Origin of the sequence: Cerasibacillus quisquiliarum, from assembly GCF_014202495.1 — a bacterium.
GTDB classification, from domain to species: Bacteria; Bacillota; Bacilli; order Bacillales; family Amphibacillaceae; genus Cerasibacillus; species Cerasibacillus quisquiliarum.
In genome coordinates this window covers 347,348-462,690 of the sequence record NZ_JACHHA010000001.1, presented here as the reverse complement: position 1 = coordinate 462,690, position 115,343 = coordinate 347,348, and the positions used below count along the sequence as shown (strand labels likewise).

The following is a 115,343-nucleotide window of genomic DNA, read 5'->3' as shown; positions in this document are numbered from 1 at the left end:
ACTGCTTTGGATGAGCAATTTGTCGATGTTTTATCTAAAAAGGAAGATAAGCATGTGTTAGTTAATCATGCTGCTTTCGGTTATTGGGAAGACAGATATGGGATTAAGCAAATAGCGATAAGTGGCCTTTCTTCTAGTGATGAACCATCGCAAAAAGATTTGGCAAAGATTACGAAATTAGCTGAAGAAAAACAACTGAAATATGTACTATATGATCAAACAGGATCTAATCGTGTTGCAAAAATTGTCCAAGAGCATCTCGGAGCAGAAGAACGTGTATTGCATAACTTAGAAGTTCTCACAGATGAAGATATTAATCATAAAGACGATTATTTTAGCTTAATGAAACATAACTTAAACATACTTGATGAAGTGACAAATTAGCTTTTTATATGAAGGGAGCTTAATTAGATGCAAGACTCTGTTATCCGTTTAGAAAACATTGGCTTTGCCTATGGAGAGCGGCAAGTACTAAAGAATGTCCATTTAGACATTAAGCGCGGAATGTTTATGGGATTGGTTGGTCCGAATGGTGGAGGAAAAACAACGTTAATTAAAATTATTCTCGGCCTTTTAAAACCAGATAACGGTTCAATCTTTCTTTTAAATGAGCCGATGAATGAATTTAAAGATTGGAATCGGATTGGATTTGTTTCTCAAAAAGCAAATACATTTAATAAAGGTTTTCCTGCTACCGTTTATGAAGTCGTCTCTATGGGATTAACGGCAAAGATCGGGTATTTTAAATTTTTCAAGAAACATCATAAAGAAAAAGTACTAGAAGCAATTCGCTTAGTCGATATGGAGAAATATACGTATCGTAATATTGGTAACTTATCTGGTGGGCAACAACAGCGGGTATTTATTGCTCGTGCATTAGTAAGTGAACCCGAACTCCTTATCCTTGATGAGCCTACAGTTGGCATTGATTACAAAAATGTTGATCGTTTCTATGAGCTATTACATGAACTAAATGTAAAAAACAATCTTACTTTATTACTTGTCACCCATGATACAGGTGTTATGACCAAATATGCTACTCATGTTGCTTGTTTAAATCAGACATTACATTTTCACGGTGATTCAGCTGCTTATACAGCACTTACGACTGAACAATTATCAAAAATATACGGACATCCTGTGCAAGCCATCGTACATAATCATGATTAAAAGATAATCATGATGTAGACAAACTTGATGAAATAAATAGAAGTAACGGCTAAAAGCAAGCCGAGGAGGTGTCTTATGCTAGCAGATTTATTACAATTCACGTTTTTACGTCATACATTTTTAACAGGTTTACTTGTCGGTATTATCGCACCACTACTTGGTACATTTCTTGTCGTTAGACGCTTATCCCTATTAGCGGATGCACTATCACATGTCACTTTAGCAGGTATTTCTTTCGGTCTATTACTCGAAAAAACGATGCTCGTATCTTTTTTAAATCCGTTATATAGCGGAATGACTTTCTCTGTCATTGGTGCTATTTTAATCGAGAAGTTAAGACATGTTTATAAAGGTTATCAGGAAATTGGCATACCTATTATTTTAAGTGGTGGTGTTGGTTTAAGTGTTATTTTTATCGCTTTAGCTAACGGATTTAATAATGATTTATTCAATTATTTATTCGGTTCGGTCTCAGCAGTTAGTCAGCAAGATTTCTGGACGATTATCATAATGGCATCATTTATAATAGCTGTGATACGTATCTTTTATAAAGAATTACTCACGCTATCTTTCGATGAGGAGCACGCCACAGTTTCAGGCATCCATTCAAAACGAATTCACTTTTTATTTATCGTCTTAACTGCTCTTGTTATCGCAGTATCAATCCGTATTGTTGGTGTGCTTCTCGTCTCAGCGTTAATGACCTTACCTGTCGCTAGTGCCATGCGGATTAGTCATAGCTTTAAACAGACGATTGTTTTATCTATTGTATTTGCTGAAATAGCTGTTATAGTAGGATTAATTAGTGGTTATTATTTAAGTATCCCACCAGGTGGAACAATTGTTGTCGTTGCAATCTTAATTTTACTTTTATCTATTAGTGTGAAACGATTTTCTTACATCTTATCGAAAGAGGGGTGAATCAAATGAGTCTTCAAGAATCGCTTGAGCTTTTAAAAGAAAATGGTTATAAGATGACAGAGCGACGTAAGGAAATTCTAAATTATTTTCATCATGAAGATGGTTATCGTTCTGCTAAAGAACTATATGAACATATGGAATCAATATACGAAGGGATTAGTTATGATACTGTTTATCGCAATCTTAATCTCTATCATGAACTCGGTATCTTAGAATCCACAGAACTAAATTCGGAAAAGCATTTCCGGATGAATTGTAGTGATCATCATCACCATCATTTTATTTGTAAAGCATGTGGGCATACGAAGAAAATAAATGTTTGTCCAATGGATGATATCGGACAAACATTAAGCAATTATCAAATTGATGATCATAAGTTCGAGGTTTATGGTCGTTGTCCGGATTGTCAATAATATGAACTTAAAGACAAGTATTGCGATTGGTATCGGTGGTGCCATTGGGACACTGTTTCGCTATACAATTTCTCTTATTTTTATGACGAACAGTGGGTTTCCTATAGCTACATTTCTTATTAATTTAAGTGGTTGTTTTATCCTTAGTTTCATTCTGACGTTTTCTCATATAAAATGGAAAAAACAACCACTTTCTATAATAGCGTTCAATGTGGGTGTCATCGGTTCTTTTACAACTTTTTCTACATTTGTTGTGGAAGTCGCTCAGCTGTTCCCTTCTCATTTAGGATTCGCTTTATTATATGCTTTTGGCAGTATTATTGGTGGTATCATATGTGCCTTTTCCGGCTATTATATTGCCCATATGTTAGAAATCAGGTGAAGACACGTGGACTTTTTATCTCTAGCCATAGGTGGATGTTTAGGAAGTGTCAGTCGTTACTTTATATCAACTAAAGTAGAGCCATTCGGTATCGGAACATTTATTGTTAATGTTACTGGATCAGTCCTTTTATCTTTAATTGTTAAGTTTTACATACTTGACGTCATTTCGGAATTGGTTTTGTATGCTGTTGGAATTGGTTTCTGTGGTGCTTTTACGACCTTTTCTACGTTTGGATATGAGACGTTACAACTAATGTTAAATAAAAAGTACTTACTAGCATTTCTATATTCACTAGGCACGGCGATAATTTCTTTCATTACTGTTTACTTTATTTTAGTGCTTTAAAACAAAAAATGCCGATGACATATTCAGCATATGATTCTCCTGTTATCTATGGACTGTAATGAATGGAAGTATGTTAAGCATTTATTTAAAAAATCACTATTTGACAACCAACGCGCTTTCTTAGGCGTGGTTTTTGCTTTTATTCATAGAAATAAATCTTAAGTCACCTTTTATCGCATCACATGACTTTGCTATGATGATTAAACGTGAATGAATATAGCATTTTATGAGAAAATTAGATAACGTTAAAAGAGACGCTATGAATGACAATACATTCTTTACATGTATTGAGAACGTTGACAGATTCATCTCTGAAGAAGCAATCATAGAAGTACGCCTTTCTAGTATTGATAACAAGAAAATAGTAGTCGCTTTTTTACTTTACTTAAATTTAAAAAACGCATGTCTATATAGATATTAAATAATAGGTATAAGATAAAGCGAAAAGTATTCTTGTATATATTAAAGGCAAGTCATTCGGCACAAATCAACATTGCCATAAGCAATGCTTTTCTTATATTTTTCACCGTGACTTGAAATGAAAAACTGGATAAAGTTATGAAAATGATAACTTTATCCAGTAAGTTCATTTTATGATTTAGTTTACACGACGCACATGACCATTGAATTTTGATTTCCAGTATCCACTTGTCATATCAGCAACAGCTACACCTGTACTATTCTGTGCTCCAATAAACTTACCACCACCGATATAAATACCGACATGTCCATCTGTTTTATATGTATTAAAGAAGACAAGATCGCCTGGTTTAATATTTCCATATGATACTTTAGTACCGACACCTCTCATACCCGCTGTACTAGATGGCAATGATTTACCAGCCTTTCCATACGCCCATGATACAAATCCAGAACAGTCAAAGCCTCCTGGCCCTTTACCTGCCCAAACATAAGGTGTTCCAATGACTGAATAACCTGCTTGAATAGCAGAGCCGTAGTTAGCTGTTTGCGCTGGGTTAGCTGTTGATTCTGATGATTTTTTAGTTTTGTTTGTTGTTTCCTGTGTCGATTCAGAATCATTTTGCGTTACTACAACAGGGGTACGTGCTGCTTCGATATCGCTTGAAACTTGTGCCTCAAGTGAAGCAAGGTCACTATCTTTCATTTTAAGTTTTTTAACTTTTTTCTTTAATTGTTTTTCTTTTTTCTTTAAATTTTCTTTCCGTGCCTCATTTTCTTCTTTTTGCTCAACGATTAATTCTTGTATTCCTTTAAGTTCTACTTCCATTTCTTCTAATTCTGCTAGTTTATTTTCAACTTCTTCTTTATCTTCATCAATTTTTTCAATAAGCTGTTGATCAGATTCCGTAATTTTCGTAACAGCTGTTACACGGCTAATTAAATCATTGAAATCGCTTGATCCAAAGATAACGTCAAGTAAGCCAATATTCCCACCGCTTTTTTGATATGAAACGGCACGTTCTTTTAAAATTTCAAAGCGTTCATCAATCGCATCTTCTAATGAAGCAACTTCATCTTCAGTCTTATCGATTGCTTTTTTTGTTTTCGTCATTTCTTTTTTATTTGCTTTTAGTGCCTTATTTGTTTGATCAATTTCTTTATTTAATTGTTTTAAATCTAGTAAAAGGTTTGCAATTTCTTTTTCTGCTTTTGTTAAATTTTTCTTGACTTGTGATCGTTCATCTTGAATGCTTATTTGTTTATTCTGTAATTGTTGTAAAGTCTCAGCATAGCTTGTCTGTGTAAAAAACATACTACTTAAACCTACAACTGACACTGTTGCAACTGTAACAAATGACTTCTTCAAAATTCTTCCCCGCTTTCCCATAATCACTGCAAATGATTTTAAAAGCTAAAACGACTTATGTATATTGCAGTACATTTTTTTATTTTAAAGTTTTATGTATATCTCTCATACTTTTCTACTAAAGGAAGTATAACACCGAATGATTTCACACGTATTATGGTAATGTTACAATATTATTTCAAAATACTAGATTTAAAGATAGAGTTTACTATGACACTATTTATCCTTTTTTATCATTTTTCATAATATTGTATATGATATACTAAGATGAGTTTTATTATTAAAAATGGAGGAAAAATGATGCGGCTTTTTGAATTTACTGGTGAAAGAGTAATCAAGACAGGAATCGCTGTTTTTTTAACAGCATGGATTTGTGAATTAATTGGCTGGCCGCCTGTATTTGCGGTTATTACAGCCATCGTTACTATCGAACCGACCGTGTCAGACTCCATTAGAAAAGGGCTCATTCGTTTTCCAGCTTCAGCTATAGGCTCTGCTTATACGGTATTTTTCATCTCTATGTTCGGTCAATCACCAATTACATATACTTTGTCTGCCGTTCTAACTATTTTAACTTGTTATAAATTGAATTTACATGCTGGTTTACTTGTCGCAACATTGACAGCCGTTGCTATGGTGGAAGTTGTTCACAGCCATTTTTTAATTGCCTTTTTTATCCGTCTCGGCACAACGACGATAGGGCTACTCGTTTCCACTGCTGTGAACATGTTAATTCTACCACCTGACTATTCAAAAGATATTACTAATGATATACAACAAATAAGTAAAAAAACTGGAAAACTTTTATACAAAGTGTTTCACGATATTCTAGAAGATAGACATGACGATGATATATATGATAGAAAAGCACTGAAACGTATGCGAAATAAAATCATTCGTGCAGAATCACTCATTCGTTATCAAGAAGATGAAGCGAGGTTTCATCCGCTAGTTGGAATTGAAAAAAGCAATGCTAAAAAGGCAAAACAGCAGCTTAACAGTTTACGTATGATTATTTATCATATTGAAAACTTAGTCTACACACCTTTAGAAAAAATTTCGTGGACGAAAGCAGACCGTCAAAACATTCTTCATTCGATTCGTATTCTTGAAGAAGCAATGCAACAACCGAAAAAATACCATAAAAATTATCTCCATAAGCAAATAAAACAGCTAACGACTTTGTTTTGGGAGGACAATAAGGAAATGGTTTCGAGCGAGGAGCACCCGACTCATTTCCCACCTGAACTGATCGTACTCTATGAGTTAATCGCTATATATCAGCACATAGAAAATTTCTATAATGAAGATTAAAGTGTGAGACTATGAGATTTTCTTTGAAATAATACAAGCGGAGAATGTAAGTTTTCTCCGCTTGTTCTAATCTATAAGCATTCAATGTGCGGCTCTCTTTGCAGCCGCGGATAAAGCTGCATGTACCCTTGAAGATGTTCTTTTCAACGAGACTGCAATTTAAAAGACTCAATATGCACTCTTAACTTCGTGTTACAATACGAGACTGCAATTTGAATAGCCTGACTTCTATATAGCAACAGTTGGACTATTCATCAAGCGTATTCGCTATTAATTCATAGGAGCGTTTTCGTGCTTCATATGAATGTGTAATCGTTAAAATCATGATTTCATCCGCATTGTAGATTTCTTTTAGACTTAACAATTCCTTGACTACTTTTTCAGGGTTTCCGATGATTTGTTTTTCTCTTGATCTTTTCACCATTTCTTTCTGTTGAACAGTAAATTGATGTTGTCTCGCTTTTTCAGTTGAAGGTACTGGACTATCTTGTGATACTTGCCAAAGTGCCTGACTTAAAGCAAGTTCTTCCGCTTCTTGTTCGGTTTCAGCACAGATTGCTGATACAGCTAGAACCACATATGGCTTTTCGTTCGGATATGCTTCTCTCCATGCTTTCTTATATGACTGAACAATCTGGGGACCATTAGAATCTGACATAAAATGGGCAAATGAATAAGGTAATCGTTTTTCCACTGCTAATTTAGCACTTTTTTCACTCGTACCTAATAGCCACATCTGTGGTTGTATAGCCGGAACTGGTCTTGGTCTTATTCTTGAAAACGTATGATCTTGTGGAAAACCATTCGTCAAAAATCGCTGTAAATCATCAATGAGTTCAGGATATTGTCTTACTTTTTCAAGATAACGTTCTGATAAAGCTAACGTCGCTTCTGCTGAACCACCCGGTGCACGACCAATACCGAGATCAATCCGATTAGGATACAGACTAGCTAACAGATTGTAACGCTCAGCTATATTAAAGGGACGGTAATGTGGTAATAAAACGGCACCTGCACCTATCCTTATTGTATTCGTTTCCGCTCCTAAGCGGCTCAATAAGACATCAGGTGCTGGACATGTTAAGCCAGGTAAATCATGATGTTCAGCGATCCAATACCTTTTATAACCTAATCGTTCAGCATCCTTTGCCAGTTGGATCGTTTGGTTTAGAGCTTCTTTATAGCTTGCTCCTTCTGAGAGTGGGACTTGATCTAAAATACTTAACTTCATCGAATCTTCCTTTCGTCACGCTTACTATTTTTGTTCATTAAATGTTGCATTTATTTCATCAACAAGTTTTTCAGCAATCCTTCGATAAGCTTGACTTATTTCTGAAAATAATAAAATGATATGAAGTTGTTCTATATATGTCGTCTCTGGTCCTTCGATTTCAACGACATCGCTCACACGATCTGACAAATGTATCATATTTTCTTTCACTTGTTTAATAAGTTGCTTAACTAAATCTGTATGTTCTTCATAAAATGTTTCTAATGGGAACTTATCTTCGACGACTTGATTATTTAATGGTTCTAATAGTGACTTAATATCTTTAAGCATTAATGTTCCTTTTAAATGATAGATTAAACTGATGAGAATAATATGATTCTTCGTGTATTGTTTATTTTTTATTGGATAAAATAAACGTCCCTTCGCATAGTTGTTTATCATTGTTTTAGTTAATATTTTTTCATCTTCATGACGTTTTGTTTCATTAAATGCCTTCTCAAATAATTGAATCACTTGATCCATATATAAAGCGATATCAGGAATATCCGCTAATTCTAATTGTGCTTCTAACCCACTATTTTCAATTATTTCATGTAATGGTTTCATATTTTTCGCTCCATTTTTATTGTACTTCTTATTAGTATAAGCATAAAAAAGGTAAATGTAAACATTGACTAGATGTTGTAAAGTATGTATCATTATATATAGTTTCAATAACTACATGAAGGAGTGTTGAAAGATGAATACTTATATACGAGAACCGATAAATGGCTTAACCCATTTATTTGGAGCAATGATCTCTGTCGTTGGACTTTTTTTACTCATCATGAAAACATCTGCAATGTCGTCTTCTTCTGTTGAACGATTTGCTGTCATTGTCTTCGGTGTGAGTATGATTTTATTATATAGTGCATCTGCTATTTATCACATGATAATGGCAAATGAGCGTATTATTAAAACTTTTAGACGTATTGATCATGCGATGATTTTCGTACTAATTGCTGGCACATATACACCTATTAGTTTAATTGGTCTATCAGGGACAAAAGGATGGATATTGTTTACAATCATTCATAGTCTGGCATTACTTGGTGTACTTTATAAACTGATTTGGTTTGACGCACCACGATGGCTTTCAACAGCTATTTATATTATTATGGGCTGGCTCATTATTTTTTATAGTGGGTCATTAGCTCCTATGATTGGTACAAAAGGCATGTTGCTTCTCGTATTAGGTGGAGTCATTTATACGATTGGGGGATTGATTTATTGGTTTAAACCAAAGTGGTTAGAGTTTCAATATATGGGATATCATGAAATTTTCCATTTATTTATAATGGGAGGTAGTTTTCTACATTTTCTCTGTATTTACAATTATGTTGTTTAATTATTATAATCACCTTCTACACTTATTAAAAACAATGAATGAGCATATAAAAGTCAAATCCGACCTTTATATGCTCATTTTATTATTTTAGATAACCATTTCTGATTGGATATAATAATATAGTAACTGTTCTGTATGGATTAAAGCTTTTTCATGTGTACGTTCAAAAGCATGTGATGAATCGATACCAGGTCCAATTAACCCATGGACTATATCATGTCCCGAGCGGATGGCAGCTGATGCGTCAGAACCATAGTATGGATAAATATCCAATTTGTAACTTATGTTATTTTGTTCCGCTATAGAAACAAAGTGTTTTCTAAGTCCGTAATGGTAAGGGCCACTTGCATCTTTCACACAAATTGAAACCGTATATTCATCTGTTGATTGCCCATCACCAATAGCTCCCATATCAACTGCAACATACTCAACCGTTTCTGGTGGAATATTGGAGTTACCACCGTAGCCAATTTCTTCATTATTCGAAATGAGAAAATGTGTTGTATATGGTAATGATATGCCTTCTTCTTTAATCCTTTTAATAAGTTGCAATAAAATCGCAACACTTGCTTTATCATCAAGATGACGTGATTTAATAAAACCATTTGCTGTTATTTGAACGCGTGGATCAAATGTTACAAAGTCACCGACTTCTATCCCTAATTGACGCACTTCTTCAGCATTATTTACTTCAGCATCTATCCGCACTTCCATATTATCTTGATTTCGTTTAGCTGTTCCGGCATCTTTATATACATGAACAGACGTTTGGTGCATTAAAATTGTTCCTGTATAAACTTTCCCGCTTGCCGTATGTATTTCACAATATTCACCTTCGATAGAGTTATAGTTAAATCCGCCAATTAAATCAAGGCGAAGACGACCGTTATCTTTTACTTCCTTAACCATTGCACCTAATGTATCAACATGAGCGGTTAGCATACGGTGTTCTTCTTCGTTTGTACCTGGGATTGTTGCAATAAGACCGCCTTTGTTATTACGCTTCGTTTCAACATTTAATTGTTTTAAATAATCGTCTACAAATTGAATCACTTTATCCGTAAAACCTGATGGACTTGGAATTGAAACAAGTTGGTGGATAAGTTTTTTTGTTTCATCAATGTTTAAATTTGTACCCATTAATAAACCCCTTTCTAGCTTTCTATCATTATCATACGCGTTTATGTTAAGTTGAACAAGCTCATTTTATCATCTATCTAGCATTTCATCCTTCATTAAATATTTTAATTACAAGTAAACTTGAGTTTATTTTTGTTACACATATCTGTTGTTCAATTTTTGTTCATAATTTTGTTACGATTTTTTGACAATAGATATCTGAATTAAACATTTTTTACTTCGTGTTATATTATGTTATAGAATCACAAGAAATCGTGTTTTTTAACATGGTAGAACAAATCAAAAAGAGGAGGATGTATCAATGGATTTTCCAGTTGTTGAGTTTCCATGGCTAGGTAACGGTACCGTCATTGCTATCATTGCTATCATTCATGTCATTATAAGTCACGGTGTCGCTATCGGCGCAACAACATTAATGGTATCTATGGAGTATACTGGTATTAAAAACCAGAACGAAGGGTTAATTTCATTAGCGCGTAAATTTAGCAAATGGGTACTTATTATAACGACAACAGTTGGCGCCATAACTGGAGTTGGCATATGGTTTAGTACGACAGTCATTCAACCTGATTCCATCGGATCATTGTTAAGGATTTTCTTTTGGGCTTGGTTTGCTGAGTGGATTGTCTTTATTACAGAAGTTGTTCTATTACTCGTCTACTTTTACACATGGGATAAATGGACAGGAGCTAAGCGCTATATACATAACCGAATTGGCTGGGCACTCGTATTTTTCGGCTGGTTAACAGCTGCCATTATTACAGGTGTTTTAGCAGCAAAATTAACTCCTGGAAAGTGGACAGAAACATTATCATTTTGGAATGCATTCTTTAATCCGACTTATTTACCATCACTCGCTTTTAGAACATTCATCGCAATTGTTCTAGCGATTGCACTCGTATCTGTGTTTATCAAGTTTTTTGTAAAAGACAGAGATTTACAAAGTGACGTCTTTAAATTATTTGGTAAGATAAACCTTGTCGCTTTGCCACTTTTATTATTATCCGGTGTTTGGTATCTTTATAAAATTCCAGCAGAAGCATACGATTTAATCGTCTGGTCTACTGGTATGTCTAAAAAAATGTTTGATTGGATCAATATTGCTGGCTTATTAGTTTTTATCATTTTTGGGCTTTGGATGATTTTAAAATCAAATAAAGTACCATTTATTTTAGCGATTGCTGTATTCTTTTCTTCGATAGGTTTCATTGCAGAGTTTGAAATGGTACGTGAATCTGTCCGTAAACCATTCATTATATACGATTATATGTATGCGAACGGGATTTTAGAAAAAGACGCAGAATTGTATAATAAAGAAGGTTATCTGACTCACTCTACATTCGCAAAAGTTAAGGAAGTAACAGATGACAATAAGTATGAAGCTGGAGAAGAACTTTATAAAGGACAATGTCTCGCTTGTCATACGATAGACGGCTGGCGTGATACAAGAGCTTTCGCTAATCGCTTGGACGGCTGGACTGAAGAAACGATTGATATGTATATTGGACAACTGAATGAGGCTAGACCATTTATGCCACCTTTCGTCGGAACAGAGGAAGAACGACAAGCACTAGCACACTTTTTATTTAAGGTGACAGAAGAAGTTAATAATGATTCTAACCAAGCGAAAGGAGCAGATGAATAATGTATCTTCTAAGCTTAATCATACCTGAAGATTTGGAACTCATTATTCCAGGACATGTTGGTTTCTTTGAATTTCTTATTATTATTAGTTTTATTTTGCATATCATTTTTGTAAACATTACGGTTGGCTCGTCAGCGATGGCGGTTTTTAAAGAAATAAAAGGTATGATTCATAAAAACAAAGAAGAAGATTTACTTGCTAAACAGCTAGCTAATCATACTTCTATTTTAAAAAGTATTGCTGTCGTCTTAGGTGTTGCACCACTACTTTTAATTAGTGTGATTTATACACAGTATTTCTATCCATCAACTATCTTAATAGGAAAAGCGTGGTTGTCGTTACTCATTATCTTAATCGTTGCTTTCTTATTTCTCTATGCTTATAAATTTTTATGGGATAAAATGCAACACAAAAAGTTATTCCATGTCATGCTAGGAGCAGTTGGGAGTTTATTATTATTATTTGTTCCACTTATCTTTATCGTTAATGTCGTCTCTATGCTTTAACCAGATATGTGGGCTCAATCAAAAGGTTTCTTCCACGGTCTAGTTTATTACCCACAGATTTGGCAGCGTTATATTCATTTTATATTAGCTAGTTTTGCTGCTGCAGGATTTTATTTATATTTTTGGAATAACCGTTTACAAAAGAAACAAAATAAGGAATTGGACGATTCTATCGAGCAAAATATTATAAAAGAAGGAAAAAAATACGGATTAAAGGTTATGATCATGACGACTGCTCTACAATTTGTTGCAGGATTCCTACTTCTATTTAGTTTTGAAAAGGATATCCGTAACTTATATATGGGTGATGATGTCATGTTAACGACATTATTATTGGGTTCGCTTCTTTTAACTGGTGGATTGTTGTATTTCTTATATTTATTAATGAAACATGATCAAAGAAAATATTTTACGTTATCGATTGTCTCATTCTTCTTAGTCTTATCACTGATGGGCTGGATGCGTCATGAATTAAGAGAATCTTATATTAAACCGTATAAAGAGGACGCCCCACAAACGACAGTTCAGACAGACGAACGTTAACAGATGATTGACTTTTATTAACACCACATACGCAATTGATGTGGTGTTTTTTTGTTCGTTCGTTAAGTTTATTATCGTCAATTATTTGAGTAGGGTACTATTCAATGTTGTATTATTCTGTACTCATCAATTGGTATAATACTCAACAATGGAGTAAATAGTATACATCTCATTGAATGGATTGCTCAAAGATAGTCAACTTTTTTAAAAAGGTCTAGCACCAATAAGGCACTAGACATCTTATAATTAATGATTTGTAAGAGGTTGCTTTTTCATCAATTCCAAATTTCCATCTAACATTTGATATACTTTATCGCAATACGTTAATAATCGTTCATCATGTGTAACCATAATCGCTGCTTTGTTTCGTGACTTTACCCCTTTTGAAATAAGTTCTACAATTTCAAAAGCACGTTGTGAATCAAGGCTTGCTGTCGGTTCATCGGCAAGTATAATATTAGGATCATTTATAAACGCACGTGCAATAGCTGTTCGTTGACGTTCTCCCCCCGAAAGCTGATCAGGATACTTTTTTACCTTGTTACCTAGACCGACTTCTTCTAATAATTCTTTTGCATAACGCTTATCTTCAGCTGTAATTGATCCTTTCATTTTTTTAACGACTAATAATTGATCGAGTACATGTAAGTAAGGAACCAAATTAGACGTTTGTAAAATAAAACCGATTTCTTCTAATCGTAATTTTGCTAGTTCTATTGACTTTAGATCCTTTAAGTTCGTGCCGTTAATCATAACATTTCCTTTAGACGGTTGAAGAAGAGCCCCGGCAATTGATAGGAATGTACTTTTTCCTGAACCTGAAGGACCAACCACTGCTACAAATTCACCGGGATTTACTGATATTGATACATTATTTAATGCAGTAAATTCACTATCTCCCTCTTCATAAAACTTTGAAACATTTTTAAATTGAATGCCTTGCATTATTCAATCCTCCCTATCGCTTGTAACGGATCGATTTTTGTTATTTTTCGGACGGAAAAAAGAGAACTTAAAACTGAAACAATGAGTAAAACGATTGCATAACTAAATACAAGCTTTAAATCAAGTGCAAAAGGCATCTCATCTGGAAGAATGGCTGCTGTTCCGTATGTTAACAAAATACCAAATCCGATACTTACAACAGCTAATAAAAATACTTGAGATACGACAGCCCGTCCAAGAAATGCATTGCTAGCGCCAATTGCTTTCATAATTCCGAATTGATTCGACTTCTGTAATGTTAGCACATAGAAGAAGACAGTAATAACAACAGCAGAAATGGCCATTAAAAAGGCTAACATCATCATTATCGTTCCATTTTCAGCAGTATAGCCTGGAATACCGTTTATGGCTTCTTTTTTTGTCGTCGTTTCTATCCCTTCTATTGCTTGATTAACTTCATCAGGGTTAATCTGTTTACCTTGAAGCATGATAGCATTAACTGGATTATTTATTCCCATATCGGATCCCGGTGCCGCAAAATGAATGGTTCGCCAGTGATCCATCGTCATTAATATAGCTGGTAAATGGTTGAAAGATTCATTTTTTACAAATCCTACCACTGTTATCACTTCTGTTGAACCTTCAATTTCTAATGTATCTCCGATATGAATCCCTTGATTTTTTAGAGAATCATTGACAATAACTTCAGTGTTTTTCCCTTTTTCTAATGAATGCCCTTCAATAACTTCAGGTTCTAAAAAGCTACCCGGATGAATACCAAGAAGAGAGACATCAATTTTTTCATCATCAGATGTTACATTCTCTTTAAGGACGACTGCTGAACGATAACCCATTGGTGCTGCATCTTCGACATTTGGTAATGCTTTAAGATCTTTCGTCATATCATCAGAAATGACTGACCTTAACATCGAATGGCGTGAACCCTCTTCAAATACGACAAATTCAGCATCCATCTTTTTAAAAGATGAAGCACTAAGCGAAGAAAGTCCATTACCTAATCCAGATAAAATAAAGACAAGCCAAGAAATTAAGACGAGAATCATACCAATCATGAAAAAACGTAATTTGGCATGTTTTAACTCTTTCAATGCAAGAAACATCTCTTTCACCTCTTCATTTGATTTATAAAGTAACACAAGTGTAACTTTAGGTAATAAATTAAATATAGGTGAAAGTAACAGAAGTGTCAATTTATAAATCTGCTTGCATACCTTGAGAGAGAAAATTCATAATGAGAGTCTTCCATTGTTTTTCAGGCAAATTCGTTTGGTTAGGAATATTTACAGTTTGAAAAATAAAACCTAAAATTAAGTGATCAGGAAATTCAGTATGGATACGCTTTTCTTCTCTACCTAATTCAATAAAGGCATTTAAATAAGCATACATGTCATGATGTCTAATTTCTAACTGTTTTACTTTTTCATTTACATGTTTTGTTGTTGGTATTTGATAAACGATAGAGAGATTTTGATGAATTCGGCTATATTTAAAAATAATATCAAGCAAATATTCTAATTGTTGATTAAAATGCTTATACTGACGTATGACTTTTAAATCTTGTAAAAACTTATCCATCTCATAAATCATTAAATCAATAATCAATTCATCTTTATTCTTAAAGTATTTATAAAGTGCTCCACGTGTAATTTCTAATCGCTCAGCTATTAATCCGAAGTGAAGACCAGCATATCCGTGTTGTATCAATAAATCATTTGTTACTTCATAAAGAGCTTCTTTCGTAAATTTACGTGTCATCATCTCACTCCTAAATAATAATTAATTATGGTTCATTTAGAACTTCATATCATTAGTTTGAGTTTAGTTTGCTATCATCATAACATATGAACCTATACACATTATGCAGTGGATGATTCAAACTAAATATTTACTGCTTTTTTTCTATAAGCAATTTCTCACATTTTTTCTTTAGAAAATGTATATAATAAAAAAGCACTTTTTCCGTTATTTATTCCGGTAAAAAGTGCTGTTTTATATTTATTAAAGTGTTTGTTAAAAATGATGTATGGAGACGGTGGGAGTTGAACCCACGTCCAAGGATATCGCCACTTAAGCTTCTACATGTTTAGTTGGTATATTATGTTTCACCAATTCAACGGCCTACCAACAGGCGTTATGAATGGCTAGTCTGATTCAATTCAACGTTAACCCTCAGACGGCGAGTTAACGTATAGCCCGCTTCATTTAAGACCCTTCATCTACTACACGGGCGATAGCAGGAAGGATCCTTTAGCTAGACTAAGCTGCTAAAGCGAAATTATTGTTTTCTTTGCCAGTTAAATTTAGGCGTTAACGTTTTACGAGTCGTAACCTCGACATGCAACTCAAGCTCGACCTATCCCTGTCGAATCCAAAACGTCCCCTTGTAAAGTGAACGTAAAGACATATAGGTGAACTTTCACTATAATAGTATATCACATTGAATATATTAATCAAGTGATTCAGTCGACGATAACTTACTTTTCTTTATTCGTATTAATACCTAATGGTTTATACAAAGGGCAATAGCCAACTGCTGCTGTAAATAACATAACAATTCCTAACAGTCCTACCCATCTTATACCACCATCTACGAAAAACAACAATGCTAATAAAGCAATCCCTAAAATAAAACGAATGACACGATCTACCTGACCTATATTTTTTTCCATCGTACCGTCACCTCGGTATTATATTTACTTATATTATACCATTTCATACCATGGGGGGCATTCGTTTTGCTTGTCGTTACTAAACGCCTCTCACATGGTCTTTTACGGCACGTTCTATATCTCGTTTCATTTGTTTTCGTTTTAAATCTTCACGTTTATCGTATTGCTTCTTACCTTTACCAAGACCTAATAACACTTTAGCGTAACCATTTTTAATATAAATTTTTAACGGAACGAGTGTATATCCTTTTTGTTGAGTTAATCCGATTAATCGATCAATTTCTTTTCTGTGTAATAGTAATTTACGTGTCCTTGTCGGATCATGGTTAAATCGATTCCCTTGTTCATATGGTGCAATATGCATATTAATTAATTGAACTTCACCATTTTGATCAATTCGAGCGTGTGAGTCTTTCATTTGCACCCGTCCAGCACGAATTGATTTTATTTCTGTTCCTTTAAGTACAATCCCAGCTTCAATCGTATCTTCAATGAAATAATCATGCCGTGCTTTTTTATTTTGGGCAATTGTCTTTCCTTTTCGCTTCGACATATCCGTATTCCTCCAACTATTTCGGTGTGATTTATTCTAACAAAAAATAAGTCAAATTACCAATTTAACCAGAATACTAATAGAAACAAAGGTGAGTGTGCATTTAGACAGTCGTTTGCTTTTTTATGCGTTTAATAAAATACAACACTTTCTATGTGAGCTCGTTGAACAGACAATGGTTAACGAACAAATTTAAAAGTATCAAAAGCGGAGTATATCAAATCTGATATGCTCCGCTTCTATCAACATAACGGTCATGATAAGCATAAACCATGTCTTTAGTTACTTTTTAATCCATCATAAATAATGTCAATATTATGTTGCAACAATTTAATATATGTGTCAACCGGATCGCCTTTTTGACCTATTTCATCGGAATATATTTCTTTCTCATAAATATCAATTCCTGATTCACTTGACACTGTTTCTAAAGGTCTAGGGTCAACATTTGATTCTAAAAATAAGACAGGTGGTTGCTTTTCTTTTAATGTGTCAACCAATGATTTGATTTGCTCGGGTGTTCCGAGCTCTTCCGTATCAATTTCCCACACATACGCTTCTTCCAATCCATAACGCTCGGTCATATATTGAAACGCACGCTCGCTCGTTACAAGGATGCGATCTTCTTCAGGTATTTCACCGATTTTTTCTTTATATTGGGCATCCATATCACGTAATTCATGTAAATATTTGTCTGCATTTTCCTCATAAACAGCTTTGTTATCTGGATCAATTTTTACTAAGGCGTCTCTTAAGTTTTCCGCCATTTTAATGCCGACCTGTGGATCCAAGAAAGAATGTGGGTTTACTTCCTCTTCAACGCCTGATTCTTTACCAATATATTTCGGTTTAACACCTTTATTTAATTCAAATACATGATCCAAATTTTGATTGACTGAATCGATCATTTTATAGAACCAGCCGTCTTTACCACCTTCTAAATTCATACCGTTTAAAAACAAGACGTCCGCATCGGTCGCTTTTTTAATATCTTCTGGAAGTGGTTCATATTCATGTGGATCCGTTCCTGTTGGTACAAGGTTGTGTACTTCAACATGATCGCCACCAATTTGATGAACCATATCTGTTATGATCGTAAAAGATGAAACAACTTTTAACTTCTCTCCAGATTGAGCGTCATTATTCTCCTTAGAATCCCCATCATTGTTACAAGCAGCTAAGAAAAAAATAGCCATGATAATCGTAAACGTCATATAAAAAAAGCGCTTCATAACTTTCTCTCTCCTTTATTATCATTAATTTTATTAAAAAGATGTACGTTGTTTATTCGTTCTTAAAGCTCTCCATACAATTCCTTGTTGTGGAGAAAATAAAAAAGCAAGTAAAAATATCACAGTCGCTACTAAAACTATAACTGCTCCTGATGTTAGGTTATACTTAAAGCTAAAATATAAACCAAGGACACTTGATATCGATCCGAATAGAGCAGCTAATACGATCATTATAGATAAGCGATTTGTTAATAAGTATGCTGTTGCTGCAGGTGTAATAAGCATGGCAACAACAAGAATAACTCCTACTGTCTGCAATGAAGCAACAGTAACTAATGTTAACAGAACCATCAAACCATAATGAACAAATTTCGTCGGTATGCCATATGACGTAGAGATAACTGGATCAAATGTCGTAATAAGTAATTCTTTATAAAAGAGAAACACGATCAATAACACGAAGATACCTATCCCTAGTGTCAACCACATATCTGACGAACGAACGGATAAGACATTTCCAAATAAAATGGATGATAAATCAACGACTGTCTGTGCCTTCATTAATAATAAAATCCCTAATGCAAAAAAAGCAGAAAAAACGATACCAATAGATGAATCACTTTTGATACGACTATTTTGTGTAACAAAGCCAATGCCTAAAGATGTAATAACACCCATTAATACTGCACCATAAAAGTAATTAATGCCTAACATAAAAGAAATGGCTACACCTGGTAAAATAGCATGAGAAATCGCATCTCCCATTAAAGCCATCCCACGTAAAATAATAAAACTTCCAATAACTCCACATAAAATGCCGACCATAACAGATGTGAATAATGCCTTTTGTAAAAACTCATATTGCATGATGTCATTTATAAATTGAACCATCAGACACTAAACCCCGCTTTCATGAAAGGAAAATTTGTCTGATATGCTTTAGACATTGTTTCAGCTTGGAACACATCAGATACTGGACCAGATTGAATGAGTTTTTTATTAATTAAAATGAGATCATCAAAATAATCTTCTACTTTTGATAAATCATGATGAACAACAAAAACTGTTTTTCCTTTGTCGCGTAGTCGTTTTAATATGCTAATAATCGTTTGTTCGCTCGCAACATCAATCCCAACAAATGGTTCATCTAAAAAAAATATTTCTGCTTGTTGGGCCAATGCACGTGCTAAAAAAACCCGTTGCTGCTGGCCACCTGATAATTCGCCAATCTGTTGCTTTGCATACTTCTCCATACCGACCTGTTGTAAGCAAGTGTATGCCCAATCTTTTTCTTTACGGCCTGGTCTTTTAAAGAGTCCTAGCTTTGGATACGTACCTAATAAAACCGTATGAAAAACATTAATTGGGAAATCCCAATCAATATTACTTCTTTGTGGGACATAGGCAATTTTTTTTCGCATTTTTTTAACAGGGTTTCCGTGAATTTTAACACTTCCATGGTCACGTGGTATTAATTCTAAAATCGCCTTCATTAAGGTGGATTTTCCCGCACCATTTGGGCCGATAATTCCGATTAATTTACCTGTATCAAAAGAAAAAGAAATATCATTAATCACTTCTTTGCCATAATATGATACATGCAAATGTTCAACTTCGATTGCCTTATCCATCTGATTTCACCTTCCTTAACATGTTGCCAATTATATTCTCTAAATAAAAAGTATGGTTAACCTCTATATTGTTTCTATCGTTCAATAAATAGTATATACAACAAAATATTAGTTGTCAACAATCATTTTTACCTTATGCAACTTTTTATTTTTTTTCTCCTTTGTGACACTTTTTATTTATAGTTTATTGAACAAGATAAAAAACGCCACAAGAGTTTAACTCTTATGGCGTAAAATAGGCTCCTATTCGTCGCCTTCTCCTTGGGCGATTTCAAAATCAACGACACGCTCTTCTAAATTTACGTTTATGACGCGAACATTTACTTCTTGACCTATGCGATATATTTTTCGCGTCATTTCTCCAATTAATGAATAGCTTTTTTCATCAAAATGATAATAGTCATCTGTTAAGTAACTTACATGAACGAGTCCTTCGACTGTATTTTCAAGTTCTACAAATAAGCCGAAGCTTGTGACTGAACTAATGACTCCTTTGAATACGTCACCAATTTTATCTAACATATATTCGGCTTTCTTCAAATCATCCGTTTCTCGTTCTGCATCAACAGCTCTTCTTTCCATTAACGAAGCGTGCTTTGTTATATCAGGAAGTAGTTGTTCCCATTTATGAATCACTTTCTTACTCATTTGTTTATGGATTAAATATGTTCGAATGAGTCTGTGGACAATAAGATCGGGATAACGGCGTATAGGTGATGTGAAATGTGTATAATATGTCGCAGCTAAGCCAAAATGACCAATACTATTAGGATCATATTTCGCCTGTTTCATAGAACGTAACATAAGTTTAGATACAATCATTTCCTCTGGTCGTTCGGCAACATTTTCAAGGATTTTCTGTAATTGTTGTGGATGGATATCGTGCGCAACACCTTTTACGCGTATACCCATTCCTGATAAAAACTCAAAGAAACTTTGCAATTTATCTTCATCAGGATTTTCATGAATGCGATAAACGAATGGAACATTTAACCAATAAAAATGTTCGGCAACTGTTTCATTAGCAGCGAGCATAAACTCCTCAATAATTCGTTCGGCAACTGAACGCTCTCGAATCACAACATCAACCGCTTTTCCTTCTTCATTAACAAGGACTTTCGCTTCTTTAAAGTCAAAGTCAATGGCGCCACGACCCATCCGCTTTCCACGTAATATTTTGGCTAATTTCTCCATCTGTTCAAACATCGGAACGAGCTCTTTATATTTTTCACGTAATGCCAGATCTTTGTCAACGAGAATTTTATTCACATCTTCATAAGTCATTCGTTCTGTCGTTCGAATAACACTTTGAAAAATTTCATGCTGAACGACTTTTCCAGTCGAGTCAATCTCCATCTCACAGCTTAGCGTCAGCCTATCAACACGAGGATTAAGTGAACAGATACCATTGGATAAGCGATGTGGAATCATCGGAATAACACGGTCAACTAGATAGACACTTGTTCCCCTTTCTAATGCTTCTTGATCCATCGGAGAATTTTCTTCAATATAATAACTGACATCAGCTATATGGACACCCAATTTATAATGACCATTCTCTAGTTTCGATACTGTGACAGCATCATCTAAATCTTTAGCATCTGCACCATCAATCGTCACAATCATTTCGCTTCTAAGATCACGACGTTCCTTAATTTCCTCATCACTTACCGAATCTTGAATAGATGCCGCATGTTGTATGACATCTTCTGGAAACTCAATATGAATGCCATGTTTATAAATAATGGATAATATATCAATACCCGGATCATTCTCATGACCAAGTATTTTAATGATTTCGCCTTCTGCACTTCGCTTTTCTTCTGGGAACTTTGTAATTTTAGCAACGACTTTATGACCTTGAATGGCTCCGTTTGTCTTACTTTTCGGTATAAAAATATCATTCGGAACACGTTTATCATCAGCAACGACAAAACCGAATGAATGATTATCTTCAAATGTTCCGACAATTTCTGTCGTTCCTCGCTCTAAAATCCGTATGACAGAACCTTCAGGACGGTTTCCTGATTCTCCTGTTTTTTCCACACGAACTAACACGAGATCATTATTCATAGCAGAATTTAAATCAGAATGATGAATATAAATATCTTGTTGTTCTTCATCATCCGGAAGCAGAAATGCAAAGCCTTTGGCATGCATTTGGATATGTCCACGAACTAAATTCATTCTTTCTGGTAAGCCAAAACGATTCTTTCGCGTCCGAACGAGCTTCCCAGTTTCTTCAAGTCTGTTTAAAGCAATGACAAGCGCCTTAAAAGCATCCGCTTCATAAGCTTCTAATGCTTCTTCTAATTCATGAACAGAGAGTGGTTTTTGTTCATTTTCACGAAAATATGTTAAGATTCTTTCTTCCATTTGTTCATTCAAGGGCGACACCTTCCCGAAATATATTTTCACTTATCTTTATTATGCCCAATCTAATGATTCTAAAAACGCAAATATATCTTCATGTAACAAGTCTTTCTCTTTATCTAACGTAATCACATGCCCTGATTGTTCATACCATTGGATTTTTTTAACATCTGACTCTATCTTATCATAAATATAGTTAGCACTCTCTGGATTTATCATTTTATCATGACGAGCCTGGACAACCATTGTCGGTGTATAAATCGTATCAATTTCTTTTTGAACTTTCTTTATAAATTGGCCAATTTCATTAAACATTGGTCTTGATGCTGATAATAGATGAGTTAATTCTTGAGCTATTGTGTCATCATCTTTACGCTCTAATTGTTTATATTGTTTAGAGAAGTGGATAAAGCCCGCAGTGAGTTGCTTTTCATTATCAAAGAACATTGGCGAACACATCGGAATAACTGCTTTAATCGGTAATGAATAAGCCATTTTTAACCCGAGTACACCGCCTAAAGAAAGTCCTGCTACTGCAATCTCTTTATAACCTAAATTTTTTAAATGTTCGTACCCAGCTAACGCATCTTCCCACCAGTCTTGTGGTCGTGTTTCAATTAGTTCCTCTGGTGCCACGCCGTGACCACGATAAATAGGAGCATGGGATGTGTAACCGTGCTTTTCGAGGAATCTTCCAAGTATACGAACATCAGCAGAATGTCCAGTAAATCCATGTAATAATAAAACGGCTCGTGGACCGCTTTCGAATGTAAACGGTTCTGGTCGTTTAATCTTCACGTCAATCTACCTTTCCTTAACAAAAAATAAAAAAACCCTACCATCAACATGATAAGGTTACATTTATTATACAAAATATGCACTAACAAAAGCTAATACAAAAAATATGACCGCAGTGACGATCGTTCCACGATGTAAAAATAAATCTATGCCGCGCGCTTTTTGTTTACCGAATAGTTGCTCTGCACCACCTGAAATAGCTCCAGATAGGCCAGCACTCTTTCCACTTTGTAGAAGAATTAAGATAATCATAATGATTCCATCAATGACAAGTAACACATTTATCGCTGTTTCCATTATTGCGAGCACCTCCTATATGTAAAAGCTTACCATATTAGTCTCACTATTATAATTAATACTTTAGCACAGAGTGTTCATCATAACAAGCTATTTTCATGATTTCTCTTACCGAAAAAATGGAAGTTCTATTATTTTTCTTCTATACTCTAAATAACTACTTTTATAGGAGGATATAAAGTGAGAGAATCACTTTGGTTAAACACAAGCGATCATACGGCTATTCATGTTATGAAATGGACAAACAAAACAACACCAAAGGCCATTGTGCAACTATCTCATGGGATGGTTGAACATATTGAGCGTTACGATGATGTTGCTCGCTTCTTAGTTGAACAAAATATATTTGTTTATGGAAATGACCATCGTGGTCATGGGTTAACAGGTAAGCGACAAGGAGCACTTGGCTTCTTTTCTGAAAGCGATGGATTTCAGAAAGTAACAAATGATTTATTGCTCGTAACTGAACAGATTAAACACGATTATCCAGAAACACCGATTATTCTTATCGGGCATAGTATGGGATCTTTTCTAGCACGAAAATATATACAATCTTATAGTAAGGAAATTGTTGCTGTCATTTTATCAGGTACAACATATACGTCTTCTGCTGAACTTTTTTTAGCAAAACAAGCTGCGAAGATGACGGATCCATTACAGAAAGCGCCATATTTAAATCAACTCATCTTTGGCTTAAACAACCGAAAAGTGAATCATCCTCGTACTGAATTTGATTGGTTAACACGTGATCACGAAAGTGTGCAAAAATATATCGCTGATCCATTATGTGGCTTTGTACCGACTGGCCAATTTTTTAGAGATTTATTTACTGGTTTAGCAGATATTCATAATCAAGCGAAAAATCATCATATTCCAGCTGATTTACCAATGTTATTCATTAGTGGTGATCATGATCCTGTTAGTCAATATGGAAAAAATGTCTGGAAAGCCGCTCATCTATATAAAGAACTTGGACTGACAAATATTATGGTTGCCTTATTCCATAAAGGAAGACATGAACTATTTCATGAAATAAATAAGCATGAAGTCTTCGAATTTATATATAAATGGATCAATAATATTTTAACGAACTTAGGATTAGAAAGATGATTATCTATCATGTAAAATAGATGGAAATAAATCTAAAGGATGATTGAAATGAAAAAAATAACTGGTATCCCTGCCTCAAACGGTATAGCAATGGCAAAAGTATACCATTTGATCGAACCAGATTTAACATACGATCAAACAAATACCAATAATCCTTATGATGAAGTACATCGCTTAAACGATGCATTACATGTTACAAAAGAAGACTTACAAGCCATACGCACTCATACTGAAAATACACTTGGAATAGAACATGCTGAGATCTTTTCTGCTCATCTCCTCGTTCTCGAAGACCCTGAGTTTATTAAGCAAATAAAAGATAAAATAACTGAAGATCATTTATCAGCCGAAGCTGCCTTAGATGAGGTTAGCAAGTTTTTTATGAATCTCTTTGAAAATATGGATAATGAATACATGCGTGAAAGAGCTGCTGATATTAAAGACGTTTCAAAACGAGTGATGGCTCACTTATTGGGAGTTACTCTTCCGAATCCAGCATTAATTAACGAAGAAGTCATCGTTGTAGCACACGATTTAACACCCTCTCATACCGCCCAGCTCAATCGAAAATATGTCAAAGGTTTTGCCACGAATATAGGAGGTAAAACGTCCCACTCCGCTATTATGGCACGCTCTTTGGAAATACCTGCTGTCGTTGGAACAAAAGAGATTACCGCTTTAACAAAGCAAGGAGATTGTTTAATCATTGATGGCAATAACGGACAAGTGATCATTAATCCTTCAAATGAACTTAAAGAAATATATAAGGAAAAACAAATTGCATTTAAAAAACAGAAACAGATTTGGTCAACTTTGAAAAATGAACAATCCATTTCAAAAGATGGCATACAAGTTGAATTAGCTGCTAATATCGGCTCACCAGACGATGTACGAGCTGTGCTTGAAAACGGTGGTGAAGGTATCGGTCTTTATCGTACTGAATTTTTATTCATGGGCAAATCGACGTTGCCCTCTGAAGATGAACAATATAAAGCATATAAAACCGTTTTAGAAGCGATGAATGGAAAACCAGTTATTGTAAGAACATTAGATATTGGTGGCGATAAAGAAATCGATTATTTACAATTACCTGAAGAGATGAATCCTTTTTTAGGCTTTCGAGCGATCCGCTTTTGCTTAGAAAATGAACATATATTCCGGCCACAACTGCGAGCTTTACTCCGGGCAAGTGTACATGGGAACTTAAAGATCATGTTCCCGATGGTCGCTGCTTTAGAAGAGTTTAGACAAGCGAAAGGAATTTTACTAGAAGAAAAGAATGCGTTGCAAGATGAAGGTGTTATCGTTTCTCCTTCAATAGAGGTTGGTATTATGGTTGAGATTCCTTCAACTGCTGTTTTAGCTAAGCAGTTTGCCAAGGAAGTCGACTTTTTCAGTATAGGAACAAATGATTTGATTCAATATACAATGGCGGCAGATCGTATGAATGAACGAGTTGCATATTTATATCAACCGTATCATCCTGCAATTTTAAACCTTGTTCATCAAGTGATTGAAGCAGCTCATAATGAAGGTAAATGGGTCGGCATGTGTGGTGAAATGGCAGAAGATCCGCTTGCTATCCCGCTTTTACTTGGACTCGGATTAGACGAATTTAGTATGAGTGCGTCTTCGATTTTACCCGCAAGGTCTCAAATCCGTGACTTGTCAAAAGCTGATATGGAAATAGTTGCCCATGACGCATTAGCAATGGGTACAGCAGAAGAAGTCGTCTCATTAATCAAGTCGAAGTTAAAATAATTTTGTTATGTTGAGAATGTCCTAAGGGCATTCCTTTTTTATATCATCAAAGCGTCGTATTGTCATCTCAACTGCTTCTCACTAAAATTTTTAAAAAACACGATATTCAGAACGTCAATGTAAACGCTCACTACAAAATTAAGCAGCGAGACTATACGTTAAAGCGACAATTTGTACTCTCGAGACGAGTTTGAACTGCGAGACTATACATTGAAGCGATAATTTGTACTCTCAAGACATGTTTGAGCTGCGAGACTATACATTGAAGCGATAATTTGTACTCTCGAGACGAGTTTGAACTGCGAGACTATACATTGAAGCGATAATTTGTACTCTCGAGACGAGTTTGAACTGCGAGACTATACGTTGAAGCGAGAATTTGTACTCTCAAGACATGTTTGAACTGCGAGACTTTACGTTGAAGCGCCAATACGAAATCTCGAGACGTAGTCGAACAACGAGACTATACGTTGAGACTTCCACACCACTAAGAAAATAAATAGCACAGCTCCTAGCTATGGGACTGTGCTATTTATAGGCATTTATCTTAAGTCTTATTTTTCTAAATGATAGAAGGCATCTTTTCCAGCATAGACACCAAGACCTTGTAATTCATCTTCAATACGTAATAGTTGATTGTATTTCGCTACACGGTCTGTACGGGATGGGGCACCGGTTTTGATTTGTCCAGCATTTGTCGCTACAGCGATATCTGCAATTGTAGCGTCTTCTGTTTCTCCTGAACGATGTGATATAACGGATGTATAACCAGCACGCTTAGCCATCTCGATTGCTTCGAAAGTTTCTGTTAAAGTACCGATTTGGTTTACTTTGATTAAGATTGAGTTACCGACACCTTGTTCAATACCTTGAGCTAGCTTTTTCGTATTCGTTACGAATAAATCATCGCCAACAAGTTGAACGCGTTTTCCAATACGTTCAGTTAATAATTTGTGACCATCCCAATCATCTTCATCTAATCCATCTTCTATTGAAATGATTGGATATTTATTAACCATTTCTTCGTACCAATCGACCATTTCTTCCGACGTACGAATGACTCCTTCCCCTTTTAGATGATATTTACCATCAGCATACATTTCTGAAGCAGCGACGTCCATCGCTAATTTGACCTCTTCACCTGGCTTATATCCTGCAGCTTCTATTGCTTCAACGATGGTTTGCAACGCTTCTTCATTTGATTTTAAGTCAGGAGCAAAACCACCTTCATCACCGACTGCCGTATTATAACCCTTTTCTTGAAGAACTTTTTTCAGTGCATGGAAAATTTCTGTTCCAGCTCGTAATGCTTCTTTAAATGTTGGTGCAGAAACTGGCACAATCATAAATTCTTGAATATCAACATTATTATCCGCATGCTCTCCACCATTTAAAATGTTCATCATTGGCGTTGGTAATGTTTTCGCATTGAAACCACCTAAATAATTATAAAGTGGTATATCTAAATAGCTAGAAGCAGCATGGGCTGCAGCGATGGAAACACCGAGAATCGCATTGGCTCCAAGTTTGCCTTTATTATCTGTACCATCTAGTTCAATCATAATTTGATCGATAATATTTTGACGTGTCACGTCAATGCCGTGTAATTCAGGCGCAATCACTTCATTTACATTCTTCACTGCTTGAAGAACACCTTTACCAAGATAGCGGTCTTTATCACCGTCACGTAATTCCACTGCTTCATATTCCCCAGTGGAAGCACCACTTGGAACAAGCGCAGAACCAAATGCACCTGATTCTGTAAAGATCTCAACTTCAACTGTAGGGTTACCGCGTGAATCTAGTACTTCACGAGCATAAACATCTGTAATATATGGCATCTTAAGTCTCTCCTTTTATTTTTTAATTAATGATGTTCCTGTCATTTCATTTGGTTTATCTATATTTAATAAATCTAATAACGTCGGAGCTAAATCAGCTAAAATACCACCATCTCGTAATTCAATCCCTTGTTTAGTCACAATAACTGGGACGGGATTTGTCGTATGTGTTGTCATAGGTTTTCCATCAACTGTTACGACTTCATCTGAATTACCATGGTCAGCTGTAATAATGGCGTGTCCACCTAATTCAATGATGCGATCGACAATTCTTCCTAAACATTCATCAACCGCTTCAATCGCTTTAATCGTCGGCTCTAACTTTCCAGAATGGCCGACCATATCAGGATTGGCAAAGTTAAGTATAATCGCATCAGTCGTTCCTTCATCAAGCACTTTTAATAATGCATCTGTTACTTCATAAGCACTCATTTCTGGTTTTAAGTCATAAGTAGCAACTTTCGGTGAATCTATTAAAATACGTTTCTCACCAGGAAATTCTTCATGTCGCCCACCGTTCATAAAATAGGTGACATGTGGATATTTTTCAGTCTCAGCTATCCGTAATTGAGTGAGATTGTGCTTTGAAATAACTTCTCCGACAGTCTGTTCTAATCCTACAGGACCATAAGCAACAGCACCGTTTATCGAGTCAGCATATTTTGTTAACATAACAAAATGGATATCTGTTGGTCGATTTTCTCCACGCTCAAATTCATCAAAGCTATGTTCAGTGAAAGTACGAGAAATTTGAATAGCTCGATCTGGTCGGAAATTATAAAAAATAATGGAATCACCGTCTTGAATTGTCGCAATCGGTTGACCAGACGTATCTGTCAATACAGAAGGTATTACAAATTCATCATGAATTCCATGCTCATATGAATCGTCAATCACATCATATGGATGATGGTATTGTGGACCTTGGCCATATACCATTGCATCATAAGATTTCTTCACACGTTCCCAACGGCGATCTCGGTCCATTGAATAATAACGTCCAGAGATTGTTGCTATTTTTCCGACGCCATATTCTTTTATCTTCGCTTCTGTCATCTCGATATATTTCTTTGCCGATGTCGGTGGCACATCACGCCCATCGAGAAATGCGTGAATAAACACATCTTTAATGCCTTCTTGTTTTGCTAACTTTAATAAAGCAAATAAATGATGGATATCACTATGTACACCGCCATCGGAAAGAAGACCTAGCAAATGCACACTTTTTCCATTCTTCTTAGCTTCATGCATCGCTTCAAGAAAGACATCTTTTTTAAAAAATTCTCCGCTCTCAATAGACAAATTAATTCGTGTTAAGCTTTGGTAAACAATTCTCCCAGCTCCGATATTTAAGTGACCAACTTCTGAATTTCCCATTTGACCGTTAGGTAAACCGACAGCCTCACCACTCGCTTTAAGTTGGTTATGTGGGTACATTTTCCAATAACGATCAAAATTTGGTTTATTTGCTTGTTTAACCGCATTACCAATCACTTCATCTCGAAGGGCAAACCCATCTAAAATGATCAATGCGGTTGGTGCTTTACGTTCATTCATTCGTTCCTGCCTCCACAAGCTGTAAGAAAGACCCAGCTTCTAAACTTGCTCCTCCTACTAATGCTCCATCAATATCTGATTGTGCCAATAATTCATCTATATTGGTCGGCTTCACACTACCACCATATTGAATGATGACTTTGTTAGCTATATTTGCCGATGTTTCTTTTTCTATTGTCTCACGAATATGTTGACATACTTCATTAGCATCTGCACTTGATGCTGTTTTTCCAGTTCCGATCGCCCAAATTGGTTCATAAGCGATAATGACTTCTCTAACCTGTTCATCTGTTAAACGAGCAATAGCCTTTTTTACTTGTGATGCGACTTGTTCTTTCGTTTCATTTGCTTCTCGTTGCTCCAATGTTTCACCTACACATACAATTGGTGTTAATCCGTGTTTAAATGCTGCATGAACTTTTTTATTAACAGTTTCATCGGTTTCGGCAAAATATTCTCGGCGCTCAGAATGACCGATAATGACATGGGTGACGCCGATATCTTTTAACATGGTCGGACTTACTTCTCCTGTGAACGCACCGCTTTCTTGCTCATGCATATTTTGTGCAGCTATTTTTAAGTTTGTGCCTTTCGCTTTTTCTACTAATAAAGGTAAATGGATAAATGGTGCACAAACAATCGCTTCAACTTGATCTGATTTAGGTAATCGTTCTTTAACTTGTTCAATAAAAGCATGAGCTTCGGCAATTGTTTTATTCATCTTCCAATTACCTGCAATAACCTTCCTTCTCATTCAAACCACCTCTTGATTGTTTTTTTAAAAGGGCTTGCTCATTATTCTTTATCATCAAGAGCCTTAATTCCCGGAAGTTCTTTTCCTTCCATAAATTCTAAAGACGCACCGCCACCTGTTGAGACGTGATCCATTTGATCACTAAGTCCAAACTTTTCTACAGCTGCTGCAGAATCCCCACCACCAATTATAGTAAAACCATCTGCTTCGGCAAGTGATTTTGCGACAGCACGGGTTCCACCTGCAAAAGGATTCATCTCAAATACACCCATCGGTCCATTCCAAATAACGAGTTTTGATTTAGCAATAATGTCAGCAAATGTTTCACGTGTTTTAATTCCAATATCTAAGCCTTGCCAGTCGTTTGGCATATCTTCAATAGAAACAATTTTTGTATCTGCTTCTTCACTAAACCGATCCGCAATTACTGTGTCTTCCGGAATGATGAATTGAACACCTTTTTCTTCAGCTTTTTGTAAAAACTCCTTAGCTAAGTCGATTTTATCTTCTTCAAGTAATGATTTGCCGATATCATATCCTTTCGCTTTAATAAAAGTGTAAGCTAGACCACCACCAACAAGTAAATAGTCGACTTTATCTAAAAAGTTATCGATAACATCGATTTTATCTTTGACCTTAGCACCACCAATAATAGCTGTAAACGGACGCTCTGGTTCTTCTAATGCTTTCGTTAAAACAGCTATTTCTTTTTCCATTAAAAAACCCGCGACAGCTGGCAACTTTTCTGCAACACCAGCTGTTGATGCATGCGCTCTATGGGCTGTACCGAATGCATCATTCACGTAAATATCAGCCATTTCAGCAAACGCTTCAACTAATTTTGGATCATTCGTTGTTTCACCTGGATGGAAACGTACATTTTCTATCAGTAATATATCGCCATCTTCTAATTGAGAAATAGCTGTATTCACCTCATCACCATAAACGCTATCAGTCTTTAGAACGACCTTTCCTGTTAAATCACTTAAGCGCTTCGCCACAGGATCTAGACGTAATTCTTCTACAACTTGTCCATTCGGGCGCCCTAAATGACTAGCTAATATCACTTTTGCGCCTGCTTCTGATAAATAATTAATGGTAGGCAAAGCTGCTCTAATTCTTGTATCGTCTGTTACGTCGCCATCTTGCATCGGTACATTAAAGTCAACGCGGCAAAATACTTTTTTTCCTTTAACTTGAATATCTTTTAGAGTTTTTTTATTCACTGGATAGCCTCCCATTTAAAAATCATATGTACACATCCATTATATAAGTTTTTCCCGTAAAATGCTTTCATTATCCATTTCTAGTTCACGTTTTCTTTTTAGAATAAAAAAAGAGGGAATGCTCTCCCTCTTTTTCATATTATAGTCCTTTATCTGCCATTAATGCTGCTAAGTCCACACAGCGGGCAGAATAGCCCATTTCATTATCATACCAAGAAATAAGTTTTACTAAATTATCATCCATAACCATTGTTGATAAAGCGTCAAAAATAGATGAATGTGGATTACCAACAATATCCGTTGACACAAGTGGCTCTTCACTATATTCTAAAATGCCTTTTAATTCGCCTTCAGCTGCTTCTTTAAATGCTGCATTTAATTCTTCAACAGTAGCTTCTTTTTCAAGTTCTGCTACTAGATCAACGACAGAGCCGTCTGGAACAGGGACACGTACAGCCATGCCATTCAATTTACCAGCTAATTCTGGCAACACTTCAGAAACGGCTTTTGCCGCACCTGTAGTTGTTGGAATAATATTTTCAGCCGCTGCACGTGCACGACGGTAATCTTTATGAGGTAAATCTAAAATCTGTTGGTCATTTGTATAAGCGTGAATCGTTGTCATAAGACCACGTTTGATTCCGAAATGTTCATGCAATACTTTAGCAAATGGTGCTAAACAGTTTGTCGTACAAGAAGCATTTGATACGATATGATGTTTGTCCGCTTCATATTGTTGATCATTAACACCCATAACAACAGTTAAATCAACATCTTTACCCGGTGCAGAAATAATAACTTTCTTTGCTCCTGCATCAATATGCTTTTGTGCCGATTCACGATCTCTAAAACGCCCTGTTGCTTCAATAACAATATCTACACCTAAGTCACCCCATGGTAAATTGGCTGGATCCTTTTCGGCGAACACTTTAACTTCCTTACCACCAACTGAAATATTTGAACCATTAACAGTAATCTTTTCAGCCATTTTTCCATGTACTGAATCATATTTTAATAAATGTGCCAACATCTCAGCATCAGTTAAATCATTCACTGCCACAACTTCTACTTTGTCACTTTTTAATGACTCACGAAAAACCAATCGTCCAATTCTACCAAAGCCGTTAATCCCTACTTTTACTGTCATTTGTCTTCCTCCTTAATGAATCTTTCGTTTTATATATTAAAGGGAAGCATCCCTTAATATACCAATCGCTGCGCCTTCATCTGTAATTAATGTCTTGCTATAGCTAGTTTTAAAATAGGCTGAAATGGCTTCAGCTTTAGAAAGTCCTCCCGCAACTGCAATGACATGTTCTTTTGTAACTAAATCCTCCAAATCAATGCCTGTTGAAACAACTTGATGAATGATATGACCGTTTTTATTAAAATAATAACCGAATGCTTCAGCAACAGCTTCTTCATCAATTAATTTCTCTATGATAGCTTGTGGCGTATCTCGTCTTCGGGCCATCGTGATAGCGTCACCTAATCCATGAAGGACAATTTGCGCTTCCTTAATACGTTCTAATACAGCGTGAATTGCTGGTTCATGACGCATTGTATTAAATGACGCTTCACTTAATACGTCAGGCATAAAAAGCATGCGATACGAACTGTTTGTTTTTTGAGCCATTTTAGCAACGATTGTATTTGCTTGATACTCAACATTTTCACCAAATCCACCGCGTGCAGGAACAAAGAGATATTGGTTATCACCGTCTGTTTCTTCCATTTGTTCTGCTACAGCTGCAATCGTTGAGCCACCAGTAACAGCAATCGTTGCCTCTGGTGTCATAATAGAATCCAAATAATTCGCACAGGCTCTTCCCATTTCTAGCTTAGCCCATTTCTCTTCATCACTATTACCAGGTACAATAATGATTTTTTCTAAACCTAATTGTTTTTTTACTTTTTGTTCTAACTCGTTTAAACCTGATAACTCCTTAATAAAGGGTACAAGTTGTTCTAAAACATATTTACCCTCCTGAGTTAAAAACATTCCTTTATTTGTCACATGCAAAATCCGCTGTTCTTGTAATAATTCTATCTCGCTACGAATCGTACGTTCAGTTAATCCCATAACATCTGCCAATGAACGCCTGCCGATTGGTTGGAGCAAGTTGACATGTCTCATTAGATCGTAACGTTGTTTCATATCTTGTAACATATTCGGGTATATTCTTTTTAGTATGTCAAGTAAACTATTCATGTCATAAGCTCCTCTTAGATGGTCGTTTTTTACCCCGCCCGGGTCAAATGTGTCCCGCTTGTTTTAAAAAAATAGGAAAAATATTTTTCCTATTTTTAGTATACCATATTTCAACTTTTATATCCTAACGATTTAATCTTTTTTTCTAATTGATGTAAATTTAAGTCTTTTCCATATAAAACATCCTCCCCGATTTCAACGACGGGGATTTCCATTTGATATTGACTTAACCAGCGATCATCTTCTTCAATATTTCTCTTCTCAATTGTAAAGTGATAGTCTAATTGAAGCATTTCTAATAATTGCTCTGCCTCTTCACAGAGTGGACAATTTTCACGCATGTAAAAATATAAGGTCATCTCATTGTCTTCCTTTTTTATAATAATTCTTTCATCAATTGGGCTGTTGTTTTATTTGTCATCAAAGCAAAAGGAACATCAAATGGTGTTTTCGCACCTATTTCACCTTTTTTCTGGAGTCGATGAGCTGCACGTGCATATGCGACTAAAACACTTGCAGTAAATTCTGGATTACTTTCTAGTGTAAGGGAGAACTCTACTGTTTGTTGATGATTTGGACTTGTTTTTCCAGAGCGAATGACAAAGCCACCGTGTTTCATTTTTTGATGTTCATTGAAAAATGTCGCTTCATCAATAAAGTGAACAGTCGTATCATATGGTGCGAAATAATCAGGCATCGTTTTAATTTCCTTCTCTATCCGTTTATGTTCTTTCTCATCAGCAACGACATAACAAACACGTTTATGCCGTTCTGCTGCTGATAAGTTTTCGCCTTTGCCACGTCTTGCATCAGCTAATACTGATTCAATAGGAACTGTATATTGAACCGCATGTTTAACACCCTTTATACGACGAACAGCTTCGGAATGACCTTGACTAAGGCCTTCTCCCCAAAACGTATGTGTCCCACCTTTCGGAATGACGATTTCTCCTAATAAGCGATTAAGAGAAAACAAACCAGGATCCCAACCGGTTGAGATGATAGCCGTGTTTCCTCCCTTTAGAGCAGCTTCATTCACTCTCTCATAGTGCTCAGGAATCTTTGCATGATTATCATAGCTATCAACAATCGGAAAGTGTTCAACTACTTCGGGACTCATTTTTGGTAGATCACTCGCTGAGCCACCACATAATACCATGACATCAATTTTTCCCTTAAAACTTTCTATATCATGATATGGGTAAACTTTGACATGATGAGTCGCTGTTTTAATTGTCGCTGGATCTCTTCTTGTGAATATCCCGACTAATTCCATATCAAGGTTATTCTGAACCGCCAATTCTGCTCCCCGACCTAAATTACCGTATCCAATAATTCCGATCTTTATTTTTTCATTTTGTTTCATTGTATGCCACTCCTTTATCGGTTACAATTATAGTCGTTTTAGACATATTCAGCAAAATTTTTACTATATATGAAGCAACATAACGATTGATTTGTTATCGTAAACATATCATTTCAAGAGGAGTTGATTTAAATGACAACCACCATACATCGTGTATTAATGATTGGTGGAGATGCGCGTTACAGAGAAGTTGTTCAGTCATTTGCTAAAGCTGATTTTCAAGTGATTGCTGTCGGTTGGGAGAAATTTGCTTTTTCCTTACACAATGTGACTCATGACAGATTAGCGAACATTGATTTTTCTACCATTGATTCGATCATCTTACCTGTTTCTGGGGTAAATGATCAAGGGGTGGTCGAACTTAGTCCATATGCTGATACAGAACTCGTTTTAACAGAAGAAATGTTAAGTAAAACGAAAGAAACATGTATCATTTATACAGGTGTGGCAAATGCGTATTTAAAACAAATGGTGATGAATTCGAGTAGATCATTAGTGACATTATTTGACCGTGATGATGTGGCTATTTTAAATTCAATTCCAACAGCTGAAGGAACTTTACATATCGCCATGGAGCACACCGATGAAACAATTCATGATTCCCATGTTCTTGTACTAGGCTTCGGTCGTGTTGGTATGTCTGTCGCTAGATTGTTTGCTGCTGTTGGTGCACATGTTACTGTTTGTGTGAGGCAGTCGAAAGACAGGGCACGGTTAAAAGAAATGGGAATGAGAGGCATTTATTTTGATGAGATTTATGAAGTCATTGACCAGTTTCAAATCGTTATCAATACCGTTCCTTATCTCGTACTTGATGACAAGCTGATTGAAAAGATGGGTTCGGATTCATTAATTATTGACCTTGCTTCGAGTCCAGGAGGTACTGATTTTACAACAGCACATAATAAAGGAATTAAAGCTATTCATGCGCTCGGTATCCCAGGTAAAGTCGCACCAAAAACTGCTGGGAAAATCATTGCGGATGTACTGATTGATTTGATGGGTAATTATATCAAGTGAAAAGATTGCTGCATATTCTAGAAAGTCTAATAATGAAAACAGATTTTGATCGAAGAACGCCCCCAATTTTTACCATAAATAACACAGAAAAAATAGGGTTTTTATAAACAACACCTTGAATAATTTCTCATCTTCAAGGTGTTGTATTAATTATTTTTCTATTTCTTTTTTAACTTCTTCAAACCACTCATTGAAAATGTCGTTAGGATGCAATAATTCATCATTTGAATAAACTAAATCATAACGATACCTACCATTTAGTTTATTACTCTGAACATTGTAATGCAATTTCATTTCGGTCGGCATATCACGATTGAATTCTTTACATTTATTATGCAATTCCTCTAAATTTTTAATCCCAATATCTAATAATGCTTCTTGCTTAGCAATTGATGTATCGAACTCATTTGAAATATTATTTAATTGATGTTTACGATAAACATTATTTTTTATCTTAAAAAAACATTAAACACATATACACTTGACTCATAGGAGCAATAAATATAAATATCGTTTGCTTTATGATTTACATATTCTTAAACAAACCCCTACCATATTCACTTGTAATTCTAAGAAATAATCTTCAAATTCTTTAGGCACTTTCATCTACCTTTCACATTATTTATTTTATCTTTGTAAAATTCACCATCTATCATATATCTAACTTCGAAACTTACAGGCCCCAGTCTCGTCCCACTGTAACATGCTTTCAGGCTTTTATTGCGATTTTCAACATAAAATGATTTTTAATATTTGATTAAAGTTGTATTTTGAAAGCGATGTGACCAATTCGTGACCGAAAAACAAAAAAAGGCAAAAGATAGAATGCTCTCTATCCTTTGCCAAACAATAGTTTAAAACAAACGCGCCCGAGAGGACTCGAACCCCCGACACATGGAACCGGAATCCATTGCTCTATCCAGCTGAGCTACGGGCGCATATTAATGACACAAGTTTTATTATATCGCTTTTTATATTTTATGACAAGTCCCTTTGAAATAAATTGTTTATTTCAAAGGATAATCGGTTAATATGGATGATATAAACAAATTATAATCTTTATGTTTGACCTTCATTGACCTTTAGTTTATGATAAAATAAGACTTCATATTATTGTCATTTAAGGAGGAAATTGAAAATGCATTTAATTCCTACAGTTGTTGAACAAACAAATCGTGGAGAGCGTGCGTATGATATTTATTCACGTTTATTAAAAGACAGAATCATTATGTTAGGGAGCGCAATTGATGATAATGTAGCGAACTCTATCGTTGCTCAGCTCTTATTTCTAGAAGCAGAAGACCCAGGTAAAGATATTTCACTATATATTAACTCACCAGGTGGTTCTATCACAGCTGGAATGGCTATTTACGATACCATGCAATTTATTAAATCAGATGTATCAACTATTTGTATCGGTATGGCTGCATCTATGGGGGCTTTTTTACTTGCTGCTGGTGAAAAAGGTAAACGCTATGCATTACCGAATAGTGAAATAATGATTCACCAACCATTAGGTGGAACACAAGGTCAAGCAGCAGACATTGAAATTCACGCAAAGCGTATTTTACAAATGCGTGATAAAATGAACCAAATTCTTTCTGAAAGAACTGGGCAACCGATTGAAGTCATTGAACGCGATACGGACCGTGACAATTTCATGACAGCTCCTGCTGCTGTTGAATATGGATTAATAGACAGTATTCTTGAACGAAAAGATAAATAATAGAAAGAAAATGCTTTCCAATTTTGTCTATTGGAAAGCATTTTTTATTATGTTATGTATCTATTCGGCTGAATCAAAGTTTTGTCACCCTGTTCTACTCATCATGATAATAAATATTTGCCAATTTATATAACGGCGAAAGGATAAAACTTTATTCTGCATGTTATTATACGATCATAGGAATATTTTACAGTGTGGAAGGTCTACTCCTTATCAAGTGCTCATTTTTAAGAAATCCGTACGGAGTTGAGTGTAACGCTCTACTACGCATTAATCCGTACGGGAGTAGAGGGACCTTAGATCTACTCTCTGCATTTAAAGGGAGATTTCGATACTTAAATCACAACTATCATGCAGCTACTTCATTCAAATGAAAAAACCGGCCTAGAAATACATTCTCTACCGGTTTAGTTCTGAATCCTTTATTCCAGATAAGCACGGTTTACAATTGTTATAAACTTCACAAGCACAGATTTAGGATTTAGAGACAAAACTAATTAAATGGTTTAATGCCGCTTCTTCGTCTGGACCGTCTGCTATTAATGTTACTGTTTCACCTTTAGTAATCGCTAAACTCATTAATCCCATAATACTTTTAGCGTTAATTTTTTTCCCGTCTTTTTCTAAAAAAATATGGGATGAATAACGATTTGCTTCTTGAACGAATTGTGCTGCTGGACGTGCCTGTAGGCCTGTTTCTAATTCTATTGTAACTGTTTTTTCAACCAATGATATCATCCTCTCCAATCTTAGGAAACGCTCTCAATAGGCGTTAAAAAATCCGGCTATAAATATTTTTATTATACCATGTTTCTTTGAAAACGTTAATTATCTTCTATTATGCTACTTTACATTTTTCCTTTACGAATTTTATCGGCAATTTCATCAATTCTTTTCATCCGATGATTAACCCCTGATTTGGATATTTTTCCACTCGGGATCAATTCACCTAATTCCTTTAATGAAACTTCTTCATGATTCATTCTTGTAATCGCGACTTCCTTTAGTTTTTCTGGCAAGGCATCTAGCCCAATCGTTCGTTCAATCAATTTAATGTTTTCCATTTGTCTAAAAGCAGCACCTATTGTTTTATTTATATTTGCTGTTTCACAGTTGACGAGTCGGTTGACTGAATTTCTCATATCGCGGACAATCCGAACATCTTCAAATTTAAATAATGCATTATGTGCACCAATGATACTTAGAAATTCAGTAATTTTTTCCGCTTCTTTTAAGTAAACGATAAATCCATTTCTTCTTTTTAATTGTTTTGCCCTTAAGTCAAACTCATTCATCAAATCACATAGTGCTTGATTATGCTCTTTATAGACATTGAATATTTCTAAATGATATGATGATGTTTCTGGATTGTTAATCGAACCGCCTGCTAAAAATGCACCACGTAGATAAGCACGTTTACAACACTTTTTCGCTACAATTTCATCTGATATGTTATGAACAAATGTGTATGGTTCCTCATCAAAGATTTTTAAATCTTGAAGTAGCTCACGGACCTTCGTCGTAATTCTAACGATATACACATTGTTCTTCTTTAGTTTCATTTTCTTGCGAACGAGCAAATCAATAGGTAATTGATACATTGCTTTGATTAAGGAATAAATTCTTCTCGCTATTGCGGCATTTTCCGTTGGTATGTCTAAAGCATAGCCATGCTCAGAAAATGAAATGACGCCATTCATACGAATTAATGCAGATAATTCAGCTATCATACATGATGAATCTGATTCAATTCGTGTTAACTCATTTTTTATTTCAGAAGCAAAGGACAAACTGCTCCCTCCTTCTTTTTATTTCTTAACAACTAATGAATGTAATAATGTAGAAATTTTTTCCGTATCATGACGGACTGTTTCATATTGATGCGTTATAATATCACCTTCTATCACTTCAATTCCCATATCGATTAATCGATTTCGATCTAATAAAACTGGTGCTGCTTGCTCTAATGCATATCGATCGCGTACTTCTTTACTAATAGCTTCATTATGGACAATAATAGCATCTATACAGTTATCACCTATATGATCGTTTATAGCTTGTGCATGATCAGCTGCGGTATAATTCGTCGTTTCACCTAATTGTGTCATCACATTACAAACGTATACGACCTTAGCGCTTGTCTTTTGAAGTGCTTTATCGATTCCTGGAATGATTAAATTCGGTAATATACTCGTATAAAGACTTCCAGGTGAAATAACGACAAGGTCTGCTTCTTTAATTGCTTCAACAGCATACGGAAATGGTTGAACATGTTCTGGTGTTAAAAAGATACGCTTTATTTTTTTACGTGCTAATGGAATGTTTGACTCACCTGAAACAATCGTTCCATCAGTCATTTGCGCATGGAGTTGTAAATTCTCATTAGAAATAGGATAAATCTTTCCTTTTACTCCAAATACGCGAGATAACTCTTTAACACCCGTATAAAAATCGCCTGTAACAGAAGCCATCGCCGCCAATAGTAAATTACCCAACGAATGACCAGATAAACCGTTATCAATTGAAAAACGGTACTGAAATAAATCAATTAATATTGGTTCAACATCTGACATCGCTGCAATGACATTTCTAATATCACCTGGTGCAGGCATATCGATTTCTTGACGTAACCTTCCTGTGCTCCCACCATCATCAGCTACTGTCACTAACGCTGTTAAATCAATCGGCTTATTCTTTAAGCCACGTAATAAAACGGGCATGCCTGTCCCGCCACCAATCACAACAATCCGGGGGGGATTTTGAATTGTACTCATTGGCCTACTGTCCCTTCCGTTTATCTATATCACGATGTGTAATATGTGTTATATAATCTTGCGAAAGGACTTTAGCGAAATACTCGGATAATGCAACTGAGCGATGTTGTCCTCCCGTACATCCAATTGCGATAACAAGCTGAGATTTTCCTTCCTTTTTATATAACGGGAGCATAAACTCAAGTAAATCTAATACTTTCTCTTGGAATTTCTGTGTATCAGACCATTTAAAAACATAGGATGATACATCAGCATTTAATCCTGTTAATGGTTGCAAATTTGGGACGTAATGCGGATTTGGCAAAAACCGTACGTCGAAAACTAAATCAGCATCAATTGGTAATCCATATTTAAATCCGAATGATAGCATATGAACTGAAAATACTTCTTGTTCTTCTTCGCTATATGTTTTTAAAATTTTCTCACGGAGCTCTTTCGGTTTTAAATTCGTTGTATCGATTATATGCTGGGCACGCCCTTTTAACTCATCTAATAAAAGCCGTTCTTGTTGGATTCCTTTTAATGGTAAATCACCGACAGCTAATGGATGAGACCGCCTTGTTTCTTTATAACGGCTGACGAGTTGCTCATCTTCCGCATCTAAAAACAATATATGTTCATCAAAAGATTCCTCATCACTTAAGGCGTCTAAAGAGTCGAATAAGCTATCAAAAAATTCACGCGCTCGTAAGTCGATAACAAGAGCAACTTTTTGAATCGTATTTGTAGAGTCTTTCATTAGCTCAAGAAATTTAGGTAATAATGTTGGTGGTAAATTATCAACACAATAATAACCTAAGTCTTCAAAACTTTGTATGGCCACTGTTTTTCCAGCACCGGACATGCCAGTGATAATGACTAATTTTGTCTCACTTCGTTGTTTTGTCATGCATACTCTCCTTTCTATCGCTACTTTAATAGCCGTTATCTTATGAATATGCATTAAGTACTATAAAAAAACATATGTATAATATAGTATACAATGAATATCAGGGACATACCAATTTTCTGAAGTAGCTTTAGGTCGACCTATTTTCAAACAAAAAAAAGCACAGATGAGAGAGAAATCTGTGCTAAAAAAATATATCTTATAATTAAAAAGGGGGGTCATTATTAATCTCATTATATGAGATATTTGTTTCGCCTGTGTTACAAAGGCGTTAAATTGAAATTACTTTAAGAAAAGGGCAGACAATGAATAACAGTCCTAGACTAATCAAGAGCGTATAACGCATTATCATTCTCTGTATACTTTATGGAAGATTAAAAATGATTTTGTCCAAGTCTCATTTTCTATTTATTTTGTTGTTGCTGCTTTTTCCTTTTCCTTCATTTCCTCAACATAAGCAATTGCTGCTTCAGCTGCAATACTTCCGTCTCCGGTCGCAGTAACAATTTGACGAAGTTTTTTCTCACGAACATCACCAGCTGCATAAATGCCTGGAATTTTTGTTTCCATTTCTTCGTTTGTTGGGATATATCCTTCATCATTTGTAATATCAAGTGATTTAAACGGTTCACTTAAAGGAATCGTCCCGATGTAAATGAACACACCATCGACATCAAACGTTGATTTTTCTCCTGTTTCGCGATTAACTAATGATAAGTTACTTACCTTACCATCTGGTCCATTAATCTTCTCAACTTCTGTATTCCAAATAAAATCAATTTTATCATTATTAAAGGCACGTTCTTGAATAATCTTTTGTGCTCTTAGTTCATCACGGCGGTGAATAATTGTTACCTTCTTAGCAAATTTTGTTAAATAAATGCCCTCTTCAACTGCGGAATCTCCACCACCGATGACAGCGAGTTCTTTATCTTTGAAAAAGGCACCATCACAAACGGCACAATACGAAACACCGCGTCCCACAAATTCTTCTTCACCAGGGATACCGAGTTTCTTTTGCTCTGCACCAGTTGCAATGATTACTGCTCTTGTTTTATATTCTTGATCGGCCGTCTTTACGACTTTATAATCCCCATGATCAACAACTTCTGAAATATCTCCGTATGCATATTCCGCTCCGAATTTCTTAGCATGTTCAAACATTTTATTCGATAAATCTGGTCCAAGTATATGATCGAATCCAGGGTAGTTTTCGACATCTTCTGTATTAGCAACTTGCCCACCCGGAATACCTCTTTCAATCATTAATGTGTCTAAATTTGCACGAGAGGCATATACAGCCGCTGTCATACCTGCTGGACCTACTCCTGCAATGACAACATCGTACATTCTTTCTTCAGCCATTACGATCAGCTCACTTTCTATTTTATTACTGTTAATCTAAGCGTATAAGAATTAACACATTTCGTCTATCTATTTGCTCATCTATCCCATGGATGTACTTCTTTTAACATCATTGGATGTTTCTTACATCCTTCTTTCCAAATTGTTAAAGCCTTATCTTTCTTTCCAAGATGATAAAGAGTGTAACTGTACCATCTATAATATGATAGATGTCCTTTTACTGCTTCTTTATTAATCATTCGAAAACGGTTATAAGCTGTTTCATAGTAGCCAGTTCGTCCAAGTACGGTGGCTAATCTTAACTTTTGATGGTCATGCATCGGGTATATATTTAGTAATGCACGAATGAGTGATTCATATTCCGATTGTCGTTTATCTATATAATAAAATAAAGCTAAATTTGTCACACTATTTAAAGAAGATGGGTTTTTTTCTAATTCTGCCCATTCGACTTGATATGCAGCCTCTTTTTCTCCTAAAAAAAATAAAGCTTGTGCATAATCATGTTTTGCTTGTTGATGGTCGGGAAAAAGAAGCAACATTTCTTCTAAAATAGGTAGAGCCTTTTTCCAATTCATTGTCTCCATATAAAAAAAGGCTGTTTCTTGATAAATAATTAATTCATCTTCATCATCTAATAGCCAATCATCTTGTTCTTCTAAGTCAATGATTTCTAACAATTCTTCAGCCTCATCAGCGAAGTCACCATCTGGTTCTTGCTCCAAATATGTTTCTGCATATTTTCTAGCATCAGATAATAAACCGAGGTGGGCATAATTATTCGCCAATAAATAAAAACAGTCACTATATTGTTCATTCGCTGTCTTTAATACATTCGTTAGAACTTCATTCGCTTTATGAAACAAGCCAATTTCAGTATATATAATAGACATTTGGCATTGATATAATGGATCATCTGGTGACTTCTCTACAGCTCTTTGAATCCATTTTAATGCATTGTCGAACTTTCTCTTTTTAAATGCTTTCACACCATGCGAAAAATAAAAATCTCCTTCAGGAACAAAAGGGATAACATTGTTTAACTTTTGTTTCTTAATTGATTCTTGCATAATAACCCCAATCTCTTTTCATAATTTGCACCGTACAAATTATAACATATCTAGCTTTATTTCGACGAATAGTTAGATTCATCTAGAGCACTCTAATAACATTTTATAAAAAATATCATCTTTCATGTCATATATGCAAAACAGGAGACGTTAATCATATAAAACAACCTATGAATTTAGTCACATGATGAATCATTTATTCTTTCTCGTTAGTTAGCGATATTTTGTAATACATACAGTTACTTCATACATATCCCCTAAACATTATTAAATAACTTAAGCAGAGAAAATGAGAAACCATTTCTCTGCTTACTTGACAGCTCTCTTTTATTCTTTTTACAAAAATTGCACGGCATCTTGTATTGCATCTTCTAATTCACTAACAGCTTTTCGATGTTCTTCTGTTGTCCATCGAAAGACTTTCGCCATATGTTCACATACGGATTGTTTATGCTCTCGTACCCAATCAATATCGAAAAATAGCGCGCTGGTTCTTCTAATAAAGAAATCGATTGGACGACAAACCCATTCATTGTAAATACTATAAGTTAGTTCTGCTAAAACGAGTGGATCTATCGCTTCACTTGATTGTGAACCCTTTTCTTTTTTATATAGGTCGACGATTCGATAAACATTTGTACCATATCGCTTAACAAGTCTCGCGGCATCCTTGTCACTTATTCCTACTTGAACAGCTTCTTTGATAGCTTGTATTTTAAAAGCTTGAAAACCTTTTGACCCGCCCACTTCTCCACCTGCAAGCGGTAAATCTTTTGTTATAGAGCTTGAATATAATATGCCTTCTTCTTCTTTCAATTGCTTTACTACAATATCGACGATTTGTTCAGCCATTTTTCGATAACCGGTTAGTTTTCCACCAGCGATTGATAGTAGACCAGAATCAGAATAAAAAATTTCATCTTTACGGGAAATTTCATCAGGATTCTTTCCATCTTCAGCAATCAATGGTCGTACACCAGCCCAACTTGATTCTACATCTGCCGCAGTTAAATGAAGCGTTGGGAACATTTCATGTATGGCATGGAGAATGTAATCACGATCCTCAGCCGTTGCCGTCGGCTGAGCAAGATTTCCTTCAAATGGCGTATCAGTCGTACCTACATAAGTTTTACTATCACGTGGGATGGCAAAAATCATTCGGCCATCAGGTGCATCAAAATAGATCGCTTGTTGTAATGGAAATACACGATTTGAGAAAACGAGATGAACCCCTTTCGTAATATATAAGTGTTTCCCTTTTTTCGATTTGTCAAGTTCTCGTAAATCATCTACCCATGGACCACAAGCATTAATTATTTTTTTAGCATAAATTTCATCCGTCTCATTTGTTAATAAGTCAATAACATGGACACCGACGACTTTTCCATTTTCATAAATAAAATCAGTCACTTTTAAATAATTGACGGCAATTGCACCATGTTCGACAGCTTTCTTTATTACCTCAATCGTTAAACGTGCATCATCCGTTTTATACTCAACATAGTAGCCTGCCCCCTTTAATCCTGACTCTTTTAAAAGCGGTTCCTTAGCTAATGTTTCTTCCCGGCTGAGCATTTTTCGCCGCTCACTTTTTTTAACACCTGCTAATGTATCATATAAACGTAAACCGATATTTGTTGTTAACGGTCCGAATGTTCCACCTTTATGAAAAGGGAGCATCATCCATTCTGATGTTGTGACATGTGGCCCATTTTCATAGACGACTTCGCGTTCTTTTCCTACTTCAGCTACAAGTTTAAATTCAAGTCCTTTCAAGTAACGTAATCCGCCATGTACTAACTTTGTTGAACGACTTGATGTTCCAGCAGCAAAATCCTGCATATCAACAACAGCAGTTTTTAACCCTCTTGTTGTTGCATCTAATACAATACCTGCACCTGTAATTCCCCCACCTATTACTAATAAATCAAGTTGCTCTTCGCTTTTTAATTGACTTAACATGTCATCTCTTATCATTGTGCTCATCTTACTATCTCCTATCGATTTAAATTTTACATATTTTAGGAAAAATAAAAACCGCAAAATATACTAACTTTACTCAATTAGTATATTTGCGGTTTCTCCATTTCTCCGACCATTTATATTTACTTGATAAATATAGTATAACATAAGTTTCTATTCAAACAAAAGAATTCATACAGCTACTGCCATAAATGGCGTTCTGACGTTGATACAGCAATAGCTCCGGCTTTAAGAGCAGTTGTAATATCCTCTTGCTGGCGAATTAATCCGCCAGCAATGATTGGTAATCCTGTTTCTTTCTGGACCATTTGAATCATAGTTGGCACAAGCCCAGGTAGGACTTCAATACAGTCAGGCTGTGACCGTTTAACGAGTTTTATATTATTTTTTAAGGCGAGACTATCAAGTAAAAACATGCGCTGAATAGCTAATAGGTGATGCTTCTTTGCGAGTTGTATCACATTGCCACGCGTTGATAAAACACCATCAGGTTTAATCACGTGAATAAGAAATTCCATACCATGTTCATCAGCTTTTAAACCTTGAATAAGATCAAAATGGATTAATACCTTTTTACGACAACGTCTAGCATGTCGAACAAGTTGAGTTAATTGTGATAATTTCGTTTCTAAAAAAATAACATATTTTGACGTTGTCTGTAAGGCTTCTTCAAAGTCTTTCATTCTTCGGATGGCTGGTAAAATCCCCGTTGGTATTTGCAATTGAATCGCACCCTTTCTTTTCACTCAAAGAAATGCTTATTTATTCCTTTGGCGTGCTTCCATTTCCTCTTTTGTATAAATAAGTTGCATCGGATTGCCACCTACAAAGGCTCCAGCCGGAACATCTTTATGGACAAGTGTTGCTGCTGATACAACAGCTCCATCTCCTATTGTTACACCTGGTAAAATCGTCGTATTTGCTCCAATCATCACATTGCTACCAATTTTCACATCACCGAGTCTATATTCATCAATTAAATATTCATGTGCGAGAATCGTTGAATTATAGCCAATAATCGTATTTGAACCGACAGAAATTTTTTCTGGAAACATAATATCAGGAACGACCATTAAAGCGAAAGCTGTCTTTTTACCAACGTGCATCCGTAAAAAGGTACGATATAACCAATTTTTCACACTTAAAAAAGGCATATATCTAGCAATGAAGATGACGATAACATTTTTGAAAACTTTCCAAAACGAAACGGTACGATAAATTTGCCATAATGAATTTGACCCTTTCACAGAATATCGCTTCGTCTTACGCATAAATTAACCTCCAATGATCTCTAACAATTCCTTCATATCGTCGATGATGTATGTCGGGCGATAACTTTCTAAAAATGCTCTCCCTTTATGAGACCAACTTACTCCTGCCGTCATGACACCAGCACGATGTCCCGCTTCAATATCATGATAATTATCACCGACCATTAAAGTCGTTTTTGGATTAGCATTTAGAAGCTGCATCGCTTTAATTAATGGTTCAGGATGTGGTTTGCCATGTTTTACGTCTCCTAAAGTAATTACCGTATCAAAATATTGATCTAACCCAGTTAAATCTAGTCCCATTTTCACACCTTTTCCCATTTTGTTTGTTACGATAGCCAAGTTTATATCGGCATTTTTCAATGCTGCAATTGTCTCAATCACATTTGGAAAAGCCGTTACATAATCATCATGGTGGCTAAGATTATGCTCTCTATAAACAGCCATCATTTCTTCAGCTTTTTCAGGATCAATTTTATTAAATGTTTCAAAAAGCGGTGGACCGTTAAATGATTTGATTTCTTCTAACGTGAAATTTAATCCGTATTTATCAAACGTATACTTAAAAGACTCGATAATAAGCTCGTTTGTATTAATTAATGTTCCGTCTAAATCAAATAAAATGGATTCGATTTTCATGAATCATGCCCTTTCTTCATACATATGTTATGTTAAATCTTAGACTAAGATCGCGATTAATAAAATGACGACACTAATATTCAAATAAACTAAAGTTACAGCTGAACGACAAGCTATGATCTCGCTACTTTTTTACCATCATAATGACACTTGACATGACCTGATTTTTTACGATAAATCATTAATATCATTGAACCGATAATCAAGAGTAGAGAAATAACTTGTGCTGTTCGAAAATGACCAAATAATGTGTAAAGACTATCTGTCCGCATCTGTTCGATGAAAAAGCGCCCGATTGAATAAGCGATTAAATAACTTAAGAACATAGTTCCACGTAATGGATTTTTTCGTCTGAACCATAATAAAAAGCCAAAAACGAGTAAATTCCATACAGATTCATAAAGAAATGTCGGATGATACATTACGCCGTTAATACACATTTGATTCATAATGAAATCCGGTAAATACTGATGGAAACTTTCATAGGTCGCTTCTGAAATCGGACCTCCATGTGCTTCCTGATTCATAAAATTACCCCATCGCCCTATTGCTTGTCCAAGTATGAGACTCGGAGCAGCAATATCAGCAAGCTGCCAAAAGGATACGTTTTTAACTTTAGCGAATATTATTGCAGTCAAAACAGCACCGATTAATGCGCCGTGAATGGCGAGACCACCTTCCCAAATGGCAAATATTTTCCACCACGAGGCAGATGCGTATTGTTCCCATTGAAAAATAACGTAATACATACGAGCAAACAAAATAGAGACAGGAATGGCAAATACGACGAGATCGACCATTAAATCTTTTTTTAACCCTAAACGATCTGCTTCCCTAGTTGCTAAAATTAATCCTAACAGTAATCCAAAGGCGATAATAACGCCATACCAGTATATTTCTTTTGAACCAATTTGGATAAACACACGGTTTAATGTTGGTGCATCACACGTCATGACAACACTCCTATTCAAAATTTTCTTTACCTTTTTCTTCTATAACGTGGCTAAGTTTATCGGTAAAGTCTTTTGCTGCGTTAACTCCCATCCTTTTAAGACGAAAGTTCATCGCTGCAACTTCGATAATGACTGCCAAGTTTCTTCCTGGACGAACAGGTATCGTCACCATAGGCAATTCAACATCCATAATTTTCATTTTTTGGTGTTCTAGCCCTAGACGATCATATTGTTTCGTTTCATCCCACTGTTCTAAATGAGCTATAAATGATATTTTCTTAAACTTACGGACTGAACCTGCCCCGAATAATGTCATCACATTAATAATGCCTAAGCCACGTATTTCTAATAAATATTCAATTAATGGTGGTGGGTTACCAATTAATGTATCATAATCAGCTTGACGAATTTCTACACTATCATCAGCAACTAATTGATGGCCTCTTTTTACGAGTTCTAAAGCTGTTTCACTCTTTCCTATACCACTCTTACCTGTAATCAGAACACCAACACCATGAATATCAACGAGCACACCGTGAATCGCAGTTTGTGGTGCTAGTTTAGTTTCTAAATAATTTGTTAATCGGCTAATCACGCGCGTCGTCTTACGAATAGACCGGATGACTGGAACACCAGAACGATTCGCCGCCTCAATAATTGGTATCGGTACTTCCATTCCTCTCGATATGACGATGCCTGGCGTTACATCTGTACATAAACGATTCGCACGATTTCTTTGTTCATAAAGCGGCAAGTCTAAAAAATATGCCATTTCTGTTTTACCAATTAATTGTAATCTTTCCTTTGGGTAATATTTAAAATAACCAGTCAATTCAATACCAGGTCGGGAAATATCACTTTCTTTGATTTCTCTATGTAATCCATCTTTACCAGCAACGACTGTTAAATTAAAATGTTCGATCAAATCTTTTGTCCGTACAATTGCCAATTTTATTTCCCCCTATGTGGTAGGCTTAGCTAAAATATATTCATAGCATAAATACGTTAATTCATATGTCATTGACTTTATACCCCTTTTAATACCGTAATGTATCTTTTACAAATTTACTTAAAATGAGATTAATAATAGAAAGAATGATTGCTGCAATAATCGCTGTACCAAAGCCTTCAATAACAAATGAAGGTCCCATCACACTTTGAGTAATCATGAGTGTAAGAGCATTAATCACAAATAGAAATAATCCAAGACTAATGACCGTAATCGGTAACGTCAAAATAATGAGAATCGGTTTTACAACTGTGTTTAAGGCAGCTAAAATGAAACTTGCCAATAAAGCTGTGCCAAAGCCTTCCAAATGAAATGAATCAAATATATTCGATACGAGTATTAAGGCAATAGCATTGAGGAAAATGGATAATAAGCCACGCTGTAACATAAATATCCCTCCGTATGGTATCGTTATGATTTAAAATCCCAAATATAAAACGCTTCTTTACCTAGTCGCTCTAACGCTATTTCACGTAATGACTCATTTGATTTATCTTTACGTTTAAAACCGCTTAAAATACCACTAGCTTGTGTTTTATGTGCTTGAATCGCTGCCATTTTTTGATCGAAATACGGTTCCACATCATAAACGATATCGGGTTTGCCTAAATCTTCATATGCTGTATTTGTAATGGCTTGTGCCCACACTGTCGGACGTAAGTTCTCATCCATTAATCGAACTGCCTCGATAGCCGCTCTTCCTAACGCATTATGATCTGGGTGAACAGCATGATCTGGATAATGGGTAATAACTAAACTTGGTTGTAACTTTTCTAGAAGAGACTTAATATGTAGTGCCACTTCAGTAACATCTTCAAATTCTAATGTTTTGTCACGATAACCTAATAAATGAAGATCTATATCTAACAATTTGCATGCATTGATAAGTTCCTTTTTCCGTATTTCAGGTACTGTCTCCCGGTTAGCAATAATTGGATTTCCCATATTACGTCCCATTTCACCGAGTGTGCCGCATAAATATGTTACTGGAACACCTTGTTTACGAAATTGGGTAATCGTACCTGCCGCACCAAATGATTCATCATCAGGATGAGGATAAATCACAACAACATGCTTCTCTTTATTCATATAGTGACATTCCTTTCTTTTATTATTTAAATGGTGTTTCACTTAATTGGAGTGCAACGAGTAAGCGTCCTTCTGTATCATGCCCTGCCATAAGGAGCTGTTTGTCTTCGTAAATTTCCCAATGTGTTAACCCTTCAGCATAAATCCAGCCATTTTTCGTCTTTAATCCAACACGATAATGTGCTTTATCCTTAACAATCTTTCCTTGTGTACAAAAAACATTTGCATTACGAATAAATACACCGACATTAATAGACTCATTAAAATGGCTCGCATACGCCCCATTCGTCGTCTCTAAATGAATATAAATATCTTTATGTAAAAACGTATTTAATGTTTGTTGAACTTCTTCTAACTCTATTCGTTTCATCATAACGTTCCCCCTATCTTCTTTCTATTAAGATTAGCGAAATATCACCATATCGTCAAAACTTATTCCTCATCATGTTATAAACCACCCATAACCTGGGGAATGATGGTTCATAACGTAAATGCTCGTTATGCCACACTATACATTGAAATAAACTTATTTCCAAACATGCATACATACTGATTGACATCTAATTAACAAATATATTTTATCAAATAATTTGAGTCGTGTGGAGTAACGGAGATTATATTTTGGCTTTAGGAAAAAGACTTGACTCAACAATAGTATCTTTAACAAAGCTAATAACATTGCTCTAGACCCACCTCTATAACATCTGATACGATTAAATTAGCTTAAATAGGCGGTGAAATAATGTGAAAAAAAACACAAAAAAAATTGTCTTCGCTACATGGATAGGAATTACCGTAAATGTCATGTTAACGATTTTAAAAGGAATCGGTGGTTTCCTTTCAGGTAGTAAAGCGTTGATTGCAGATGCCATTCATTCTGCTTCAGATATTATTAGTTCCGTTATTGTCCTATTCGGTGTGCGTATTGCGAACAAGCCGCCTGATGAGGAACATCCATATGGTCATGGAAAAGCGGAAAATATAGCTTCTAATATTATCGCTCTTATTTTAATTGTTGTCGGTATTGAAATGAGTATTTCTTCTTTTAAAGTTTTTTTAGGTGACATGCCAAAAGCACCAACAAGAATAGCACTCATCATTTTAATTATTTCAGTTATAATGAAAGAGTTATTATTTCAGTATAAATATTACGTCGGTAAAAAATATAATAGTGCAGCACTCATAAGTGATGCCTGGCACCACCGTTCTGATTCATTATCTTCAATCGCTGCATTGCTTGGTGTCAGTGCAGCCATGCTAAGTGATACGTTACAATTACCGCTACTTGTCTATGGGGATGCTGTTGCGGGTATCTTAGTCTCAATCATCGTTATTAAAGTTGGTTATGATTTAGTAAAAGAATCGTCTACTATTATGTTAGAAAAAGTTCTTACAAAAGATGAGACAAAAAAATATATCGAGACCATTCATTCTATTGAAGGCGTTTTAGTTATCGATCAACTTTATGCTCGAACACATGGCAGTTATATCATCATTGATATTAAAGTAGCCGTTGATCCGTCTATTTCTGTTAAAGCAGGGCATGATATCGCAAAGAAATTAAAACAAACATTAATGGCTGAACATAAAGAAGTAGCTGATGTTCTCGTCCACTTAAATCCTTATTTTGATTAAATGTACTGTAAGCCTCCTTTCTATTCCAAAAACTTGGAAGAGCTTTATCTTAAACCGTTACGTTAAGAAACTGTACGTTCATACAATCAATCGTTCAGCCTATAATGTCAAAGGAAATATTAACGTCTGTATCTATTAAGTATTTAAAATAGCGGAGAAAATCATGACTGATTACCTCCGCTTATTTTACTAATCTAGTGATACATTTTGTTCCTGTTTTTCTAAATCTTTTGCCATCCGTTTCTGATCTCTTTCAATAATTTTACGTAAATATTTACCTGTATGCGAACGCTCTTCTTCCATAACTTCTTCTGGCGTCCCAGTCACAATCACTTCTCCGCCACCTTCTCCACCTTCTGGACCTAAATCAATAATATAATCCGCTGTTTTAATGACATCTAAGTTATGTTCAATGACTAACACTGTATCGCCATTATCAACTAAGCGATTTAACACGTTTAAGAGACGTTTAATATCATCTGTATGCAGTCCAGTCGTCGGTTCATCTAAAATATAAAAAGATTTACCATTAGAACGACGATGCAATTCACTTGCTAATTTCACACGTTGTGCTTCACCACCGGATAACGTTGTTGCTGGTTGACCTAATTTAATATAACCGAGACCTACATCGGCAATTGTTTGTAATTTACGCTTAATCCGTGGAATATTTTCAAAAAATATTAGCGCCTCGTCAATCGTCATATTCAATATATCGGAAATGTTTTTTCCTTTGTATTTGACTTCAAGTGTTTCCCGGTTATAGCGCTTCCCTTGACAAACTTCACACGGAACATAAACATCCGGTAAGAAATGCATTTCTATTTTTATAATTCCGTCACCACGACATGCTTCACAACGCCCACCTTTAACGTTAAAGCTAAATCGTCCTTTCTTATATCCACGCACTTTCGCCTCATTTGTTTGTGCAAATACATCACGGATATCATCGAATACTCCCGTATATGTTGCTGGATTTGAACGTGGTGTCCGTCCGATAGGTGATTGGTCAATATCTATCACCTTTTCAATATGTTCAATACCTTTTACGTCTCGATGTTTACCAGGACGATGTTTTCCTTTATATAGTGCTTTCGCTAATGCTTTGTATAAAATATCATTTACTAACGTACTTTTCCCAGATCCAGATACACCTGTGACAACTGTAAACAAACCGATAGGAAATTTAACATGAATATTTTTTAAATTGTTTTCTTTCGCGCCAATGACTTCAATAAAACGTTTATCAGGTTGACGACGTTTTATCGGTAGAGGTATATACTTTTTGCCAGATAAATATTGACCAGTTAATGACTGATCATCAGCCATCACTTCCATAGGTGGACCACTTGCTACAATCTTACCACCATGTTCTCCAGCACCTGGACCGATATCAACTAACCAGTCAGCAGCTAACATTGTATCTTCATCATGTTCGACAACAATTAATGTATTATCTAAATCCCTCATATTCTTTAAAGTTCGTATTAATCGATCGTTATCACGTTGATGTAAGCCGATGGATGGTTCATCAAGCACATATAAAACACCCGTTAATGCTGAACCAATCTGGGTTGCTAAGCGTATTCGTTGTGCTTCACCACCAGATAAAGTACCTGCCGTACGTGATAAAGTTAAATATTCCAAACCGACATTATTTAAAAAATCAAGTCGATTGCATATTTCCCGTAATATTAATCGTGCGATTTGTTGCTCTTTTTCCGTTAACTGAAGTGATGTGAAAAATTTCTTCGCATCACGAATCGCATAATCTGTCACTTCACTAATATGCTTACCGGCTACTTTTACCGCTAAGGCTTCTTTTTTCAACCGATACCCTTTACATGTTGGGCACGCCTTTTGTGCCATGTATTTTTCTAAGTTTTCCCGCGTAAATTCTGATGAGGTCTCTTGATAACGGCGAGAAACATTATTAATGACACCTTCGAAATAAATCATTTTATCATGGACTTTACCAAAGTCATTTACATAGTAGAAATGGATTTTCTCGTCGCCACTTCCATATAAGATGATATTCATTTGTTCTTCTGGTAAATCTTTAACAGGTGTATCCATATCGATTTCATAATGATCACAGACACTTTTTAATAACTGTGGATAATATTTTGAACTAATCGGTTCCCAGGCTGCTATTGCATGTTCATTTAATGTTTTATTCCAATCAGGAATGACAAGGTCAACATCCACCTCTAATTTTGTTCCGAGACCATCACATGATGGGCAAGCACCGAATGGACTATTAAAGGAAAAGAGTCGCGGTTCTAATTCATCGATTGAAAAGCCACATTTAGGACAAGCGTGAAGCTCACTAAATACGATTTCTTCTTCGTCAATGATATCTACAATAACTCTCCCGTTACCTAGCTTCAAAGCTGTTTCTAAAGAGTCACTAAGACGAGCTTCGACACCTGGTTTCACTATAATACGATCGACAACGACTTCAATCGAATGCTTTTTATTTTTATCTAGTTTAATTTCTTCCGTAACTTCTCGCATCATATTATCTACACGTAAACGAACATACCCTTCTTGTTTTAACCTTTCAAGGAGACGAATATGCTCGCCTTTACGTCCCGAAACAACCGGACCGAGAATTTGTAATCTCGTTCGCTCTGGGTACTCCATTATTCGGTCGACCATTTGTTGAACCGTCTGTGAAGTAATTTCAATGCCATGTTTTGGACAAACCGGACGACCAATACGAGCAAAGAGCAGGCGTAAATAATCGTATATTTCTGTCACTGTTCCTACAGTTGAGCGGGGATTGCGGCTCGTTGTCTTCTGATCAATCGAAATAGCAGGTGATAAGCCCTCAATTAAATCGACATCTGGCTTATCCATCTGACCAAGAAATTGTCTTGCATAGGCTGATAACGATTCAACATAACGTCTTTGCCCTTCAGCATAAATCGTATCAAACGCAAGTGATGACTTTCCAGATCCAGATAAACCAGTCATCACGACTAATTTATTTTTTGGAATGTCTAAATCGATATTTTTTAAATTATTTGCGCGTGCTCCCTTTATTTTAATTGATTTACTTGGCATCAGCACAATCATCCTTCCACATTATAAATCTCATCATAGTTCTGATTTTAATTCGAAAAGTAAATCGCGTAGTTCAGCTGCTTTTTCAAAATCGAGTGCTTTGGCGGCTTCACGCATTTCTTTTTCCATATTTTGCAACACTTTTTCTTTATCACGTTTTGACATTTTGTGGAATTGTTTAGCTTTTGGTTCATATGTCTGTTCTTCATCTTCAACAACCATTGTCGCTCGAATAACATCACGGATTTCTTTCTCAATAGTCTTTGGTACAATTCCATGCTTCTTATTATATGCAGACTGTATTTCACGACGTCGCTTCGTTTCATCTATAGCAACTTGCATGGAATCTGTTATTTTATCAGCATACATAATGACTTGTCCATTCGCATTTCTCGCTGCGCGCCCCATCGTCTGGATGAGTGAACGCTCTGAACGAAGAAATCCTTCTTTGTCCGCATCTAATATAGCAACGAGCGATACTTCTGGAATATCTAAGCCTTCTCTTAATAAGTTAATGCCGATTAAGACATCGTATTTTCCAATACGTAAATCCCGAATAATTTCAATTCGTTCTAATGTTTTTATATCAGAATGTAAATAGGCAACTTTCATATCGATATCTTTTAAATAATCCGTTAAGTCTTCTGCCATCTTCTTCGTTAATGTTGTCACGAGGACGCGTTCATTTCTATCTATTCGTTTATTTATTTCACCAATTAAATCATCAATCTGTCCTTTAATTGGACGGACATCAACGATCGGATCTAATAAGCCAGTCGGCCGAATAATCTGTTCTGTTACATCTGGTGCATGCTCTAATTCATATGGTCCTGGTGTTGCCGATACGAAGATCATTTGATTCGCTTTTTTCTCAAATTCATCGAACTTCAATGGACGGTTATCTAAAGCTGATGGCAAGCGAAAACCGTGATCGACTAGCACTTGTTTACGTGCCTGGTCACCGTTATACATGCCGCGAATTTGTGGTAATGTCACATGAGACTCATCAATAACAATTAAATAATCATCAGGAAAATAATCTAATAATGTATACGGTGTTGAACCTGCTTCACGAAATGTGAGATGTCGGGAATAATTTTCAATCCCTGAACAAAATCCCATTTCTTCCATCATTTCAATATCATAGTTCGTACGTTGTTCTAAGCGCTGTGCTTCAAGAAGCTTTCCTTCAGAGCGTAATTCCTTTAACCGCTCTTCTAACTCTTTTTTAATATTTATAATCGCTTTCTTCATTTTCTCTTCACGCGTCACGAAATGGGAAGCTGGGAAAATAGCGACATGTTCACGGTCACCAATAATCTCCCCTGTTAGTGCATCTACTTCCCGAATACGATCGATTTCATCACCAAAAAATTCAACTCGGATACAATGTTCTTCTAATGAAGCAGGAATAATCTCAACAGAATCACCCCGTACACGAAATGTCCCACGCTGAAAATCAATGTCATTTCGCGTATATAAAATATCAACAAGTTCACGTAACAATTCGTCACGGTCTTTCTCCATGCCAACTCTTAAAGAAAGCACCTGGCTTTTATATTCTTCAGGGGAACCTAATCCATAAATACATGATACACTAGCAACGATAAGGACATCACGTCTTTCAAAAAGAGCAGATGTTGCCGAGTGTCTTAATTTATCTATTTCATCATTTATACTCGCGTCTTTCTCAATATACGTATCAGATGATGGAACATAAGCTTCTGGTTGATAATAATCATAATAACTAACGAAATACTCGACCGCATTATTTGGAAAAAACTCTTTAAATTCACTATATAATTGCCCTGCTAACGTTTTGTTATGAGCTATAACAAGCGTCGGGCGATTTATTTCCTTAACAACATTAGAAATCGTAAACGTCTTACCAGTTCCAGTAGCACCTAATAATGTCTGGTGTTTTTGACCGGCTAATACTTTTTCTACTAATTGTTTAATTGCCTCTGGTTGGTCACCTTGTGGTTTAAACGATGATACAAGTTCAAACTTTTTATTCACTTGTACCGCCTCCATTTTAAAGAATCATCATACATAAATCATTATAGCACACATACGAACGAGCATTCGACTAATTAACTAAGACAAGAAAAAATCTGCCCGTTAGGAACAGATTTTTTCATAGTCATCGTTTAATTGGATACGATTTCTTCAGGTACTTTTGCTCGAAAACTGTATGGATCATTTGGGAAGATAAAACCTAATTCATGATCGTCCCCCTCGTACATAGCTGCTTGAATAAAACGAACTTCTCCTTGATCATCTACAATATCTAATCGAAAGTGAGCCCCTTTCTCCTGTAAAGCATAATAAAATGCATCCACATGATTAATCGGTTTGCCATTTACTTTTGTTATCGTCTCACCTACTAACACATCTAAACGATCTGCAGGGGAGCCTGGGATAATACTTAAAATACGTAACCCCTGTGCTACATCATAAAAGTAAGGTGCTTTTGATTGATCTGTCACACGATGTCGATAATTGATAAATTCTTTACCAATTAAAGCAACAGCTACGACAAATAATATAAGTTGTGGTGTCCAAATAGTAGCAACCGCTATCGCTAAAACGATAATAGATAATAATAACATCTGATTTCCAAGTCTTCGCCCCACTAAATGTGGAAGATCACTGATTACTTTGTAATTAAAACCTATTATAAATGGGACAACGATAAGACTATATGATTGTTCAGAACCGATGGATAAGTAAGGCCAATATGAAGCAAAAGGCGTAATCGTTCCATTAGGCACGACCGCGATAAATGGGATAAGTGACATTTTCTTCACATGATGTGCCCCAACCCATGAACCACGCTGACTCTTCGTTAAAACTGGAAAAGTTTTATTACGCTTTGTTCTTCGTAACATCATGCCTTCTAACATTAAAAACAAAGCTAAAAGAAGCGCTAATCCAGAAAAATTAATCTCACCGAAAAAATTCACATCAATATATGATTGTTTTTTTAATAAAGGCGGTAAAAACACGAGAAGCAAAATCGTTAGTCCTATTGTATAACTGGCTGACAATAAATTTAAACGTGATGTCATGCTTAATAAGATCACGATAATACTCATTAATAACAATGTTTCTAAAGAAAAGACAATCCCGATTCCTATAGAAACTATGGAAAGAAAGATGCCAAACCCAATGGATAGAGCCCAAGTCTGTTTCCATTCCGAAAACAGATTAAATATTTTTGTACCAAAATCCATTCGTTCACCTTTTATCCGAAAATAACCAGTGAAAATAACAAGGATAAAAGCCCAATAAAACAATGGATTTAAAAACATTTTCCCTATTGCTTTTAATATTTCTACGAGCCATTGTTCAACCACTGTGAGTCACACCTTTCTATCAAGCAGCGATATTTTATTTGTAAAGCGTTTGTAGTGCTTTTTCCATTTGTCGATCGTCTTCACCACTGCGAATTTTTTCAATTAATGCTGTTTCTATTAAGCCGGCTGTTTCTTGATCAACTTTACCAGTTTGTTTGATGTTTTGTTCTTTCTGAAAGGCTTTTACAGCTTTTTCTGTCGTTTTATCAAAATAACCATCCATTCGTTCTAATTGATATCCAAGACCTTTTAACATTTTCTGGATATTCTCAATATCTTCTCCAGCATCGTTATATGTTAGTGTTTTTTCTACTTGGATAGGGTGAGTGAAATAGTAATCTGGTTGCTTCACTTCAATCGTAGGCTTTACACCTTTTTCATGAATCCAATTGCCTTTCGGTGACAACCATTTAAAAAATGTTAATTTCACCGTACTTCCATCACCTAACGGAACAGCTTGTTGGACTGTTCCTTTTCCAAAGCTACTTGTACCAACAACATCGTAACCCATTTCTTTTAAAGCAACAGCAAGAATCTCAGATGCTGAAGCACTTCCTTCATCAATTAACACTTGAATAGGATATGGTTTTTTCTCTGTTAAATCTGTGTGATACGTCTCTCGATTACCTTCTCTGTCTTCAATTTGAACATAAGGCATATCTTTTGGCACAAAGAATTGTAAAATATCTTCAACTGATTCTAATAAACCACCAGGGTTACCACGAACATCTATAATCAATCCATCCATACCTTGCTCTTCGAATTTGGTTAAATACTCATAAAATTCTTCCGCTGTCCGTTCTGAAAATGTCGTAATTTCAATGACTCCTGTTTTCTTTCCGTCAACTTCTTTTAAATCAGCATATACTGTTTCAATTGGAATCGTATCACGAATCATTTTAACTTCAATAATATCTTTGACCCCTGGTCGCATAATTTCTAAAACGACTTCTGAGCCTTTTTTGCCACGTATTTTTGCAACAGCTTCAGTTAAATCGTATCCTTCTAAGCTTTCACCATTCACACTGAGCACTTGATCATTTGGACGTAAGCCTGCTTTTTCAGCTGGGGAATTTTTTATCGGTGCGACAATCGTTATTTTCCCGTTTACTAAACTTACTTCAGCACCGATTCCTTCAAATGATGATTCTATTTGTTCATTGAATTGCTCCATCGCTTCAATGTCCATATAAGAACTGTAAGGGTCCTCAAGTGAGGATAGCATACCTTGGATGGCCCCTTCGATAAGTTCCTGATCGTCTACTTCTTCGACGAAATGTTTCTTAATTAATGCGTAAGCTTGATTAATTTTCTTCATTTTGTCATCAGACACTTGATATTTAGTCTGTAAATCATTATTTTCTTCTTGTACAGCCTGATTGTGCCCCTGTGATGACGTTAAATAAATACCACCTGCAAAACCGATCATAAGAGCAGCAACAATCCAAAAAACAGCAACTACTTTTCTCATCTTCATTCTCGACACTCACCTCTATATGTATTCATTGAACATAAACGTACAATAATTTAAAAAATGATTTATTAACCATTTTACCATTAAACGTATATAGATTCTAATATCAAATCAAAAAGACACCACATAAATTGTGGTGTCTTTTATACGCCTTATTCATTAAGGTAAATAATTCATCGGGTCAGTTGCATTTTCTTTGCTCCAAAAACCTTTGTGTATTTCAAAATGTAAATGTGGTCCCGTTGAATTTCCTGTATTTCCTGATTTACCGATAACTTGTCCTTGTGATACCTTTTGATTTGCCTTAACATCAATACTGCTTAAATGTGCATATAATGTGGTGTAAGTTTTTCCTTTAATATGATGTGTAATAAGTAGCACATTACCATACCCATTCATTTGACCATCATATTCTTTACTAATCATTGTTACGACACCTGGTGCCGAAGCCTTTACCGGTGTTCCTTCTGCCACACCATAATCTATACCACGGTGGTATGTACTACATCCATTACAACTTCTAGGACCGAAACCTGACGTAATTGGACCATTAACTGGATGGATAAAGCCTCCTGTTGCGATTGGTGGAGCTTGTCTAATTGGCTCTGATTTTGTTCCAGGTGAACTTGGTGTAGATGCTTTTTGTTTCAGTTGTTGCTTTCTTTTCTGTGCTTCCTCTTGTTCACGTTGAATCCGAGCTAATTCTTGTTCAGCAAATGCCTTTGCTTTTTGAGCTGCCGCTTTTTGCTTTCGGACGATTGCTTGCTCTTCTTCCAAACTCACTTTATACTCTTCTAGTTCTCCATGTTCTTTTTCAAGTTGGCGTTGCAATTTTTCTTTTTTAGCAAGTTGTTGATCAAGTTTATTTTTCAAACGATTTAACTGTTGTTTTTGCTTGTCCAATTTGACCTTACGCAATTCAACTTCTCTTTTATTTGCTTCGACTTGGTCTTTCTTCTCTTCAACTTCTATCTTTTTAGCTTCCATAGTGCGTTTATCAGCATCGAGTTCTTCCATGATTTCTTTATCTGAATCCATTATTGTATTAACAGCTGATGTTCGGCTAATAAAATCTCCGAAACTTTTTGCTCCTAGTAGTACTTCAAGATAACTCATTTTACCGCCACTCTCTTGAATAGAGCGTAGCCGGCTTTTCAATAATGCTTCACGTTCCCTAATGCTTTTCTGTAATTGTAATATTTCTTTATTCAATGTACGCATTTGCTTCTTTAAACCTTTACTTTCTTCGGTTAACGTGTTAATTTTTTCTGTTGTTTGCTTGATTTCATTTTCTTTTTTTTCAATCGATGTTTTCGTTTGTGCTAATTTATCATCAATGACTTCCATTTCGCTTTTATTAGTAGATTGTTTATTTAAATTTTCACCAATTTTCTTCTCAGTATTCGTCTTATCAGAGTTAAGTGAGTTGTTCTTCTTTTCTAACTCAGCTTCTTTACGATCTAAATCATTCAGTTTTCCCTTTACATCATTTATTGATTCAGCATGTAAGACATTTGTACTTAGGCTAGTAGACATGAACAAAAAAACAACGAGCATTAGTGATAATTTCTTCCGCAATTGTATTCCCCTCTCTCTTTTTCCATCTATATTTATATCTATGAATCTATTTATTAGACTTTTAGAAAGCGACGAACACTCATGATGCTTCCCCAAACACCAATCAAAGCTCCAATAAGGAGAATAACGAGTGATATTTGCCATGCGAACGGATAAAATGACAATAATTCAAAGAATGGTATTTGTACACTAATGACAAGTTTTTCAACAATATAGTAATATCCTGCCAATAAGACACCGATTGGTATAATGGAACCAATCATACCTAACAACATACCTTCGATAAAGAACGGCCAACGAATAAATCCGTTTGTCGCTCCTACGAGCTTCATAATGCCTATTTCTGTACTTCGAGCCATAATAGTCAGCTTGATTGTATTTGAAATGAGGAATATCGCTGTAAAAACAAGACCAACAATTAAAATAATCCCAACGATACGTGCATTTTTATTAAATTCAAACAGCTGACTAACGACTTCTTTTCCGTAGTTTACTTTATGTACGTGATCAAAGCCACGAATTTTTTCTGCAATGACCGCTGTATCTTGTGGTTCCTTTGCTTTAATAATATAGGCATGGTTTAAAGGGTTGTCTTGTTCAAATAATTCCCATGATTTCCCTTCTTTCCCCATTCCTTTTATCAAATTATCAAGTTCTTCATCTTTAGATGAAAAAACAACAGATTCAATTTGATTAATCTTTTTTATGTTATGACCAAGTGTTTTTATATCTTCATCACTCGCTGCAACATCAATTAACACTTTGACAATAACGTCTTCTTCAACTTTTTCTGCCATATGGTTTAAGTTGAGAATAATAACTAAAAATGCAGCAACGAGTAATAATGTAACTGTGACAGACCCAATCGATGCGACAGTCATCCAACCGTTACGAAAAATATTTTTAACACCTTCCCGGAGATGACGTTTAAATGTTCTAATTTTCATAGCCGTATTCACCTCGGGATTCATCTCTTACGATCATGCCACTTTCAATTGCAATGACACGTTTTTTCATTTTATTTACTATTTCTTTACTATGTGTTGCCATAATAATCGTCGTCCCTCGTTCATTGATGTCTTCAAACACGCTCATAATATCCCAAGATGTGTCTGGATCTAAATTCCCTGTGGGCTCGTCTGCAATAACAATATCTGGACGATTTACGATGGCACGTGCAATGGAAACACGCTGTTGCTCCCCGCCCGATAATTCATTTGGTAAAAAACGGGCTTTACTTTTTAAGTCAACTAATTCCAACACTTCCATGACTCGCTTACGAATATTTCTCGGTGATTCTTCAATAACTTCTAAAGCAAAGGCAATATTTTCATAGACTGTAAGTTTTGGTAATAATTTAAAATCCTGAAACACAACACCGATACGTCGGCGAAAGAAAGGCACTTCCCTTTCTTTTAATTCACTCGTGTTCACGCCATTGATTTCAACTAATCCGGTTGTCGGTTTCACTTCGCGATAAATTAATTTAATAAATGTCGATTTACCGGCACCGCTTGGGCCGACGATGTAAACAAATTCACCTTTTTCTATATGTATAGATACACCATTAAGTGCTGTTACACCATTTTGATATCTTTTAAACACGTTTTCCATTTTTATCATTATTGTTCACCTTTTATTTTTGTCATAGTCAATCTTTGTTGTCTTCAGTAACATATTTCTATCATTTCTATCAAAAATAAACATTTCCCCTATAGTATAACATCTTTTAACAAGATTTTTAGTCATTTTTTATTACATTTATATTTCATTCCCGCCACTTTTGTCATAATACATTAATACATGTCATATTGCTGTTAAATTATACATTTACTGTTAAATAATCCCTGTAATTTATTTCCAATAAAAACGAAGCTAAGACAAAACCGATCTTAAATGAGAAAAATTGCGGAATCAACATTGACATATTATTTCCGCAATTTTTTTGTTTCGGATAGTTATTATCCTCTGACTGGAAATTTAGAGAATGACAAATTAGTCTTTAGAAATCAAAAACTGACTATTATAAATGTCTCGTGTTGCTTCTTCCGAATGCTTGGTTCTAATATATTCTTTTCGCTGTTCCCATTTTTTATTATCTAGAAACGAGTAAAGTACTCTACTCCACATGATGACGCAGATACCTTTAAATCCATGTAGGGTGGAGCGCTCTAATCCGTACGGTTTCGCATAAATCTTCAAAACCATGCTGGGTGGAGCTCTCTAATCCGTATGGTTTCGCATAAATCTCCAAAACCATGCAGAGTGGAGAACTCTAATCCGTACGGTTTCGCATAAATCTCCAAAACCATGCTGGGTGGAGCGCTCTAATCCGTACGGTTTCGCATAAATCTTCAAAACCATGCTGGGTGGAGCGCTCTAATCCGTACGGTTTCGCATAAATCTTTAAATCTATGCAGAGTCGTTCGCTCTATTCTGCATGTTTTTCTTCCAAAAGGTCTAACGATAGCGAATATTACCCGATAATCGTTTATAGTATCTCTTAAACTACAGCTCGCTCTATTGATGATTCATGTACTATCATGATCATTAGGAGAAGGAGACTGGGACAGAAGGAAAAGGTGAACAAAAATAGTTTTTTATAAAAATAGAAAACGCATGAAATCAATGTTTTGATTTCATGCGTTTTTTCATCTTTCAGAGGTTTTGACCCAACCTCGTTTTATTTTTTACTATGTTTTATTATTTCTTTTCAGCTAACCAGTCAGCAAGTGTTTTTGCATCATCTTCAGAAACTTGCTTTTGTGGTTGCATGCTCCCTACACCATTTTGAATGATGTCAACAATTTCATCTGCACTGAATTTAGAACCAGCTTGATCTAATGCTGGACCAGCACCACCGGATAAATCTTGTCCATGACATGCTGCACAGTTTGCTTTATAAATATCTTCACCAGCTGATGCAGTTGTATCGCCACCTGCATCATTGTTTGCTGCACCATCGTCATTAGCATTATCGTCGCCACCGCCACAAGCACCTAATACAAGGACGGATCCTAATAATACTGCCATTAACCATTTTTTCATGATTAATCCCCCTAACTCATAATTGTTGATTTGTGTCACCCTATATTATAACCTAATTATAAAGTTTTTAAACCTTTTTTAATGTATTTTTCTTCTTTATCTACCAACATCTGCTAGCTAAACCCTTTATTTACTAAGTAGTTGGCCACTTTTTGTCAAAATCATGAACTTGTCATTTTATTAAAGTTAATCGACTTGCGAACGAAGGTAAGCATCGATAAATGGATCGATATTACCATCAATGACGCTTTGTCCATTTCCAATTTCAATATTTGTTCTGTGGTCTTTTACCATCGTATATGGATGGAAGATATATGAACGAATCTGGCTTCCCCAGCCAATTTCTTTCTGTTCTCCTCTTAAAGCAGCTAGTTCTTCTTGTTGTTTTTCAATTTCGAGCTGATATAGTTTTGATTTCAACATCTTCATTGCAGATTCTCGATTTTTTATTTGCGAACGTTCATTTTGACAAGTAACAATTGTGTTTGTTGGTATATGTGTGATTCTTACAGCAGAGTCTGTCGTGTTAACATGTTGTCCTCCTGCACCACTTGCGCGATACGTGTCAATTTTAATATCTTCTGCTTTCACTTCAATATCGACATCATCTGTTAGTTCTGGTGTCACATCACAAGAGACAAATGATGTGTGACGACGTCCAGATGAATCAAACGGTGAGATTCTTACTAACCGATGGACACCTTTTTCAGCTTTTAAATAACCGTAGGCATTGTGCCCCTTAATGAGCAAAGTTACACTTTTCACCCCAGCTTCTTCACCCGGTAAATAGTTTAAAACGTCTACTTTATATCCTTTGTCTTCAGCCCAACGCTGATACATTCTTAATAAAATACTTGCCCAATCTTGAGATTCTGTTCCACCAGCTCCAGGGTGAAGTTCTAAAATGGCGTTGTTTGCATCATATGGCTCGCTCAGTAAGAGGTGAAGTTCAAACCTATTCGCCTCTTTTATTAATTTTTTCATATTTGACTGTAGGTCAGCCATGAGTTCTAAATCACTTTCTTCTTTCACCAATTCATAAGTGACTTCCAGATCTTCTAACATTTCATTAATTTGAGCAAAATCCTCTAGTAAATGTTTTAATCCATTTGCCTCGTTAATGACAGTTTGGGCTTTCTTTTGATCATCCCAAAATTGCGGGGCAGCCATTTGTTGTTCTAATTCTTTAATACGTGCTTGTTTCTTTTCTAAGTCAAAGAGACCCCCTAAATTGTATAATGCGCTTCTTCATGTGTTCAATTTCATTTTTTATTTCTGTAAATTCCATCTGTTCTCACCTCTAAATTAATGTTAACACTTTTATTGTAAAATGATGAAATTGCCACGTCAACGGTCAAAAGACGTTAACGGGCAATTTCTCTTATTTTTTCATTATTATTTACCGTGACAGTTCTTATATTTCTTACCGCTACCACAAGGACAAGGGTCATTTCTGCCTACACGGTTTTTTCGCACAATAGGACGACGCTTTTTCTCCTCTTTTTGTCCACCAGAGACAGCTTTTGTATTTTTAACGACTGCTTGACGCTGTAAATTATCACGTACTTGTGCTTTCATCATATACTTAGCAACTTCATCTTCAATGCTAGCAATCATTTCTTCAAACATATTAAAACCTTCTATTTGATATTCGTGAAGCGGATCGTCTTGACCGTACGCACGTAAATGAATACCTTGCCGTAGCTGATCCATTTGGTCAATATGTGCCATCCATTTTGTATCAACCGTACGTAATAATATAACTTTTTCAAATTCACGCATCTGTTCTGGTGTCATTTCTTCTTCTTTAGCATCATATTTTTCTTTCACTTTGGCAAAAATAGTTTCTGTTATTTCTTCTGGCTCTTTACCTAATATATCTTTTTCATCAATATCTTCAGGAGATAGAAGGTTTGCATGAGCGTGTTCAATAATAGCTTTTAAATTCCAGTTTTCTTCATCATCATCTTGTGTATGCAAGTGAACAACACGTTCTAGTGACGATTGAATCATATTTTCAATAATATGACGGATTTCATCTTTTTCTGCATCAATGACTTCAAAGCGCTGTTTATAAATAATCTCCCTTTGCTCGCGTAAAACATCGTCATACGCAAGGATTGTTTTACGTGCATCAAAGTTATTTCCTTCTACGCGTTTCTGTGCAGATTCAACAGCACGTGACACCATTTTACTTTCAATTGGTTGAGAATCATCCATACCGAGACGATCCATCATATTTTTCAAGTTATCAGATCCAAAGCGACGCATTAATTCGTCTTCCATTGACAGATAGAACTGCGACATGCCTGGATCTCCCTGTCGGCCTGAACGTCCACGCAGCTGGTTGTCTATGCGGCGTGATTCATGCCGTTCTGTACCAATAACAGCCAGTCCGCCAAGCTCACGTACGCCTTCACCAAGTTTAATATCTGTTCCCCTTCCTGCCATGTTCGTGGCAATGGTGACAGCCCCTTTTTGACCTGCTTGTTCGATAATTTCTGCTTCACGGAAATGGTTTTTCGCGTTCAATACATTATGCTTAATGCGCTCTTTCTTTAATAAATCAGAAATGTGTTCAGATGTTTCAACGGCAACTGTCCCAACAAGAACAGGTTGACCTTTCTCGTGGCGCTCTTTTATTTCCTCTATTACTGCACGAAATTTGCCGTCCATTGTTTTATAAATCATATCTGGTTTATCTTCACGAATGACTGGTTTATTCGTTGGAATGACGATCACTTCCATATTATAAATATTACGAAATTCTTCTTCCTCAGTTTTGGCTGTTCCCGTCATTCCTGCCAGTTTGTTATACATTCTAAAGTAGTTCTGGAAGGTGATAGATGCAAGTGTCATACTTTCATTTTGTATTGGAAGGCCTTCTTTTGCTTCAATCGCTTGATGGAGACCATCACTATAACGACGCCCTTCCATATAACGTCCTGTAAATTGGTCAATAATGACGACTTGACCATCTTTAACAATATAGTCTGTATCACGATGCATCGCCATATGTGCTTTTAACGCTTGATTAATGTGGTGTGTTAATGAGACATGCTCTAAGTCAAATAAGTTATCCACAGAGAAGTAGCGTTCTGCCTTATTGATTCCTTCCTCTGTTAAGAGAACGCCTTTTGTTTTTTCATCATATGTGTAATCTTTATCACGTGTAAGTGTATTAACAAAAGCATTTGCTTGAATGTATAATGTTGTTGACTTCTCAGCTGTACCAGAGATAATGAGTGGGGTTCTAGCTTCATCAATTAAGATGGAGTCCACCTCATCAATAATCGCAAAATTCAATGGGCGTTGCACCATCTGTTCCTTATACAACACCATATTGTCACGTAAGTAATCGAAGCCAAATTCATTGTTCGTCCCATATGTGATATCAGCTTGATACGCTTCACGTTTTTCTTCTTTTGATAAGCCTGCTGTATTAAGTCCTACAGTTAAGCCAAGAAACTCAAATAATTGTCCCATCTCTGTAGCGTCACGGTCCGCTAAATAATCATTTACCGTAATTACGTGTACACCTTTTCCTGATAAGGCATTTAAATACGCTGGTAATGTTGCTGCAAGGGTTTTTCCTTCCCCTGTTTTCATTTCAGCTATATTTCCCTCATGCATGGCGATAGCACCCATTAACTGTACTTTAAAAGGGCGCATGTTAAGGACTCGTTTTGAACCTTCGCGAACGACAGCATATGCTTCTACTAAAAGATCGTCTAATGTTTCTCCATTGGCATAACGCTCTTTAAACTGTTCTGTTTTTTCTTTTAGTTGCTCGTCTGATAATCGTTCATACTCTGGTTCAAGTGCTTCTATTTCTTGGGCGATTTTATCTAATTTTTTTAGTTTTCTTTGATTTTCGCCAAATATCTTCTTTAAAAATCCAACCATTTTAAACGCTCCTCTATTTTAAAAATAAACGACTTCATCATCATGATTAGTTTATATTCACAGTAATTTATATTAATCCATATTTAATCATAACACTTTCAAAGGGGCAATGACAACTTCATATATTTTCGGCGCAAATATCATCATAAATTTATAGAAATATAAAAAGAGTAGCCTTGAGGGGTGCTACTCTTTTTCGGAGAAAGTTGGGGAATTTAAGAGGAAATTTGTGGATAACAAATCGTGGACTGAACAGAACGCTTGGATTTAATATTTTGTTGATTGATGATGAATAAGTGAGAGATTAATAAGTTGTTGATTTGTAGAGGCAATCATTGTTACTAATTGACTGATGATTTTTTCATGTTGGTTTATTTGGATGGTCATTTCGGTCATTTTTTCCTTTATTTGATCTTCCATATCGATTCCCTCCTCCTTTTTTCTTACATTTATTTATAGCATGGAAGTCGTGTGATGACTAATCAGTATATTTAAATTTTATATTGTTATTCGACAAAAAATGCATTGTCTTCTTCTCGTTTGGCGCGTATTTTTATTTTAAAAGACATTTTTCCTTAAATCTTTACTTCCAAACTTAATTTCTTCACTTTTCCTCGACATTATGTGACAAGTCTTTAGACAGTATATATCCATTACATTACAGGGCCGCTTTAAAGTTTATATTAAAAAAGCCTCCTACGTTATGTAGGAAGCCCTTTTTCTCATGCATCTCATTTCATTTAACGATGTGGTTCAATTAAGCCATAACGTCCGTCTTTTCTACGATATACAACGTTTGTATCGCCTGATTCTGCATTTGTAAAGACGAAGAAATTATGACCGAGCATGTCCATTTGCAGAATAGCTTCTTCAGAGTCCATCGGTTTTAAGTTAAAACGTTTTGTTCGAACAATTTCAATTTCATCTGATTCTTCTTCTTGCTCACGCTTTTCTCTTTCAAGTTCCGCAAAAATATATTTTGGAGACCCTTCTTGACGGAACTTACGATTAACTTTTGTTTTGTGTTTGCGAATTTGTCTTTCTAATTTATCAACAACCAAGTCGATTGCAGCATATAAATCAGCGTGTTCTTCTTCAGCACGTAAAAGTAAGTTAGTCATAGGAATCGTAACTTCAATTGTTTGTGCATCATTGTAGACACTTAGATTTACGTGAACATCAGAGGTTGGAGGTGTGTCGAAATATCTTTCTAATTTATTAATTTTTTTCTCAACATAATCACGAATTGCTGCTGTTACCTCAATGTTTTCACCACGAATAGTGTAATTCATGAAAGTGTCCCCCTTTACTTTAATGTACATTCTATTATACATTGTTTATCCATAAAAATCTTGCGTAAACCTTTTTTATTCATAAAACTGTTACATTTCATAGTTTGCTATTTTTTTTGATCCATAAACATACCATCATTCGTTTGAACAGAGCGATATGGATTAACATATGAATGTGTTGATTTACGCTGTCGCTTCGTTTGCTTCATATCTTGTTTTAATTCTGTAAAGAGGGCATACATTTCTTGCTCAATTAATTTATTAAGCGAAATAATCTTCTGACCTATCTTTAACTCGTCTTGACTATATGGTGGCGAAAGCTTTCGTAGTACTTGTTCACGTTCTTCAATAAAATGCGTCAGTTGCTCAATCACATCGTGTCTTTCGATGTGCTGGCGTTTCTGCAGTAGATGAAGCATGTCCAGCGTCAGCTCGTAAACAACTTGAACAGCTTGCATTACTTTATTCCCTCAAGTGGAGAAGTCTGTCTTGTTTTTTGTAACACTTGTTTCCATGTTTCTCGAAATTCAATAACATATTCTAATACTTCCTCTAAATATGCTTTGTTGTTTTCGATATTTGCTTTTGTTAACCGATGATGCATATAATCATACAAAGGCATTATCTGTTTCGATAGGTCAACTTGTGGATCTAGAGTAATCATTAATTCTTGAATAATACGTTGTGCCTTCTGGATGTTTTTATTTTTATTTTCATAGTCTTTTACTTCAATGTCCTTTATGGCTCGTTTAATAAATTTAACACAGCCATTGTACAGCATTAATGTCAATTCACCACCAGAAGCTGTCTTAATTGCATTATTTTGATATGTTTGATATGCATTATTTGGCATCATAATATCGTTCTCCTCATATTATTGTCCACTAAATTGCGATAATAAATACATGGATTGCTGATTCGCTCTTTGAATGGCTTTCTCCATAGCGGTAAATTGTGCCCAATAGCGGTTCTCTATTGATATAAGTTTCTTCTCAAAGGCATCAATTCGACTGTTTAAGTCTTTCATATTTTTCCCAATCGTATAACCTTCTAATGTAGAGTAACTTTTTCCAGCTCGTTCTTCAATTCGCTTCATCGTATCCTTTATCGAATCTTCTAAACGGTTAATGACACCACGACTTGACCCTTCTACATTATTTGAGAACAACTTTTGCACACTTTCTGGGTCCTCTTTCAAAGCTTCTTTTAATTTTTCTTCATTAATTTCTAATTTACCACCATCGAGATAGCTTTGTGTTGTTGTAATACCGATCTCGGTCAATGATGTAAATTTGCCATCTGTTTCTACCTTACCGTACCAGCTTCGTCTCATAGAATATAAACTGTTTGTAATAATCGTTTCACCACGAAGAAGTCCACTTTTGGCTTTTTCTTCCCAAAGTTCAATTTGCTTTTCTGTCATTTCTTCTTTTTGAGCGTCTGTTAAAGGTGGGTAGTTACGATAACGTTTTTCTCGTTGTGTTTCATTCAATTGGTCGACAAGTTGATTGTATTGATCAACAAATTCTTTTATTTGCTCAAAAGCTTGATCAACATCATGAGATACCGTTAAAATAACTGGTTCGTCTAATCGTGTCGTTTGTTTAAAATCAAAAGTAACACCGTTTAAAGTATAATGGTTTGTTTTCGACTCTAATTGTAGGTGATCATTATAAGTAAATTTCGCATTTGTTCCGCCTTTTTCTTCTTCCATATCTAGATGGAGAACATTTGTGAAAAAGGCGTTCGTATTCTCATCAAATACGATTTCCTTTCCTGTTTCATTATATTTTCCTGTGCGGGTTGTTTCCATTACGACTCGTTGTGACTGTTCATCGTAAAACATACGGACATGATTATCATCATCTGATATACGTTTTAATACATCTTTTAATGTATCGCCTTGATTTATCGTAAAAGAATGTTGTACAAGCTTTCCTTCTTCGGGATCAAATGTTTTAAAGAAAAATTCTTTTCCTACATATTGCTCATCAACAATCTCATCCTCCAGCGCTATATCCATTTTTTGTGTGCTTATATTCATTGCTGATGTTGCAAGCTGTGTAACTGCGATTTTATACGTTCCATTTGAGGCATTTGTCGTTGCACTAGCAGATACAGCGTTTGCATTTGATGAAGAAACGGTTTTACTTTGGTATGTTTTACTCAGCTTCATATCAAAAATCATATCATCTAATTCTTTTAGTGCTAAGTTAATATCGCGAAAGGCATCGCGCTTCCACGTAAGTTTTGTCCGTTCTTGGTGCATTTTATCGAGTGGGATTCGTTCAGCCGACATTAACTTATCAATAATCTCATCGACATTCATTCCTGAAGCAAGTCCACCAATACGCATGTTGATCACTCCTTATATTTTCTTATCAATGAGAAGTCCCATAAAATCAGCCATAGCTGCATACATATCGAGCAATTTCTTAGGTGGTATTTCTCTAATGACTTCATCTGTCAATAGGTTAACAACTTCTACATAATACTCATTTAAGTCTTCATGGTACTGAAATTTTAAATTCGTCTGCAACGGTTCAATAAATGTATTTAAGTTTTGAACAGCTTGTTTAACATCATCATTGTGGATTTGTTCTGTCTGTTGTTGATTTGTATTCATAAAATTTTTTCCTGTGAAAACACGATTTTCAGAAGGTTGCGATTGTGCTGCATGACGACTCGTAAAATATTCTGACACACTTTCTATCCGCATACTTACGCATCTCCCATACATCTTTTATTTTTATATCGGATAGATAGAGATAATTGTTTAGTGTTTGTCTTTATCTGACTACTTTTTATCGTTCTGTTGTAACAATTCAAGTACATCAATGGAAATCATTGCAGCTTGATTGTTTTCCTTTTGAATATCTTCGTAAAGTTCTTTTCGATAAATATCAACTTCAGATGGGGCATTAACGCCTAATTTAATTTGGTCACCATCTATCGATAATATTTTTATTTCTATTTCTTCACCAATTAAAATGGATTCGTTCTTTTTTCTAGTTAAAACAAGCATTTTTATTCCCCCTTGACTTTTTGTAATGTTGTGATAGGGGCTTTAATTGGATAATCTGTTTCATTTAAAATGTATTGCTTCCCATATTGTTTTTTTATATTTAAAATCAGCGGTGCTTTTAAGTTAATTGTACTTTTAGAAAAGGGAGTAGCTAGAGTAACAATTGTTAATACATTAACATCTGATTCTGTTTCAATTTGAAGTTTCTCAATAATAGATGGGCTTAAGTCAAAAGCATACGTTTTATAAAAATGGTATGGACTCGTTACTATAAAAGCAACATCTTTCGTATGAATAGATTGTAAAATATTAAAAAACGGGTTTTCTGGTAGCTCTAACAAAACAAATTTTGTTTCATTTGGAAAGCCTGGAAGACCATCTAAGAAATGAATCACTTGCTCTTCTTTAATAGACAATTCCCCTAAGTATTTTGTCTGAATGTACATTTTCTTTCACCTTTCATTCTTTATATAACTTCTGAAAATAAGTGACTAACTGAAAATTCGATTGATGCATAGCGCTTCATCGCTACTTCTATTTGACCAGGTATATAATCGTGTTCTGGCTGTTTTGTTTCCACATGTATTTGTGGCTTATTCTCTTTACTTGAAATATGTAAGTGAGCTGGCTCATAATTTATTTTTACAGAGAACACAGAAGGTATAAAAGTGATTTGTGGTTGCTTGTATGTACCACCACTGTTCATTATCGCTTGTTCAGCAATTGGAGAGCCTTTATGTTCGATTTTCATTAATTGCTGTCCTTGTTCAGCACGTCTTGCAATCGCTTCTAATATGCTGCTTTTTCCCTCTTCAGCAGCCATTTCTGTCATTCGTAATGGAGACAATAAATTCATATCTTCCCATGCTTCTGTTTGATCAATGGTTAATTTTCCAGGTGTTGTTTCTATTTTTAAATCTGCCTTCGGTTGTTCGATTGTCATATCTGCTTTTGGTTGGCTAATCGATTGATTCGCATGTATTTGATTGATTTCTATTTGAGCTGTTTCTGTTTTAATTTGAATTTGTGGTAATTTCACACTCATCACCTATTTCAATGTTAAAAGCCCTGCCCTTTCTTAGAAGGACAGAGCTATATATTTATTATCTTAAGAAGTCTAGCAATGTCGGCTGGATCGTTCGAGAACCCGCTGCTAAGGAAGCGCGTAAAATACTTTCCTGCGTAATCAGTTGAGTGATCACTTCTTCATATTCGACATCTTCGTTATCTGACATCATCTTCTTAGCAACGATTTCCTGATGATTTAACCGATCATGAATAAGTTCTAAACGATTCATACGTGCACCTAAATCTGCGCGTGCATTTACGACTTGATCTGTAAATGCTTGAATATCACCGATGCTTGCATTAATTTGATCTAAATCACTATTTTCTAAACCAGCTATAAAACGGTCAATGGCTGAAAATAAATCATCTGTTTCTGTTTTAAATAAATGATCTGGTTTCGTATTAACAGCTAGCTTTGTCCCGTGGGCAACCTCGATGATGACTGAATCATTATTTTCGCTATTAAATGTACCGTCTTTGTTAACTGGTGGCTGATCTGTTTGTCTACCATTAAAAATATGCTTTCCACCTACTGACGTATTTGCTATATCGATGACATGTTCTTTTAACTGTTTTACTTCACTCATCATATTTAATCGGTCCTCTTCGTTATAAGAACCTGTACTACCTTGAACAGCTAAATCATAGATGCGGTGTAAAGCCTTCGTCATTTTATCTAATGCTTCATCTGTATTTTCAAGCCAATTTTCTGCTTCACTCGCATTACTTTTATATTGCTCAATCTTACTAACTTCTGCTCGGTAACTCATTCCCTTCATAGCCACAACGGGATTATCTGAAGGACGACTTACCTTTTTTCCTGTATGGAGTTGCTCTAAATATTGATCGAATTTACTATAATTACTTGATAGATTACGTAACATTTGATTTGAAAGCATACTTTGTGTTACACGCATTGATTTCACTACCTTCCTACTATTCCCATACCATTGATGATGCGATCAATCAATTCATCAATAACAGTCATATTTCTAGCTGCTGCGTTATAGGCATGTTGGAATTTAATTAGATTTGCAATTTCTTCATCAAGAGAAACAGAGCTAACAGATAAACGTTGGTTTTCAATTTGTGTTAAAGAAATATGAGTGTTAGCTGACATTGCGTTTGCCTTTTCCGCTTTTACACCCATCTGGCCAATGATTGCTCTATAAAAGCCATTGATTGATCTGTTCTGACCAAGTTCTGAATCAATTGGCTGATCAAGGATTTCCGCTAATTTTAAGGCGTTGCTTCCATCTCCTACTAAATTTGCTTCTGATGCAGCTGCAATGAAATCAGGATGATTTAAAATATCGTCACTAACAGCAATATTTCCTGCATCTGTGCCTACAAAGAAAGCTTGTCCCGGTTGACCAGAGAGATCAAATCCATTTGAATGTACAGCATTAAACTGTTCTATGAACACGTGAGCTAAAGTGTTCATATCATCTAACATTTCCGGATATAAGCCTTTTAACTCTCCGTTTTCCATATAACCATAGGCGTGTATGAGTGCATTCAATGAGCCGTTATTGTTTGAATATGGAAACAGAACATCTCCTGCCATCACAGTTGATGGCTCACCTTTAGAATATGTCAAATGTTCTACTTTCATCGCACCTTCTGTCCCATCAACTAACTTCACAGGCGGATCAAATGGTTTTCCATGATCATCAACTATTTCTATCGTTACGATTCCGTCAGCAATATCCTTACTGCTTGAGGCGCTTTTACGATAACTAACGTCTATATTAACGATTTCTGACAATTCATCTATTAATCGATCACGTTCATCATATAAGTCATTCGCTAAATAACCATGCGGTTCAATTTCTTGAATCTGTAAGTTTATATTATGAATCCGATCAATTAAAGAATTTGCCTTTTGAACAGTGACATCCATTTGATAATCTAAGTCACTTCGAATCGATTGTAACGTATTTGATATATAATTAAACGTGTCTGCAACAGCTTCTCCGCGTCTAGCAACGACAGAGCGAGCACCTTCGTTTTCAGGATTATTCGCAAGTACTTGTAAGGCATCCCAAAACTGGTTCATTGTATGAGCTAAACCATTTTCAGAAGGTTCATTCATTAACAATTCCATTCGACCTAGAGCATCTGATGTTGTTTGCCAATAACTTGATTTACTATTTTCAGAGCGGTATTGATCATCTAAATATTGAACACGAATTCTCTCTACCGATCCAGCTTGTACGCCTGTTCCGATTTGTCCAGGAATTTGTGGTTGATTCCTACCTGGAACTGGATATGGTGTTGTTGTTTCAAAGTTTACCCGTTGTCTAGAATAACCTTTCGTATTAGCATTAGAAATATTATGCCCCGTCGTATAAATAGCAGATTGCTGGGTAAATAAAGCTCGTTTTGCCATTTCTAACCCATGAAAAGTACTCATAAATTACACACTCCTTATGCTTTTGAATCAAATACCGACCGTTTTAGTAGTGGTGATGTGTCGTTTTGCCCATAATTGATTTGCTCCATTGATGGATTCATCATATTAAGCGAAAGGTGAACAAATTGTAGTGACTGCACTAATAATTGTTGATTTAATTCTTCCTGTTTTTTTAATTCTGTTAGCAAATCACGTAATTGAGTTGATAATCGCTCTAATTCTGACTTAATAGAATCATCGGCGGCTAACTTTTCTAACATCACTGTGATTGTCCGTTTAGTTCCAGAGGATTCATTAGAATCAAACCATGCTTCGACTGCTTGGTAACGTTTACTTTCTGCCTTGTCAATTTGTTGGATAAGTTTTCTTTCTGTAACTAGTAATTCTTCTAAAGGTTCTAACTGATAGTCCTTAATTACCTCTGTTTTCTGCTTTGAAACTTGTAGGAGGTGCGTATACAACTTAATCAATGTTCGTAATGTAACGATAATGGTATGACTTACCATTATAAATCATCCCTTTCAGAGAAGCCGACTTATTTTCCCGTCCAAAAATCAATCATTTTCTTAGCAGTTTGGCGATAATCGATTTCATATTCCCCTGATTCAATCGCTCGTTTAATTTTCTCGATCTTAGCTTCACGGTGATAAAGCGCTTTATTTTTACTCTGTAGCTTTTGAGCCTCTTGTGAGATTTCTAACTGATCTTCTCGGTTCATTGGCTTTTTTTGTTGATGTTGTTTATTTAATAAATCTTTATATGGATTGAATTTTGTTTGATTCGTTCCATGAATTTTCATACTTACACCTCACTAAATCTTAATTTTCTTTATGTTTATCAAGCGTAAAATATGTTCGCTCTTTTTCTTCTATTCGTTTTTTCAATCTTTCATGCATGGCTTCTTCATGTTCATGTACTTGTAAGTCATGTTTTAATTCTTCACTACATGCTGCACATAAACTGCCAGTCGTAATATGTTTACCACAGCGTTCACATGGATAAGCTAATTTAGGAAACTGTGATTGTCTTAACCGTTTTTCTTTTATAAATTTAATAATTAACTCTTCCTTAACACCAGTAGCCTCAACAATTTCAATTAAAGTTGCTTCTCGATTTTTACGTTGTTTTAAAAAATGATATACGATTTGAAATGCTTCTTCCTCTTCCTTAAAACACGCACGGCATATATCACGAATATCTTTAACAAATAACGCCCCACAACGCGAACAATTTGCTAATTCTGGCATATGTCATTCCCCTTAACATCATTATTGTAGCACAGGTATTAACCTCTGACTAACGTATATCCGTATACTTCAGGACAACCGTTATTTTTTAATAATCTAGCGGCATGACGTAATGTCGTACCTGTTGTATATATATCATCGACAAGAATAACCGGTTTGTTAATAGGCTCTACCAATTTAAATGGATTTTTTGTCTGCATGCGTTCATATCGTGTTTTTTTAGCTTGTTTTTCACTATGAAGCCGTTTAAGGATAGACGGTTGATAATATGGCAACAATCTTGCTAAAGCATCTGCTTGATTAAAGCCTCTCTCATGTAACCGCATTTCACTTAATGGAATAGGAACAATTATAAAATTCTTTAATTGTGTTAAAAAATGATTTTTAAAAACTTTGACAAACATCGGGCGAAAAGCATATACGAGTTCATAATCCCCCCGATATTTCCATTTTGCAATCATTTCACGCATCCGTTCATTATAAGAATAAACTGAGATATTAGCTGTTAATGGATCTTTACCAAGCTTTTCACTCCAATATTGACAATCTAGGCATCGTTCCATATCTGATTTGCGACTGCATTTTACACATCGTTTACCATTTAGTAACTCAAGTTCTGACTGGCAATCATCACATAGTGTTGTTCGTTCTACAAACGTAAATAAATGACGCCAAGAAGGTTGATAGATTATCGCTTGATTACACCATAAACAATCATTCATTTAAAACCACCTCGTTTATTCATCGCTTTAATTGCTTGAATTGCTTGTACCATCGCATTCGTTTTCCCATCATGGAAGAAAATAACATCACCATCTGGATCGTCTGGGCTTCTTCCTGCACGACCAGCAATTTGAACGAGTGCTGCTTCATCAAATACGTGATGTCCAGCGTTTAGAACAGCAACGTCAATCGCTGGAAAAGTAACCCCACGTTCTAGAATTGTCGTAGTAAATAACACATCTATTTTCTTTTTTCGAAATAAATCCACTTTTTCTTCTCGGTTTGGATCTTTAGAATGAACGAATGTGCTTCTTATTTCAGAATGTAAAGTGGTAAATGTCTGCTTTAATGCTTCAGCTATTTGGATAGTTGGAACGAAGACTAGAACTTGACGTTCACTATGCTCACGTGTAAAGTACCAACGTAAAAATGATTTAGGAAATTGTTTATGAGCGAGGTTCTTTTGCAATGATATAGTCAACTTCATTTGAGGAACGGGTAGTGGATGGTTATGATATCTTTTAGCAATAAAAATATGTGGTAAATGTTGATATTTCATTCTTTGTTTTTGGTCGTCTCTTGGGGTTGCTGTTAAATAGATCCTCGTACCTGAAGGCTTTAATGCACGCTTAGTCACAATCGGTAATGATATATCTTTATGATAAGGAAAAGCATCAATCTCATCGACTATGACAACATCAAAAGCGTGAATATAACGTAATAATTGATGTGTTGTCGCAATGATAAGTTGTGCTGAACCGGATTTGTCTCGACTTTCTCCGTATAATGCTTGGATCGATACAGTTTGAAAAGCCCGTTTCAATCGTGGAAATAGTTCTCTAACTACATCTGATCTAGGCGTTGCAATACAGAGGCGCATCCCTAACTGTAAAGCATATGTTATACCTTGAAATAACATCTCTGTCTTTCCAGAACCACACACAGCATGGATTAATATTTCTTTTTCCTTTAATTGAATAGCTGTTACAATGCGTTTTGCCGCTCGTTCTTGTTCAATTGTCAGCTTCCCCTTCCATGTACATGGTTGTTGATGGGTAGGCCAATTCGGTTCAGGACCATGCCATTCGTATAATTTTTCACAATCACTTACACGCCCCATTGTAATACATTTGCGGCAATAGCGATGTGTTTGATTGCATCGTGAACAAGGATACATTCCAAATAGAGACCGTTTTGTGTTGTGACAGCGTTGACATTCGTAATGAAAACCTTTTTTAATAATCGGTTGGATAGGGTGGAGTAGTTTCAGCTTGGTGAGAGATTGATATGTTTGGTGATTAACCGGGAGTTCTCTTTTCAAAAGACGTTTGCCAGCAAGTTGCTTGATTATTCGAGTAGGCAGCGAAAAATGGTTTTTCATATCGTTATGCGTCACCTCCGTGTAAAAATAGCCGCTAGGATGAACCTAGCAGCATTAATCATTCATATCATATAATAAATATAATCACTATGATTGCTTACTTCTGATACCAACTTATACCGATAGCACCCTCGCCGAGATGTGTACCAATAACTGGTCCGAAATAACTAATCGATGTTTTAACATCTGGATATTCTTGTTTAAAGCGTGCTTCAAGCTCACGAGCTGCTTTCTCATTATTACCATGAATAAACACAACTTCTGCCAATTGATATGCAGCAGCATCTTCCATCAGCATCGACATTATTCGATTAGTTGCCTTTTTACGTGTTCGGACTTTTTCAAACGGAACAATGACCTTATCTACAAAATGCAAAATGGGCTTTACTTGTAATAAATGACCAATTAACTTTTGCGCACCAGTTAAACGACCACCCCGATGTAAATTCGTTAAATCGTCTACCATGAAGTACGCTCGTATCGTTTTCTTTATATTGTCAAGCCGTTGAATAATTTCTTCAGGTGACTTATTTTCCTTAGCTAATCGAGCCGCTTCCAAGACATAAAAACCTTGTGCCATACAACTGAGTTCTGAATCATAAGGATATACTTTGAGCTTTTCAAACATTTCTCCTGCACCAGCTACAGCAGAATATGTACCACTAATGCCACTTGATAGATGAATGGAAATAACAGCATCATATTCTTTAGCTAACTTCTGAAATGTTTCAGTAATAGATCCAATAGAAGGTTGTGATGTTTTGGGTAATTCTTTTGCTTCTCTCATTTTGTCATAAAATTGTTCTGTAGTCATATCAATTTCTTCTCGATAAGCTTTGTCCCCAAAAACGACACTAAGAGGTACCATATGTATATCTAACTGTTTGCGGATTGATTCGGGAATATAAGCCGTACTATCTGTCATTACAGCTACTTTCATGACGTTCCCTCCTTTCCTGCTTCCTTTTTTTCATACCAATCTATTTTACACAAAATCTAATGTATATGCATGTAATCATATCCGACTTATGATTCCATTTTTAACCGACATCAACCCAGCCTCTCCGTATCGCAAGTACAACCGCATGTGTACGGTCTTTTACATTCATCTTTTGTAAAATACTACTTACGTGGTTTTTAACCGTTTTTTCACTAATATATAATGCGTCTGCTACTGCTTTATTATTTTTTCCCATGGCTACGAGTTGAAGAACTTGACACTCTCGCTTCGTTAATAGCAGTAATGGATCTTGAAAATCAGTTGTTGGGTCATTTGAGTTAGATGGCATTTCTTGCGCTAAGCGACGGTACTCTTTAACGAGATTATGTGTCACTTTTGGGTGTAAATAGGATCCGCCGTTTGCGACAACTTTAATGGCCTCAATAAGAGAATCAGAATCTATTTCTTTTAATAAATAACCTTGTGCACCAGTTTTTAATACATGCGTCACATAGTTTTCATCGTCATGTATGGATAAAATAATAATTTTAACATCTGGGAATTCCTCAACTAATTGCGATGTCGCCTGTACCCCATTGACATTCGGCATGTTAATATCCATCAAGACAACATCTGGTTGATGTTCTTTTACAAGTTCGTTTGCATTCGAACCATCACTACCCTCTGCAACAACTCTGAACTGCGGCTCGAACTCCAAAATCCGTTTAACACCTTCTCGAAAAAGTTTATGATCGTCTATGAGTACGATTTTTACAATTTCATTTGTATCCATTTCTCTACTCCCCTTCACATCTTTTGGAACTATCTCTACTATTATTTTGGACAAGGTATCCTAACGATGACCTTAGTGCCTTTGCCTGGTTTTGAATTTATTACAAGCTTGCCTGAGAGCATATCTACTCTTTCTTTCATACCAATAATTCCAAATGTATCTTCTCGTTTTTTGTCCATTTCAAATCCTTTCCCATTGTCTGTAATAACAGCAGTTAAGTATTCTTCTGTATTTTCAAATTTTACGTGGATCCATGTGGCATTTGCATGTTTTATTGAATTTTGAACGGCCTCTTGAATAAGCCGAAATAAAGTGACTTCATATTGGGTATCCAAGCGTTTATTTGAACCTAAATCAGTAAGGTCAATTAAAATATTATGAAATTCCGCCACAGTTGATAAATACTTATTTAATGTTGGAACTAACCCAAGGTCATCAAGCGCCATCGGTCTTAAATCATAGATAATCCGTCTAACATCATGTAGTGATTGTCTAATAAGTGAACGGACAATTTTTATTTCTTTTAATGCATCATCTAACGTTCGTTCACGCATTGTTTTTTCAACAAGTTCTGAGCGGAGTAAAATATTGGCCAGCATCTGCGCAGGACCGTCATGTATTTCTCGTGAAATTTTCCGTCTTTCTTCCTCTTGAGCTTGGATAATTTTAAGTCCGAACTTATGTTTTTCTTTTGCTTCTTTAATAATTTCATTGACTTGCTGAAAATCGTTATTTAAGTAATTTAAAACGACAGATACTTTACCTACCAATCCTTCTGCTCGATTAATCGTTCGTTCTAATGATACAATTCTTCTTTCTATTTCGTCTCTTTTTTGGCGTAGGGCTTTCTCTTCTTGGCGCAACATCAGAAGTTTTGTTTGTAAGTGGTGGGTTTTTTCATATACTTGACGGATTTCGTCTTCACTATATTGATCGAAGTATTTACTTACTATTGATAGTCTTTTTTTTGAAGCTTGCACTTCTTTAGTCAGTATTTCTTCAGCTTCAATATAATGCAATACTTTTTCCTTAGTCGTGTTTAATTCTAGGACTAGTTTCTCATATTCTGTACGGGCATCTTCACTAATTTGAAATATTTCATCTTTACTTTCTTCAACTACACCGACCATTTTATCAATAATATTATCTAAACTTTCTTCAATTGCTTTCATTACCATCTTCTAACACCAACCTATGTTATAATCATACCGAGAAACTATTATTTTTTATAGGGTCTAAAGTTCTATTTCTAAAGGACTACTGTGACCTTTTGTCACATTTTTTTAAAATGTTCGCTTGTATATTGCTGTATCTATTATTTTTATGCGTATGATGAGAGCTTTTAGCTATTTTCAAAAAAATTCTTAGCAATTTTTTCTATTACATATTATACCATTAAAGGAGAAGTTATGATGTTACCTAGCTATTTTACTGTGAAAAAAGAAGGATTCGATGAAATAATTATCCAGAAGTCCCGGTTTATTGGTTATGTTAAACGAGTTGAAACAGAAGAAGAAGCACAAGCATTCATTCAAGAAATTAAGAAAAAACATCATGATGCTACCCACAATTGCTCAGCTTATGTCATCGGTAAAAATGACCAAATCCAAAAAGCAAATGATGATGGTGAACCGAGTGGGACAGCTGGCGTTCCTATTTTAGAAGTCATAAAAAAGCAAAATTTGAAAAACACCGCAGTCGTTGTCACACGGTATTTTGGTGGAATTAAACTCGGAGCGGGTGGCCTTATTCGGGCATATAGTCGTACTGCTGCACAGGCAATAAAAACAACTGGAATTGTAAAAAGGCAACGTATGCAAGGCTTCTCAGTTACGGTTGAATACACACTTCTAGGAAAACTAGAAAACGCATTAAGAAATTCCGAGCATATCTTAGAGCATATTAACTATCAGGATAAAGTTGAGTTAATTGTTTACGTTAAAGAAGGTCATGAGGAATCATTTTTAAAGTGGATAACAGAACACTCTAATGCACAAGCAAATATAAAAGAAACTAACAAAAAATTTATTGAAATTGATGTTGAATCAACGAAAGAATAATATGTAGTAAAAGTGCAAGGAAGTGAATACCTTGCACTGTTTTTTTGGAATTCGTCTATCTATGTAGCATCTCTATTCATGTCATCAGATTCAGGGCAAAACCTGAAAACTTACGTCAAAGTTTCACGCTCACATATTTAAAACGGTGAGACTATCAGTTGAAGCTTCAATGTGGACTCTCGGGCAAAGAGAGACCGACGAGAATGAACGTTGAAGCTTCAATGTGGACTCTCGGGCAAAGAGAGACGGGCGAGAATGAACGTTGAAGCTTCAATGTAGACTCTCGGGCAAAGAGAGACGGGCGAGAATGAACGTTGAAGCTTCAATATGGACTCTCGGGCAAAGAGAGACCGACGAGAATGAACGTTGAAGACTCAATATGGACTCTCGGGCAAAGAGAGACCGACGAGAATGAACGTTGAAGCTTCAATGTGGACTCTGTAGCGCAAATAAAAACGTTCCTTATATTTTTACTTTAGATAATGCGGCTTCATCAGCAATAATTGTTACATTAGGGTGTTTCTGCAGGACAGATGCTGGAACTTTTTCAGTGATTTCTCCGTGAATAACCTGAGCAAGAATTTCTGCTTTCTTTTCTCCAGAAGCAAGTAATAAAATCTTTTTGCTATCCATAATAGTGGCAATTCCCATTGTAATCGCTTCGGTTGGAACATCATCAATTGAATGGAAAAAGCGCGCATTTGCCTGTCGTGTTGATTCATCTAATTTAACAACATGTGTGCGACTCGTAAAAGGCGTGTTTGGTTCATTAAAACCGATATGACCATTTAATCCAATTCCCAAAACTTGAATATCTATTTGCCCTGCGTTTTTTATTTTCTTTTCGTATCGTTCGCATTCAGCAGCGATATTTTCAGCTTTTCCATTCGGAAGAGCGGCATGAGTTGGTGGGATATCAATATGCTTAAATAGCTTATCGTTCATATAATAATAGTAACTATTTTTATCCGACTTATCTAAACCTACATATTCATCAAGATTGAATGTTTTAATTTGTTTAAATGAAACTTCATGATTTTTATATTTTTCTATCAAGCGTTTATATAGTCCTTCTGGGGTAGAACCGGTAGCTAAACCTAAAACCGCTCTTTCATTAGATTTCATTTCTTTAACTAGGATATCACATGCTTTCTCACTCATCGCTTCATAATCCTTAACTTTAATGACGTGCATTATTTACCATCCCTTTCGTACGCGATGACACCTCGGCAAATCGTATATGAAATGTCTAACATATCATTAACGAGTAGAATATCAGCATCTTTTCCAGTTGTTAAACTACCTTTACGATCAAAAACAGATAGTTGTTTAGCAGGATTAACCGATGCCATCTCTATAATATGTCGTAGTGTAACTCGGTCTAATTTTAACATATTTTGGGCTGCATTGTACATTTTCAAAATACTGCCAGCAAGTGTATCATCGTGAAGAACAGCTCGGTCGTTTGTTACTTTAACAGGCTGCCCTCCTAACTCATAATCACCAGGGGGGAGACATTTGGCACGCATGGCATCTGTAATGAGCATCAACCGCTCACTCCCCATTTGATCGTAAATAAGTTGCATCATTTCATCAGATACATGAATTCGATCAGCAATCAACTCAGCACGTAAATCATTTAGTAAAAGTGCTGCACCTACAACACCAATGTCGCGATGATGAATGCCACTCATCGCATTACAAATATGTGTTACTTGACGTACACCGTACTTTACAGCTTTTTTCATATCATGAAAGGTCGCTTTGGTATGACCTGCTGAAACGTTAACTCCTTGATTTGCTACATGGGAAATAAATGAGCCGTCTTGATCAAGCTCTGGTGCCATTGTAATTGTTTTAATTTTCCCCCCTGATTGTTGTTGCCATTGGTCAAATTGTTCAATACTCGGATTCATTATATGTTCTAATGGTTGTGCACCTTTTTTACTTTTCTCAATGAATGGTCCTTCTAAATGCACGCCGAGTACTTCGGCATAGCCTTGTTTATTCGGATAGTGAGCTATATTTTCTAAAGCACGTGAAATGTTTTCTTTAGATTGAGTAATCGTTGTTGCTAAAAAACTTGTTGTTCCCTCTGCTGGTAACGTTTTGGCAATTGTATCAATCGCTTCTTCTGTTGCATCCATCACATCACGACCATTAGCACCGTGTATATGACCATCAATAAACCCAGGAATCGCATATAAACCTTGGCCATTAATGACTTTAAAAAATGATGGATATGTCGCCATAGATTGTTCGCTTTGTAAGATTTGTGATATTTTCCCATTTTCAATGCGTAATGTGCCATCTTTAATCACATCATTTTCTGTATATATATGAACATGTTTAATAATTAACGCTTGATTGTGTTCCAATTTAAAAATCCTTTCCATTTATTTATATTCATTTTGACATCAATAAGACGAAAAAGACTAATGATTATAATTAAGCACATAATCAGTAGTCTTTTTGTATATTTATTATGAATCCATAACATCTGGCATATGCTTTTGGTGACGGCTCATCTGCTGGTCATGATCAGATAATTCGTATATCATCGTTTCTATCATTTGTTCTGCACTTTTAATTTTGTCATTTTCTGTATCTATTATTAATTTCTTTAACATCTGTTTTAAGTTCTCGCGTTCTATCATACTTTCACCTTCTTCATATGATACGCTCGGCATGACGAGCCAAAACACTTTAACGAAAGATTAAAAGAATTATATCATAATATGATTAGAAAATGTACATTTTCACTGAAACTTCCTATATCTTTCACATCTTTGTCTTGTTATTTTGTCCTTTTCTATAATATATGAACCAAATGAGTAAAGAGGCAATTAAAACACCGATACTATCAATGATGACATCACCAAAATAGGCTGTGCGATTCGGGGTGAAGCTTTGGTGATATTCATCTACAACAGCATATGCGACAGATAATAAAAAAGCCACACATAATCTTGGAACAAAGGCTAACTGGGTTGTTCTCAACAATGCATAATAAAATAATAGCATTAAAATAAAAAACACTGTTACATGAGCGCCTTTACGAATGATAAATTCAATAAATTGCTCAATGCCTAACGCTTGCACACTAATTTCTTTATGATGATATGTAAAGTGAATCCATGATAGATAAGGTTCTAGAAAAGATACATCAATCCATTCAGCCATCATCGGTTTAATATCTTGCTTTTCATAAGGTTGTGATGATGCGTAAAAAATAACTCCCATCCAACTAATAGGAAGAAGCCAATATGCCATTTTCACATATATCACCTTTATTCCAATTAAACGATTATAAATATTTTGTTACACCATGTCTATCTTAACATGTTTGTGACTTTATACACTTTATTTTTTTGATTTTTTTTTATATACTATATCCAAAGCCTTCGAGGGAGGAGTTCGGTTGAGAAAGCTATCCATTTTATTAATTATAGGCGGAATTATTTTTCTAGGTGTCGGTGGTTATCAACTCTATCAAACGAAAATGAATGAAAAGCAAAATTTAAAAGAAGCTAAATCATTATTGAACAAAAACGATCAAAAGAAGAACACTAATTCACTGGATTCGAACTTCCCATTAGACTTTAATCCTTCAACTGGTGAAACAGTTGGTATTTTAGAAATACCTAAATTAGAGTCTGAATTACCAATTGTTGAAGGAACAGATGAGGATGAATTAGCACAAGGTGTTGGACATTATGCAGGTACAGCCTTTCCCCTACAAAAAGATCAAATCGTTCTATCAGGCCATCGCGATACTGTTTTTCGTCGCATGGGCGAATTAGAACTAGGAGATATCTTAACGTTACAATTGCCTTATGGGGAATTTTCTTATGAAATCTTTGAAACGAAAATCGTCGATGCTAATGACCGTTCAATTATCGTTCCAACAAAACCGAATGAAGTTCTTACAGTTACTACTTGTTATCCTTTTTCTTATATAGGAAGCGCACCAGACAGATACATCATCAACGCACGCCCTGTAGATCAAAAGAAAACAAAACAGAAAGCAAAAAAGAAAAATGGCGACTCGAAATAAGAGGGGGGCATTCGAATGCAGTCAAGAGTTAAACAAATAAAATGAAAGAAAAAAAGTTGAAAAAAGGTGAACTTTTAATATTAATCTCATCCTTCTACTATTAAGTGGAGGATGTGTTTATTATGTATGGGATAAAATTAGCGATACAGTAGAAACAATACATTCGAATTTTCACAAGTGGAAAACATTTTATAAAGGCAACATTCACCTTAATGGAGATGACGCTTTAAATGATATAAGAATGCACAAACATGGTCCACGTGGTGATATGGAACGGAATGAACGACAAGTTGTTGCGTTAGTGATGAAAAAGGGGACAAATGTAACAAATATGACGAAGTTCGCTGAAATGATTGATATTTTGGAACATCATGTTGAAACAAATTTAGACCAAGCGCAAATGAAAAAGATTTTCACACGCTATCGCCACACAAAAAGATCGTTAGTATACTAGAGATAAAGGGGAACGTCCAAATCATAAATAGTACTTGGTATTATGTTGTTCCTGACAACAATTAACAAAGATCAATTAAAAATAATATGAAAGAAAAATAAATGAATAGGCTTGCATTCAAAACGAGGGGGAAATAGATTATGAAGCGTGCCTTACTGATATTTGTATTATTGGCCATAGCAATGATGAGCGCTTGTTCCGATAATAACATATCATCTCCTAATGATCGCTTTGATGAATATGTATCAGCTTGGGAAAAACAACAATTCGATAAAATGTATGCCATGTTAACTTCAGAATCAAAATCGACATACCCTACTGAACAATTCATTGATCGCTATCAAAAAATTTATCAAGATTTACAGATTACAGATCCTAAAATCACTTTTAAAAAGTTAGGGAAAAAAGATTTAAAAAAAGCAAAAAAAGATGGAAAAATAACGATTCCTTTTCAAGTTGAACTAAATAGTGTCGCAGGTCCTATTACTTTTAATTATAATGCTTCATTTATTCAAGAGGTTGTTGATAAAGAAAAAAGTAAAAAGGATTGGTTTCTAAAATGGGATCCTGGATTTATTTTCCCAGACATTAAGGACGGTTCTGAAATTGGTTTAGAGATTGTCGAACCAGCTCGTGGTGAAATATTAGATCGGAATAAAATGCCTTTAGCTCTGAATGGAATCATGGTGGAAATTGGAATTATCCCTAAAAATTTAGGGCCTCATGCAGAAGAAAACAAACAACGATTAGCTAACTTATTAAATATGTCGGTTGAAATGATTGATAAACTTCTAGACCAAAACTGGGTACAGCCAGAGTATTTTGTACCAATTAAAAAGGTGTCTGTAGAAAATGAAGCCCTTATCAATCAAGCTTTAATGATTGAAGGCGTTACAAAGCGAGATGTAACTGGAAGAATTTATCCAGGTGGAAAAGCGACAGCCCACTTGGTCGGTTATATTAGTCAGGCTACAAGAGAAGAGCTTGAAAAGTTAGATAAAAGTCGTTATCGACCAGGTGATATGATAGGTAAAAGTGGACTCGAAAAATTATTTGAGGATCGACTAAAAGGTGAGCGTGGTGCTAAAATATTTGTCAAAAAAGGGGAAACAGAAAAAAAGGTCATAGCTGAAAAGCCTGTTAAAGATGGTGAAAATATATCCATTACGATTGATATTAACCTTCAAGAACGCATTTATAATTCATATAACGGTGCAGCTGGAACAGCAGCTGCCATTCATCCAAAAACAGGGGAAACACTCGCTCTTGTCAGTAGTCCTGCATATGACCCGAATGAAATGGTATATGGGATTAGTCAGGAAAAATGGGATGCTTTACAAAATGATCCGAATAAACCGTTATTAAACCGTTTTGCAGCAACATATGCTCCAGGTTCAGTTATTAAACCTATTACAGCTGCAATTGGTATCAAAAATGGAACACTTAAGCCTGAAGAAGGGCTCACAATTAATGGACAAACATGGAGTAACGGAAAAGGTTGGGGAGATTATAAAGTAAGACGCGTGTCAACAACAAATGCTCCAGTTGATTTAGATGATGCTCTTGTTCGGTCTGATAATATTTATTTTGCTATGCAAGCCGTTAGAATGGGGTCAAAAGCCTATGTTAAAGGTCTTAAAGAATTCGGAGTCGGCGAGAAGTTTCCATATACTTATCCGATTCAAGATTCAACGATTTCCACAAGCGGTGATATTGATCATGAAGTATTACTAGCAAATACGAGTTACGGACAAGGTGAAATTGAATTTAGCTCACTCCATCTCGCGACAGCTTATTCTGCTTTTCTTAATGAAGGCGACATCATCCAACCGACCTTACTACTATCTGAAGAAACGGGTCAAGTTTGGAAAGAGAACGTATTAGCGAAAGAAGATGTTAAATTCATCCAAGATGGACTGCGACACGTTGTTACAAAAGGAACCGCTCGAGCTATTAACAATGCCAAAGTAGATATATCTGGAAAAACTGGTACAGCAGAATTGAAAGTATCAGCCGATCAAAAAGGTGATGAAAATAGCTGGTTTATTGGTTATCCGACTAAGAGTCAGGACTTTATCATTGCGATGATGATGGAGAAAACACAAACTAAAGAGAGAGGTATTGTCACAAAAAATGTTGCAGAAATCATTGAATATGTAAATAAAAAAATAAAGAGTCATGAATAAAAATGATTGATAACAGCTCAAACAACAAAAATATAAGTGTATCGGAAATAAGAATATTGTAATAGCGTTTAAAAAAATATTTAGAAGTTAAGTAGTCGATTTTAAAATGGGCTACTTAACTTCTTTTTTTACAATCATTGGTGATTTGTCCAGTCCCTTTAATGATTTAAAGATGTTTTACCAATTCTAAAAATAAGGCTTTATCTCTCTCATCTAATGCTTGATCAATTCGACGCTTTAGATTCATACGTTCTAATTCATAAATCATTTGGTCAATTTCATCGTTCTGTTCAAGACCAACTTTAGATAAATTAAAATAAGGTTTTACAATGAGGTGTAAATGGAAGATAAAATCTGGATAGGTGATTAATTCATACATCGTTTTATAAATAACATCCTCACCATTTTGGAAAGCAAATTTAGCTCGTATATTTTCAATCGCTTTCGTATGACGATTGACTAATATTTCATTTGCTTCCAATGGTACAAATTGATAGACCTGGTTATCAATTAAAAGTGAAAAATATTGATATGCTAATACAACGTGGACCATTTTCTTATCTACCTTTAAATAATAAGGCCTAAGCATTTTAACGGTAATCATCTTTCATTTCCTCCCCTATCAATTTTTAGGGTGCCACGTTTTAATCGTATTTTAATCAACTACATGTCATTCCAAGTTGCAATAAAGCCACTGACATAGCGTGGCTTCTTTAAATAATTTGAATGAGATGACATCTCTTTTATTAAACATTACGTAGATAATTTCTCTATTTCACGTAGTAAATCATCCGCTATTCTTATCACATCTGTTTTATTAAACTTAAAACGTTCTTCCCGATTTTCCAGCATTTCTCCTGCATCTTTGATGAACTGCATACCACGTTTCATATGTGCTTGATAAATTTCAGTTACTTCTTTTATCTGCATCACATATTGTTCATCAGTGCCCTTCTTTACTGTCTCTTCGTACATGTCGATCATTTCTTGGCCTTCTCGTCTTGGAAAATATTCATGGGGGTCTGTGCTATCAAAAATACAGAAATCAAGTTCTGGTACGAGTACCATATCAATGCTATCTGGATCAAAACTACAATGATATAATTCAACGTCATACCCATGCGCTTCACACGCCGCTAAAACTTTTTTCATCAATGTTGACTTTCCTGTTCCTGCTCTTCCCTTAATAAAATAACTATGACCCACTCGATTTAATAATTCTGGTACGACATTAACAACACCATTTTGTGTATTTGTTCCAAACAGTCGGTGATAAACATGTGCTTTTCTTTCCAATTTAGGAACATCATGTAAAATTTTTTCTATAAGTTGGGTAGCGACTTGATCTGCCTTTGTAAAGTCCATCTGTCTAATAAAAATTTCTTCCAATTGATCATGGACAGATAATCCTATTCTAAATTGTTCATATGCTTCTTCCATTTTCTTATCATAGTTTTTGCAAAAACGCACACCCTCTTCTTCACTTAAGTATGAAAACATGCCATATTGCGATAAATCGTACTCCGTATATTCACGCTTAAGCGGGACTGACACATCTTCTGTCAATATCGCAATAGACTTTTCACGAATAATAAGCCCATCTTCATAGTCAGTGCCTGAAGAACTACATATGATTTCAAGTGGAGATTTCATGTTTAATTTTTTACTCATTTGATTTAACACAGCGGTTTTTAAACGAAGTGAAGGATGCTTTAAGACAATGATATGTTCTAATTCAGTTACATTAGACGGTAATAGATTAATAAAACCTTTTCCAGTATGACCTGTGACATAGTATAAATGTTTCTTCAATATAACACATCCTTTTTCTACATTATCCTTATCATATTCTATGTTACACAAAGAAAGCATGTGACTGGAAATCGTATGCTTATAAATCCGTTTTGTTATAAAGTAACATATTTCCCTTTCGTCGCTCAATACAAAACATTCAAAAGGGAGAAGTATAAGTTCAATATGTACGTGGAAACCACATTAAAATGAAAAAGTAGAGAAACATAAGAATGATATATAGTCAATTTCAAATCGGTTTCTTAAATATTTTAATCTTCTTGTATAAATGGCTGTAAATCATTCGATATGGCATCCATTTCTGAAATAGCTCGTTCAATAATTTCCATTAATTGCTCATTCACTTCTGCTTCGATCGCTGCATCTTCAATCTTTATTGTCTTTAATATATCATTAGCATGTTGCTCCAACTGTATAATGCGTCGTTTTTTTTCATTTTCAGTAAATATATCGATCCGTTCTTCCGCTTCAGCAATCGTCTTTTGTAACTCATTTTTTATTCGGTTCATTTGCTTTTCTTGCTCTTTTAAAATGGTCGTTTCAATCGCTTCAATAGACTCGTCTTCCTTTCGCTCAAACCAGTCAAATAATAATGAACGAATCTCTTCATCAGCAAAAACGACATGAATGCCGCCACCTATTAATAACAACATGAAAACGGTCATAACGAATAATTGGATTTGCTTTTTTAATTTTTGTGGCCACATCAGATCCTCCCTCCTTAGAAATAAAGGGGCAACTAAGTGCCCCTATCATTTTAGTTAGTCAAGTCAGAAACGAGCTGATCCATCGCTTGCTTTGCTTCATTTTCCATCTCAGCCGCTTTCTCTACGATTGCATGCTCAATTTCAGCAGTGTAACCATTAATGATTGAGCGAACTTCACGACGTAGCTCATCAACCTTATGATTGATACGCGTTTTTAAATTTGACACCAATACATCTGAACGCGTATTTACTTCAGATTCAATCTCAGATTTCGCCTCTTCAATAGCTGTTTCTAAATCAGAAAGTGCTTCATTTTTAATAGCGGTTAACTCTACTTCGATATCAGTCAACGTTGATTCACGTTTACTTCCAAAATGATCACGAAGATCGGATTGCACATATTGTGACGCTTCAGAACCTAAGCGTTCAATTTCTTGAACACCTTCTACAAATACTTGAAAGAATTGTAAATCCATCCCATCTAAAATTTCCACTCTTGCGTCATCTAATGAATCTAAGTGAGCATCTTTAGCCGCACGAATTGCTTTCGTACTTCTTCCTATTTCATATGCTTTTTTTCGATCAATCATACCTTCAGCATGAGATTTTTCATCAGCGTATTCATCTAGTAAACCAGGCATTAGACTTTCGCCATATTGATTCGCTTCATCCATTGCAGAATCGACTTTCTGATTAAATAAACGATTATACCAATCTCTTAACGCTTCTCCTGCATCAGTATTTGCTAAAACGAACGTTAAACCTGAAATAATTGAAAAAGCTAATACACCAGCGATAACTTTCTTCCTTGTTAATTTAAATAATTTCATTCATCATCCCTCTTCCTTAATCGTTTAATAACTCACGTAAAAAATCAGTCACTCCCTCATTGATGTTACGCTCAATCTCAATTTCTTTCTTTTTCTCAAATGCTTCGAATCGAGTATATTCAAATAACTTTTTCTTATCATTATTTAGCTGTTCGATATAAGAGTCCTTATTGTATAAGAGCTTTTGCTTTACCTTTTCTAGGACAGATTCTATCGCAAATATGTCTTGATTTCGTAACGCCTTTTCATACTCTTTTTGTAAATCAATCATACGGCTTGTCCAATACTCATTGACAACATCTTTTGAAAACTCATTTGTTTGCGGCTTACTTAGACTTTTCGTTGTGTTTGAAATTCCATAAACGGTCGTTCCACCTAAAATAACTATTATGATGATGAAGCCAATTATGCCCCCTCGTTTCAACATCACCTTACCTTCCTTTCTTAAAATTGACGATTCAGATTCACTTATATTCTGTAATACACGCTTGATGTCATTTCAAAAGACGTAGACCGTATAACAAATCATGATGTCAGAAAAATCCAATTTCAATATCATCGTTTAAATTATATTGAATCTATTTAATTTTGTAAATAATTCTTAAGTAACATTTATTACTTTTAAAACATAAAACTGGTTTTTTTTTACCATTTTACTTGTAGTTCTTTAGACCCTTGTACATATGACTTTGGATAAATTAAATTGCTGCATGTCACTAAGCTATGAAAAGTAGAAGCATAGACTCTATATTCAAGAGGGTTAAACTGTTACGTTTTTTGACATTTTCATCATGATAAATACAAAATAAAAAAGGATTAGGATAACAAATTTTGTTACCCCAATCCTCTTTGTTCATAATTTGCAGCTTTTGCGGCTAATGATGTGCAAGCCTTCTAAATATAATAAACACATATTTTTATAATAAGAATCATTATTCAAGTTCAGTAACTTTTCGAATCTCTTGTTCCATGGATGAGTGACAAAGTGGACATTTCGGTTTATCCGCAAAGCTTAAAGAGTCACGCATCCAGCCATTGCACTCATCGTTTGTACATACCCACACTTTTGTATCTACTTTTCGCAATGGTTCTTTTCGTCCACGAGAGAAAGCCATAATTAACATATCCCCTTTCAAGGTTCTATATCTATTATACGCTTTTAAGCAGAACTTTAAAAGAGACGCTCTAATTCAGCTATTCTTTAGGACTATTTTTTACATTTCGATCAAAAAGCGCAGTTGTTATAAATGGTATGAATAAAATAAATAATAAAACAAAAAATAATAAGTGAATATTAAAGTAGTCAACGATAAAACCACCAAGAATCGGTCCAGTCATTCGACCTGCTGCGGCTACACTATTAATAAAACCTTGATAAAAGCCAGAACGCCCTGGCGGCGCCAAATCATTCGCAATAGTCGGTATAGCGGGCCATACGAGCATTTCCCCAAAAGTTAATATCGCCATAGCAACAGCAAACATAATAAATTTTTCAGAAGCCATGGTTAACATAAAAGACAGTAAGAAAATAGCGTTCCCTACATAAATATATGTTTTTTGTGACTGCCATTTAAATAGTTTCATAAGCGGTTGTCCAGCGACTATCAAAAAGCCATTGATTGCCCAGAGCATGCTATATTGCTCTAGTGGAATACCAATATCTTGAGTATGTGACGCAATCGTCGACTGCCATTGGCTATATGCAAACCAAATGACAAAAAAACCAACGGATAAAATAATCAATGCTGTAAAGCGAGATTTATCCGCAATTTTACCTTTCTGTTCAATAACAGTTGTATGCATATGACGATCTTTAATTTGCTCCATCCCTTTAAACGTCAATAAAACAATTAAGAAAAATAAAAAGAAGAAGATTGCATTCGCAATAAATATATAGTTAAATGAAATACTTGCTACGTAACCACCAAATGTTGCACCGAGCGCAACGCCTAGATTTTGAGCAACATACATCGCATTAAAGGCTCGTCTTCCACCTTCTGGCCAAACAGAACCTGCTAATGCAAACATGACAGGCCATGTCGCACCACTTCCCAAACCGATTAATATTAACATCATGGAATACGGTACAATGCTATGATTAAATGATAGAAAAATCGCAGCGAAAAGCGATAATCCGGTTGAATATATTAATGTTTTATAAGCGCTAAAACGATCGAACAACATACCACCAATTAAGTTACCGATTATCGTCGCACCTTGATTTAACATTAAAATAAAGCCAGCAAATGCCAGGCTTTTTCCTAGTTCATTATGCATATAGATCGTATTTAATGGCCATAAAAAAGAAGCACCGATAACATTAATTGTAATCGATACAGCTAATAACCATATATATTTAGGCATTCTATCATCTCTTTTCTGCACTTCTATCGTTAGTTTATCAATTGTAATATATTTTCTAAACCATATCAATCATTACATTTAAAATAATAGATTAAGGATATTTGTTATATTTTTATATATGTCATACTTTTTATTTTTGTGATATACTATTTACATAATAAACTGTTATATCACAGAACTTATACACTTTAATTTACGGAGGGGAATTTTATTATGCTTTCAGCAACATGGAACTGGTTATGGGATAAACATGATCAAGTAAAAGACACAGTTCGTTTTTTTACAAAAGGAGACCCGACATCAGCGACACAAATGGCAACTGGAAAATCGATTGATCCGATTCGCAAATCTAATAATGGGAATAACAATCGAAAATATAAACCGATTCAATTTATTGGATTAATGACAGGCCCACTTTTTTTTGCTTTAACATTACTATTTTTTTCACCAGATGACCTTTCTCAAGAAGGAATTGCCGTATTAGCTAGTACAATTTGGATTGCGATTTGGTGGATGACTGAAGCAATTCCTATTCCAGCTACATCATTACTCCCAATAATTTTGTTTCCGCTTACAGGTGGACTTGATATGGAAGCAACGACTTCATCATACGGTAGTGGAACAATTTTTCTTTTTATGGGTGGTTTTATGGTTGCTTTAGCAATGGAAAAATGGGATTTGCATCGTCGAATCGCTTTAAGTATTATTTCTGTTATAGGTACAAACACTGATCGAATTGTGCTCGGATTTATGGTCGCAACAGGGTTTCTATCGATGTGGATTTCTAACACGGCTACCGCTATGATGATGGTTCCGATAGGTCTTGCTATCATTTACCAAATTTCCGAATCCTTAAAACACGATCCATCTATAGATACATCTAAAGAAAATTTTGGATTTGGAAAAGCTTTAATGTTAGCGATTGCTTATTCCGCATCGATTGGCGGAATTGCTACTTTAATAGGAACGCCACCCAATGCTGCTCTAGCAGGTGTTGTTAAGGAGTTATACAATTTTGAGCTATCTTTTGCAACATGGATGTTATTTGGGGTACCGATTTCTGCTATTTTCATCTTTATTACATGGATTTATCTTGTGAAAATAGCCTATCCACTTAAAGTGAAAGAAATGCCAGGTGGACGTAAAATCATTGCCAAAGAAATGAAGAAACTAGGTAAACCATCTTATGAAGAAAAGGCCGTCTTTATCGTTTTCTTATTAACGGCCTTAGCTTGGATTACACGCTCATTCCTTTTAGTAAAAATTTCTCCAAATATAAGTGATGCTATGATTGCTATGATGGCTGCTATTGTCTTATTCATTATTCCATCAAAAAATAAGAAAGGGGATTTTCTACTCGATTGGGATACGGCAGTTAAATTACCGTGGGGAATTCTCTTATTGTTCGGTGGTGGGTTAGCCATTGCCGCGGGCTTTTCTGACTCAGGATTGTCTGAATGGATTGGAAGCCAACTACAAGCACTTGAAGGTGTGAATACACTTATCGTTATCTTAATCGTTACTGGTCTTGTTATTTTCTTAACAGAGGTGACATCAAATACAGCAACAGCAAATATGATGTTTCCAATCATGGCTGCCTTAGGAATAGCACTCGGTGTTCATCCATTTGCTTTCATGGTTGCCGCTGCGGTAGCTGCATCATGCGCCTTTATGTTACCAGTAGCAACACCGCCAAACGCAGTTGTTTTCGGTTCTGGTTACTTACGTATTCCTGATATGGCAAAAGCAGGGTTTGTATTAAATATTATCGGTATCTTCCTTGTCACAATTGCTGTTTATGTTCTATTGCCAATTGTTTGGGGAATTGATTTAACTAGTATTCCAGAAACATTTAATTAATTATTTGCTAAAGTAAAGAAGTGTCCATTAAGTCCGATTGACTACTGGACACTTCTTTTATTGTTTCATTACCGTTTAGTAAGCATGGTACTTTTTAATTACTAATTGAGTAAAGAGCACATAAATTATTGGAACAAGTCCCGAGACAAGTATTAAACCTTCCCAGCCTAAAAAACTCCACACAGGACTAAGTAATGTACTACCAGACGCCACGCCAATATAGTAAGCAACTAAGTAAAGACTCGCTGCACTTCCTTTATGATGTGTCGCTTGTTCACTCACAGTCGTTGCAGTTAAGGAATGGGCAATAAAAAATCCGAGACATAATACACATAGGCCAAAAACAATGATATATAGTGATGAGCTTAGTGTCATAAAAGCACCGATAGATAATACAATAATAGCTATGATACGCATCGGTGTTAATTTCATATATCCTACCATCCATCCTGCTATTGGAGAAGCAATGACTCCTATACTATAAGCAAAAAATAAATACGAAATAAACTTCAATGATAAATTAAAAGGTGGTTCTTGTAAATGAAATGGCAGATATGTCCACACACCGGTAAAAGATAATTGCAGAACCGTGCCTAATCCGAAAATAACGAGTAAGCGTGGGTTTTTCAAATGATGAGCAAATCCGATAAAGTCATGCTTAATCGGTAACTTACTAGGATTAAAAAAACGTGATCTAGGTAAAGAAATGAAAACGATGATAAAAATGCCTAGTCCAATTGCACCAAGTAAATAGAATGCTATTTGCCATGAATAATAATCAGTCACATAGCCAATGAAGACGCGTCCGGCCATCCCGCCTAAAGCATTGCTAGAAATATAAAGTCCTGTTGCTACCCCTACACTTTTTTGATCCATTTCTTCACTTAAATATGCTAGCGCACTGGCGAGTAATGCTGCTGCTAGAATGCCTTGGAAAAAGCGCAATGTCATAAACAAAGCATATGATTGTATTTGCGGAATCAATATAAATGGAATAACAGTACCTATTAAAGATAATTTAATAAAAATTGTACGTCCAAAACGGTCTGATAAAAATCCAAATATAACTAGTCCTATAATAAGACCAATAATGGTTAAAGATAATAACAGACTTGAGGCAGATACAGAAATACCATAGTCTTCAACAAACAACGGCAAAAGAGGTTGAATAGCATAAATGGAAGCAAAAATAAAAAAAGACGCCAGTGCCAGACTGATAGAAATCTTCCAAAAATAAACATCTCGTAACGTATATCGTTGACCTTGATTCAAGATATTACACATCCTATATTATGCTCTCTTCCATTTTAATATACCATAACTTAACCATAGCTGCTCTCAAACAAGCACAAACACTTTACAGTGTGATTAAGGGAAACATAACTCATATTAGACATATCAAGGCGTTTATTGAAATGTTCTAACATAGATGCCATTTGAGTGAAAAATAAAAGGATGGATTTATCACAATGGAATCCATCCTTTTTTCACCGCTAATAATGCTGCGCCTGTACGGTCTCGAACACCGAGTTTCCGTATAATCGAACTGACATGATTTGTCACGGTATTTCTAGATATGTATAAATTCTCAGCAATCGTACAATTTTTATGCCCTAAAACTAATTGTTCGAGGACATTCCATTCCTGTTCTGTCAATAAACCACTTGGACGCTCCGATTGATCTAATACCTTTGACTGATAAGCTTGAAATAATAGTTCCGACCACTCAGGGTGGACATAAGTTCTTTCATTTAGCATCATTGTAATGGCTTTGATGATTTCATTAATTTCCATTTCTGAATATAAATAGCCTTTCAGCTTTAAACGAAATAATTCTTCTAATCGTGCTTGACTCAGGTGGTGCATATTTACAGCAATATTATTGCAATCACCGTAATATTCAATTACTTTTTTCAATAAGGGCTCATCAACAATGATTAAGTCATACATGTCTTTTTCGCCCTGTAATAAAAAATCCCTACTATAAACGTGAAATGTACAATCTTTTAATTCGTCTTGCAAAATATTAGCTATTCCTTTTGCACTAATTAATATGTTCGTAATAATCGCAATATGATACAAGGTCCTCAACTCCCTTCTATATTATGCGACTTTTTTAATATAATAGCAATAAGCCTAATAGCCTATTTTTTCCCATTACATTTTAATATGAGTGTTTTACAATCGGTATATTAGAAATAGAGAAATATAAGTAGCTTTTCAATATATAAAGGTCATCAAAGGCAGATAAAACAGAAGAATTCATTTTATGTTTTATCTTCTTTGATGAATGTAATTGCTTCACGGGTTGTATCTAAATATTTAATAACTCGTTCATATTGCATTGATGCTACACTCATAAACAGTATATCGATAATATGTAGCTGGGCTATACGTGAGGATGTTGCTGCACTTCGGAACGTTGCTTCCCTTGTTGCAGAAGTATATAAGCAAATATCAGCATTATTCGCAACGGGAGAGGGACCGTATCGCGTCATGCTTATCGTTGTGACATCGTTTTGCTTTGCTAACTGTAATAGTTTACTCACTTCGTATGTCTCACCCGAAAATGATATCCCAACAACGACATCGTTCGGGCCTTTATTAGCAATGGCTGTTGCTCCCATATGCACATCTGAATAAGAATTAACATTTTTATTTATCCTTAAAAATTTCTGTTCGGCATCTGAAGCAGCAATGTACGAAGCACCGTTACCGACGAAAACAATGGACTCCGCCTTTGTTAATGCAATAGCCGCTCGTTCGATGTCCTGAATATTTAAAATATCCTTCGTCTCTTTTAATGTTCGAATCGTATTCGTCGTTACTTTATCAATAATCGCTTGGCAATTTTCATTCGGTTCAATATCCCGATAATCAACAACAGATTGCTGTTGAATATCACCTGCAACACGCAGTTTTAACTCTTGAAACCCACTAAAACCTAGTGATTTACATAAGCGAATGACTGCGGCACTACTTGTATCACTTTTTTTGGCAAGTTCACTTGTCGTCAAGACAATAGCTTCTTGAGGCTGTTGTATGATATATTGCGCAATTTTCTTTTCCGATGGTGGTAACTGTTCAAACATTTCCTTTAGAATAATGAGTCCACCTTTTAAATATGCCATCAGCTATCACCTACTTTTAATGATTGTTTTAAATGGTCAATGATACGATTTGAAACTATTGCTTGATGTCCATACTTTAAAGCGCCGATAACTGAACCACCGACAGGAGAGATCCGTGGTAATAATATAGTTAACCGTTCTGTCTTTGATATGATCTTTTCTTTTATCATTACTGGTAAAACGGTTTGATCATGAAACATCCCACCGCATAAAACAACAGGAGTGGACTTGCTTTTTGGAAATAACTTATTCGATAATGTTAAAATACTCGTCACCATATCATCAGCTGCTTCGTCCATAATATGTTTTGCAACAGAGTCATTCTGTTTGTATGCTGTAATAACTATTTTCGCTACAGGAGATATTTCATTTTTCGGTACAGGTGCTTGATAAATCCTATCTATTAATTGTCGTGTTGAATTAACTTGAAAATGGTTGAGTATTAATTCTAATAATATCGTTTCTTCTCCACGACCATCAGCAGCATAAAGTGCAGCAATAATCCCCTTTCTACCAATATCATAGCCACTGCCCTCATCACCAAGTAAATAACCCCATCCACCTATACGGTCATGTACACCCGCTTCGTTCACACAGTATGTAATTGAACCTGTTCCACTAATTTGCACAATTCCTGCCTCTCCATACGTACCAGAATAAAGTGCATTAATTGTATCAGGTTCAACATAGGTTGTAACGGTTTTAGGTAGCTCATTTGTCATAAGCTGTTTGACCTTGTATCTGGCATATTCGCTTCCTGCTCCAGATAGGCCAGCGAAAACAGTTGAAACATGTTTAAAAGCTTGTGGATGTTTTTCCTGTAATACTTGAAATAGTGTATGAAAAGTACGTTGTACTTCTTTTTGAGAAGTCGTATTTATATTTGTCGGTCCTGCTTTTACAATATCAAGTACATGCCCCACTCGATCTGCTAGAACGGCCTCTGTCTTTGTACCACCACCATCAATACCTATTACATAAACCAAATCCACCTACCTCCTAACTTAGTCTACCGTTCACATTGTAGCTGCTTCATTGCAGCGCGTAAATTACCTTGACATGCTTGAATTGTTTCGTTTGCTGTTTTGTAGTCAATAGAAAATTGACAAACGAGCACAGCCGCTTTTAAATTGCCTTGACACGCTTTTAACGCCGCTTTTGCCGTCTCTTCTGATACGTCGGTTAATTCACGAACAATATCCACGGTACGTTTCCGCAATTTTTTATTCGTTGCTTGGACATCTACCATATAATTTTGATAAACCTTCCCTAATTTTACCATGGATGTTGTAGAAATCATATTTAAAGCTAATTTTTGTGCTGTTCCTGCTTTCATTCGCGTTGAACCTTTTACTACTTCTTCACCGACGATTATTTCTACAGGGTAGTCGACTAGTTGGCTTAATGGAGAATTCGGCACACAGACAATTGCAGCTGTAGGGATATTTCTCTCTTTTGCACTTTCAATGCCACCAATCACATATGGTGTCCTACCACTAGCCGCTATACCAATTAAGAAATCCTTCTCTGTTAATCGTTCTGCTACTTCTAAGCGTCCTAATTCTATATTATCTTCCGCATCTTCAACAGCGTAACGTATTGCTTTTTCACCACCGGCAATCATTCCCGTAAATAATTCAGGACTTACTCCGAATGTAGGCGGACACTCTGAGGCGTCAAGAATGCCTAAACGTCCACTTGTACCAGCTCCCATATAGACAATTTTACCACCTTGTTCAATAGTCTCGATAACTTGTTTTACGACATGCTCCAATTGTGGAAGCGCTTGTTTGACAGCAAGCGGCACCTTTTGATCATGATTATTGATCTCAGTCAAAATTTGTTCGATTGACATTTCGTCTAAATGTTGCATCAAAGAGACCTCTCCTTTAAGAACGAACCATTCTTAATGATAGAGTAAATAGGCATCTCTTACTTTATGAAACGCCTTCGCTTCATATTTCATTTGCTGTAGAAATGGCTCAACGTTCTGTAATAATAATTGTTTTCTAAGTTCATCTGTTCCTGCTAATAAATCGATAAAATATCGGTTATTAAAATCAGCACTGCGAATAAATTGGGCTTGTTTTGGATACCGTTTAAAAATAACTTCAAGTAATTTTATCCCAACTTTAATAGGCTGTAATTGCTCACGGTTGGTAATATGAAGATAAACCCCTTCACAAACTGTATGTGCATGTTTTGATATATATGGTTTAAATACGGTTGGTCTAAATAAGACACCATCTAAGTTTAACTGATTCATTTCTTCAGCCAATTGACGGCCATTAATAAATGGCGCTCCGATGACTTCAAATGGATTCGTCGTTCCTCTACCTTCTGATAAGTTCGTTCCTTCAATTAAACATGTTCCTGGATACAAAAGACACATGTCTTGCCCCGTCGTATTTGGAGTCGGTGAGACCCATAATAAATCTGTATCAGTAAAATAATCCGTACGTGACCAGCCTTCCATACGAATGACTTCCAAATGACAATGAATATGAAATTCATTATTAAATAAAATTGCTATCTCACCAATCGTTAGTCCGTGACGAATCGGGATTGGAAACTCACCTACAAAAGATGTAAAACCTTCTTTTACACAGTTGCCTTCTACATCGACTCCGTTAATTGGATTCGGACGATCTAAAACAACAACTTGTATATCCAAATCACGACATATTTTCATCATATGTGCTAACGTATAAATGAATGTATAGTAACGCGAACCGATGTCTTGCAAATCACAGAATACGACATCAACTTCCTTAAACATGTTAGGGGTTGGCCTTTTTTCCTTGTTATACAGACTATAAACGGGAAGTTGTGTATACGTATCAATCGCAGAATCAATCCATTCACCTTCTTTAACTTCTCCACGGAGTCCATGTTCAGGACCGAATAATGTCGTTAGTTGAATGTTTTTATGGTGAAAAAACAAATCAATTGTCGACTCTAATTGTTGATTCACCCCCGTTAAGTTCGTTAATAAACCAATGCGTTTACCTTCATATTTTGTAACGTGTTTTTCTAAAAAAACTTCAACACCGAGTTTCAATTCTTCACCTCATTTTTAACCTTTGATAGCTCCTTTCATAGCGCCACCGATAAAGAAGCGTTGTAACAGAAGGAATATAACGATGACTGGAATCATCGAAATAATGGCACCTGCTGCAATTAAACGCCAATCAGAAGTAAATGTTCCTGAAAGCATGTTTAAACCTAATGGTAATGTAAACATGTTTTGATCATTTACGATGATTAACGGCCATAAGAAATCGCCCCATGCTGATACAAATGTAAAGATTGTCAATGTGACGAGTGAAGGCTTCACAAGAGGCATAAGAACTTTCCACCATATTTGAAAACTATTTGCTCCGTCCATTCTTGCTGATTCATCTAGCTCATATGGTACAGTCATAAAGGCTTGACGCATCAAAAAAACACCAAAAGCTGTTGTCACATGTGGTAATACCATTCCTAAATACGTATTTTGTAACCCTAGATTTAATGAAAGAATATATACAGGAATCATCAGTAACTGAAACGGAATCATCATTGTACTTAAAATTAAGATGAATACCGTGTTTTTTCCTTTAAAATTCATCCGTGCTAACGGATATGCTGCTAATGAACAGAACAAAACGTTTAAAATAACTGTTAATCCGGAAACAATCGTACTGTTCAATAAATATCTCCAAAACGGAAAGACATCCATCACCTTACCAAAGTTACTGAATGTCGGTTCTTCTGGTAATAACTTAGGAGGATATTGGAAAATATTTTCACTAGCAGATTTTAAAGCAGTTGACAAGAGCCATAGAAATGGCCCAATCATAAATAAAGTAATAGCAATTAATAATAAATAGAGTAATATTTTCTTAATGATTGAAGAGCTTTTTTTGGCTGCCATATAATCCCTCCTATGCGGTTTTATCTTTACCCATCACTTTTAGATTCATCAATGAAAATATTAACGTCAGTACAAAGAGAACAACACCGGCTGCACTCGCATAGCCCATATTCAATCTGTCAAAGGCTTCTTTATAAATATAAAATACGAGCGTTTCAGAAGCATGTAATGGGCCCCCACCAGTCATAATATAAATTTCCTCGAATACTTTCATCGCTGCTATCGAAGACATAATCGTAACAATTAAGACAAACGGCATGAGCATCGGAATCGTAATTCGTGTATGTTGTTGCCACCAGTTAGCACCATCAATCTGTGCTGCTTCATAAAGACTCGTTGGAATCGACTGTAAGCCTGCTAGATAAATGATCATATAATACCCGAGACCTTTCCATACGGTGACAACCATGACAGCAAAAATAGCTGTATCTGTTGAGGTTAACCATGGAATTGGTTCAGCAATAATACCTAATAAGTCTAAAACATAATTAAGTAAGCCGTTTTCTTTATAAACCCAGTCCCAAGCAATCCCTGCCACAACTAAGGATGTAACAACAGGGATATAGTAAGCCGAACGGAAAAATCCGATTCCTTTCAATTTTTGATTCACTAATACAGCAAGAAAAATTGGAATAATAACAAGAGCTGGAACAACACCAATCAAATAAATAAACGTGTTTTTAAGTGTTTTCCAAAATAATTCATCTTGAAATAATTTTTCGTAGTTATCAAATTTAACAAACTCCGGATCAGAAACCATATTATAATCTGTAAAACTTAACCATATCGCTTGTAACATCGGATAAAAAATAAAAGCTCCTAAGATGACACATCCAGGAAGTAAAAATAAATACGGTGTTAATTTATTTGTTCGCAAATAACCCACCCCATTCTTTTAGGAATATATAAAAAGAGGAGAGGATCTCCCCTCTTTTCTATTAGTTATTTTGCTAAAATTTCATTCCATGCTTTTTCTGCTTTATCTAAAGCTTCTTGTGGTGTTGCTTCACCTAGCATCGCTTCAGAAATCGCATCGAACATCGCTTCTTTTAATTCATCATAATTTTCCATCGGTGGAACGAGTAATTCCGCTTCATCTAATTGACCAGCTGCTGTAATACGCACTAAATCAGTAGGTTCCGCATCTTCACCTGCTTCTGTGAAATAAGGATCTTCTAATGCTTCAACTGCAGATGGTAAAATTGGTGTTAATTTTGTAAATGCCAGTTGATTTTCAGCGTTTGTCAAAAATAAAGCAAATTTAACTGCTGCTTCTTCGTTATCAGTTTGTTTCGGAACAACGATGTTTTGTACACTCATTGTTTTCTTACCTGTGTCACCAGTAATCGCTTCAGACGGTTTTGTATGTTCATAGATTTCTGGTGCATTCTCTTTTATTTGTGAAATAAAGTGTGAACCTGCAAAGAAGGCAACTTGTCCAGCTTGATACATATCAATGGTATTTCTTTGATCACCTGATAAGGCCTCTTTAGGGATTAAGTCTTCTTGATATAATTCTGTAAAGTATTCAAATGCTTTTAATCCTTCAGGCGTATTAAAGGCTGCTTTTGTACCATCTTCATTTGTTAATTCAGCGCCCATTACAACCATATGTTGTAGAACTAGAGATAAATCTAGTGATGGGAAGTAACCGTATTTCCCTGTTTTCTCTTTAATAATTTTTGAGTATTCTTTTGCTTCTTCATATGTTTTGGCAGGTTTTTCTGGATCTAGCCCTGCTTCTTCATAAATTTTTGTATTGTTTAATGTTACTTCAGTAGATAAGTACCATGGAATCACAAATGTTACATCTTGAAGACGGTTTGCTTCCCAAGCACCTTTTACATATTTCTGCTTATCTTCATCAGAAACAGCTTCTTCCATATTAACTAACGCATCAAGCTCTGCTAATTTAGAAGCAAATGTTGGATTTAAGTTCACAACGTCTGGTGCTGTGTTTGAACTCACTGCTGTTAAAATCTTCTTATCTAAATCAGCAGCTGGAACATCTAACCAATCAATTTTAATATCTGGGTTTTCATTTTCAAAATCAGCGATAACACCCTCAATATATTCTGTAAAAGTAGGTTTTAATTGCATCGTCCAAAATTCAATCGTTGTTTGTTCTGTTTTCCCTTTGCTATCTTTGTTATCTTTACTATCCTTTTTCGCATCGTCACTACCACATGCCGATACAAAAATCATTGTAATGATTAATATCATCGCAAGTAATAAATGTTTCTTTTTCATTTTTTATTTTCCCCTTTCTAATTGTAAAAAAAGTACCCACACTCTTTCACTTAATACCGACATCACCTCCCAAAGTATCCTCGCATTATATTGTAACTGGAAGCTTGCCATTTGCTTTTTCGTTACCAAGAATGACTTGCAAAACAGCTTCAACAGTATATGGATTTGGTTCATAAACAGCCAGTTGTGTGACTGTTTCATGTATATCTGATAAAACATATGGACTTTTTAAAGCAATGAAAACAATCTGCTTTTGCTCTTTTATCAATCGATTAATCAAGTCTAGGTGATGCTTCAACAACCTCTGCGCATTTGTGAAAATAAGATATGCATCGTTATGACTAAGACTTATCTTTGCAGGTTTTTGCCATGGGAGAAAAACATGCTCCCAATCGAGCGTCTTAAATGATTGAACCATCTGATTTTCATTAAGATGAACATCTTCTGCAAATGAATCATTTTCTTCAAGTAACCATAATACTTTAACGTCATCTGTTCGTTTAAAAGGTGTTAACGGACGAGTGTCAGAACGAAGTGTTACGCCTTTTTGAAAAGCCTTTCTCGCTAACATTTGATGTTTTTCTTTATGATAAGTGACGCGCTTTTGCTTTTGAATGTTTTCTTTTAATCGATTAACACGTTCAAGTGATTGATTGACCTGCTCGATGGAAATCTCTCCATCTTTAACAGCTTGTTCGAGGCGATTAAGTGTTGCTACTTGAACGTCATATGTTTGCGATACAATTAAGAGATCTGCTCCTACTCGCAGCGCTTGAACAGCCCCTTCAGGTGTTGTTACTGTATCCGAAATGGCTTTCATTTCTAAACAATCTGTCACAACAACACCGTTAAACTGAAGCTCATCACGTAGAAGTTCAGTTATGATTACCTTTGATAAAGATGCTGGAACGACTTCTTTATCAAACGCTTTATAATATACATGGTTAACCATGACACTATGTAAACCTTGTTTAATCGCTTCATAAAAAGGAGCGATTTCATGATAATATAGATTCTCACGTGATGATGTGACAATCGGTAAATCTAAATGTGAATCAACAGACGTATTTCCATGACCGGGAAAATGTTTACCACTTGTTAAGACATATTCATCAGAGTGACCTTTTACAAAAGCGAGACCGTGCTTTATGACATGTTCAACTTTTTCTCCGTATGAGCGTACGCCGATGACTGGATTTTTCGGATTATGATTTACATCTAACACTGGAGCTAAATTCATGTTGATACCTAATGCTTTCAACTCGCGTGCTGTGGCTCGGCTAATTTCATATGTCAGATTCTCGTCATCACAAGCCCCCAACAGCATATTCCCTGGAAAAGTTGTATTTTCTTCTTTTAACCGACTAACAATACCATTCTCTTGATCGATCGCAATGAGTAAAGGCAATGGATGATGAGCATTTCGCGCGACTTGTTGTAGTTGTGATGTCAATGCTTTCGTTTCATCTCGAGAACCAATGTTTCGTGCGAATAAGATAACAGAACCGATTTTCTCTTGTTCTATTAAACTGCATATTTCCTCTGACGGTATTTGTCCATGAAATCCAACCATCATCAATTGAGCCAATTTTTCTCGTAATGTCCATTGTTTATTCATCGGATGATATCTCCTCTGTTTATGTATAAAAAATCTAGATTGTAATCCCTTTCATCTATCAACTTATAAAAAGTATATTAAATATTATTACGGTAGTCAATAATTTTTGTGAAATATTATTTCAGATTTTATAGATTTTCGTATGACATGTCGGATGTTAATTTTTATACAATTAACACGTAATGGAGAAGATTTAAATGACAAAAAAAGGTTCTAATCATCAATAGCGATCATTAGAACCTTTTTTATATATTTAATCTATTTCTTTAAAGTATGTCCCATAGCCTTTCCAAGGATAAAAGCCTAATTGATTATAAAAGTCGATTAAACTAGTCCAATCAATAACGATTGTTTCAATATGACGCTTACGTAAAGTATTAATTGCTGCTTTAACAATGGCTAAGCCATACCCAGATCCACGTTCATTTTCGTCAATACCGAGTGGCCCGATACCGCCAATCGGCTGAGAGAAGAGTGGTTGCCAATATACATTTTGCGCTATAAACGGAGATTGATGATCATTAATACGGCAAAACCCTATCATACGGCCTTTGCTTTTCAAAACGAGAAATTCGCGACCTTTCCCGCCCTTTTCAAAATATTTGATCGCTTCATATTCCCAACGCCCCGGAAAGGATCGGTTTAGAAACTTAAGAAAATCTGCCTTTTCTTCTTCTCTTAAGAGTGTGAATGTCATATGATCAGGAATATCAAAAAATGGCTCTTCTTTATGATAAGTGGCTAGTAAATCATATTCATCGCTTCGTTTCTCATACCCACGTTTTTCAGCCCATGCTATCACTTCTTCATAAATATGTGGAATTCCAGGGAAGTAATGCCACACATCACCAGCCAAGCGAATTTGTTTCACTTGCTTTTTCCTTAGTACAGCTTCTGCATGACGCAATAAATATGAACCAATCCCTTTGCAACGATAGCTCTTTTTGACTAATATTGCCTGAATCCAGCCCAACTCATGATCCATTTTGACATTGAGTTTTTCTTGCCATACTTTCGTAAGAATAAAGCCAATCACTTCACCTCGATCATTTTCTACGATTAATGAAGCATCGTGTAAAATATTTTCATCCGAAAAACTATTCTGTTCAAACAGGGATGTCCGCATAGGAAAGTCATTCCCCAGCTCTTCGTTCCATAGCGTGACAAGTTCCGCAAGGCGCTTTTGATCCCATTGCACATATTGCATGCCGTTTCCTCCCATTTGCTTTTTTGAACTATTATTTCATTCTATAGAAAATCAATGAAATAATAAAGCAATTTTACAGCATGACTCATTTATGCTTGAACAGTCATATTTTGGTTTTCCATCCTATCATTATCACGATTTTTCTGAATGTACCATATAGCACCAATGACGACAACACCAATAATATTCGTATACATTTCTGGAATAATCATACATAATCCACCAATAAATAAGGCGATTCTCTCCCATACAAATGAATTTGCTTTAAAGTAACCAATCATTGCACTACTTACAGCCATCATACCAATGAGTGCTGTTAAAATAGCAAAAACAAATTTAATTGGTGTCACATCGACCATTAATAAAATGGGATCAGCGACAAATATATAAGGAATAATGAAAGCGGCTATTGCTAGTCTTACTGCATCAATTCCCGTTTTAAATGGATTCGCCCTAGCGATTCCTGCTCCTGCATATGCGGCTAAACAAACAGGTGGGGTAATATCTGCAACAATACCGAAATAAAACACAAACATATGGACGGCAATCGGTTCTACACCAAAAGAATTAATTAAAGCTGGTGCAGCAACTGTGGCTGTAACAACATAGTTAGCTGTTGTCGGTAACCCCATTCCTAAAATTAAGCAAGCAATCATAGTGAAGAATAAGGCAAGTGGCAAGAACCCCCCAGACAACGCTATAATACCCGAAGCAAACTTAGAGCCGAGTCCTGTAATACTAACAACTCCAGCAATGATGCCTGCAGTTGCCACAGCAGCAATGACTGGTAAGGCCGTTCTTGCACCTTCTATTAACAAATAAACAGTCTGTTTAAAATTCAGTCGTGTTTCTTTTCTTAACAGACTAATAAAGTATGCTGTAAAAATCCCAAGCAAAGCGGCTCTTTGTGGTGTAAATCCAGCTAAAATTGTACCAATAATGATGATTAAAGGAAACAACATATAACCGTATTTTTTTAAGAGTTCTTTCAAGTTCGGCAATTGAGACTTAGGTAAACCGACAATACCGCGCTTTTTTGCTTCAAAATGTGTACCAATAAATATACCGGAAAAATAAAGAATCGCTGGAATCGTTGCTGCTAACATAATGGTGGAAAATTTAACCTCTAAATATTCCATCATAATAAAAGCGGCTGCCCCCATTAAAGGTGGCATAATTTGTCCACCTGTTGAAGCAGATGCTTCTGTTGCTGCAGCAAATTCCGGTTTAAATCCAGATTTCTTCATCATTGGAATGGTGAATGAACCAGAAGCAACAGTATTTCCAACCGAACTACCTGAGACCATTCCTTGCAAAGCACTAGCCGCTACTGCAGCTTTAGCTGTTCCACCGGTAAAACGGCCAGTTAAAGCAAAGGCTAAATTGTTAAAGAATTTCCCTATATTTGTATGGACGAGAACAACACCGAAAAATAAAAAAAGATAAATATATTTCGCTGATATTTGAATTGGTGTTCCAAATACACCACTATCTTGATACCATAAATTCGTCGTAATGCGCTCGATTGAAAAGCCCGCATGGGAAAGTACTTGTGTTGGTATATATTTACCTAATATAGCGTATAAAATAGCGATGGTTGCCACAATAACAATAGCAAGTCCGACTGTTCGACGTGTCGCTTCAAGAACTAACAAAATCCCAATAATGGATACAATCGTATCAAACGTCGTATAACCAGTAATACGTGCCATTAAAATATCATCGAAGAAAATAATTTTATGATAAGCGACATACATCGCTAAAAATGCTAAAAGTACATCATACCAAGGCACTGTCTTCTGAACACGATGCAATCCCTTCTTGATTGGAAAGAGTAAAAAAATAATACCTAACGCCGTTCCGAGATGAATGGCACCTTGCTTTTGCGAAGGTAATGTTCCAAAATATCCTGTATATAAATGAAAAAGCGTTAAGGAAATACCAAGAAAACCAACAACCCAAGCCCATCTACCTATATTTATACGATATTGACTTTCACGATCATATTTTTCTAATACTTTCTGAGCATCTACTGATTGTTGATCTTTGTTCATACAATCACCTACCCTTTGAAAATAACGGAAGAGATGACCACGCATCTCTTCCAAGACAATCTATCCCATTAACTTACTTCTTTAAATCATCTAAACTCTTAATACCTGTACTTTCACGCGTAACAATTTGTGCTGCTTCTGGATAAATATGTCCGATAAAAGCAGCGTTTTTAACTTGATTATCTTTAAACTGTCCTTCTCCATTAATCGCATCCAATGCTGGGACATGCACAGTCATTCCTAAATCAATATTACCATCACGGATACCGGCTAAGTTCTCTAATGATGCCCCTGTTTCTTGATTAGTGACGTTCACACTATCGATGTGGTTATTAAACACAATTGCCATTTCTCCACCTAATGGATAATATGTCCCACCAGAACTGCCTGTTCCTAAAACAAGTTCACTTTTTTCATCCGTCAGATCTAATTCAGCAATTGGATTATCAAATTCAAGCCCTTGCTCCTTATAATATTTAGCAGCTCCTGGATGAATCGGTAACCCTTCTGATCCGTTAAGTGCATTTTCTAAAGTCATTTGTTTTCCTTGGGCATGTGTGATTTCATTTGAATGCTCAACCATCGCCTTAGCTAATTCATAGCCTTGTTCTTCTGAAATGGTATTTGTATTCGCCATTAATACTGCATAAGCAGTAACTGTTTCAATATCTTTGTCTAAAAACTCATATGTGTCAGCCGGAATCGTATGACGGCGATAAGCACTATTTTCCTCAATATAGTCAATCGCCTCATCTGAAAGCTCTAACATGACGACATCACCAGTTGAATTGTGTAAGCTTTCAATACTTCCTGCTGGTAGTCCTAAAACACCTATTAAAATATCAATATTGCCATCTTGAACTTGGTCAGCTGCATCTCCAAACCCCTCTTGATACGCTTTATAATCTCCATCCTCTATTCCATACGCTTCTAGTAATAAACGTGATGCCGAATTCGTCTCACTCGCAGCTGGACCGATTGCAATACTTGCCTTGTCACCACCACAGGCTGTCAATAGAAGTACAATTCCAATCATTATGCTAAGTATACTAAGTTTTTTACTCTTCATAATAAACCTCCTCATACTACTATTTTTTAAATTCTTCAATAGATTGCTAGCGCTTTCAAATAATGCTGAATGTAAATGGCTAAATGACACCCCACAATATGACTTAATTCTTGTCGTCAGGAACATAAATATGCGAATTTTTTCTGAATTTAATTGAAGTGATGATTAACAAAGTGTGGTCATACGTTGGGGGGGTTAAACATTATAGCAATCTATCCGATGTATTCAATATAGGTATCATAACATATCTTGAAAGGAAAATGCCACCTTATAGTAAATCTGCCATAATTTATTCATCTATTTGTCTATAAAACATAAGAGAGGAGACTCCATCATGAAAGGCAAGTCAAAACGGAAATCTTCACTTTTTATTGGGATATTTGTTCCTATCATCATTTTAATCGTTATAACGGGTATCACTATTGGAATGACTAACTATGTGATTAGTAAAAATACGATTATGGAAGAAAAAACACTTTCGGTCAATCGTCAACTTCAAACAATGAATAAAACATTCGAGTTGTTTTTTGAAGAGGCACATAGTATTCTTAACCGTTTTGCTGAAGACGAACATATTATTAACTACAAGAATAATAAACCAGATGATCTACTTACATATTATAAACAAACAGTTGATCAAACAGATATAATAGGCAACGCACATACGAGTATAGATGATACAGGTGAAATTATTCTCTACCCTGAAGCTGATTTAGGTGATTTTGACCCGCGGACAAGAGAATGGTATCAAATGGCAGTTGAAGCGGAAGGTGAAATCATTTGGTCAGATCCATTTATAGATGTATCTACTGAAAAAACAATCGTTACTGTAGCAAAGGCATTTTATCAAGATGGTAAATTAAAAGGTGTAACAGCTTTAGATGTGTTTGTTGATACACTCATTGACTTAGGAAAAAATATAGATGCAGGACAATCTGGCTATGCTCTTATTCTTAACTCAGAAGGTGTGTTTATTGCACACCCGGATACAAAGAAAATTGGTAAAAGCGCTAAAGATCTCCCATTCTTTAAACAATTACAAAAAAGTAAAGAACATGGCACAATATCCTATCAAGAAAACAAAGAAAAAAAACAGTTAACATTTGTCACAAACAATACGGCAAATTGGATAATCGGTGCAGTTGTCTTTGAAAGTGATTTTTCTAAACAAGCTCAATCTATATTACTACCAATTGTCGTGACATTAGTCATTATTATCATCTTAGCTGGGGTTGTATCAGTATTTATTGCACGTAAGATTACAAAGCCTGTTAAATCTTTACAAGAAACGATTCAACAAGTGGAAGCAGGTGATTTAACTGTATCAATCGAAACAAGTGCATCGAATGAAATAGGTCAACTGGCACAGAGTTTTTCACAGATGACAAATCGTTTACGAGCAATGATTTCTCATATAAGTGAAATATCAGACCATGTTTCTGACGCATCGCGAAATCTTGTAGCTAGTGCAGAAGAAAATACAGCTGCAACGAATGAAGTTGCCACAACAATGGAACAAATTGCTTCTGGCGCAAGTAATCAAGCTGAAATCATGGAGAGTAATGCAAAAGCTACTGACGAATTGTCTCAATCGATTCAGGAAATTATTGCATATAATAATGACATGTTTTCACAAGCTGAACATTCAAATAAAGCATCTGAAACAGGTCTAAATACTGTCTATACATTACAAAAACAAACGAAAGAAACACAAGTTGCGACAAAAGATGTCATTCAAGCAATTCACTCTTTAAATAAAAAATCAGCACAAATAGGCGAAATCGTTACGGAAATTACCGATATCTCTGAGCAAACAAATTTACTAGCATTAAATGCCGCTATTGAAGCATCACGTGCTGGAGAACATGGTCGTGGATTTGCAGTAGTTGCT

Annotated in this window: 114 protein-coding genes, 1 tRNA gene, 1 other RNA gene and 1 pseudogene (2 of these 117 running past the window's edge); 22 read left to right on the top strand and 95 right to left on the bottom strand. The window is 35.5% G+C overall.

Annotated features, from left to right (window positions below):
• From HNQ35_RS02240 to HNQ35_RS02215, 6 genes are all read left to right on the top strand, one after another.
• Window positions 1–384, top strand: the final stretch of a protein-coding gene (locus HNQ35_RS02240) for a metal ABC transporter solute-binding protein, Zn/Mn family (protein WP_246118001.1). Its footprint begins 543 nt before the window's first position; 384 of the gene's 927 nt are visible here — the last part of the coding sequence; the start codon falls outside the window, past its left edge; its stop codon occupies window positions 382–384.
• A 27-nt stretch (window positions 385–411) separates the two neighbouring features.
• Complete coding sequence (locus tag HNQ35_RS02235; RefSeq protein ID WP_146934255.1) at window positions 412–1,170, top strand: metal ABC transporter ATP-binding protein; 759 nt, start codon at window positions 412–414, stop codon at window positions 1,168–1,170.
• A gap of 75 nt (window positions 1,171–1,245) precedes the next feature.
• Entirely contained in the window at window positions 1,246–2,091 is an 846-nt protein-coding gene (locus HNQ35_RS02230; RefSeq protein WP_146934258.1) for a metal ABC transporter permease, read from the top strand.
• Window positions 2,092–2,096: 5 nt separating this feature from the next.
• Window positions 2,097–2,504, top strand: coding sequence for a Fur family transcriptional regulator (locus tag HNQ35_RS02225; RefSeq protein WP_146934260.1), 408 nt, complete (start codon window positions 2,097–2,099; stop codon window positions 2,502–2,504).
• A 1-nt stretch (window position 2,505) separates the two neighbouring features.
• Window positions 2,506–2,886 carry a fluoride efflux transporter FluC gene (locus tag HNQ35_RS02220; RefSeq protein WP_146934263.1) on the top strand — a complete coding sequence of 127 codons (381 nt, stop codon included), beginning with the start codon at window positions 2,506–2,508 and terminating at the stop codon, window positions 2,884–2,886.
• Window positions 2,887–2,892: 6 nt separating this feature from the next.
• Entirely contained in the window at window positions 2,893–3,234 is a 342-nt protein-coding gene (locus HNQ35_RS02215) for a fluoride efflux transporter FluC (RefSeq protein ID WP_146934266.1), read from the top strand.
• A 598-nt stretch (window positions 3,235–3,832) separates the two neighbouring features.
• On the opposite strand, the gene HNQ35_RS02210 is transcribed toward HNQ35_RS02215, so the two are convergent.
• Window positions 3,833–5,023 carry a C40 family peptidase gene (locus tag HNQ35_RS02210; protein WP_246118002.1) on the bottom strand — a complete coding sequence of 397 codons (1,191 nt, stop codon included), beginning with the start codon at window positions 5,021–5,023 and terminating at the stop codon, window positions 3,833–3,835.
• Between the two features lie 300 nt (window positions 5,024–5,323).
• On the opposite strand from HNQ35_RS02210, the gene HNQ35_RS02205 reads away from it, so the two are divergent.
• Window positions 5,324–6,337, top strand: coding sequence for an FUSC family protein (locus tag HNQ35_RS02205; protein WP_146934269.1), 1,014 nt, complete (start codon window positions 5,324–5,326; stop codon window positions 6,335–6,337).
• A gap of 247 nt (window positions 6,338–6,584) precedes the next feature.
• Here HNQ35_RS02205 and HNQ35_RS02200 read toward each other — a convergent pair whose 3' ends face one another.
• Complete coding sequence (locus tag HNQ35_RS02200; RefSeq protein ID WP_146934272.1) at window positions 6,585–7,568, bottom strand: LLM class flavin-dependent oxidoreductase; 984 nt, start codon at window positions 7,566–7,568, stop codon at window positions 6,585–6,587.
• 24 nt (window positions 7,569–7,592) lie between these two features.
• Window positions 7,593–8,174, bottom strand: coding sequence for a DUF1836 domain-containing protein (locus tag HNQ35_RS02195; protein ID WP_146934275.1), 582 nt, complete (start codon window positions 8,172–8,174; stop codon window positions 7,593–7,595).
• Between the two features lie 133 nt (window positions 8,175–8,307).
• On the opposite strand from HNQ35_RS02195, the gene trhA reads away from it, so the two are divergent.
• A complete protein-coding gene (trhA, locus tag HNQ35_RS02190; RefSeq protein WP_146934278.1) occupies window positions 8,308–8,955 on the top strand; it encodes a PAQR family membrane homeostasis protein TrhA in 648 nt (215 codons plus the stop codon).
• Between the two features lie 87 nt (window positions 8,956–9,042).
• Here trhA and HNQ35_RS02185 read toward each other — a convergent pair whose 3' ends face one another.
• Entirely contained in the window at window positions 9,043–10,095 is a 1,053-nt protein-coding gene (locus tag HNQ35_RS02185) for a M42 family metallopeptidase (RefSeq protein WP_146934280.1), read from the bottom strand.
• Window positions 10,096–10,396: 301 nt separating this feature from the next.
• Between HNQ35_RS02185 and HNQ35_RS02180 the strand changes: the two genes are divergently transcribed.
• The 3 genes from HNQ35_RS02180 to HNQ35_RS14160 are packed head-to-tail and all read left to right on the top strand — an operon-like array spanning window position 10,397 to window position 12,789.
• Window positions 10,397–11,740 (top strand): c-type cytochrome, encoded by a 1,344-nt coding sequence (locus HNQ35_RS02180; protein ID WP_146934283.1) that lies wholly within the window; start codon window positions 10,397–10,399, stop codon window positions 11,738–11,740.
• Entirely contained in the window at window positions 11,740–12,246 is a 507-nt protein-coding gene (locus HNQ35_RS14165; protein WP_246118003.1) for a hypothetical protein, read from the top strand. Before HNQ35_RS02180 ends, HNQ35_RS14165 begins: the two co-directional genes overlap by 1 nt.
• Before the next feature lie 6 nt (window positions 12,247–12,252).
• A complete protein-coding gene (locus HNQ35_RS14160) occupies window positions 12,253–12,789 on the top strand; it encodes a hypothetical protein (RefSeq protein WP_246118004.1) in 537 nt (178 codons plus the stop codon).
• Window positions 12,790–13,035: 246 nt separating this feature from the next.
• Here the strand turns inward: HNQ35_RS14160 and HNQ35_RS02170 are convergent, their stop codons facing one another.
• The 12 genes from HNQ35_RS02170 to secG all read right to left on the bottom strand — a co-directional run bounded on the left by HNQ35_RS02170 (window position 13,036) and on the right by secG (window position 23,308).
• The gene (locus tag HNQ35_RS02170; RefSeq protein WP_146934286.1) at window positions 13,036–13,734 is read right to left on the bottom strand and encodes an ABC transporter ATP-binding protein; all 699 of its coding nucleotides are present in this window, start codon (window positions 13,732–13,734) and stop codon (window positions 13,036–13,038) included.
• Window positions 13,734–14,855, bottom strand: a complete 1,122-nt coding sequence (locus HNQ35_RS02165; RefSeq protein ID WP_146934425.1) for an ABC transporter permease — start codon at window positions 14,853–14,855, stop codon at window positions 13,734–13,736. Before HNQ35_RS02165 ends, HNQ35_RS02170 begins: the two co-directional genes overlap by 1 nt.
• A gap of 91 nt (window positions 14,856–14,946) precedes the next feature.
• Complete coding sequence (locus tag HNQ35_RS02160; RefSeq protein WP_170226533.1) at window positions 14,947–15,510, bottom strand: TetR/AcrR family transcriptional regulator; 564 nt, start codon at window positions 15,508–15,510, stop codon at window positions 14,947–14,949.
• 266 nt (window positions 15,511–15,776) lie between these two features.
• Window positions 15,777–16,136: a transfer-messenger RNA gene (gene ssrA / locus HNQ35_RS02155) on the bottom strand.
• A gap of 93 nt (window positions 16,137–16,229) precedes the next feature.
• Window positions 16,230–16,424, bottom strand: coding sequence for a YgaP family membrane protein (locus HNQ35_RS02150; protein ID WP_146934292.1), 195 nt, complete (start codon window positions 16,422–16,424; stop codon window positions 16,230–16,232).
• A 79-nt stretch (window positions 16,425–16,503) separates the two neighbouring features.
• Window positions 16,504–16,977, bottom strand: coding sequence for an SsrA-binding protein SmpB (gene smpB / locus HNQ35_RS02145; protein ID WP_146934295.1), 474 nt, complete (start codon window positions 16,975–16,977; stop codon window positions 16,504–16,506).
• Window positions 16,978–17,255: 278 nt separating this feature from the next.
• The gene (locus HNQ35_RS02140) at window positions 17,256–18,209 is read right to left on the bottom strand and encodes a metal ABC transporter solute-binding protein, Zn/Mn family (RefSeq protein WP_146934298.1); all 954 of its coding nucleotides are present in this window, start codon (window positions 18,207–18,209) and stop codon (window positions 17,256–17,258) included.
• Between the two features lie 33 nt (window positions 18,210–18,242).
• The gene (locus tag HNQ35_RS02135; RefSeq protein ID WP_146934301.1) at window positions 18,243–19,100 is read right to left on the bottom strand and encodes a metal ABC transporter permease; all 858 of its coding nucleotides are present in this window, start codon (window positions 19,098–19,100) and stop codon (window positions 18,243–18,245) included.
• Complete coding sequence (locus HNQ35_RS02130; RefSeq protein WP_146934304.1) at window positions 19,100–19,840, bottom strand: metal ABC transporter ATP-binding protein; 741 nt, start codon at window positions 19,838–19,840, stop codon at window positions 19,100–19,102. Before HNQ35_RS02130 ends, HNQ35_RS02135 begins: the two co-directional genes overlap by 1 nt.
• Before the next feature lie 243 nt (window positions 19,841–20,083).
• On the bottom strand, window positions 20,084–22,228 hold the full coding sequence (gene rnr, locus HNQ35_RS02125; RefSeq protein ID WP_146934307.1) for a ribonuclease R: 2,145 nt from the start codon (window positions 22,226–22,228) through the stop codon (window positions 20,084–20,086).
• Window positions 22,229–22,267: 39 nt separating this feature from the next.
• Complete coding sequence (locus HNQ35_RS02120; RefSeq protein WP_146934310.1) at window positions 22,268–23,011, bottom strand: alpha/beta hydrolase; 744 nt, start codon at window positions 23,009–23,011, stop codon at window positions 22,268–22,270.
• A gap of 66 nt (window positions 23,012–23,077) precedes the next feature.
• Window positions 23,078–23,308, bottom strand: coding sequence for a preprotein translocase subunit SecG (gene secG / locus HNQ35_RS02115; protein WP_146934313.1), 231 nt, complete (start codon window positions 23,306–23,308; stop codon window positions 23,078–23,080).
• Between the two features lie 180 nt (window positions 23,309–23,488).
• On the opposite strand from secG, the gene HNQ35_RS02110 reads away from it, so the two are divergent.
• The gene (locus HNQ35_RS02110) at window positions 23,489–24,418 is read left to right on the top strand and encodes an alpha/beta hydrolase (protein ID WP_146934317.1); all 930 of its coding nucleotides are present in this window, start codon (window positions 23,489–23,491) and stop codon (window positions 24,416–24,418) included.
• 48 nt (window positions 24,419–24,466) lie between these two features.
• Complete coding sequence (gene ptsP / locus HNQ35_RS02105) at window positions 24,467–26,179, top strand: phosphoenolpyruvate--protein phosphotransferase (RefSeq protein ID WP_146934321.1); 1,713 nt, start codon at window positions 24,467–24,469, stop codon at window positions 26,177–26,179.
• Between the two features lie 554 nt (window positions 26,180–26,733).
• On the opposite strand, the gene eno is transcribed toward ptsP, so the two are convergent.
• The 8 genes from eno to HNQ35_RS02065 form a co-directional block, all read right to left on the bottom strand.
• Window positions 26,734–28,020, bottom strand: a complete 1,287-nt coding sequence (eno, locus tag HNQ35_RS02100; protein ID WP_146934324.1) for a phosphopyruvate hydratase — start codon at window positions 28,018–28,020, stop codon at window positions 26,734–26,736.
• A gap of 15 nt (window positions 28,021–28,035) precedes the next feature.
• Window positions 28,036–29,577: a 2,3-bisphosphoglycerate-independent phosphoglycerate mutase gene (gene gpmI, locus HNQ35_RS02095; protein ID WP_146934326.1), complete on the bottom strand. Its 1,542-nt coding sequence runs from the start codon at window positions 29,575–29,577 to the stop codon at window positions 28,036–28,038.
• On the bottom strand, window positions 29,570–30,331 hold the full coding sequence (tpiA, locus tag HNQ35_RS02090) for a triose-phosphate isomerase (RefSeq protein WP_146934329.1): 762 nt from the start codon (window positions 30,329–30,331) through the stop codon (window positions 29,570–29,572). Before tpiA ends, gpmI begins: the two co-directional genes overlap by 8 nt.
• 41 nt (window positions 30,332–30,372) lie before the next feature.
• Window positions 30,373–31,557, bottom strand: a complete 1,185-nt coding sequence (locus HNQ35_RS02085; protein ID WP_146934332.1) for a phosphoglycerate kinase — start codon at window positions 31,555–31,557, stop codon at window positions 30,373–30,375.
• A gap of 139 nt (window positions 31,558–31,696) precedes the next feature.
• Complete coding sequence (gene gap, locus HNQ35_RS02080) at window positions 31,697–32,704, bottom strand: type I glyceraldehyde-3-phosphate dehydrogenase (protein WP_146934335.1); 1,008 nt, start codon at window positions 32,702–32,704, stop codon at window positions 31,697–31,699.
• Window positions 32,705–32,740: 36 nt separating this feature from the next.
• Complete coding sequence (locus HNQ35_RS02075) at window positions 32,741–33,769, bottom strand: sugar-binding transcriptional regulator (protein ID WP_146934338.1); 1,029 nt, start codon at window positions 33,767–33,769, stop codon at window positions 32,741–32,743.
• Between the two features lie 110 nt (window positions 33,770–33,879).
• Window positions 33,880–34,128: a glutaredoxin family protein gene (locus HNQ35_RS02070; RefSeq protein ID WP_146934341.1), complete on the bottom strand. Its 249-nt coding sequence runs from the start codon at window positions 34,126–34,128 to the stop codon at window positions 33,880–33,882.
• Between the two features lie 17 nt (window positions 34,129–34,145).
• A complete protein-coding gene (locus HNQ35_RS02065) occupies window positions 34,146–35,135 on the bottom strand; it encodes a diaminopimelate dehydrogenase (RefSeq protein WP_146934344.1) in 990 nt (329 codons plus the stop codon).
• Window positions 35,136–35,267: 132 nt separating this feature from the next.
• Here HNQ35_RS02065 and dpsA point away from each other — a divergent pair, with 132 nt between their 5' ends.
• The gene (gene dpsA, locus HNQ35_RS02060) at window positions 35,268–36,155 is read left to right on the top strand and encodes a dipicolinate synthase subunit DpsA (protein WP_146934348.1); all 888 of its coding nucleotides are present in this window, start codon (window positions 35,268–35,270) and stop codon (window positions 36,153–36,155) included.
• A 150-nt stretch (window positions 36,156–36,305) separates the two neighbouring features.
• Here the strand turns inward: dpsA and HNQ35_RS14380 are convergent, their stop codons facing one another.
• Window positions 36,306–36,494, bottom strand: coding sequence for a hypothetical protein (locus HNQ35_RS14380; protein ID WP_307724211.1), 189 nt, complete (start codon window positions 36,492–36,494; stop codon window positions 36,306–36,308).
• A 525-nt stretch (window positions 36,495–37,019) separates the two neighbouring features.
• A tRNA-Arg gene (locus HNQ35_RS02050) sits at window positions 37,020–37,093 on the bottom strand.
• 200 nt (window positions 37,094–37,293) lie between these two features.
• Here HNQ35_RS02050 and clpP point away from each other — a divergent pair.
• Window positions 37,294–37,881 carry an ATP-dependent Clp endopeptidase proteolytic subunit ClpP gene (gene clpP, locus HNQ35_RS02045; protein WP_146934352.1) on the top strand — a complete coding sequence of 196 codons (588 nt, stop codon included), beginning with the start codon at window positions 37,294–37,296 and terminating at the stop codon, window positions 37,879–37,881.
• 474 nt (window positions 37,882–38,355) lie between these two features.
• Here the strand turns inward: clpP and HNQ35_RS02040 are convergent, their stop codons facing one another.
• The 15 genes from HNQ35_RS02040 to HNQ35_RS01970 form a co-directional block, all read right to left on the bottom strand.
• The gene (locus tag HNQ35_RS02040; protein ID WP_146934355.1) at window positions 38,356–38,610 is read right to left on the bottom strand and encodes an HPr family phosphocarrier protein; all 255 of its coding nucleotides are present in this window, start codon (window positions 38,608–38,610) and stop codon (window positions 38,356–38,358) included.
• A 119-nt stretch (window positions 38,611–38,729) separates the two neighbouring features.
• The gene (gene whiA / locus HNQ35_RS02035) at window positions 38,730–39,671 is read right to left on the bottom strand and encodes a DNA-binding protein WhiA (protein ID WP_146934359.1); all 942 of its coding nucleotides are present in this window, start codon (window positions 39,669–39,671) and stop codon (window positions 38,730–38,732) included.
• Window positions 39,672–39,689: 18 nt separating this feature from the next.
• A complete protein-coding gene (mgfK, locus tag HNQ35_RS02030; protein WP_146934362.1) occupies window positions 39,690–40,655 on the bottom strand; it encodes a gluconeogenesis morphogenetic factor MgfK in 966 nt (321 codons plus the stop codon).
• 4 nt (window positions 40,656–40,659) lie between these two features.
• Window positions 40,660–41,544, bottom strand: a complete 885-nt coding sequence (gene rapZ, locus HNQ35_RS02025) for an RNase adapter RapZ (RefSeq protein ID WP_146934365.1) — start codon at window positions 41,542–41,544, stop codon at window positions 40,660–40,662.
• Between the two features lie 408 nt (window positions 41,545–41,952).
• Window positions 41,953–42,909 (bottom strand): thioredoxin-disulfide reductase, encoded by a 957-nt coding sequence (gene trxB, locus HNQ35_RS02020; RefSeq protein ID WP_146934368.1) that lies wholly within the window; start codon window positions 42,907–42,909, stop codon window positions 41,953–41,955.
• 77 nt (window positions 42,910–42,986) lie between these two features.
• A complete protein-coding gene (locus HNQ35_RS02015; protein ID WP_146934371.1) occupies window positions 42,987–43,979 on the bottom strand; it encodes a tetratricopeptide repeat protein in 993 nt (330 codons plus the stop codon).
• Between the two features lie 336 nt (window positions 43,980–44,315).
• The gene (locus tag HNQ35_RS02010) at window positions 44,316–45,965 is read right to left on the bottom strand and encodes a glycerol-3-phosphate dehydrogenase/oxidase (protein WP_183330114.1); all 1,650 of its coding nucleotides are present in this window, start codon (window positions 45,963–45,965) and stop codon (window positions 44,316–44,318) included.
• 176 nt (window positions 45,966–46,141) lie between these two features.
• The gene (locus HNQ35_RS02005; protein WP_146934378.1) at window positions 46,142–46,684 is read right to left on the bottom strand and encodes a glycerol-3-phosphate responsive antiterminator; all 543 of its coding nucleotides are present in this window, start codon (window positions 46,682–46,684) and stop codon (window positions 46,142–46,144) included.
• Window positions 46,685–46,720: 36 nt separating this feature from the next.
• Window positions 46,721–47,233, bottom strand: coding sequence for an acyltransferase (locus tag HNQ35_RS02000; RefSeq protein WP_146934382.1), 513 nt, complete (start codon window positions 47,231–47,233; stop codon window positions 46,721–46,723).
• 3 nt (window positions 47,234–47,236) lie between these two features.
• Window positions 47,237–47,872: a pyrophosphatase PpaX gene (gene ppaX / locus HNQ35_RS01995; RefSeq protein WP_146934385.1), complete on the bottom strand. Its 636-nt coding sequence runs from the start codon at window positions 47,870–47,872 to the stop codon at window positions 47,237–47,239.
• A 113-nt stretch (window positions 47,873–47,985) separates the two neighbouring features.
• Window positions 47,986–48,825, bottom strand: a complete 840-nt coding sequence (gene lgt, locus HNQ35_RS01990) for a prolipoprotein diacylglyceryl transferase (protein WP_146934388.1) — start codon at window positions 48,823–48,825, stop codon at window positions 47,986–47,988.
• A gap of 10 nt (window positions 48,826–48,835) precedes the next feature.
• Window positions 48,836–49,774, bottom strand: a complete 939-nt coding sequence (gene hprK, locus HNQ35_RS01985; protein WP_146934391.1) for an HPr(Ser) kinase/phosphatase — start codon at window positions 49,772–49,774, stop codon at window positions 48,836–48,838.
• An 88-nt stretch (window positions 49,775–49,862) separates the two neighbouring features.
• Window positions 49,863–50,222, bottom strand: a complete 360-nt coding sequence (locus HNQ35_RS01980; RefSeq protein ID WP_146934394.1) for a phage holin family protein — start codon at window positions 50,220–50,222, stop codon at window positions 49,863–49,865.
• Between the two features lie 23 nt (window positions 50,223–50,245).
• Entirely contained in the window at window positions 50,246–50,923 is a 678-nt protein-coding gene (gene bshB2, locus HNQ35_RS01975; RefSeq protein ID WP_146934397.1) for a bacillithiol biosynthesis deacetylase BshB2, read from the bottom strand.
• A gap of 22 nt (window positions 50,924–50,945) precedes the next feature.
• Entirely contained in the window at window positions 50,946–51,293 is a 348-nt protein-coding gene (locus tag HNQ35_RS01970) for a YojF family protein (RefSeq protein WP_146934427.1), read from the bottom strand.
• Window positions 51,294–51,667: 374 nt separating this feature from the next.
• Between HNQ35_RS01970 and HNQ35_RS01965 the strand changes: the two genes are divergently transcribed.
• Window positions 51,668–52,558 (top strand): cation diffusion facilitator family transporter, encoded by an 891-nt coding sequence (locus tag HNQ35_RS01965; RefSeq protein WP_146934400.1) that lies wholly within the window; start codon window positions 51,668–51,670, stop codon window positions 52,556–52,558.
• Between the two features lie 189 nt (window positions 52,559–52,747).
• On the opposite strand, the gene uvrA is transcribed toward HNQ35_RS01965, so the two are convergent.
• The 30 genes and pseudogenes from uvrA to HNQ35_RS01820 form a co-directional block, all read right to left on the bottom strand.
• Complete coding sequence (gene uvrA / locus HNQ35_RS01960) at window positions 52,748–55,627, bottom strand: excinuclease ABC subunit UvrA (protein WP_146934403.1); 2,880 nt, start codon at window positions 55,625–55,627, stop codon at window positions 52,748–52,750.
• A gap of 33 nt (window positions 55,628–55,660) precedes the next feature.
• Window positions 55,661–57,646 carry an excinuclease ABC subunit UvrB gene (gene uvrB, locus HNQ35_RS01955; RefSeq protein ID WP_146934406.1) on the bottom strand — a complete coding sequence of 662 codons (1,986 nt, stop codon included), beginning with the start codon at window positions 57,644–57,646 and terminating at the stop codon, window positions 55,661–55,663.
• Window positions 57,647–57,777: 131 nt separating this feature from the next.
• Window positions 57,778–58,986, bottom strand: coding sequence for a PDZ domain-containing protein (locus HNQ35_RS01950; RefSeq protein WP_146934409.1), 1,209 nt, complete (start codon window positions 58,984–58,986; stop codon window positions 57,778–57,780).
• A gap of 34 nt (window positions 58,987–59,020) precedes the next feature.
• A complete protein-coding gene (locus HNQ35_RS01945; protein WP_146934412.1) occupies window positions 59,021–60,463 on the bottom strand; it encodes a S41 family peptidase in 1,443 nt (480 codons plus the stop codon).
• Window positions 60,464–60,619: 156 nt separating this feature from the next.
• The gene (locus HNQ35_RS01940) at window positions 60,620–62,038 is read right to left on the bottom strand and encodes a murein hydrolase activator EnvC family protein (protein WP_246118005.1); all 1,419 of its coding nucleotides are present in this window, start codon (window positions 62,036–62,038) and stop codon (window positions 60,620–60,622) included.
• Between the two features lie 53 nt (window positions 62,039–62,091).
• Window positions 62,092–62,985, bottom strand: coding sequence for a permease-like cell division protein FtsX (ftsX, locus tag HNQ35_RS01935; protein ID WP_146934415.1), 894 nt, complete (start codon window positions 62,983–62,985; stop codon window positions 62,092–62,094).
• Window positions 62,975–63,661 (bottom strand): cell division ATP-binding protein FtsE, encoded by a 687-nt coding sequence (gene ftsE, locus HNQ35_RS01930; protein ID WP_146934419.1) that lies wholly within the window; start codon window positions 63,659–63,661, stop codon window positions 62,975–62,977. Before ftsE ends, ftsX begins: the two co-directional genes overlap by 11 nt.
• A 199-nt stretch (window positions 63,662–63,860) precedes the next feature.
• Window positions 63,861–64,135: pseudogene (locus tag HNQ35_RS14560) on the bottom strand (hypothetical protein); the annotation flags it as partial.
• Window positions 64,136–64,741: 606 nt separating this feature from the next.
• On the bottom strand, window positions 64,742–65,086 hold the full coding sequence (cccB, locus tag HNQ35_RS01925; protein WP_146934433.1) for a cytochrome c551: 345 nt from the start codon (window positions 65,084–65,086) through the stop codon (window positions 64,742–64,744).
• A 186-nt stretch (window positions 65,087–65,272) separates the two neighbouring features.
• Window positions 65,273–66,374 (bottom strand): peptide chain release factor 2 gene (prfB, locus tag HNQ35_RS01920; RefSeq protein WP_146934436.1). Its coding sequence is split into 2 segments (ribosomal slippage): window positions 65,273–66,301 and window positions 66,303–66,374, totalling 1,101 coding nucleotides; the frame shifts between segments, so codons are not numbered across the junction.
• 107 nt (window positions 66,375–66,481) lie between these two features.
• The gene (secA, locus tag HNQ35_RS01915; RefSeq protein ID WP_146934439.1) at window positions 66,482–68,992 is read right to left on the bottom strand and encodes a preprotein translocase subunit SecA; all 2,511 of its coding nucleotides are present in this window, start codon (window positions 68,990–68,992) and stop codon (window positions 66,482–66,484) included.
• 267 nt (window positions 68,993–69,259) lie between these two features.
• Window positions 69,260–69,412, bottom strand: a complete 153-nt coding sequence (locus HNQ35_RS01910) for a hypothetical protein (RefSeq protein WP_170226537.1) — start codon at window positions 69,410–69,412, stop codon at window positions 69,260–69,262.
• Between the two features lie 320 nt (window positions 69,413–69,732).
• The gene (gene hpf, locus HNQ35_RS01905; RefSeq protein WP_146934442.1) at window positions 69,733–70,284 is read right to left on the bottom strand and encodes a ribosome hibernation-promoting factor, HPF/YfiA family; all 552 of its coding nucleotides are present in this window, start codon (window positions 70,282–70,284) and stop codon (window positions 69,733–69,735) included.
• Between the two features lie 107 nt (window positions 70,285–70,391).
• Complete coding sequence (fliT, locus tag HNQ35_RS01900; RefSeq protein WP_146934445.1) at window positions 70,392–70,742, bottom strand: flagellar protein FliT; 351 nt, start codon at window positions 70,740–70,742, stop codon at window positions 70,392–70,394.
• A complete protein-coding gene (fliS, locus tag HNQ35_RS01895) occupies window positions 70,742–71,140 on the bottom strand; it encodes a flagellar export chaperone FliS (protein WP_146934448.1) in 399 nt (132 codons plus the stop codon). The genes fliT and fliS overlap by 1 nt, the downstream gene beginning before the upstream one ends.
• Window positions 71,141–71,158: 18 nt before the next feature.
• On the bottom strand, window positions 71,159–72,640 hold the full coding sequence (locus tag HNQ35_RS01890; protein WP_146934451.1) for a flagellar hook-associated protein 2: 1,482 nt from the start codon (window positions 72,638–72,640) through the stop codon (window positions 71,159–71,161).
• Window positions 72,641–72,652: 12 nt separating this feature from the next.
• A complete protein-coding gene (gene flaG / locus HNQ35_RS01885; protein ID WP_146934454.1) occupies window positions 72,653–73,003 on the bottom strand; it encodes a flagellar protein FlaG in 351 nt (116 codons plus the stop codon).
• Window positions 73,004–73,081: 78 nt separating this feature from the next.
• A complete protein-coding gene (gene csrA, locus HNQ35_RS01880; protein WP_146934459.1) occupies window positions 73,082–73,309 on the bottom strand; it encodes a carbon storage regulator CsrA in 228 nt (75 codons plus the stop codon).
• Window positions 73,310–73,311: 2 nt separating this feature from the next.
• Window positions 73,312–73,755 carry a flagellar assembly protein FliW gene (gene fliW / locus HNQ35_RS01875; RefSeq protein ID WP_146934464.1) on the bottom strand — a complete coding sequence of 148 codons (444 nt, stop codon included), beginning with the start codon at window positions 73,753–73,755 and terminating at the stop codon, window positions 73,312–73,314.
• Window positions 73,756–73,775: 20 nt separating this feature from the next.
• Window positions 73,776–74,348, bottom strand: coding sequence for a DUF6470 family protein (locus HNQ35_RS01870; RefSeq protein WP_146934467.1), 573 nt, complete (start codon window positions 74,346–74,348; stop codon window positions 73,776–73,778).
• A gap of 64 nt (window positions 74,349–74,412) precedes the next feature.
• Window positions 74,413–75,294, bottom strand: coding sequence for a flagellar hook-associated protein FlgL (flgL, locus tag HNQ35_RS01865; RefSeq protein WP_146934470.1), 882 nt, complete (start codon window positions 75,292–75,294; stop codon window positions 74,413–74,415).
• 8 nt (window positions 75,295–75,302) lie between these two features.
• Window positions 75,303–76,793, bottom strand: a complete 1,491-nt coding sequence (gene flgK / locus HNQ35_RS01860) for a flagellar hook-associated protein FlgK (RefSeq protein ID WP_146934474.1) — start codon at window positions 76,791–76,793, stop codon at window positions 75,303–75,305.
• 14 nt (window positions 76,794–76,807) lie between these two features.
• Window positions 76,808–77,299 carry a flagellar protein FlgN gene (locus HNQ35_RS01855; RefSeq protein WP_146934477.1) on the bottom strand — a complete coding sequence of 164 codons (492 nt, stop codon included), beginning with the start codon at window positions 77,297–77,299 and terminating at the stop codon, window positions 76,808–76,810.
• A 29-nt stretch (window positions 77,300–77,328) separates the two neighbouring features.
• The gene (flgM, locus tag HNQ35_RS01850; RefSeq protein ID WP_146934480.1) at window positions 77,329–77,592 is read right to left on the bottom strand and encodes a flagellar biosynthesis anti-sigma factor FlgM; all 264 of its coding nucleotides are present in this window, start codon (window positions 77,590–77,592) and stop codon (window positions 77,329–77,331) included.
• Window positions 77,593–77,611: 19 nt separating this feature from the next.
• On the bottom strand, window positions 77,612–78,040 hold the full coding sequence (locus tag HNQ35_RS01845) for a TIGR03826 family flagellar region protein (protein ID WP_146934484.1): 429 nt from the start codon (window positions 78,038–78,040) through the stop codon (window positions 77,612–77,614).
• A gap of 38 nt (window positions 78,041–78,078) precedes the next feature.
• Window positions 78,079–78,762: a ComF family protein gene (locus tag HNQ35_RS01840; protein ID WP_146934487.1), complete on the bottom strand. Its 684-nt coding sequence runs from the start codon at window positions 78,760–78,762 to the stop codon at window positions 78,079–78,081.
• On the bottom strand, window positions 78,759–80,144 hold the full coding sequence (locus HNQ35_RS01835; RefSeq protein WP_146934490.1) for an ATP-dependent helicase ComFA: 1,386 nt from the start codon (window positions 80,142–80,144) through the stop codon (window positions 78,759–78,761). Before HNQ35_RS01835 ends, HNQ35_RS01840 begins: the two co-directional genes overlap by 4 nt.
• A 97-nt stretch (window positions 80,145–80,241) precedes the next feature.
• Complete coding sequence (locus tag HNQ35_RS01830) at window positions 80,242–81,084, bottom strand: fatty acid kinase binding subunit FakB (RefSeq protein WP_146934493.1); 843 nt, start codon at window positions 81,082–81,084, stop codon at window positions 80,242–80,244.
• 100 nt (window positions 81,085–81,184) lie between these two features.
• Window positions 81,185–81,877: a response regulator gene (locus HNQ35_RS01825; protein ID WP_146934496.1), complete on the bottom strand. Its 693-nt coding sequence runs from the start codon at window positions 81,875–81,877 to the stop codon at window positions 81,185–81,187.
• 41 nt (window positions 81,878–81,918) lie between these two features.
• Entirely contained in the window at window positions 81,919–83,055 is a 1,137-nt protein-coding gene (locus tag HNQ35_RS01820) for a sensor histidine kinase (RefSeq protein WP_146934499.1), read from the bottom strand.
• A gap of 234 nt (window positions 83,056–83,289) precedes the next feature.
• Here HNQ35_RS01820 and HNQ35_RS01815 point away from each other — a divergent pair, with 234 nt between their 5' ends.
• Window positions 83,290–83,937, top strand: coding sequence for a YigZ family protein (locus HNQ35_RS01815; RefSeq protein WP_146934502.1), 648 nt, complete (start codon window positions 83,290–83,292; stop codon window positions 83,935–83,937).
• 462 nt (window positions 83,938–84,399) lie between these two features.
• On the opposite strand, the gene nagB is transcribed toward HNQ35_RS01815, so the two are convergent.
• From nagB to HNQ35_RS01795, 4 genes are all read right to left on the bottom strand, one after another.
• Window positions 84,400–85,131, bottom strand: a complete 732-nt coding sequence (gene nagB / locus HNQ35_RS01810) for a glucosamine-6-phosphate deaminase (protein ID WP_146934506.1) — start codon at window positions 85,129–85,131, stop codon at window positions 84,400–84,402.
• Complete coding sequence (gene nagA, locus HNQ35_RS01805) at window positions 85,131–86,315, bottom strand: N-acetylglucosamine-6-phosphate deacetylase (protein ID WP_246118007.1); 1,185 nt, start codon at window positions 86,313–86,315, stop codon at window positions 85,131–85,133. The genes nagB and nagA overlap by 1 nt, the downstream gene beginning before the upstream one ends.
• A gap of 105 nt (window positions 86,316–86,420) precedes the next feature.
• Window positions 86,421–86,594: a hypothetical protein gene (locus HNQ35_RS01800; RefSeq protein WP_170226539.1), complete on the bottom strand. Its 174-nt coding sequence runs from the start codon at window positions 86,592–86,594 to the stop codon at window positions 86,421–86,423.
• 124 nt (window positions 86,595–86,718) lie between these two features.
• Complete coding sequence (locus tag HNQ35_RS01795) at window positions 86,719–87,210, bottom strand: VanZ family protein (RefSeq protein WP_146934512.1); 492 nt, start codon at window positions 87,208–87,210, stop codon at window positions 86,719–86,721.
• Between the two features lie 148 nt (window positions 87,211–87,358).
• On the opposite strand from HNQ35_RS01795, the gene srtD reads away from it, so the two are divergent.
• The 3 genes from srtD (at window position 87,359) to HNQ35_RS01780 (ending at window position 90,634) form a co-directional block, all read left to right on the top strand.
• Complete coding sequence (srtD, locus tag HNQ35_RS01790) at window positions 87,359–87,994, top strand: class D sortase, LPxTATN-specific (RefSeq protein WP_146934515.1); 636 nt, start codon at window positions 87,359–87,361, stop codon at window positions 87,992–87,994.
• A gap of 79 nt (window positions 87,995–88,073) precedes the next feature.
• Window positions 88,074–88,448: an LCP family glycopolymer transferase gene (locus HNQ35_RS14490; RefSeq protein WP_375790472.1), complete on the top strand. Its 375-nt coding sequence runs from the start codon at window positions 88,074–88,076 to the stop codon at window positions 88,446–88,448.
• 140 nt (window positions 88,449–88,588) lie between these two features.
• A complete protein-coding gene (locus HNQ35_RS01780) occupies window positions 88,589–90,634 on the top strand; it encodes a penicillin-binding transpeptidase domain-containing protein (protein ID WP_146934523.1) in 2,046 nt (681 codons plus the stop codon).
• A gap of 166 nt (window positions 90,635–90,800) precedes the next feature.
• On the opposite strand, the gene HNQ35_RS01775 is transcribed toward HNQ35_RS01780, so the two are convergent.
• The 7 genes from HNQ35_RS01775 to HNQ35_RS01745 form a co-directional block, all read right to left on the bottom strand.
• The gene (locus tag HNQ35_RS01775) at window positions 90,801–91,238 is read right to left on the bottom strand and encodes an IDEAL domain-containing protein (protein ID WP_146934526.1); all 438 of its coding nucleotides are present in this window, start codon (window positions 91,236–91,238) and stop codon (window positions 90,801–90,803) included.
• Between the two features lie 149 nt (window positions 91,239–91,387).
• Complete coding sequence (locus tag HNQ35_RS01770) at window positions 91,388–92,446, bottom strand: hypothetical protein (protein ID WP_146934530.1); 1,059 nt, start codon at window positions 92,444–92,446, stop codon at window positions 91,388–91,390.
• 251 nt (window positions 92,447–92,697) lie between these two features.
• Window positions 92,698–93,153: a hypothetical protein gene (locus tag HNQ35_RS01765; protein ID WP_146934535.1), complete on the bottom strand. Its 456-nt coding sequence runs from the start codon at window positions 93,151–93,153 to the stop codon at window positions 92,698–92,700.
• A 50-nt stretch (window positions 93,154–93,203) separates the two neighbouring features.
• On the bottom strand, window positions 93,204–93,983 hold the full coding sequence (locus HNQ35_RS01760) for a hypothetical protein (protein WP_146934538.1): 780 nt from the start codon (window positions 93,981–93,983) through the stop codon (window positions 93,204–93,206).
• A 16-nt stretch (window positions 93,984–93,999) separates the two neighbouring features.
• Window positions 94,000–94,410: a hypothetical protein gene (locus HNQ35_RS01755; protein WP_146934541.1), complete on the bottom strand. Its 411-nt coding sequence runs from the start codon at window positions 94,408–94,410 to the stop codon at window positions 94,000–94,002.
• Window positions 94,411–94,915: 505 nt separating this feature from the next.
• Window positions 94,916–95,098 carry a cold-shock protein gene (locus tag HNQ35_RS01750; RefSeq protein WP_146934544.1) on the bottom strand — a complete coding sequence of 61 codons (183 nt, stop codon included), beginning with the start codon at window positions 95,096–95,098 and terminating at the stop codon, window positions 94,916–94,918.
• A gap of 79 nt (window positions 95,099–95,177) precedes the next feature.
• On the bottom strand, window positions 95,178–96,347 hold the full coding sequence (locus HNQ35_RS01745; protein WP_146934547.1) for an MDR family MFS transporter: 1,170 nt from the start codon (window positions 96,345–96,347) through the stop codon (window positions 95,178–95,180).
• 213 nt (window positions 96,348–96,560) lie between these two features.
• Here HNQ35_RS01745 and HNQ35_RS01740 point away from each other — a divergent pair, with 213 nt between their 5' ends.
• Window positions 96,561–98,207, top strand: a complete 1,647-nt coding sequence (locus tag HNQ35_RS01740; protein WP_146934550.1) for an SLC13 family permease — start codon at window positions 96,561–96,563, stop codon at window positions 98,205–98,207.
• A gap of 75 nt (window positions 98,208–98,282) precedes the next feature.
• Here HNQ35_RS01740 and HNQ35_RS01735 read toward each other — a convergent pair whose 3' ends face one another.
• From HNQ35_RS01735 to HNQ35_RS01675, 13 genes are all read right to left on the bottom strand, one after another.
• A complete protein-coding gene (locus HNQ35_RS01735; protein ID WP_246118008.1) occupies window positions 98,283–99,479 on the bottom strand; it encodes an MFS transporter in 1,197 nt (398 codons plus the stop codon).
• A gap of 192 nt (window positions 99,480–99,671) precedes the next feature.
• Window positions 99,672–100,289 carry a response regulator transcription factor gene (locus tag HNQ35_RS01730; RefSeq protein ID WP_146934557.1) on the bottom strand — a complete coding sequence of 206 codons (618 nt, stop codon included), beginning with the start codon at window positions 100,287–100,289 and terminating at the stop codon, window positions 99,672–99,674.
• 185 nt (window positions 100,290–100,474) lie between these two features.
• On the bottom strand, window positions 100,475–101,338 hold the full coding sequence (locus HNQ35_RS01725; protein ID WP_146934560.1) for a MurR/RpiR family transcriptional regulator: 864 nt from the start codon (window positions 101,336–101,338) through the stop codon (window positions 100,475–100,477).
• Entirely contained in the window at window positions 101,338–102,324 is a 987-nt protein-coding gene (locus tag HNQ35_RS01720; RefSeq protein WP_146934563.1) for an N-acetylglucosamine kinase, read from the bottom strand. The genes HNQ35_RS01725 and HNQ35_RS01720 overlap by 1 nt, the downstream gene beginning before the upstream one ends.
• Before the next feature lie 23 nt (window positions 102,325–102,347).
• The gene (gene murQ / locus HNQ35_RS01715; RefSeq protein WP_146934629.1) at window positions 102,348–103,211 is read right to left on the bottom strand and encodes an N-acetylmuramic acid 6-phosphate etherase; all 864 of its coding nucleotides are present in this window, start codon (window positions 103,209–103,211) and stop codon (window positions 102,348–102,350) included.
• Between the two features lie 33 nt (window positions 103,212–103,244).
• Window positions 103,245–104,399 (bottom strand): exo-beta-N-acetylmuramidase NamZ family protein, encoded by a 1,155-nt coding sequence (locus HNQ35_RS01710; protein WP_146934566.1) that lies wholly within the window; start codon window positions 104,397–104,399, stop codon window positions 103,245–103,247.
• A gap of 15 nt (window positions 104,400–104,414) precedes the next feature.
• Window positions 104,415–105,254: a carbohydrate ABC transporter permease gene (locus HNQ35_RS01705; protein WP_146934569.1), complete on the bottom strand. Its 840-nt coding sequence runs from the start codon at window positions 105,252–105,254 to the stop codon at window positions 104,415–104,417.
• 10 nt (window positions 105,255–105,264) lie between these two features.
• Complete coding sequence (locus HNQ35_RS01700) at window positions 105,265–106,140, bottom strand: carbohydrate ABC transporter permease (RefSeq protein WP_311737138.1); 876 nt, start codon at window positions 106,138–106,140, stop codon at window positions 105,265–105,267.
• Between the two features lie 56 nt (window positions 106,141–106,196).
• Window positions 106,197–107,504, bottom strand: coding sequence for an ABC transporter substrate-binding protein (locus tag HNQ35_RS01695; protein ID WP_146934575.1), 1,308 nt, complete (start codon window positions 107,502–107,504; stop codon window positions 106,197–106,199).
• Between the two features lie 85 nt (window positions 107,505–107,589).
• On the bottom strand, window positions 107,590–109,122 hold the full coding sequence (gene nagZ, locus HNQ35_RS01690) for a beta-N-acetylhexosaminidase (protein ID WP_146934578.1): 1,533 nt from the start codon (window positions 109,120–109,122) through the stop codon (window positions 107,590–107,592).
• Window positions 109,123–109,375: 253 nt separating this feature from the next.
• The gene (locus tag HNQ35_RS01685; protein ID WP_146934581.1) at window positions 109,376–110,329 is read right to left on the bottom strand and encodes a GNAT family N-acetyltransferase; all 954 of its coding nucleotides are present in this window, start codon (window positions 110,327–110,329) and stop codon (window positions 109,376–109,378) included.
• 89 nt (window positions 110,330–110,418) lie between these two features.
• The gene (locus tag HNQ35_RS01680) at window positions 110,419–112,383 is read right to left on the bottom strand and encodes a TRAP transporter permease (protein ID WP_146934584.1); all 1,965 of its coding nucleotides are present in this window, start codon (window positions 112,381–112,383) and stop codon (window positions 110,419–110,421) included.
• 73 nt (window positions 112,384–112,456) lie between these two features.
• Window positions 112,457–113,452 carry a TAXI family TRAP transporter solute-binding subunit gene (locus tag HNQ35_RS01675; RefSeq protein ID WP_146934588.1) on the bottom strand — a complete coding sequence of 332 codons (996 nt, stop codon included), beginning with the start codon at window positions 113,450–113,452 and terminating at the stop codon, window positions 112,457–112,459.
• A 334-nt stretch (window positions 113,453–113,786) separates the two neighbouring features.
• On the opposite strand from HNQ35_RS01675, the gene HNQ35_RS01670 reads away from it, so the two are divergent.
• A protein-coding gene (locus tag HNQ35_RS01670; protein WP_146934591.1) for a methyl-accepting chemotaxis protein crosses the window boundary here: on the top strand, window positions 113,787–115,343 show its 5' portion. The gene runs 441 nt beyond the window's last position; 1,557 of the gene's 1,998 nt are visible here — the first part of the coding sequence; its start codon is at window positions 113,787–113,789; its stop codon lies beyond the right edge, outside the window.

What these genes read in the sequence shown, in the direction of transcription:
- HNQ35_RS02235 (WP_146934255.1), top strand. Translation starts at nt 412, where the DNA reads ATGCAAGACTCTGTTATCCGTTTAGAAAACATTGGCTTTGCCTATGGA.
- HNQ35_RS02230 (WP_146934258.1), top strand. Translation starts at nt 1,246, where the DNA reads ATGCTAGCAGATTTATTACAATTCACGTTTTTACGTCATACATTTTTA.
- HNQ35_RS02225 (WP_146934260.1), top strand. Translation starts at nt 2,097, where the DNA reads ATGAGTCTTCAAGAATCGCTTGAGCTTTTAAAAGAAAATGGTTATAAG.
- HNQ35_RS02220 (WP_146934263.1), top strand. Translation starts at nt 2,506, where the DNA reads ATGAACTTAAAGACAAGTATTGCGATTGGTATCGGTGGTGCCATTGGG.
- HNQ35_RS02205 (WP_146934269.1), top strand. Translation starts at nt 5,324, where the DNA reads ATGCGGCTTTTTGAATTTACTGGTGAAAGAGTAATCAAGACAGGAATC.
- HNQ35_RS02200 (WP_146934272.1), bottom strand. Translation starts at nt 7,568, where the DNA reads ATGAAGTTAAGTATTTTAGATCAAGTCCCACTCTCAGAAGGAGCAAGC.
- HNQ35_RS02195 (WP_146934275.1), bottom strand. Translation starts at nt 8,174, where the DNA reads ATGAAACCATTACATGAAATAATTGAAAATAGTGGGTTAGAAGCACAA.
- trhA (WP_146934278.1), top strand. Translation starts at nt 8,308, where the DNA reads ATGAATACTTATATACGAGAACCGATAAATGGCTTAACCCATTTATTT.
- HNQ35_RS02185 (WP_146934280.1), bottom strand. Translation starts at nt 10,095, where the DNA reads ATGGGTACAAATTTAAACATTGATGAAACAAAAAAACTTATCCACCAA.
- HNQ35_RS02180 (WP_146934283.1), top strand. Translation starts at nt 10,397, where the DNA reads ATGGATTTTCCAGTTGTTGAGTTTCCATGGCTAGGTAACGGTACCGTC.
- HNQ35_RS14165 (WP_246118003.1), top strand. Translation starts at nt 11,740, where the DNA reads ATGTATCTTCTAAGCTTAATCATACCTGAAGATTTGGAACTCATTATT.
- HNQ35_RS14160 (WP_246118004.1), top strand. Translation starts at nt 12,253, where the DNA reads ATGTGGGCTCAATCAAAAGGTTTCTTCCACGGTCTAGTTTATTACCCA.
- HNQ35_RS02170 (WP_146934286.1), bottom strand. Translation starts at nt 13,734, where the DNA reads ATGCAAGGCATTCAATTTAAAAATGTTTCAAAGTTTTATGAAGAGGGA.
- HNQ35_RS02165 (WP_146934425.1), bottom strand. Translation starts at nt 14,855, where the DNA reads ATGTTTCTTGCATTGAAAGAGTTAAAACATGCCAAATTACGTTTTTTC.
- HNQ35_RS02160 (WP_170226533.1), bottom strand. Translation starts at nt 15,510, where the DNA reads ATGACACGTAAATTTACGAAAGAAGCTCTTTATGAAGTAACAAATGAT.
- HNQ35_RS02150 (WP_146934292.1), bottom strand. Translation starts at nt 16,424, where the DNA reads ATGGAAAAAAATATAGGTCAGGTAGATCGTGTCATTCGTTTTATTTTA.
- smpB (WP_146934295.1), bottom strand. Translation starts at nt 16,977, where the DNA reads ATGTCGAAGCGAAAAGGAAAGACAATTGCCCAAAATAAAAAAGCACGG.
- HNQ35_RS02140 (WP_146934298.1), bottom strand. Translation starts at nt 18,209, where the DNA reads ATGAAGCGCTTTTTTTATATGACGTTTACGATTATCATGGCTATTTTT.
- HNQ35_RS02135 (WP_146934301.1), bottom strand. Translation starts at nt 19,100, where the DNA reads ATGGTTCAATTTATAAATGACATCATGCAATATGAGTTTTTACAAAAG.
- HNQ35_RS02130 (WP_146934304.1), bottom strand. Translation starts at nt 19,840, where the DNA reads ATGGATAAGGCAATCGAAGTTGAACATTTGCATGTATCATATTATGGC.
- secG (WP_146934313.1), bottom strand. Translation starts at nt 23,308, where the DNA reads ATGGAAACAGCGATAAATGTGTTACTTGTCATTGATGGAATCATTATG.
- ptsP (WP_146934321.1), top strand. Translation starts at nt 24,467, where the DNA reads ATGAAAAAAATAACTGGTATCCCTGCCTCAAACGGTATAGCAATGGCA.
- eno (WP_146934324.1), bottom strand. Translation starts at nt 28,020, where the DNA reads ATGCCATATATTACAGATGTTTATGCTCGTGAAGTACTAGATTCACGC.
- gpmI (WP_146934326.1), bottom strand. Translation starts at nt 29,577, where the DNA reads ATGAATGAACGTAAAGCACCAACCGCATTGATCATTTTAGATGGGTTT.
- tpiA (WP_146934329.1), bottom strand. Translation starts at nt 30,331, where the DNA reads ATGAGAAGGAAGGTTATTGCAGGTAATTGGAAGATGAATAAAACAATT.
- gap (WP_146934335.1), bottom strand. Translation starts at nt 32,704, where the DNA reads ATGACAGTAAAAGTAGGGATTAACGGCTTTGGTAGAATTGGACGATTG.
- HNQ35_RS02075 (WP_146934338.1), bottom strand. Translation starts at nt 33,769, where the DNA reads ATGAATAGTTTACTTGACATACTAAAAAGAATATACCCGAATATGTTA.
- HNQ35_RS02070 (WP_146934341.1), bottom strand. Translation starts at nt 34,128, where the DNA reads ATGACCTTATATTTTTACATGCGTGAAAATTGTCCACTCTGTGAAGAG.
- HNQ35_RS02065 (WP_146934344.1), bottom strand. Translation starts at nt 35,135, where the DNA reads ATGAAACAAAATGAAAAAATAAAGATCGGAATTATTGGATACGGTAAT.
- dpsA (WP_146934348.1), top strand. Translation starts at nt 35,268, where the DNA reads ATGACAACCACCATACATCGTGTATTAATGATTGGTGGAGATGCGCGT.
- clpP (WP_146934352.1), top strand. Translation starts at nt 37,294, where the DNA reads ATGCATTTAATTCCTACAGTTGTTGAACAAACAAATCGTGGAGAGCGT.
- mgfK (WP_146934362.1), bottom strand. Translation starts at nt 40,655, where the DNA reads ATGAGTACAATTCAAAATCCCCCCCGGATTGTTGTGATTGGTGGCGGG.
- rapZ (WP_146934365.1), bottom strand. Translation starts at nt 41,544, where the DNA reads ATGACAAAACAACGAAGTGAGACAAAATTAGTCATTATCACTGGCATG.
- trxB (WP_146934368.1), bottom strand. Translation starts at nt 42,909, where the DNA reads ATGGCTGAAGAAAGAATGTACGATGTTGTCATTGCAGGAGTAGGTCCA.
- HNQ35_RS02015 (WP_146934371.1), bottom strand. Translation starts at nt 43,979, where the DNA reads ATGCAAGAATCAATTAAGAAACAAAAGTTAAACAATGTTATCCCTTTT.
- HNQ35_RS02010 (WP_183330114.1), bottom strand. Translation starts at nt 45,965, where the DNA reads ATGAGCACAATGATAAGAGATGACATGTTAAGTCAATTAAAAAGCGAA.
- HNQ35_RS02000 (WP_146934382.1), bottom strand. Translation starts at nt 47,233, where the DNA reads ATGCGTAAGACGAAGCGATATTCTGTGAAAGGGTCAAATTCATTATGG.
- ppaX (WP_146934385.1), bottom strand. Translation starts at nt 47,872, where the DNA reads ATGAAAATCGAATCCATTTTATTTGATTTAGACGGAACATTAATTAAT.
- lgt (WP_146934388.1), bottom strand. Translation starts at nt 48,825, where the DNA reads ATGACGTGTGATGCACCAACATTAAACCGTGTGTTTATCCAAATTGGT.
- HNQ35_RS01980 (WP_146934394.1), bottom strand. Translation starts at nt 50,222, where the DNA reads ATGTTACAGCGTGGCTTATTATCCATTTTCCTCAATGCTATTGCCTTA.
- bshB2 (WP_146934397.1), bottom strand. Translation starts at nt 50,923, where the DNA reads ATGAATAAAGAGAAGCATGTTGTTGTGATTTATCCTCATCCTGATGAT.
- HNQ35_RS01970 (WP_146934427.1), bottom strand. Translation starts at nt 51,293, where the DNA reads ATGAAACGAATAGAGTTAGAAGAAGTTCAACAAACATTAAATACGTTT.
- uvrA (WP_146934403.1), bottom strand. Translation starts at nt 55,627, where the DNA reads ATGCCAAGTAAATCAATTAAAATAAAGGGAGCACGCGCAAATAATTTA.
- HNQ35_RS01945 (WP_146934412.1), bottom strand. Translation starts at nt 60,463, where the DNA reads ATGAAGATGAGAAAAGTAGTTGCTGTTTTTTGGATTGTTGCTGCTCTT.
- ftsX (WP_146934415.1), bottom strand. Translation starts at nt 62,985, where the DNA reads ATGAAAATTAGAACATTTAAACGTCATCTCCGGGAAGGTGTTAAAAAT.
- ftsE (WP_146934419.1), bottom strand. Translation starts at nt 63,661, where the DNA reads ATGATAAAAATGGAAAACGTGTTTAAAAGATATCAAAATGGTGTAACA.
- cccB (WP_146934433.1), bottom strand. Translation starts at nt 65,086, where the DNA reads ATGAAAAAATGGTTAATGGCAGTATTATTAGGATCCGTCCTTGTATTA.
- secA (WP_146934439.1), bottom strand. Translation starts at nt 68,992, where the DNA reads ATGGTTGGATTTTTAAAGAAGATATTTGGCGAAAATCAAAGAAAACTA.
- HNQ35_RS01910 (WP_170226537.1), bottom strand. Translation starts at nt 69,412, where the DNA reads ATGGAAGATCAAATAAAGGAAAAAATGACCGAAATGACCATCCAAATA.
- hpf (WP_146934442.1), bottom strand. Translation starts at nt 70,284, where the DNA reads ATGAATTACACTATTCGTGGTGAAAACATTGAGGTAACAGCAGCAATT.
- fliT (WP_146934445.1), bottom strand. Translation starts at nt 70,742, where the DNA reads ATGCAAGCTGTTCAAGTTGTTTACGAGCTGACGCTGGACATGCTTCAT.
- fliS (WP_146934448.1), bottom strand. Translation starts at nt 71,140, where the DNA reads ATGATGCCAAATAATGCATATCAAACATATCAAAATAATGCAATTAAG.
- HNQ35_RS01890 (WP_146934451.1), bottom strand. Translation starts at nt 72,640, where the DNA reads ATGCGTATTGGTGGACTTGCTTCAGGAATGAATGTCGATGAGATTATT.
- flaG (WP_146934454.1), bottom strand. Translation starts at nt 73,003, where the DNA reads ATGCGGATAGAAAGTGTGTCAGAATATTTTACGAGTCGTCATGCAGCA.
- csrA (WP_146934459.1), bottom strand. Translation starts at nt 73,309, where the DNA reads ATGCTTGTTTTAACTAGAAAAAAGAACGAATCCATTTTAATTGGTGAA.
- fliW (WP_146934464.1), bottom strand. Translation starts at nt 73,755, where the DNA reads ATGTACATTCAGACAAAATACTTAGGGGAATTGTCTATTAAAGAAGAG.
- flgL (WP_146934470.1), bottom strand. Translation starts at nt 75,294, where the DNA reads ATGCGTGTAACACAAAGTATGCTTTCAAATCAAATGTTACGTAATCTA.
- flgK (WP_146934474.1), bottom strand. Translation starts at nt 76,793, where the DNA reads ATGAGTACTTTTCATGGGTTAGAAATGGCAAAACGAGCTTTATTTACC.
- HNQ35_RS01855 (WP_146934477.1), bottom strand. Translation starts at nt 77,299, where the DNA reads ATGGTAAGTCATACCATTATCGTTACATTACGAACATTGATTAAGTTG.
- flgM (WP_146934480.1), bottom strand. Translation starts at nt 77,592, where the DNA reads ATGAAAATTCATGGAACGAATCAAACAAAATTCAATCCATATAAAGAT.
- HNQ35_RS01845 (WP_146934484.1), bottom strand. Translation starts at nt 78,040, where the DNA reads ATGCCAGAATTAGCAAATTGTTCGCGTTGTGGGGCGTTATTTGTTAAA.
- HNQ35_RS01840 (WP_146934487.1), bottom strand. Translation starts at nt 78,762, where the DNA reads ATGAATGATTGTTTATGGTGTAATCAAGCGATAATCTATCAACCTTCT.
- HNQ35_RS01835 (WP_146934490.1), bottom strand. Translation starts at nt 80,144, where the DNA reads ATGAAAAACCATTTTTCGCTGCCTACTCGAATAATCAAGCAACTTGCT.
- HNQ35_RS01830 (WP_146934493.1), bottom strand. Translation starts at nt 81,084, where the DNA reads ATGAAAGTAGCTGTAATGACAGATAGTACGGCTTATATTCCCGAATCA.
- HNQ35_RS01825 (WP_146934496.1), bottom strand. Translation starts at nt 81,877, where the DNA reads ATGGATACAAATGAAATTGTAAAAATCGTACTCATAGACGATCATAAA.
- HNQ35_RS01820 (WP_146934499.1), bottom strand. Translation starts at nt 83,055, where the DNA reads ATGGTAATGAAAGCAATTGAAGAAAGTTTAGATAATATTATTGATAAA.
- HNQ35_RS01815 (WP_146934502.1), top strand. Translation starts at nt 83,290, where the DNA reads ATGTTACCTAGCTATTTTACTGTGAAAAAAGAAGGATTCGATGAAATA.
- nagB (WP_146934506.1), bottom strand. Translation starts at nt 85,131, where the DNA reads ATGCACGTCATTAAAGTTAAGGATTATGAAGCGATGAGTGAGAAAGCA.
- HNQ35_RS01800 (WP_170226539.1), bottom strand. Translation starts at nt 86,594, where the DNA reads ATGATAGAACGCGAGAACTTAAAACAGATGTTAAAGAAATTAATAATA.
- HNQ35_RS01795 (WP_146934512.1), bottom strand. Translation starts at nt 87,210, where the DNA reads ATGGCATATTGGCTTCTTCCTATTAGTTGGATGGGAGTTATTTTTTAC.
- HNQ35_RS01780 (WP_146934523.1), top strand. Translation starts at nt 88,589, where the DNA reads ATGAAGCGTGCCTTACTGATATTTGTATTATTGGCCATAGCAATGATG.
- HNQ35_RS01775 (WP_146934526.1), bottom strand. Translation starts at nt 91,238, where the DNA reads ATGATTACCGTTAAAATGCTTAGGCCTTATTATTTAAAGGTAGATAAG.
- HNQ35_RS01765 (WP_146934535.1), bottom strand. Translation starts at nt 93,153, where the DNA reads ATGTGGCCACAAAAATTAAAAAAGCAAATCCAATTATTCGTTATGACC.
- HNQ35_RS01760 (WP_146934538.1), bottom strand. Translation starts at nt 93,983, where the DNA reads ATGAAATTATTTAAATTAACAAGGAAGAAAGTTATCGCTGGTGTATTA.
- HNQ35_RS01755 (WP_146934541.1), bottom strand. Translation starts at nt 94,410, where the DNA reads ATGTTGAAACGAGGGGGCATAATTGGCTTCATCATCATAATAGTTATT.
- HNQ35_RS01750 (WP_146934544.1), bottom strand. Translation starts at nt 95,098, where the DNA reads ATGGCTTTCTCTCGTGGACGAAAAGAACCATTGCGAAAAGTAGATACA.
- HNQ35_RS01745 (WP_146934547.1), bottom strand. Translation starts at nt 96,347, where the DNA reads ATGCCTAAATATATATGGTTATTAGCTGTATCGATTACAATTAATGTT.
- HNQ35_RS01740 (WP_146934550.1), top strand. Translation starts at nt 96,561, where the DNA reads ATGCTTTCAGCAACATGGAACTGGTTATGGGATAAACATGATCAAGTA.
- HNQ35_RS01725 (WP_146934560.1), bottom strand. Translation starts at nt 101,338, where the DNA reads ATGGCATATTTAAAAGGTGGACTCATTATTCTAAAGGAAATGTTTGAA.
- murQ (WP_146934629.1), bottom strand. Translation starts at nt 103,211, where the DNA reads ATGCAACATTTAGACGAAATGTCAATCGAACAAATTTTGACTGAGATC.
- HNQ35_RS01705 (WP_146934569.1), bottom strand. Translation starts at nt 105,254, where the DNA reads ATGGCAGCCAAAAAAAGCTCTTCAATCATTAAGAAAATATTACTCTAT.
- HNQ35_RS01695 (WP_146934575.1), bottom strand. Translation starts at nt 107,504, where the DNA reads ATGAAAAAGAAACATTTATTACTTGCGATGATATTAATCATTACAATG.
- nagZ (WP_146934578.1), bottom strand. Translation starts at nt 109,122, where the DNA reads ATGAATAAACAATGGACATTACGAGAAAAATTGGCTCAATTGATGATG.
- HNQ35_RS01685 (WP_146934581.1), bottom strand. Translation starts at nt 110,329, where the DNA reads ATGCAATATGTGCAATGGGATCAAAAGCGCCTTGCGGAACTTGTCACG.
- HNQ35_RS01680 (WP_146934584.1), bottom strand. Translation starts at nt 112,383, where the DNA reads ATGAACAAAGATCAACAATCAGTAGATGCTCAGAAAGTATTAGAAAAA.
- HNQ35_RS01675 (WP_146934588.1), bottom strand. Translation starts at nt 113,452, where the DNA reads ATGAAGAGTAAAAAACTTAGTATACTTAGCATAATGATTGGAATTGTA.